This is a genomic window from Pseudomonas sp. NFACC45 (genome assembly GCF_900113505.1).
Taxonomy (GTDB): Bacteria; Pseudomonadota; Gammaproteobacteria; order Pseudomonadales; family Pseudomonadaceae; genus Aquipseudomonas; species Aquipseudomonas tehranensis.
This window is the reverse complement of sequence record NZ_FOPO01000001.1, coordinates 1-114,993: the sequence shown is the minus strand read 5'-3', so window position 1 is coordinate 114,993 and position 114,993 is coordinate 1. Positions and strand designations below refer to the sequence as shown.

99 protein-coding genes and 1 pseudogene are annotated in these 114,993 nt (G+C 61.6%); 36 read left to right on the top strand and 64 right to left on the bottom strand.

The genetic code is table 11. The features are described 5' to 3' along the window. Positions 1-231: 231 nt before the first annotated feature. Positions 232-864, bottom strand: coding sequence for a TetR family transcriptional regulator (locus tag BM132_RS00505; protein WP_092395810.1), 633 nt, complete (start codon positions 862-864; stop codon positions 232-234). Positions 865-1,020: 156 nt separating this feature from the next. After that, the gene (locus BM132_RS00500; RefSeq protein WP_092452300.1) at positions 1,021-1,530 is read right to left on the bottom strand and encodes a hypothetical protein; all 510 of its coding nucleotides are present in this window, start codon (positions 1,528-1,530) and stop codon (positions 1,021-1,023) included. Positions 1,531-1,917: 387 nt separating this feature from the next. Here BM132_RS00500 and BM132_RS00495 point away from each other — a divergent pair, with 387 nt between their 5' ends. Continuing rightward, positions 1,918-3,993 carry an AsmA family protein gene (locus BM132_RS00495; protein ID WP_092452296.1) on the top strand — a complete coding sequence of 692 codons (2,076 nt, stop codon included), beginning with the start codon at positions 1,918-1,920 and terminating at the stop codon, positions 3,991-3,993. A 19-nt stretch (positions 3,994-4,012) separates the two neighbouring features. On the opposite strand, the gene BM132_RS00490 is transcribed toward BM132_RS00495, so the two are convergent. Further along, positions 4,013-4,954 carry a LysR substrate-binding domain-containing protein gene (locus tag BM132_RS00490; protein WP_092452293.1) on the bottom strand — a complete coding sequence of 314 codons (942 nt, stop codon included), beginning with the start codon at positions 4,952-4,954 and terminating at the stop codon, positions 4,013-4,015. A 138-nt stretch (positions 4,955-5,092) separates the two neighbouring features. On the opposite strand from BM132_RS00490, the gene BM132_RS00485 reads away from it, so the two are divergent. The 5 genes from BM132_RS00485 (at position 5,093) to BM132_RS00470 (ending at position 8,355) form a co-directional block, all read left to right on the top strand. Continuing rightward, positions 5,093-5,731 carry an FMN-dependent NADH-azoreductase gene (locus tag BM132_RS00485; protein ID WP_092395818.1) on the top strand — a complete coding sequence of 213 codons (639 nt, stop codon included), beginning with the start codon at positions 5,093-5,095 and terminating at the stop codon, positions 5,729-5,731. A 69-nt stretch (positions 5,732-5,800) separates the two neighbouring features. Continuing rightward, positions 5,801-6,691, top strand: a complete 891-nt coding sequence (locus BM132_RS00480) for an esterase/lipase family protein (protein ID WP_092452290.1) — start codon at positions 5,801-5,803, stop codon at positions 6,689-6,691. A 9-nt stretch (positions 6,692-6,700) separates the two neighbouring features. Next, a complete protein-coding gene (locus tag BM132_RS28400; protein WP_177218124.1) occupies positions 6,701-6,844 on the top strand; it encodes a hypothetical protein in 144 nt (47 codons plus the stop codon). A gap of 63 nt (positions 6,845-6,907) precedes the next feature. After that, positions 6,908-7,189, top strand: coding sequence for a PsiF family protein (locus tag BM132_RS00475; protein WP_092452287.1), 282 nt, complete (start codon positions 6,908-6,910; stop codon positions 7,187-7,189). 152 nt (positions 7,190-7,341) lie between these two features. Continuing rightward, positions 7,342-8,355 (top strand): AI-2E family transporter, encoded by a 1,014-nt coding sequence (locus BM132_RS00470; RefSeq protein ID WP_092452284.1) that lies wholly within the window; start codon positions 7,342-7,344, stop codon positions 8,353-8,355. Between the two features lie 133 nt (positions 8,356-8,488). Here the strand turns inward: BM132_RS00470 and BM132_RS00465 are convergent, their stop codons facing one another. Beyond that, positions 8,489-9,763 carry an Hsp70 family protein gene (locus tag BM132_RS00465; RefSeq protein WP_092395826.1) on the bottom strand — a complete coding sequence of 425 codons (1,275 nt, stop codon included), beginning with the start codon at positions 9,761-9,763 and terminating at the stop codon, positions 8,489-8,491. 297 nt (positions 9,764-10,060) lie between these two features. Between BM132_RS00465 and BM132_RS00460 the strand changes: the two genes are divergently transcribed. Then, complete coding sequence (locus BM132_RS00460; RefSeq protein WP_092452281.1) at positions 10,061-10,999, top strand: DnaJ C-terminal domain-containing protein; 939 nt, start codon at positions 10,061-10,063, stop codon at positions 10,997-10,999. A gap of 151 nt (positions 11,000-11,150) precedes the next feature. After that, a complete protein-coding gene (locus BM132_RS00455) occupies positions 11,151-11,450 on the top strand; it encodes a chaperone modulator CbpM (RefSeq protein WP_092395830.1) in 300 nt (99 codons plus the stop codon). A gap of 189 nt (positions 11,451-11,639) precedes the next feature. Here BM132_RS00455 and ureC read toward each other — a convergent pair whose 3' ends face one another. The 25 genes from ureC to BM132_RS00330 all read right to left on the bottom strand — a co-directional run bounded on the left by ureC (position 11,640) and on the right by BM132_RS00330 (position 35,536). After that, positions 11,640-13,340, bottom strand: coding sequence for an urease subunit alpha (gene ureC / locus BM132_RS00450; RefSeq protein WP_092452277.1), 1,701 nt, complete (start codon positions 13,338-13,340; stop codon positions 11,640-11,642). A gap of 126 nt (positions 13,341-13,466) precedes the next feature. Beyond that, positions 13,467-13,775, bottom strand: a complete 309-nt coding sequence (locus BM132_RS00445; protein ID WP_046064368.1) for an urease subunit beta — start codon at positions 13,773-13,775, stop codon at positions 13,467-13,469. Next, a complete protein-coding gene (locus tag BM132_RS00440) occupies positions 13,772-14,305 on the bottom strand; it encodes a GNAT family N-acetyltransferase (RefSeq protein WP_092395836.1) in 534 nt (177 codons plus the stop codon). Before BM132_RS00440 ends, BM132_RS00445 begins: the two co-directional genes overlap by 4 nt. Positions 14,306-14,311: 6 nt before the next feature. Then, the gene (locus BM132_RS00435) at positions 14,312-14,845 is read right to left on the bottom strand and encodes a GNAT family N-acetyltransferase (protein ID WP_092452274.1); all 534 of its coding nucleotides are present in this window, start codon (positions 14,843-14,845) and stop codon (positions 14,312-14,314) included. A 9-nt stretch (positions 14,846-14,854) separates the two neighbouring features. Further along, positions 14,855-15,157: an urease subunit gamma gene (ureA, locus tag BM132_RS00430; protein WP_047227360.1), complete on the bottom strand. Its 303-nt coding sequence runs from the start codon at positions 15,155-15,157 to the stop codon at positions 14,855-14,857. Between the two features lie 150 nt (positions 15,158-15,307). Next, complete coding sequence (locus BM132_RS00425) at positions 15,308-16,159, bottom strand: urease accessory protein UreD (RefSeq protein ID WP_092452271.1); 852 nt, start codon at positions 16,157-16,159, stop codon at positions 15,308-15,310. A gap of 30 nt (positions 16,160-16,189) precedes the next feature. Beyond that, the gene (urtE, locus tag BM132_RS00420; protein WP_092452268.1) at positions 16,190-16,888 is read right to left on the bottom strand and encodes an urea ABC transporter ATP-binding subunit UrtE; all 699 of its coding nucleotides are present in this window, start codon (positions 16,886-16,888) and stop codon (positions 16,190-16,192) included. 166 nt (positions 16,889-17,054) lie between these two features. Beyond that, positions 17,055-17,927 (bottom strand): urea ABC transporter ATP-binding protein UrtD, encoded by an 873-nt coding sequence (gene urtD / locus BM132_RS00415; protein WP_092452265.1) that lies wholly within the window; start codon positions 17,925-17,927, stop codon positions 17,055-17,057. Continuing rightward, positions 17,924-19,003 carry an urea ABC transporter permease subunit UrtC gene (urtC, locus tag BM132_RS00410; protein ID WP_092452262.1) on the bottom strand — a complete coding sequence of 360 codons (1,080 nt, stop codon included), beginning with the start codon at positions 19,001-19,003 and terminating at the stop codon, positions 17,924-17,926. The genes urtD and urtC overlap by 4 nt, the downstream gene beginning before the upstream one ends. Then, positions 19,003-20,505 carry an urea ABC transporter permease subunit UrtB gene (urtB, locus tag BM132_RS00405; RefSeq protein ID WP_092452259.1) on the bottom strand — a complete coding sequence of 501 codons (1,503 nt, stop codon included), beginning with the start codon at positions 20,503-20,505 and terminating at the stop codon, positions 19,003-19,005. Before urtB ends, urtC begins: the two co-directional genes overlap by 1 nt. 162 nt (positions 20,506-20,667) lie before the next feature. Further along, a complete protein-coding gene (gene urtA, locus BM132_RS00400) occupies positions 20,668-21,933 on the bottom strand; it encodes an urea ABC transporter substrate-binding protein (RefSeq protein WP_092395850.1) in 1,266 nt (421 codons plus the stop codon). Between the two features lie 333 nt (positions 21,934-22,266). After that, complete coding sequence (locus BM132_RS00395) at positions 22,267-23,277, bottom strand: FecCD family ABC transporter permease (RefSeq protein WP_092452256.1); 1,011 nt, start codon at positions 23,275-23,277, stop codon at positions 22,267-22,269. Beyond that, on the bottom strand, positions 23,274-24,221 hold the full coding sequence (locus BM132_RS00390) for an ABC transporter substrate-binding protein (RefSeq protein ID WP_092452253.1): 948 nt from the start codon (positions 24,219-24,221) through the stop codon (positions 23,274-23,276). The genes BM132_RS00395 and BM132_RS00390 overlap by 4 nt, the downstream gene beginning before the upstream one ends. After that, a complete protein-coding gene (locus BM132_RS00385; RefSeq protein WP_092452251.1) occupies positions 24,218-25,006 on the bottom strand; it encodes an ABC transporter ATP-binding protein in 789 nt (262 codons plus the stop codon). The genes BM132_RS00390 and BM132_RS00385 overlap by 4 nt, the downstream gene beginning before the upstream one ends. Positions 25,007-25,204: 198 nt before the next feature. Further along, entirely contained in the window at positions 25,205-26,584 is a 1,380-nt protein-coding gene (locus BM132_RS00380; protein ID WP_092452248.1) for a PepSY-associated TM helix domain-containing protein, read from the bottom strand. A 127-nt stretch (positions 26,585-26,711) separates the two neighbouring features. After that, positions 26,712-28,838 carry a TonB-dependent copper receptor gene (locus BM132_RS00375; protein ID WP_092452245.1) on the bottom strand — a complete coding sequence of 709 codons (2,127 nt, stop codon included), beginning with the start codon at positions 28,836-28,838 and terminating at the stop codon, positions 26,712-26,714. Between the two features lie 84 nt (positions 28,839-28,922). Continuing rightward, complete coding sequence (locus tag BM132_RS00370; RefSeq protein ID WP_371264083.1) at positions 28,923-29,360, bottom strand: DUF2946 domain-containing protein; 438 nt, start codon at positions 29,358-29,360, stop codon at positions 28,923-28,925. 12 nt (positions 29,361-29,372) lie between these two features. Next, positions 29,373-29,852, bottom strand: coding sequence for a copper chaperone PCu(A)C (locus BM132_RS00365; protein WP_092452242.1), 480 nt, complete (start codon positions 29,850-29,852; stop codon positions 29,373-29,375). Between the two features lie 47 nt (positions 29,853-29,899). After that, a complete protein-coding gene (locus tag BM132_RS00360) occupies positions 29,900-30,304 on the bottom strand; it encodes a DUF2946 domain-containing protein (protein WP_092452239.1) in 405 nt (134 codons plus the stop codon). Positions 30,305-30,511: 207 nt separating this feature from the next. Continuing rightward, positions 30,512-30,802 carry an addiction module antidote protein gene (locus BM132_RS00355; protein WP_092452236.1) on the bottom strand — a complete coding sequence of 97 codons (291 nt, stop codon included), beginning with the start codon at positions 30,800-30,802 and terminating at the stop codon, positions 30,512-30,514. A 3-nt stretch (positions 30,803-30,805) separates the two neighbouring features. Beyond that, positions 30,806-31,108, bottom strand: a complete 303-nt coding sequence (locus BM132_RS00350) for a type II toxin-antitoxin system RelE/ParE family toxin (RefSeq protein ID WP_092452233.1) — start codon at positions 31,106-31,108, stop codon at positions 30,806-30,808. 191 nt (positions 31,109-31,299) lie between these two features. Next, a complete protein-coding gene (locus BM132_RS00345; RefSeq protein ID WP_092452230.1) occupies positions 31,300-32,028 on the bottom strand; it encodes a cobalt-precorrin-6A reductase in 729 nt (242 codons plus the stop codon). Continuing rightward, positions 32,025-33,122: a cobalt-precorrin-5B (C(1))-methyltransferase gene (locus tag BM132_RS00340; protein ID WP_092395870.1), complete on the bottom strand. Its 1,098-nt coding sequence runs from the start codon at positions 33,120-33,122 to the stop codon at positions 32,025-32,027. The genes BM132_RS00345 and BM132_RS00340 overlap by 4 nt, the downstream gene beginning before the upstream one ends. Further along, positions 33,115-34,326, bottom strand: a complete 1,212-nt coding sequence (gene cbiE / locus BM132_RS00335; RefSeq protein WP_092452227.1) for a precorrin-6y C5,15-methyltransferase (decarboxylating) subunit CbiE — start codon at positions 34,324-34,326, stop codon at positions 33,115-33,117. The genes BM132_RS00340 and cbiE overlap by 8 nt, the downstream gene beginning before the upstream one ends. Before the next feature lie 304 nt (positions 34,327-34,630). Beyond that, complete coding sequence (locus BM132_RS00330) at positions 34,631-35,536, bottom strand: zeta toxin family protein (RefSeq protein WP_092452224.1); 906 nt, start codon at positions 35,534-35,536, stop codon at positions 34,631-34,633. A gap of 405 nt (positions 35,537-35,941) precedes the next feature. Between BM132_RS00330 and cobG the strand changes: the two genes are divergently transcribed. The 5 genes from cobG (at position 35,942) to BM132_RS00305 (ending at position 47,671) form a co-directional block, all read left to right on the top strand. Further along, positions 35,942-37,261, top strand: coding sequence for a precorrin-3B synthase (gene cobG / locus BM132_RS00325; protein ID WP_256244063.1), 1,320 nt, complete (start codon positions 35,942-35,944; stop codon positions 37,259-37,261). Then, positions 37,254-37,880: a precorrin-8X methylmutase gene (locus BM132_RS00320; RefSeq protein WP_047227378.1), complete on the top strand. Its 627-nt coding sequence runs from the start codon at positions 37,254-37,256 to the stop codon at positions 37,878-37,880. Before cobG ends, BM132_RS00320 begins: the two co-directional genes overlap by 8 nt. Next, positions 37,877-38,611, top strand: a complete 735-nt coding sequence (locus tag BM132_RS00315) for a precorrin-2 C(20)-methyltransferase (RefSeq protein WP_092395878.1) — start codon at positions 37,877-37,879, stop codon at positions 38,609-38,611. The genes BM132_RS00320 and BM132_RS00315 overlap by 4 nt, the downstream gene beginning before the upstream one ends. Then, positions 38,611-40,302, top strand: a complete 1,692-nt coding sequence (gene cobJ, locus BM132_RS00310) for a precorrin-3B C(17)-methyltransferase (protein ID WP_092452219.1) — start codon at positions 38,611-38,613, stop codon at positions 40,300-40,302. The genes BM132_RS00315 and cobJ overlap by 1 nt, the downstream gene beginning before the upstream one ends. Before the next feature lie 298 nt (positions 40,303-40,600). Next, the gene (locus tag BM132_RS00305; protein WP_092452216.1) at positions 40,601-47,671 is read left to right on the top strand and encodes a TcdA/TcdB pore-forming domain-containing protein; all 7,071 of its coding nucleotides are present in this window, start codon (positions 40,601-40,603) and stop codon (positions 47,669-47,671) included. Positions 47,672-47,747: 76 nt separating this feature from the next. Here the strand turns inward: BM132_RS00305 and BM132_RS00300 are convergent, their stop codons facing one another. From BM132_RS00300 to prmA, 8 genes are all read right to left on the bottom strand, one after another. Then, complete coding sequence (locus BM132_RS00300) at positions 47,748-48,344, bottom strand: MarC family protein (protein WP_047227382.1); 597 nt, start codon at positions 48,342-48,344, stop codon at positions 47,748-47,750. Positions 48,345-48,406: 62 nt separating this feature from the next. Continuing rightward, positions 48,407-51,181 (bottom strand): hybrid sensor histidine kinase/response regulator, encoded by a 2,775-nt coding sequence (locus tag BM132_RS00295; protein ID WP_092452213.1) that lies wholly within the window; start codon positions 51,179-51,181, stop codon positions 48,407-48,409. Between the two features lie 99 nt (positions 51,182-51,280). After that, positions 51,281-52,576, bottom strand: coding sequence for a phosphoribosylamine--glycine ligase (gene purD, locus BM132_RS00290; protein WP_092452209.1), 1,296 nt, complete (start codon positions 52,574-52,576; stop codon positions 51,281-51,283). Positions 52,577-52,726: 150 nt separating this feature from the next. Next, on the bottom strand, positions 52,727-54,334 hold the full coding sequence (gene purH / locus BM132_RS00285; RefSeq protein WP_092452206.1) for a bifunctional phosphoribosylaminoimidazolecarboxamide formyltransferase/IMP cyclohydrolase: 1,608 nt from the start codon (positions 54,332-54,334) through the stop codon (positions 52,727-52,729). Positions 54,335-54,417: 83 nt separating this feature from the next. Further along, positions 54,418-54,738 carry a DNA-binding transcriptional regulator Fis gene (gene fis / locus BM132_RS00280; RefSeq protein ID WP_025211617.1) on the bottom strand — a complete coding sequence of 107 codons (321 nt, stop codon included), beginning with the start codon at positions 54,736-54,738 and terminating at the stop codon, positions 54,418-54,420. Next, positions 54,735-55,742, bottom strand: coding sequence for a tRNA dihydrouridine synthase DusB (gene dusB / locus BM132_RS00275; RefSeq protein WP_092395889.1), 1,008 nt, complete (start codon positions 55,740-55,742; stop codon positions 54,735-54,737). Before dusB ends, fis begins: the two co-directional genes overlap by 4 nt. A 185-nt stretch (positions 55,743-55,927) precedes the next feature. Next, positions 55,928-57,166 (bottom strand): DUF3426 domain-containing protein, encoded by a 1,239-nt coding sequence (locus BM132_RS00270; RefSeq protein WP_092452203.1) that lies wholly within the window; start codon positions 57,164-57,166, stop codon positions 55,928-55,930. A gap of 30 nt (positions 57,167-57,196) precedes the next feature. Then, positions 57,197-58,075 (bottom strand): 50S ribosomal protein L11 methyltransferase, encoded by an 879-nt coding sequence (gene prmA, locus BM132_RS00265; protein WP_092395893.1) that lies wholly within the window; start codon positions 58,073-58,075, stop codon positions 57,197-57,199. A gap of 190 nt (positions 58,076-58,265) precedes the next feature. On the opposite strand from prmA, the gene BM132_RS00260 reads away from it, so the two are divergent. Further along, complete coding sequence (locus BM132_RS00260) at positions 58,266-62,234, top strand: type III effector 1 (protein ID WP_092452200.1); 3,969 nt, start codon at positions 58,266-58,268, stop codon at positions 62,232-62,234. A gap of 82 nt (positions 62,235-62,316) precedes the next feature. Here BM132_RS00260 and accC read toward each other — a convergent pair whose 3' ends face one another. The 5 genes and pseudogenes from accC to BM132_RS00235 all read right to left on the bottom strand — a co-directional run bounded on the left by accC (position 62,317) and on the right by BM132_RS00235 (position 68,606). Further along, complete coding sequence (accC, locus tag BM132_RS00255) at positions 62,317-63,678, bottom strand: acetyl-CoA carboxylase biotin carboxylase subunit (protein WP_092452197.1); 1,362 nt, start codon at positions 63,676-63,678, stop codon at positions 62,317-62,319. Between the two features lie 17 nt (positions 63,679-63,695). Further along, on the bottom strand, positions 63,696-64,160 hold the full coding sequence (gene accB, locus BM132_RS00250; RefSeq protein ID WP_053118072.1) for an acetyl-CoA carboxylase biotin carboxyl carrier protein: 465 nt from the start codon (positions 64,158-64,160) through the stop codon (positions 63,696-63,698). Between the two features lie 48 nt (positions 64,161-64,208). Further along, positions 64,209-64,661: a type II 3-dehydroquinate dehydratase gene (aroQ, locus tag BM132_RS00245; RefSeq protein WP_018605716.1), complete on the bottom strand. Its 453-nt coding sequence runs from the start codon at positions 64,659-64,661 to the stop codon at positions 64,209-64,211. Positions 64,662-64,936: 275 nt separating this feature from the next. Next, positions 64,937-65,443, bottom strand: a pseudogene (locus BM132_RS28820) (methyl-accepting chemotaxis protein); the annotation flags it as partial. A 1,492-nt stretch (positions 65,444-66,935) separates the two neighbouring features. Further along, positions 66,936-68,606, bottom strand: coding sequence for a GGDEF domain-containing response regulator (locus BM132_RS00235; RefSeq protein WP_092452191.1), 1,671 nt, complete (start codon positions 68,604-68,606; stop codon positions 66,936-66,938). Between the two features lie 285 nt (positions 68,607-68,891). Between BM132_RS00235 and BM132_RS00230 the strand changes: the two genes are divergently transcribed. From BM132_RS00230 to BM132_RS00205, 6 genes are all read left to right on the top strand, one after another. Next, positions 68,892-69,959 (top strand): DUF2333 family protein, encoded by a 1,068-nt coding sequence (locus BM132_RS00230; protein ID WP_092452188.1) that lies wholly within the window; start codon positions 68,892-68,894, stop codon positions 69,957-69,959. A gap of 3 nt (positions 69,960-69,962) precedes the next feature. After that, positions 69,963-70,520 (top strand): NUDIX hydrolase, encoded by a 558-nt coding sequence (locus BM132_RS00225; protein ID WP_092452185.1) that lies wholly within the window; start codon positions 69,963-69,965, stop codon positions 70,518-70,520. A 171-nt stretch (positions 70,521-70,691) separates the two neighbouring features. Further along, a complete protein-coding gene (locus tag BM132_RS00220; protein WP_092395907.1) occupies positions 70,692-71,063 on the top strand; it encodes a translation initiation factor Sui1 in 372 nt (123 codons plus the stop codon). A 224-nt stretch (positions 71,064-71,287) separates the two neighbouring features. Further along, positions 71,288-73,201 carry an arginine decarboxylase gene (gene speA, locus BM132_RS00215; protein ID WP_047227397.1) on the top strand — a complete coding sequence of 638 codons (1,914 nt, stop codon included), beginning with the start codon at positions 71,288-71,290 and terminating at the stop codon, positions 73,199-73,201. 234 nt (positions 73,202-73,435) lie between these two features. Beyond that, a complete protein-coding gene (locus BM132_RS00210) occupies positions 73,436-74,752 on the top strand; it encodes a contractile injection system protein, VgrG/Pvc8 family (RefSeq protein ID WP_092452182.1) in 1,317 nt (438 codons plus the stop codon). Continuing rightward, the gene (locus BM132_RS00205) at positions 74,749-75,546 is read left to right on the top strand and encodes a DUF4123 domain-containing protein (protein ID WP_092452180.1); all 798 of its coding nucleotides are present in this window, start codon (positions 74,749-74,751) and stop codon (positions 75,544-75,546) included. Before BM132_RS00210 ends, BM132_RS00205 begins: the two co-directional genes overlap by 4 nt. A 5-nt stretch (positions 75,547-75,551) precedes the next feature. Here the strand turns inward: BM132_RS00205 and BM132_RS00200 are convergent, their stop codons facing one another. After that, the gene (locus BM132_RS00200) at positions 75,552-76,901 is read right to left on the bottom strand and encodes an MATE family efflux transporter (RefSeq protein WP_092452177.1); all 1,350 of its coding nucleotides are present in this window, start codon (positions 76,899-76,901) and stop codon (positions 75,552-75,554) included. A 180-nt stretch (positions 76,902-77,081) separates the two neighbouring features. Further along, positions 77,082-77,375: a hypothetical protein gene (locus BM132_RS00195; RefSeq protein ID WP_025211633.1), complete on the bottom strand. Its 294-nt coding sequence runs from the start codon at positions 77,373-77,375 to the stop codon at positions 77,082-77,084. A gap of 164 nt (positions 77,376-77,539) precedes the next feature. Between BM132_RS00195 and BM132_RS00190 the strand changes: the two genes are divergently transcribed. Genes BM132_RS00190 through BM132_RS00175 form a run of 4 tightly spaced genes read left to right on the top strand, consistent with a single transcriptional unit; the run spans position 77,540 to position 79,812 of the window. After that, positions 77,540-77,845 carry a MazG-like family protein gene (locus tag BM132_RS00190; RefSeq protein ID WP_092452174.1) on the top strand — a complete coding sequence of 102 codons (306 nt, stop codon included), beginning with the start codon at positions 77,540-77,542 and terminating at the stop codon, positions 77,843-77,845. Then, positions 77,842-78,591 carry a methyltransferase gene (locus BM132_RS00185; RefSeq protein WP_092452170.1) on the top strand — a complete coding sequence of 250 codons (750 nt, stop codon included), beginning with the start codon at positions 77,842-77,844 and terminating at the stop codon, positions 78,589-78,591. Before BM132_RS00190 ends, BM132_RS00185 begins: the two co-directional genes overlap by 4 nt. Positions 78,592-78,616: 25 nt before the next feature. After that, positions 78,617-79,234 carry a DUF4136 domain-containing protein gene (locus tag BM132_RS00180; RefSeq protein WP_092452168.1) on the top strand — a complete coding sequence of 206 codons (618 nt, stop codon included), beginning with the start codon at positions 78,617-78,619 and terminating at the stop codon, positions 79,232-79,234. Between the two features lie 20 nt (positions 79,235-79,254). Then, positions 79,255-79,812: a DUF4136 domain-containing protein gene (locus tag BM132_RS00175; protein ID WP_092395921.1), complete on the top strand. Its 558-nt coding sequence runs from the start codon at positions 79,255-79,257 to the stop codon at positions 79,810-79,812. A gap of 159 nt (positions 79,813-79,971) precedes the next feature. Here the strand turns inward: BM132_RS00175 and BM132_RS00170 are convergent, their stop codons facing one another. Both BM132_RS00170 and BM132_RS00165 read right to left on the bottom strand, forming a co-directional pair. After that, positions 79,972-80,826, bottom strand: coding sequence for a MaoC family dehydratase (locus BM132_RS00170; RefSeq protein ID WP_092452165.1), 855 nt, complete (start codon positions 80,824-80,826; stop codon positions 79,972-79,974). A gap of 2 nt (positions 80,827-80,828) precedes the next feature. Next, positions 80,829-82,181, bottom strand: coding sequence for a 3-oxoacyl-ACP reductase (locus BM132_RS00165; RefSeq protein WP_092452162.1), 1,353 nt, complete (start codon positions 82,179-82,181; stop codon positions 80,829-80,831). A 145-nt stretch (positions 82,182-82,326) separates the two neighbouring features. Between BM132_RS00165 and BM132_RS00160 the strand changes: the two genes are divergently transcribed. After that, the gene (locus BM132_RS00160; RefSeq protein WP_092452159.1) at positions 82,327-83,604 is read left to right on the top strand and encodes an acetyl-CoA C-acetyltransferase; all 1,278 of its coding nucleotides are present in this window, start codon (positions 82,327-82,329) and stop codon (positions 83,602-83,604) included. Here the strand turns inward: BM132_RS00160 and BM132_RS00155 are convergent. After that, positions 83,591-84,619, bottom strand: coding sequence for a bile acid:sodium symporter family protein (locus BM132_RS00155; RefSeq protein WP_092395929.1), 1,029 nt, complete (start codon positions 84,617-84,619; stop codon positions 83,591-83,593). The genes BM132_RS00160 and BM132_RS00155 overlap by 14 nt on opposite strands. 79 nt (positions 84,620-84,698) lie before the next feature. On the opposite strand from BM132_RS00155, the gene BM132_RS00150 reads away from it, so the two are divergent. Beyond that, the gene (locus tag BM132_RS00150; protein WP_092452156.1) at positions 84,699-85,490 is read left to right on the top strand and encodes an AraC family transcriptional regulator; all 792 of its coding nucleotides are present in this window, start codon (positions 84,699-84,701) and stop codon (positions 85,488-85,490) included. Between the two features lie 226 nt (positions 85,491-85,716). Further along, positions 85,717-86,610, top strand: a complete 894-nt coding sequence (locus BM132_RS00145) for a PA4780 family RIO1-like protein kinase (protein ID WP_047227411.1) — start codon at positions 85,717-85,719, stop codon at positions 86,608-86,610. Positions 86,611-86,944: 334 nt separating this feature from the next. Here BM132_RS00145 and cueR read toward each other — a convergent pair whose 3' ends face one another. The 3 genes from cueR to BM132_RS00125 all read right to left on the bottom strand — a co-directional run bounded on the left by cueR (position 86,945) and on the right by BM132_RS00125 (position 90,320). Further along, positions 86,945-87,358 carry a Cu(I)-responsive transcriptional regulator gene (gene cueR, locus BM132_RS00135; protein WP_092395935.1) on the bottom strand — a complete coding sequence of 138 codons (414 nt, stop codon included), beginning with the start codon at positions 87,356-87,358 and terminating at the stop codon, positions 86,945-86,947. Further along, positions 87,355-89,748 carry a heavy metal translocating P-type ATPase gene (locus BM132_RS00130; protein ID WP_092452150.1) on the bottom strand — a complete coding sequence of 798 codons (2,394 nt, stop codon included), beginning with the start codon at positions 89,746-89,748 and terminating at the stop codon, positions 87,355-87,357. The genes cueR and BM132_RS00130 overlap by 4 nt, the downstream gene beginning before the upstream one ends. A gap of 188 nt (positions 89,749-89,936) precedes the next feature. Further along, positions 89,937-90,320, bottom strand: coding sequence for a hypothetical protein (locus tag BM132_RS00125; protein WP_092395939.1), 384 nt, complete (start codon positions 90,318-90,320; stop codon positions 89,937-89,939). A 148-nt stretch (positions 90,321-90,468) separates the two neighbouring features. On the opposite strand from BM132_RS00125, the gene BM132_RS00120 reads away from it, so the two are divergent. After that, positions 90,469-90,666: a heavy-metal-associated domain-containing protein gene (locus BM132_RS00120; RefSeq protein ID WP_092395942.1), complete on the top strand. Its 198-nt coding sequence runs from the start codon at positions 90,469-90,471 to the stop codon at positions 90,664-90,666. Positions 90,667-90,761: 95 nt separating this feature from the next. Next, entirely contained in the window at positions 90,762-91,964 is a 1,203-nt protein-coding gene (locus tag BM132_RS00115) for a multidrug effflux MFS transporter (protein WP_092452147.1), read from the top strand. A 1-nt stretch (position 91,965) separates the two neighbouring features. Here BM132_RS00115 and BM132_RS28395 read toward each other — a convergent pair whose 3' ends face one another. Beyond that, positions 91,966-92,136, bottom strand: coding sequence for a hypothetical protein (locus BM132_RS28395; RefSeq protein ID WP_177218123.1), 171 nt, complete (start codon positions 92,134-92,136; stop codon positions 91,966-91,968). Between the two features lie 222 nt (positions 92,137-92,358). After that, entirely contained in the window at positions 92,359-93,372 is a 1,014-nt protein-coding gene (locus BM132_RS00110) for a zinc-binding alcohol dehydrogenase family protein (RefSeq protein ID WP_092395946.1), read from the bottom strand. A gap of 113 nt (positions 93,373-93,485) precedes the next feature. On the opposite strand from BM132_RS00110, the gene BM132_RS00105 reads away from it, so the two are divergent. The 3 genes from BM132_RS00105 (at position 93,486) to BM132_RS00095 (ending at position 96,822) form a co-directional block, all read left to right on the top strand. After that, entirely contained in the window at positions 93,486-94,415 is a 930-nt protein-coding gene (locus BM132_RS00105; RefSeq protein WP_092395948.1) for a LysR family transcriptional regulator, read from the top strand. 201 nt (positions 94,416-94,616) lie between these two features. Next, entirely contained in the window at positions 94,617-95,351 is a 735-nt protein-coding gene (locus BM132_RS00100; RefSeq protein WP_092452144.1) for an ArsR/SmtB family transcription factor, read from the top strand. Positions 95,352-95,439: 88 nt separating this feature from the next. Beyond that, a complete protein-coding gene (locus BM132_RS00095; RefSeq protein ID WP_092452142.1) occupies positions 95,440-96,822 on the top strand; it encodes an MFS transporter in 1,383 nt (460 codons plus the stop codon). 112 nt (positions 96,823-96,934) lie between these two features. Here the strand turns inward: BM132_RS00095 and BM132_RS00090 are convergent, their stop codons facing one another. The 3 genes from BM132_RS00090 to BM132_RS00075 form a co-directional block, all read right to left on the bottom strand. Next, a complete protein-coding gene (locus BM132_RS00090) occupies positions 96,935-97,888 on the bottom strand; it encodes an adenosine deaminase (protein WP_076386484.1) in 954 nt (317 codons plus the stop codon). 83 nt (positions 97,889-97,971) lie between these two features. Beyond that, positions 97,972-98,937 carry a 2-oxoglutarate and iron-dependent oxygenase domain-containing protein gene (locus BM132_RS00085; protein ID WP_092452139.1) on the bottom strand — a complete coding sequence of 322 codons (966 nt, stop codon included), beginning with the start codon at positions 98,935-98,937 and terminating at the stop codon, positions 97,972-97,974. A gap of 140 nt (positions 98,938-99,077) precedes the next feature. Then, positions 99,078-100,160 (bottom strand): BMP family ABC transporter substrate-binding protein, encoded by a 1,083-nt coding sequence (locus BM132_RS00075; protein WP_092395956.1) that lies wholly within the window; start codon positions 100,158-100,160, stop codon positions 99,078-99,080. 333 nt (positions 100,161-100,493) lie between these two features. Here BM132_RS00075 and BM132_RS00070 point away from each other — a divergent pair, with 333 nt between their 5' ends. After that, positions 100,494-101,585, top strand: a complete 1,092-nt coding sequence (locus BM132_RS00070; protein WP_092452136.1) for a calcium:cation antiporter — start codon at positions 100,494-100,496, stop codon at positions 101,583-101,585. 122 nt (positions 101,586-101,707) lie between these two features. On the opposite strand, the gene BM132_RS00065 is transcribed toward BM132_RS00070, so the two are convergent. From BM132_RS00065 to BM132_RS00055, 3 genes are all read right to left on the bottom strand, one after another. Further along, on the bottom strand, positions 101,708-103,066 hold the full coding sequence (locus BM132_RS00065) for an 8-oxoguanine deaminase (protein ID WP_092452133.1): 1,359 nt from the start codon (positions 103,064-103,066) through the stop codon (positions 101,708-101,710). Positions 103,067-103,315: 249 nt separating this feature from the next. Beyond that, a complete protein-coding gene (locus BM132_RS00060) occupies positions 103,316-104,002 on the bottom strand; it encodes an SDR family oxidoreductase (RefSeq protein ID WP_092395962.1) in 687 nt (228 codons plus the stop codon). Between the two features lie 25 nt (positions 104,003-104,027). Beyond that, positions 104,028-104,378 (bottom strand): MerR family transcriptional regulator, encoded by a 351-nt coding sequence (locus BM132_RS00055; protein ID WP_092395964.1) that lies wholly within the window; start codon positions 104,376-104,378, stop codon positions 104,028-104,030. 81 nt (positions 104,379-104,459) lie between these two features. Here BM132_RS00055 and BM132_RS00050 point away from each other — a divergent pair, with 81 nt between their 5' ends. Further along, complete coding sequence (locus BM132_RS00050) at positions 104,460-104,888, top strand: hypothetical protein (protein WP_092452130.1); 429 nt, start codon at positions 104,460-104,462, stop codon at positions 104,886-104,888. Positions 104,889-104,966: 78 nt separating this feature from the next. Here BM132_RS00050 and BM132_RS00045 read toward each other — a convergent pair whose 3' ends face one another. The 6 genes from BM132_RS00045 to BM132_RS00020 all read right to left on the bottom strand — a co-directional run bounded on the left by BM132_RS00045 (position 104,967) and on the right by BM132_RS00020 (position 111,376). Continuing rightward, entirely contained in the window at positions 104,967-105,893 is a 927-nt protein-coding gene (locus tag BM132_RS00045) for an ABC transporter permease (RefSeq protein ID WP_092395968.1), read from the bottom strand. Continuing rightward, positions 105,893-106,999 (bottom strand): ABC transporter permease, encoded by a 1,107-nt coding sequence (locus BM132_RS00040; protein ID WP_092452127.1) that lies wholly within the window; start codon positions 106,997-106,999, stop codon positions 105,893-105,895. The genes BM132_RS00045 and BM132_RS00040 overlap by 1 nt, the downstream gene beginning before the upstream one ends. Before the next feature lie 10 nt (positions 107,000-107,009). After that, the gene (locus tag BM132_RS00035) at positions 107,010-108,563 is read right to left on the bottom strand and encodes an ABC transporter ATP-binding protein (protein WP_092395972.1); all 1,554 of its coding nucleotides are present in this window, start codon (positions 108,561-108,563) and stop codon (positions 107,010-107,012) included. Positions 108,564-109,100: 537 nt separating this feature from the next. Beyond that, the gene (locus BM132_RS00030; protein ID WP_092452124.1) at positions 109,101-109,682 is read right to left on the bottom strand and encodes an IMPACT family protein; all 582 of its coding nucleotides are present in this window, start codon (positions 109,680-109,682) and stop codon (positions 109,101-109,103) included. Positions 109,683-109,689: 7 nt separating this feature from the next. Next, a complete protein-coding gene (locus tag BM132_RS00025) occupies positions 109,690-110,340 on the bottom strand; it encodes a TetR/AcrR family transcriptional regulator (RefSeq protein ID WP_092395974.1) in 651 nt (216 codons plus the stop codon). A gap of 115 nt (positions 110,341-110,455) precedes the next feature. Further along, the gene (locus BM132_RS00020; RefSeq protein ID WP_092395976.1) at positions 110,456-111,376 is read right to left on the bottom strand and encodes a LysR family transcriptional regulator; all 921 of its coding nucleotides are present in this window, start codon (positions 111,374-111,376) and stop codon (positions 110,456-110,458) included. 122 nt (positions 111,377-111,498) lie between these two features. Between BM132_RS00020 and BM132_RS00015 the strand changes: the two genes are divergently transcribed. Then, positions 111,499-112,848 carry an omega-aminotransferase AptA gene (locus tag BM132_RS00015; protein WP_092452121.1) on the top strand — a complete coding sequence of 450 codons (1,350 nt, stop codon included), beginning with the start codon at positions 111,499-111,501 and terminating at the stop codon, positions 112,846-112,848. Positions 112,849-112,920: 72 nt separating this feature from the next. Continuing rightward, positions 112,921-114,414: a CoA-acylating methylmalonate-semialdehyde dehydrogenase gene (locus BM132_RS00010; protein WP_092452118.1), complete on the top strand. Its 1,494-nt coding sequence runs from the start codon at positions 112,921-112,923 to the stop codon at positions 114,412-114,414. The last annotated feature ends 579 nt before the right edge of the window (positions 114,415-114,993 follow it).

Sequence of the window (114,993 nt, the reverse complement as noted above, 5' to 3'; positions counted from 1 at the left end):
GGGGCTTGCCAATCGAAGGGGATGTAGGAAATAGCTGGGATGGCGTTTCAGAATGGGGCGGATTGCGTGCCGTTATGGTGCGCTTTTCGATGTTGCGCACCATTTTGCAGCTTGCACGAAACACTGTGGGAGCGAGCCTGCTCGCGATATCAGTGCATCAGTAAAATCAACGCTGACTGACCCACCGCTATCGCGAGCAGGCTCGCTCCCACAAAGGAAACATCTCGGCGGCTACTCGGTACTGCCCAGCCCTTGCCAATGCTTGAGCCCGATGAAGATAAAGCGCAATTGCTGGGTGATCTTCACTTGCGGGGTGAGGTGCTCGGGCAAGGCTTCGGCGGGCGGGTCGATGATGTCCGGCAGGGTGGCGAACACGCTTTTGACGATCAGATCGGCCATTACACTCAAGGCAGGCAGGTCCAAGTGCTGCAATTTGGGCATCAGTGCCAGGTCGGCGGCCAAGTCCGAGCTGATGCCTTCACGCAGACAGGCGATGGCCTTGCGCACGGGCAGGGAGCCGCCGTACTGCTCACGGGCCAAAAACAGGAATTGCGAGCGGTTGGCTTGCACCACGTCGAGAAAAATACGCACCGAGGCATCAATGATGCCGCCCATGACGAATTCGTTGTGACGTACCAGCCGGATCGTTTCGCGGAAGGTCTGGCCGACTTCGCTGACCAGTGCCAGGCCCAGGTGGTCCATGTCGTCGAAATGCCGGTAGAACCCGGTGGGGACGATGCCGGCGGTCCTGGCGACTTCGCGCAGGCTCAGGCTGCCGAACCCTCGGCCGCACTCCATCAAATGACGGGCGGCATCCATCAAGGCATTTCGGGTCTGTTGTTTCTGTTCGGCGCGGGGCAGCATCGCAGGGCTGACTTCTGATTCACGGAAGCGACGCACTCTAGCAAATCGGCTTTGCCGACGTCGAACGGTAGAGGGGGATCAAGCGGGGAAACGAGGGTCTCGGAAAATCAAAAGCCCGATTGCAGGAATCGGGCTTTTTCGCAGGCCACCATGGGCTCAGCTCAATGCGCTGTTGCGTTCGTTCACGCGGTCACCACCGCCTTCGGCAACGGCTTCGCCTTGTGGAGTGCGCTCGTAACCGCCTTCAACCAGACCTTTTTCTTCAAGGCGACGACGGCCATTTTCAGCGACTTCCTGGCCTTGACGGGTGCGTTCGTAGCCACCTTCGGCGACTTCCTGGCCCTGACGGGTGCGTTCGTAGCCACCTTCGGCGACTTCCTGGCCCTGACGGGTGCGTTCGTAGCCACCTTCGGCAACTTCCTGACCCTGACGGGTGCGTTCGTAGCCACCTTCGGCAACTTCCTGACCCTGACGGGTACGTTCGTAGCCGCCTTCAGCCAGTTCCTGACCTTGACGGGTCTGGTCGTAACCATCTTCAGCAACGGTCTGGCTATAGACCGAACGGCTGTCCTTGACCTGTGGCGTGGCTTGTTCGGAGGCTGGCAGTGCGAAAGCGGTGGAAGCCAGCATTGAAAGGGTGAGGCTCATCAGCAATTGGCGTTTCATGATCAGTGCTCCTTGGGAGGGCGATAAAGTGGGTACGGAGCCAATGCTACTCTCGATAAGTCGATATAAAAGTTCATAAAGGCAATGGTAATAATCAACGGAATTGATTGTTCTGTGGAAAGGCTCTAGAACGGGCCTTTGCGCGGTGTGGTTTTGCACTGCAGTGGGTATTTTATACCCATTCATGCCACGCAAAAGTGCGGGGGCGGTAACAGGTAGTTGGCGGTTTGGTCAGGATTTTTTCAATTTTTTGTACCGCCCGTCGCCCAAAGTGTTAAACCAGTTGGCCGTATTGCCAGTCCTACTCTTCACAATGAGCCGATTACAGGTTCGTGCTTCCAAGGCGTCATTTGTCCGGACGCAGATTTGTCATCAGGAGCCTTGTGCATGACGCGCACCTCAAAAATCTTCGCCTGGACCCTCGCCAGCCTTGTTGTAGTGCTGGCCGTATTGGTGCTGGTCATCGCGTTCTTCGATTGGAACCGGATAAAACCGCCGCTCAACGCCAAGGTTTCCGAAGAGTTGCATCGCCCGTTCGCCATCAATGGCAACCTGGCGGTGGTTTGGCAACGTGAGCCGCAGGAGGGCGGCTGGCGGGCCTGGGTGCCGTGGCCTCATGTGGTGGCCGAAGACTTGAGCCTGGGCAACCCGGACTGGTCAAAAACCGCACAAATGGTCACGCTCAAGCGCGTCGAATTACGCATTTCGCCCCTGGCCTTGCTGGCCCGGCGAGTGGCAATCCCCCGCATCGACTTGACCGAGCCCGATGCCAACCTGCAACGCCTGGCTGATGGCCGTGCCAACTGGACGTTCGAGTTCGATCCGAAAGACCCGGATGCCGAGCCGTCTAGCTGGACCGTCGACATTGGCACCATCGGCTTTGACAAAGGCCATGTGACCCTTGATGACCAGACGCTGAAAACCCGCCTGGACCTGCTGATCGACCCGTTGGGCAACCCCATCCCGTTCAGCGATATCGTCGGTGACAGTGCTGCGAAAAAAGCCCGGGACGCGGGCGCGTCTCCCCAGGATTATGCGTTTGCCTTCAAGGTCAACGGCCAGTATCACGGACAGAGCCTCGCAGGCTCCGGCAAGGTCGGTGGTCTATTGGCCCTGCAGGATGCGTCGCAACCTTTTCCGTTGCAGGCCCAGGCGAAGATTGGCGATACCCGTGTCGAACTGGCCGGTACGCTGACTGACCCGATGAATCTGGGTGCGCTGGACCTGCGCTTGAAACTGGCCGGTAACAGCCTGGCCAATCTTTACCCGCTGACCGGCGTGACCCTGCCGGATTCGCCGCCCTATTCCACCGATGGCCGCCTGATCGCCAAGCTCCACGAATCGGGCGGGGCACTGTTTCGTTATGAGGCCTTCAACGGCAAGATTGGCGATAGCGATATCCACGGTGACCTGGCTTACGTGGCCAGTCAGCCGCGGCCCAAACTCAGTGGTGCGCTGGTGTCCAATCAGCTGTTGTTCAGCGACCTGGCGCCGCTGATCGGTGCTGACTCCAACGCGCAACAAAAGGCCCGCGGCGGGGCGAGCAAACAGCCGTCCGACAAAGTCCTGCCCGTGGAAGAGTTTCGTACTGAGCGCTGGGGCGTGATGGATGCCGACGTGGAGTTCACCGGCAAACGAATCGTCCACAGTGAGCAGTTACCGTTCACCGACCTGTACACGCACCTGGTGCTCAACGATGGCCAACTCAGCCTCGAGCCCCTGCGCTTCGGTGTGGCCGGTGGCCGGCTCGATGCGCAGATCCGCCTCAACGGTCGCACCCGGCCCCTTGAGGGAAAGGCCAGGCTGACGGCGCGGGGTTTCAAGCTCAAAGAGTTGTTCCCCGGTTTCGCGCCGATGAAAACCAGCTTCGGTGAACTGAACGGCGATGCCGATATCTCCGGCCGTGGCAATTCGGTGGCGGCGTTGCTGGGCAGCTCCAATGGCACGCTGAAAATGCTCATCAACGACGGTGCCATCAGTCGGGAGCTGATGGAATTGGCGGGGCTGAACGTCGGCAACTATGTGGTGGGAAAAATCTTTGGCGACGAGGAAGTGAAGATCAACTGCGCGGCGGCGGACTTCGATATCAAGACCGGCCTGGCGACCACTCGCCTGTTCGTGTTCGACACCGCGAACGCGATCATTTACGTCGATGGCACGGCGAACATGGCCAGCGAACAACTGGACCTGACCATTACGCCGGAGTCCAAGGGCTGGCGCTTGATTTCCCTGCGCTCGCCCTTGTACGTGCGTGGCACCTTCGCCAAGCCCGCGGCGGGCGTCAAGGCTGTGCCATTGATGCTGCGTGGTGCCGGCATGGTGGCGCTGGGCGTCATTGCCGCGCCGGCGGCCGGGTTGTTGGCCCTGGTTGCGCCCAGCGGTGGCGAGCCGAACCAGTGCGCGCCGTTGCTGGAACAGATGAAAGCCGGCAAGGCGCCAGCGACGGTCAAGCCCACCCGGTAGCCAGATTAGCCTGCTCGCGCTAAGTCTGGACGAGGCGATCCTCGAATAGTTTTACTGAATTTTTCAGTGCGTGACCGGACAACCGAGCCTCTTCTTCCAGCCACTGGAAGAATGCCCGTACCGGTGGATGGCGTTCACGGCCTGGAACACACAAGGCACTGTAGCCAGCGCCGTTGACCTGAATCTGCGGTCGATAAGCCACCAACAGGCCACTGGCGACGCTTTCGGAAGCGAGGATGTTGCTCGCCAGTACCAGTCCTTGCCCGGCTATCGCCGCTTGCAGGGCGTAATGCTCCTCGTCGTACTCGCGCATGCAAGGTTGCCGGGCCAGCCAGGTTTCGCCGGCCTGAGCGCACCAGGCTTCCCAGCCATGGGCATACAGTTTGGCGTTATGCCAGCGCACGCTGATCAGCGTGGGCGGCCTCTGCGCGGCCAGGGCCACTTGTTCCGGCGAGCCGTACACGCCGAAGTGTTCATCGAAAAGGCACAGGCCGTACAGGTTCGGATAGCTGTCCAGGCTGTAGCGCACCACCAGGTCGACGCTGGCGTCCTGATGCAGATCGACCACTTCGCAGTGGGTGTCCAGGCGCACGTTGATATTCGGATGACGCGCATAAAACCGGCCCAGGCGCGGCACCAGCCACAGGCTGGCAAACGCTGCGGTGGTGGAAAGGGTCAGGTGGGTATTGGTGCGTTGTGGGCGCAGGGTGTCGACGCTTTGCGCCACTTCCAGCAGGGCCCCGTGCAGGCTGTTGAACAAGCGTTGGCCGCCGTCGGTGAGCCGCACCTGGCGCGGCTGACGTTCGAACAGCTGCACACCCAGCCAAGTTTCCAAGGCGCGAATCTGATGGGAAACCGCCGTGGGTGTCACCGACAGCTCCGCCGCCGCAGCCTTGAAGCTGAGCAGCCGTGCGGCAGACTCAAAGGCGCGCAATGCGTTGAGGGGCAGCGTGGCAAACATCACAGATCTCCTGAATGACCATAGATGAAATTATCTCATCTAGCTTGATGAGCGCTCATTTGTCCGCCCGTAGCGTTGGACGTCAAGCTGGAAGCGAAAAGAATCGATTGATTCTAGTCGAAAACCCAGGAGATTCAGATGAGCAAAATTCTTGTCGTGCATGGCAGCCCTCGGGGCGAGCGCTCTCACTCCCGACGTCTGGCCGAAAGCTTTGTCTCGGCCTGGCAGGCGGTTCATCCGCATTCCCAGCCGACCCGTCGCGAAGTGGGGCGCACCGTGATTCCTCCGGTCAATGAAGCATTCATCGCGGCGGCGTTCTACCCCGAACCGCAAGCCCGCCCGTTGACCATGCAGGCGGACCTGGCACTCAGTGATGCATTGGTGACGGAGTTGCAGGCCCATGATCGGTTGGTCATCTCCGCGCCCATGCACAACTTCAGCGTGCCTAGCGGCGTGAAAGCCTGGATCGACCAGATCGTGCGGATCGGGCTGACGTTCAACCACAGCTTGGATAACGGCGTGTCGCAGTACGAACCGCTGGTACTGGGCAAGAAAGCGCTGATCGTGACCAGTCGTGGCGACTTCGGTTTCGGGCCCGGCGGTCAGCTTGAGGGAATGAATCACGCCGACACGCTGCTGCGTACCGTGCTGGGCTTTATCGGTATCACCGATGTGACGGTGGTTGCCGCCGAAGGCGAGGAGTCGGCTGAGCGCAGTTTCGCCCAGTCTTGCGCCGAGGCCGAGCAACGCTTGCTGGGGTTGGCGCAGACGTTCTGATGGCGCGGGTGTCATAGACGGGTCATCATCGATGCCGATGCTGACCACCTATTGATCAAGGATGTCGCCATGTCACAACAGTGCGCCACTCGTTACCCGCTGGTGCTGGTCCCCGGAATGCTCGGGTTCATTCGTCTGGTGCTGTATCCGTATTGGTACGGGATCGTCTCGGCGTTGCGCCGGGGTGGGGCAGTGGTGATTGCTGTGCAGGTGTCACCGCTGCACTCATCCGAGGTGCGCGGCGAGCAGTTGCTCGCGCGGATCGAGGAGATCCTGAAGCAAACCGGTGCGCAGAAGGTCAACCTGATCGGCCACAGCCAGGGCGCCCTCACGGCACGCTACGCGGCGGCCAAGCGCCCGGATCTGGTGGCATCGGTCACCTCGGTGGCCGGCACCAACCATGGTTCCGAGCTGGCTGATTACCTGCAGACCCACTACCCGGCTGACAGCGTCAAGGGGCGCTTGCTCAGTGCCTTGCTGCGGTTGATCGGCGCCCTGATGAGCCTGCTGGAAACCGGTTATCGCGGACCCAGGTTGCCGGTGGATATCCAGGCGTCCCACGGTTCTCTCACTACCGCGGGCGTGGCCCTGTTCAACCAGCACTTTCCCCAGGGCCTGCCAGAAACGTGGGGTGGGAGTGGACCCGAAGAGGTCAATGGTGTGCGTTATTACTCCTGGTCCGGGACCTTGCAACCAGGCAAGACCGACAAGGGACTTAACCTCTTGGACGGCACCAACCGTACCTGCCGGCTCTTCGCTCGCACCTTCGTGCGCGAGGCCGGGCAATGCGACGGCATGGTCGGGCGCTACAGCTCGCACCTGGGCACGGTGATCGGCGATGACTATCCGCTGGATCACTTCGACATCGTCAACCAGTCGCTGGGGCTGGTGGGCAAGGGCGCCGAGCCGGTTCGTTTGTTCGTCGAGCATGCGCAGCGATTGAAGGCGGCGGGGGTGTAGAGCGTCAGGATGACCGCGTTATCGTTCTTCGCGAGCAAGCCCGCTCCCACAGTTGATCGCATTCTTTTTGAAGAAACTCAGTCAACTGTGGGAGCGGGCTTGCTCGCGAAAGCGGTAGATCAGGCACAGAAAATCACGCAGATGAAGGTGTAACAGGCGTTGTCTACACTGCATTTCATCGCCGTACCCCTCGTGCGGCAGTCAGGAGAAAACATCATGAAGATGCTGCGTGTTCCTTTGTTGCTGCTCGGGTTGCTGCTGTCTTCCCAGGGCTTTGCCGCCACGGCCCAACAGAACAAGATGACCACCTGCAATGCCGACGCCAGCGCCAAGGCCCTCAAGGGTGACGAGCGCAAAGCCTTCATGAGCAACTGCCTCAAGGCCACCCCGGCGACGCCGCAGGAGCGTATGAAAACCTGTAACGCCGACGCCACCACTCAGACCCTGAAAGGCGATGCCCGCAAGGCATTCATGAGCGATTGCCTGAAGAAGAAATAAGGATTAAAAGATCGCAGCCTCGTTGCACTCGGCAGCTCCTACAGGGGGAACACGGTCTCTGTAGGAGCCGCCGGAGGCTGCGATCTTCTCGCTTCGCCAGCAGAACGCTGGCAGACTGCCGATCCTTTTACGCCGTTTTGTTCTGAGGCTGTATGCCAACGTTTTCTCAGCGTCATGTCTTGTTGGTGATCAGTTGGGTGATCATTTTTGGTGGGTTGTTGCTGGTGCTGCCACTGCGCCTGTTGCCGAGCCTTTTGGCCGGTTTACTGGTGTTCGAGCTGGTCAACATGCTCACCCCGCAACTGCAACGGCTGATCGAGGGCCGGCGGGCCCGATGGTTGGCGGTGGCGCTGCTGGGCACGCTGGTGGTCAGTGTGCTGACGCTGATTTTCGCCGGGGCCTTCAGTTTCCTGCTCCATGAGGCGGAAAACCCGGGGTCGTCCCTGGACATGTTCATGGCGGTGGTCGACCGCGCCCGGGGGCAGTTGCCGCCGTTCATCGACGCCTACCTGCCGGCCAGCGCGGCCGAGTTCCGGGTGGCCATTGGCGACTGGATGACCAAGCACCTGAGCGACTTGCAACTGGTGGGCAAGGATGCGGCCCACATGTTCGTGACGTTGTTGATCGGCATGGTCCTGGGGGCCATCGTCGCCCTGCAGCGCATCCCCGACCTGACCAAGCGCAAGCCCCTGGCTGCGGCGCTGTTCGACCGTCTGAGCCTGTTGGTCAAGGCGTTCCGCAACATTGTGTTCGCCCAGATCAAGATTTCCCTGCTCAACACCTTCTTCACCGGGATCTTCCTGGCGGTGGTGCTGCCGCTGTTCGGCATCCACCTGCCGCTGACCAAGACCCTGATCGTCATGACGTTCCTGTTGGGGCTGCTGCCGGTCATTGGCAACCTGATGTCCAACACCCTGATCACCATCGTCGCCTTGTCGCTGTCGATCTGGGTGGCAATGGCCGCGCTGGGCTACCTGATCGTGATCCACAAGCTCGAATACTTCCTCAATGCCCGCATCGTCGGTGGGCAGATCAGCGCCAAGTCCTGGGAATTGCTCCTGGCGATGCTGGTGTTCGAAGCTGCGTTCGGCCTGCCGGGCGTGGTGGCGGGGCCGATTTATTATGCTTACTTGAAGAGTGAGTTGAAGCAGGTGGGGATGGTTTGATCTGATCGGCGTCGCCTGTTCTGACGCCATCGCGAGCAGGCTCGCTCCCACATTTGAACCGCATTCCTTCTGACGGAATTCGGTCAACTGTGGGAGCGAGCCTGCTCGCGATAGACGCGCCGCAGAACTTGAATCAGACCTGAGTGCCGTAGCGCTTCATCGCCTCGATCGCCAATCCGCTGCCGATGCTGCCGAAGATGTTGCCTTCCACATGCCGGGCCAGGGGGAGCATGGCCGAGACGCTGTTGCGCAGCGCCGGGATGCCGCTGGAGCCGCCGGTAAAGAACACCGTGTCCACCTGATCGACGCGTACGTTGGCATCGCCCAGCAATTGCGTGACGCTGCCGCGCACCCGCTCCAGCAGGCCGTCGATGGCCGATTCAAACAACTCCCGGCTCAGGTCCACGCTCAGGCCCGCCTCGATCCGGTCCAGGGCCACATGGCGCTGGTCGGTGTGGGTCAGCTGGATCTTGGTTTCTTCCACTTCCATCGCCAGCCAGTGCCCGGCGCGCTGGTCGATCAGCTTGAACAACCGGTCGATGCCCCCGGTGTCTTCGATGTCGTAACGCATGCTGGCCAGGGCCAGGGTGGATTTTTGTGAGTACACGCCGTTGATGGTGTGCCAGGTTGCCAGGTTCATGTGGTGGCTGGTGGGCATGTAGGCGCCGCTTTTCATGCGGCTGCCGTAGCCGAACAGCGGCATCAGGCCGGCCAGCGAGAGCTGCTTGTCGAAATCGGTCCCCCCGATGTGCACGCCGCCGGTGGCGAGGATATCCGCGTGGCGGTTGTCGTGGGTGCGGCGTTCGGGCGACAGGCGCACCAGCGAGAAGTCCGACGTACCACCGCCGATGTCGACGATCAGCACCAGCTCCTCTTTCTCGATGGTCGATTCATAATCGAAGGCCGCCGCGATGGGCTCATACTGGAACGAGACTTCCTTGAAACCGATGGCGCGGGCCACGTCCACCAAGGTGTTTTCCGCTTCCTGATCGGCCATTTCATCGTCGTCGACGAAAAACACCGGGCGACCCAGTACCACTTCTTCGAATTCCCGACCGGCGGTGGCCTCGGCGCGCTTCTTCAACTGGCCGATGAACAGCCCCAGCAGGTCTTTGAAGGGCATGGCCGTGCCCAGCACGCTGGTGTCGTGCTTGATCAGCTTGGAGCCCAGCAGGCTCTTGAGCGAGCGCATCAGCCGACCTTCGTAGCCTTCCAGGTACTCGTGCAGGGCCAGGCGGCCATACACCGGGCGGCGTTCCTCGAGATTGAAAAAGACCACCGAGGGCAGGGTGATCTTGTCGTCCTCCAGCGCAATCAGCGTTTCCATGCCGGGGCGCAGCCAGCCGACAGTGGAGTTGGACGTGCCGAAGTCGATGCCGCAGGCACGGGCCGGAGATGCGTTTTTCATGTCTTTCGGGTTCCAGTTGAAAAAACGGCCGCGCAGTGTATGTCAGTGCGGCCCGGATTCGAAGGCCGGTTATCTGCTAATTCGCAATCACTGGCCTTGAAAGACGCTCTTATACCCCCAAACTTGCTGGCATGAGCCTGGTAGCCACAGGGCGGGTACAAGAACCGCCACCGGCTGCCGATAAACTTCTGAAGCGCCGCCCGGTCACAAACCTTGAGATCGGTCAAACCCCAGGACTTGTATCACGAGCATGCTGCGGGTGGCGGCGCGATATCGATAACGGATGGTGATCCTTCGATGGACTTCAAAGACTATTACAAGATTCTGGGTGTGGAGCCGACGGCCGATGACGCCACGATCAAGGCTGCTTATCGCAAACTGGCCCGCAAATATCACCCGGATGTGAGTAAGGAAAAGGATGCCGAGACCAAGTTCAAGGACGTCTCCGAAGCCTATGAAGCGCTGAAAAGCGCCGACAAACGCGCCGAGTACGATGACCTGCGTCGCTATGGCCAGCACGGCCAGCCGTTCCAGGGGCCGCCGGGCTGGCAGAGCCGTGGTGGGTTTGGCGGCCAGGACACAGGGGATTTCTCGGACTTCTTCAGTTCGATTTTCGGTAATCGCGGGCCGGGTTTCGGTGGCGGACAGTCAGGCCGCAGCACTGGTCGTCGAGGGCAAGACGTGGAAATGGAATTACCGATTTTCCTGGAAGAAACGCTGTCGAGCGAGTCGAAAAAAGTCAGCTTCCAGGTGCCGCAGTACAACGCCGCCGGCCAGCATGTGAGCAACACCAGCAAAAGCCTGAACGTGAAGATTCCGCTGGGGGTGACCGACGGCGAACGCATCCGCCTCAAGGGCCAGGGGGCGCCAGGTGTCGGCGGTGGTGCCAATGGTGATTTGTACCTGACCATTCGCTTCGCGCCGCACCCCAAGTTCGACGTCGAAGGCCAGGATCTGATCATCACCTTGCCCCTGGCACCGTGGGAATTGGCGCTGGGCACTGAAGTGGCGGTGCCGACCCTCACCGGCAAGATCAACCTCAAGGTTCCGGCCGGCAGCCAGAACGGCCAGCGCATGCGCGCCAAAGGCCACGGTTTGCGTAACAAAGCGGGCGAGCGCGGCTACCTGTTCGTGCAGCTCAAGGCGGTGATGCCCAAGAGCAGCGACGAGGCGGTCAAGGCGTTGTGGGCGGAGCTGGCGAAGAAGGCCGCGTTCGATCCGCGGGAGAATTTCTGACAGCGGCCGGTCCCTGTTGGTAGGAGCTGACGAGTGAAACGAGGCTGCGATCTTTTGATCTTCCGCTCTAGACTCAATGGGGAATGGAAAGATCGCAGCCTCGTTTCACTCGTCAGCTCCTACACAGTTAAAGCATTGGGAGAAGCAGACTATGAACAACCCGATCATTGAACTGAACCTGCTGGAATTCTGTGAGGCCGCTGCATTGGCGGACGTCCATGTGATTGAAATCGTCGAGCACGGCATTCTCGAACCCCATGGCGCAGCACCGGCAGATTGGCGTTTCACCGATTACGAACTGGTCCTGGCCCGCCGTGCGGCCAAGCTACGGCGCGAACTGGAGCTGGAATGGGAAGGCGTCGCCCTGGCACTGGACCTGCTGGAAGAAGTACAGCAACTGCGCAACGAAAACCGCATGCTCAAGCAGCGATTGGGGCGGTTGGTGGAGTAGTTTGCCAAGCCGATCCAAAGCCTGGGCCAGCTCCCTAGCCTGATTCATGTGCAAGATTTGTGGTGAGGGGATTTATCCCCGTTGGGCTGCGCAGCGGCCCATTTAGTAGCGGTTGCTGCGCAACCGAGCGGGGATAAATCCCCTCGCCACAAGGTTATGCTCCCATCCAATGATCAAGCCTGATTCACCTCAAAACAGAAAATACCGCTGCGCCATCGGCAGCACATCAGCCGGTTCACACCACAACAACACCCCATCGGCCTTGACCTGGTAGGTCTGCGGATCGACATCGATGCTCGGTAGGTAATCGTTGTGGATCAAGTCGGTTTTCTGCACCTCTCGGCAACCTTTGACCACGGCAATTCTCTTCTTTAATCCGAGCTGTTCGGGCAGCCCTGCCTCGGCGGCGGCCTGACTGATGAAGGTCAGGCTGGTGGCGTGACGCGAGCCGCCGTAGCTGGCGAACATCGGGCGGTAGTGCACCGGTTGCGGTGTCGGGATCGAGGCGTTGGCGTCGCCCATCAGGCTTGCCGCAATCGCCCCGCCCTTGAGGATCAGGGTCGGCTTGACGCCGAAAAATGCCGGGCGCCACAGCACCAGGTCAGCCCACTTGCCGACTTCGATGGAGCCCACTTCATGGCTGATGCCATGGGTAATCGCCGGGTTGATGGTGTACTTGGCGATGTAGCGCTTGATGCGGAAATTGTCGTTGCCTTCGCCGTCGCCAGGGAGCGCGCCGCGCTGCTTCTTCATCTTGTCGGCGGTCTGCCAGGTGCGCGTGATGACTTCGCCGACGCGGCCCATGGCCTGGCTGTCGGAACTGATCATCGAGAAGGCGCCGAGGTCGTGGAGGATGTCTTCGGCGGCGATGGTTTCACGACGGATACGGCTTTCAGCGAAGGCCACGTCTTCGGCGATGCTCGGGTCCAGGTGATGGCAGACCATCAGCATGTCCAGGTGTTCGTCGATGGTATTGCGGGTGAACGGTCGGGTCGGGTTGGTGGAACTGGGCAACACGTTGGGGAAACCGCAGGCCTTGATGATGTCCGGCGCATGCCCGCCACCGGCACCTTCGGTGTGATAGGTGTGGATGGTGCGGCCCTTGAACGCGGCCAGGGTGGTTTCCACGAAACCGGATTCGTTGAGGGTGTCGGTGTGGATCGCCACCTGCACGTCGTACGCGTCGGCCACGCTCAGGCAATTGTCGATGGCCGCCGGCGTGGTGCCCCAGTCTTCGTGCAGCTTCAGGCCTATGGCACCGGCTTTGACTTGCTCGATCAACGGCTCTGGCAGGCTGGCGTTGCCCTTGCCGGTGAAGCCGATGTTCATTGGGAACGCGTCGGCGGCCTGGAGCATGCGCGCCAGGTGCCACGGGCCGGAGGTGCAGGTGGTGGCATTGGTCCCGGTGGCTGGGCCCGTACCGCCGCCGATCATGGTGGTGACACCGCTCATCAAGGCTTCTTCGATCTGCTGCGGGCAGATGAAGTGAATGTGAGTATCGATACCTCCGGCCGTGAGGATCATGCCTTCGCCGGCGATCACTTCGGTGCTGGCGCCGATGGCGATGGTCACATCGGGCTGGATGTCCGGGTTACCGGCTTTGCCGATGGCCGCGATGCGCCCGTCCTTGAGACCGACATCGGCCTTGACGATGCCCCAGTGATCGATGATCAGCGCGTTGGTGATCAGCGTGTCGACGACCTCGGCGGCCAGCAGCTGGCTCTGGCCCATGCCGTCGCGAATCACCTTGCCGCCGCCGAATTTCACTTCTTCGCCGTAGGTGGTGAAGTCCTTTTCCACTTCGATCCACAGTTCGGTGTCGGCCAGACGGACCTTGTCGCCGACGGTGGGGCCGAACATGTCGGCATAGGCCTGGCGGGAGATTTTCATGTGTTCGCCTTGGGATTCAATTGGATGTTGGACCGCTCGCATTACTCGCTATCGCAGCCTTCGGCAGCTCCTACAGGCGTACGCACTCCCCTGTAGGAGCTGCCGAAGGCTGCGATCTTTTAATCTTTAATCCAGTTCGCCCATCACCCTCCCGGCAAACCCGAATACCCGCCGATGGCCGGCCAGGTCAACCAGCTCGACTTCCCGACTCTGACCCGGTTCGAAGCGTACGGCGGTGCCGGCCGGGATGTTCAGGCGCATGCCGCGGCTGGCGGCGCGGTCGAAGGTCAGGGCGTCGTTGGTTTCGAAGAAGTGATAGTGCGAGCCGACCTGGATCGGTCGGTCGCCGCTGTTGGCCACGTTCAGCGTGAGGGTGCGGCGGCCGACGTTGAGTTCGATGTCGCCGGGCTGGACCTGGTATTGGCCTGGAATCATTGCGGTTGCCCCAAAGTCTTGTAGTAAATGGCGGTCGGGGTGTAGGTCCCGTCCGGGCTCTGGCAGTAGTCGGGCAGTTCTCCGACGCGGGTGTAGCCCATGGCGCGATAGAATGCCTCGGCCTCGGAACCGGCCTGCGTGTCGAGGTACAACAGGCCGCGCTTGTGCTGGCGGGCGCCCAGTTCCAGGGCGCTCATCAATTGCTGGCCGAGGCCCCGACGGCGGGCCTCGCCGCGCACCAGCAGCTTTTGCACTTCGGCACGGTTGAGGCCGTTGGGTTTCTGGCACAGGGCAAGTTGGACGCTGGCCTGCACCTGTTCATCCTTGACCACCACCCACAGCAGCAAGTGGCCCTGGTTGAGACTGGCCTGGACCTCGTCGAAATAGGCGCGGGCCTGGACCGCGTCGAGGTCGGCCATGAAGCCTACGCTGGCGCCATAGCCCACGGCATCGAGCAGCAGATCGATCAGGCCCTGGCGATAGTGCGCAAAGCTTTCAGCGGGGACTCGACGCAACTGGGCGGGGTTCATCGGTTATCACTCCTTGTCGACGGCAGGCGGTAGCGCCCCTGGGTTGAGGATCAACTGCATGAAAGTCAAATCCAGCCAGCGGCCGAATTTGGTGCCCACCTGAGGCATCTGCCCGGTGGTGATGAAACCGGCCCGCTCATGCAGGCGAATCGAGGCCGCGTTGGCGCTTTCAATGGCCGCGACCATGACGTGTTTGCCGCATGCCCTGGCGCGCTCGATCAGGGCCGTCATCAACCGTGAGCCCAGGCCGTTGCCGCATTGGTCGTTACGTACGTACACCGAATGCTCCACGGTGTGCCGGAAACCGTCGAAGGGTCGCCAGTCGCCGAACGAGGCATAGCCGAGCACGTTATCTTCGTCATCGACCACCACCAACACCGGATAGCCTTGCGATTGTCGAGCGCTGAACCAGGCCTGGCGATTGCCCAGGTCCACGGTCTGTTCGTTCCAGATCGCCGTGGTGCGTAGCACCGCGTCGTTGTAGATGTCACGGATCGCGGGCAAGTCGGCGTGCCGGGCGTCACGAATGTCATAGGTCATGGCGCAACCTCACGCGATCGGCTGGTGGACGGTGACCAGTTTGGTGCCGTCGGGAAACGTCGCCTCGACCTGGATCTCCGGAATCATTTCCGGGATGCCCTCCATCACCTGTTCACGGGTCAGCAGCGTGGTGCCGTAATGCATCAGCTCGGCCACGGTCTGGCCGTCGCGGGCGCCTTCGAGCAGGGCGGCGGAGATATAGGCCATCGCCTCCGGGTAGTTGAGCTTCAAACCGCGAGCCAACCGCCGCTCGGCGACGAGACCGGCGGTGAAAATCAGCAGCTTGTCTTTTTCGCGTGGGGTCAGGTCCATGTGCAATCCATAAGGGCAGATAAATAATTCGGGCTAGACACCGTTCCCCTGTGGGAGCGAGCCTGCTCGCGATAGCGCTGGGTCAGTCAACATCTATATTGGTTGTTCGATTGCTATCGCGAGCAGGCTCGCTCCCACAGGAAAGCCAATTCAGGTGCTCCAGATTCTGGGTGGTACGGCCTCTCTTCCAAGCAATGCAAGCCTGAGCAAACGCCACAATTCAATCAACCACCCCCGCGCCAGCAGCGCCTCGCTCGCCAGGCACCGGGCCACGACCAGGCCGGGCAACTGGGTCAGATCACCGCGTACGTCATGGCCCAGGGATCGACACCGTTCCAGCAACTCGCTGTCAATCTCGCCAGTCACCAGCAGCGTGGCGAACACCGGATCGCCGCCCAGCCCAATGGGCGAGTCGAGCAATCCGTCACCGCCCACAATGCGCTGGCGTTCATGCCAGAGCAACTTCCCGTCGCGGCGAATGTCCAGTCGTGACTGGAAGTGCCCCAGGTCAAATCGTTCACCGCTGGCCGGTCGACCGAGGGCCACCATGTCCCAGTAGAACAGGCGCCCGTCACCCTGCAGGTCGATGCGGGTGCTGAGTTCGGCCTGGGCGGCGCTGAAGACGATGGTTTCCTGGGGCAGCCATTCCAGGGTCGCCCCCGCGGCCACGCTCAGGTTCAGTTGCTGATATGCCGGGCTGGCGGCGCGATACCATTTGGCCGCGCCGGGACTGGTCAACTGCACCCACGCAGCGGGGCCGACGTGGGCCGCGATGTCCAGCCGGTCACCGCCGGCAATGCCGCCGGGCGGGTGGACGATGATGTGCTGGCACACTTCGGGGCCTTCGGCGTACAGGTGTTTTTGCACCCGCAGCGGACCTTTGTGGCGGCGCTGCACCGGGCGCGTGCAGTCACCGAACCGGGCGTAACCCAGTTCCAGCTCGGCATGCCAGCTGGGGGTGAACAGGGCTGATGGGGCCAGTGAGGAGACAGGTAGGTTCATGATTTCTGATTATCGTTAGAGCGCTACAGACTAGATCGTAACCAGCCCGCGCACACCCTCAGCTTCCATATTTTCTCCGCGCCCCTGCTGCACGATCTCGCCCCGGGACATCACCAGGTATTGATCGGCCAGCTCGGCGGCGAAGTCGTAGAACTGCTCCACCAGCAAAATCGCCATGTCGCCCCGGGCCGCCAGTTTCTTGATGACCACGCCGATCTCCTTGATCACCGACGGTTGAATGCCTTCGGTGGGCTCGTCGAGAATCAGCAGGCGCGGACGGCTGGCCAGGGCCCGGCCAATGGCAAGTTGCTGTTGCTGGCCACCGGACAGGTCACCGCCACGGCGTTGTTTCATCTGCAGCAGCACCGGGAATAATTCGTAAATGAACGCCGGCACTTCCTTGGCCTCGGCAGCGGAAAAACGCGACAGGCCCATCAGCAGGTTCTCTTCCACCGTCAGCCGGCCGAAAATTTCCCGGCCCTGGGGCACGTAGGCAATACCGGCATGCACCCGTTGGTGCGGCTTGAAGGTGGTGATGGGCTTGCCTTCCCAATTCACTGCGCCTTCCTTGGCCGGCAACAGGCCCATCAGGCATTTGAGTAGGGTAGTCTTGCCCACGCCGTTGCGGCCCAGCAGGCACGTCACCTCGCCGACCTTCACGTCGAACGACAGGCCGCGCAGGATGTGGCTACCGCCGTAGTATTGGTGCAGCTTGTCGACTTGCAGCATGTCTTAAGTCCCTCTCAAGTCCCCTGTGGGCGCAATAGCTTTCTGTGGGAGCAAAGCTTGCTCGCGACAGCAGCACCTCGGTCCATCAGAAGGACCGCGTTATCGTTCATCGCGAGCAAGCTTTGCTCCCATGGGCCCGCTCCCACAGGGGGAATGTATTTGCAGGCTACCGACCGAGATACACCTCGATCACCCGCTCATTGTCCTGCACCTGCGCCAGCGACCCTTCGGCCAGCACGCTGCCCTGGTGCAACACCGTGACGTGGTCGGCAATCGCGCCGACGAAGCCCATGTCGTGCTCCACCACCATCAGCGAGTGCTTGCCTGCCAGGGATTTGAACAGCTCGGCGGTGAACTCGGTTTCGGCGTCGGTCATGCCCGCCACCGGTTCATCGAGTAGCAAGAGTTGTGGGTCCTGCACCAGCAACATGCCGATCTCCAGAAACTGTTTCTGCCCGTGGGACAGCAGGCCGGCGGCGCGATTGACCGAGGTGGTCAGGCGAATGGTCTCCAGCACTTCGCTGATGCGGTCATTCTGCTCGCCGGTCAGTTTCGCCCGCAGGCTGGCCCATACCGACTTGTCGGTTTTGAGCGCCAATTCGAGGTTCTCGAATACGCTCAGAGCTTCGAACACCGTGGGTTTCTGGAACTTGCGGCCGATGCCGGCCTGGGCGATCTGCACTTCGCTCATGCTCGTCAGGTCCAGGGTTTCACCGAACCAGGCCTTGCCATGGCTGGGCCGGGTCTTGCCGGTGATCACGTCCATCAGCGTGGTCTTGCCCGCGCCGTTGGGGCCGATGATGCAGCGCAGTTCACCGACGCCGATGTACAGGTTCAGAGCGTTCAGGGCCTTGAAGCCGTCGAAGCTGACGCTGATGTCTTCCAGGGTCAGGATGGTGCCGTGGCGGGTGTTCAGGCCAGTGCCTGCGGCGTGGCCGAGGCCGATGGCGTCGCGGCTGCTGCCTTGGTCCCGATTGGCATCGACAGGAGGGTCGAGGATGGGTTCGAGCATGAAATCGGCCGTCGGTGTGATTCTCATTGTTCGCCTCTCTTCTTCAGCAAGCCGATCACGCCTTTAGGCAGATACAGCGTCACGATGATGAACAGCGCGCCAAGGAAGAACAGCCAATACTCGGGAAACGCCACGGTGAACCAGCTCTTCATGCCGTTGACCACGCCGGCGCCCAGCAGCGGCCCGATCAGCGTGCCGCGTCCACCGAGGGCCACCCACACGGCGGCTTCGATGGAGTTGGTCGGCGACATCTCGCTGGGGTTGATGATGCCCACCTGCGGCACGTACAGCGCCCCAGCCAGGCCGCACAGCACTGCGCTCAACACCCAGACGAACAGCTTGAAGCCTCGGGGATCGTAGCCGCAGAACATCAGGCGGTTTTCCGCGTCGCGCAGGGCGGTCAGCACTCGGCCGAACTTGCTGCGGGCCAGGCGCCAGCCGATGAACAGGCTCGCCACCAGGAGCAGTACCGTGGCCAGGAACAGCACCGCCCGGGTGCCCGGTTCGGTGATGCCAAAGCCGAGGATCGAGCGGAAATTGGTGAAGCCATTGTTGCCGCCGAACCCGGTTTCATTGCGGAAAAACAGCAGCATCCCGGCAAACGTCAGGGCCTGGGTCATGATCGAGAAATACACGCCCTTGATCCGCGAGCGAAAGGCGAAGAAGCCGAACACCAGCGCCAGCAACCCTGGCGCCAGCACCACCAGACACATGGCCCAGAGGAAGCTGTCGGTGCCGCTCCAGTACCAGGGCAGTTCGGTCCACGACAAAAAGGTCATGAACGCCGGCAAGCCGTCACCGGCGGCCTGGCGCATCAGGTACATGCCCATGGCATAGCCGCCCAGCGCGAAGAACAGGCCATGGCCGAGGGACAACAGGCCGGCGTAACCCCAGACCAAGTCCAGCGCCAGGGCAACGATGGCGTAGCAGAGAATCTTGCCCACCAGGGTCAGGGTGTAAGCCGAAACGTGCAGCGGGTTATCCACCGCCAACAGCGACAGCAGCGGCAGGCTCAGCAGCACTGCCAGGATCAGCGCGCCGACGGCGAGGGTGACTTTGGGGCCGGCCTTTTGCGCGGCGGTGAGCATCAGGGGCTGGTTCATCAGTCGATTACCCGTCCTTTGAGCGCGAAGAGGCCTTGCGGACGCTTCTGGATGAACAGAATGATCAGCGCGAGGATCAGGATCTTGCCGAGCACGGCGCCGATCTGCGGTTCAAGAATCTTGTTGGCGATGCCCAGCCCGAACGCGGCGAACACACTGCCGGCCAACTGACCGACGCCACCTAGCACCACCACCAGGAACGAGTCGATGATGTAGCTCTGGCCCAGGTCCGGGCCGACGTTACCGATCTGGCTCAGGGCCACGCCGCCGAGCCCGGCGATGCCCGAGCCGAGGCCGAACGCGAGCATGTCCACGCGGCCGGTGGGCACGCCGCAGCAGGCGGCCATGTTGCGGTTCTGGGTCACGGCGCGCACGTTCAGGCCCAGGCGGGTCTTGTTCAGCAACAGCCAGGTCAGCGCCACCACGAACAGTGCGAAGGCGATGATTACGATGCGGTTGTAGGGCAGCACGAGATTCGGCAATACCTGGATGCCGCCGGACAGCCAGGCCGGGTTGGCGACTTCGACGTTCTGCGCGCCGAACATCAGGCGCACCAGTTGGATCAGCATCAGGCTGATGCCCCAGGTGGCGAGCAGGGTCTCCAGGGGGCGCCCATAAAGGTGCCGGATCACCGTGCGCTCCAGGGCCATGCCGATGGCGGCGGTGATGAAAAACGCCACCGGCAGTGCGATCAGGGGGTAGAACTCGATGGCGTTTGGAGCGAAGCGCTGGAACAGCATCTGCACCACGTACGTGGAGTAGGCGCCGAGCATCAGCATCTCACCGTGGGCCATGTTGATCACCCCCAGCAAGCCGAACGTGATCGCCAGCCCGAGAGCAGCCAGCAGCAGGATCGAGCCCAGGGACATGCCGCTGAAGGCCTGGCCCAGCAGTTCGCCGACCAACAGCTTGCGCTTGACCTGGCCGAGGCTGGTTTCGGCGGCGGTGCGCACCGTGGCGTCAGTTTCAACGCCGGGTTCGAGCAGGCCTTCGAGGCGGGTGCGGGCCAACGGATCGCCGGTTTCCCCCAGCAGCCGCACGGCAGCCAGACGAACCGACGGGTTGGGGTCCACCAGTTGCAGGTTCGCCAACGCCAGGCTCAGGGCGGCATGCACGTCTTCGTCCTGCTCGCCGGCCAACTGCCTGTCGAGAAATGCCAGTTGGGCCGGGCGGGCGCTTTTTTGCAGTTGCTGGGCGGCGCTCAAGCGCACGCTGGCGTCAGCGGCCAATAGTTGATGGCTGGCCAGGGCGGTTTCAATCAACCCTCGCAAGCGGTTGTTCAGACGCAGGGTCTTGGGCTGGCCATCGACGGTCAACTGGCCTTGTTGCAAGGCGTTGATCAGTTCGACACGCTCAGGTTCCGGTTGCGCGGCCCAGGTTTCCAGCAGCTTGGCTTGCTGGGGCGGCTTGGCGGCGACGAAATCTTCGGCATCACCGGCGTGGGCCTCCAGTGACAATAGCAGCACCAGGGCGAGGATGAGGCGATAAAGGGCGGTGGGCATATGCTTGGCCTTGCGCGAACTTCTTTCTATGTGGGAGCGAGCCTGCTCGCGATAGCGGAGAGTCAGTCACATCATTTCTAGCTGACCCACCGCTATCGCGAGCAGGCTCGCTCCCACAAGGTTGTGTATCGGTCCCGGGATCCAGAACCGACACCCATGGGCTCAGTTGCTCTTCACCGCATAGTCAGGCTTCTTGTCGTTGCCTTCGATGAACGGGCTCCACGGCTGGGCACGGATCGGGCCTTCGGTCTGCCAGACCACGTTGAACTGACCGTCGTCCTGGATCTCGCCGATCATCACCGGCTTGTGCAGGTGGTGGTTGGTCTTGTCCATGGTCAGGGTGTAGCCCGACGGTGCGTCGAACGTCTGGCCGGCCAGGGCTTCGCGGACTTTGTCGACGTCGGTGGACTTGGCTTTTTCAACCGCTTGGGCCCACATATGGATGCCGACGTAGGTGGCCTCCATCGGGTCGTTGGTCACGGCTTTATCGGCGCCTGGCAGATTCTTGGCTTTGGCGTAGGCCTTCCAGGAGTCGACGAATTTCTTGTTCGCCGGGTTATCCACGGACTCGAAGTAGTTCCACGCCGCCAGGTTGCCCACCAGCGGTTTGGTGTCGATACCGCGCAGTTCCTCTTCGCCCACCGAGAACGCCACCACCGGTACGTCGGTGGCTTTCAGGCCCTGGTTCGCCAGTTCTTTGTAGAACGGCACATTGGAGTCGCCGTTGACCGTGGAGATGACCGCGGTCTTGCCACCGGCCGAGAATTTTTTGATGTTGGCCACGATGGTCTGGTAGTCGCTGTGGCCGAACGGGGTGTAGACCTCTTCGATGTCCTTGTCTGCCACACCTTTGGAATGCAGGAACGAACGCAGGATCTTGTTGGTGGTGCGCGGGTAGACGTAGTCGGTGCCCAGCAGGAAGTAGCGCTTGGCACTGCCGCCTTCTTCGCTCATCAGGTATTCCACCGCCGGAATCGCCTGCTGGTTCGGCGCCGCGCCGGTGTAGAACACGTTCGGCGACATCTCTTCGCCTTCGTATTGCACCGGGTAGAACAGCAGGCCGTTGAGCTCTTCGAACACCGGCAACACGGATTTGCGCGACACCGATGTCCAGCAGCCGAACACCACCGCGACCTTGTCCTGGGTCAGCAACTGGCGGCCTTTTTCCGCGAACAGCGGCCAGTTCGATGCCGGGTCCACGACCACCGCTTCGAGCTGCTTGCCGTTGACCCCACCCTTGGCGTTGATCTCGTCGATGGTCATCAGCGCCATGTCCTTGAGGGACGTCTCGGAGATCGCCATGGTGCCGGACAATGAATGCAGGATGCCGACCTTGATGGTTTCGGCGGCCTGGACGGTCCAGGCCATGCCCATCGCGGCAATGCTTGCCGAGAGTGTAAAAGCCTTGATCAAGCTACGACGCTTCATTGTGCGATCTCCGTGCAATTATGAGTTTTTTTCGATGGCAGATGCGGACGCTGAAGGGGCTTTTGCAAGGGGTGTGCCCGGTTGGAGAAAGGCTTGGGAATGCGGGGTTGGGGCGGCGGAGTAAAAGTGCAGACGCACCATCAATGAACGCAGCAAGGGTGCTGGTGCGATCAGATGCGCCACATTGGGGCGAAGGGATTGCAGTCCCCCTGTGGGAGCGAGCCTGCTCGCGATGGCGGCATGTCAGTCACATCTCTACTGGCTGATCCACTGCCATCGCGAGCAGGCTCGCTCCCACAGGGTATTTTGTAGGTCAGGGACACGGGGAAGGGCTTAGCGACGGCGCATCAACCCGATGAAAAACAGGCCGCCAATGGCCGCCGTGGCGACGCCAATGGGCAAGTCTTCCGGGGCGATCAGGGTTCGGGCTGCCACATCCACCCACACCAGGAACAGGCTGCCCAGCAGCACGCAGGCCGGCAGCAGCCGACGGTGCTCGGCGCCCACCAGGCGCCTGGCGATGTGCGGCACCATCAGCCCGACAAAACCGATCGAGCCGCTGACGGACACCAGCACGCCGGTCATCAGCGAGGCGATCAGGAAAATCCACAACCTCACCTTCGCCGCGTTCAGGCCCAGGGTCACGGCGGTCTGTTCGCCCGCCATCAGTGCATTGAGCGGTCGAGCCATGCCCAGCAGCAATCCCAGCCCCAGCAACACACTGGCCGCCGGCACCGCCAGCAATTCCCAGCGCGCCAGGCCCAGGCCGCCGAGCATCCAGAACATCACTGCGGAACTGGCGCGATGGTCACCCAAAAACAGCAAGAGGTTGGCCGCCGCCATCATCACGAATGACACCGCCACGCCGCACAGCAACAAGCGATCACTTTCCAGACGGCCTTGGCGGCTGGCGATGGCCAGCACGAGCAGCATGCTCAACAACGCGCCGATAAATGCGGCCAGCGGCAGGGTCAGCAGGCCGATGATCTCACCGACATGCAGCACCACAATGACTGCACCCAGGGTCGCGCCGGACGTGACGCCCAGCAGGTGCGGGTCGGCCAGGGGGTTGCGCGTCACCGCTTGCAGGACCGCACCGATCAGCGCCAGCCCCGCGCCCACCAGGGCACCGAGCAGCAGGCGCGGTACGCGGATCAGCCAAACGATATGTTCCTGGCCGGGCGACCAGTACACGTCACCCACACCGAAAGCCTTGTTCAGCAGGATGTCCCAGACCACAGCCACCGGCACCCGCGCCGGACCGAACCCCAGGGACACCACGCACGACACCAGCATCAGTGCACCGAGGCACACCAGCAGCGCGCCATAGCGACGATTGCTCATGGGCGGTGAAAACCCTTTGCCAGGGTTTGCACCGCCAATACGTTATCGATGCCCGGCGTGGCCTGGACGTAGGGGATCACGATGAAGCGCCGGTGCTTGATCGCATCCACCGATTGCAGGGCCGGGTTGTTCAGCAAAAACTGCTGCTTCTGCTCGGCGCTGACTTCGCCGTAATCGACAATCACGATCACTTCGGGATTGCGCTCGACCACGTTCTCCCAGCTCACCCGGGTCCAACTGGTCTCAACGTCATCGAGAATGTTGCGTCCACCCGCGGCATCGATCAGTGCTTGAGGCATGCCGAGACGTCCGGAGGTCATGGCGCGGTCTTCGCCGCTGTCATACAGGAACACCCGGGGCTGGCCGGGCGGTAAATGCTCGCGCACTTCGGCCACTTGGGCCTGCATCGAGGCGATCAAGGCATTGGCGCGGTCCTGTACGTCGAAAATCTTCCCCAGGTTGCGCAGGTCGTTGTAGGTGTCTTCCAGGGTGGCCGGCGGGCGTTTCATCACGAACGCGCAGGATTCGGTCAGCTCGTACACGTTGATGCCCAGCGGTTGCAGGGTTTGCGGCGTCAAGTCGCCGCCCACCCGCATGCCGTAGTCCCAGCCGGCGAAGAAGAAGTCCACGTTGGCATTGAGCAGGGTTTCCACCGACGGGTATTTGGCGGCCAGCTCCGGCAGGCCATCAAGGATTTTTTCCATGTCGGGCGTCACTGACTTCCAGCCACTGATGCCGCTGTAGCCCACCATGCGCGGCTTGAGCCCGAGGGCGAGCATCATCTGGGTCATGTTGATGTCATGGCTGACGGCGTGTTTTGGCGCCTGGTTGAAGGTGACCTCGCGGTTGCAACTGTGGATCGTCAACGGGTAGCGGCTGGCCTCGGCCAAAGCATGTGCACTGCCGAGCAGCAGCGGCAGGAGCAGCAGGGAACGCAAGATCATGGTTGGGTTATCCAGGTGATTCGGGGGTGGGCGGCCAAGGGATGTTCGTCAATCAGCGCCTGCACGCCAAATACGTCGCGCAATAGCGTGACCGTCAGCACTTCCTTGGGCGTGCCGCTGGCGACGATGTGTCCGTGGTCGATGACGTAGAGCCGATCGCAGAACGCGGCGGCCAGGTTCAGGTCGTGGATGCTGGCGAGAGTGCCGATTCCCAGGCGTTTGATCAGTTGCAGTAGCTGGAGTTGATAACGCGGGTCGAGGTGATTGGTCGGCTCATCGAGGATCAGCAGCTGCGGCTGCTGCGCCAGGGCGCGGGCCAGGATCACCCGCTGCTTTTCCCCGCCCGAGAGTGTGGCGAAAGCATGATCGCCGAAGCCTTGTAATCCGACCGCTTCGAGGGCCTCGATGACCAGGCGGCGGTCTTCGTGACTGTCGCCATCGAACAGGCCTTTGTGCGGCGTGCGCCCCATCGCGACCACTTCCTGGACCGTCAGGCCGAAGGCGTCGGGAAACTCTTGCAACACCACAGCGATGCGTTGGGCGCACCAGCGCGAGGACTGTTTCCAAACGTTGTGATGGTCGAGTTTCACCTCGCCCGCCTCCGGCTGACTGAACCGATAGGCGCAGCGCAACAGACTGGTCTTGCCGCTGCCATTGGGCCCGATCAACCCGACAAACTCCCCGGCACCCACCTGCAACGTGGCGTCACGTAGCTGGAACTGGTGATGGCAGTGGCCATGGCCCAGGGGTGTCCAGGCGAGGTGGGAGAGGGTTAGTGCGGTCATGCAGCTACTCAAATGATTGGATCGAAACACAGTTCCCTTGTGGGAGCGAGCCTGCTCGCGATAGCGGTGGATCAGCCTGCAGAGAGGTGGCTGACAGACCGCAATCGCGAGCAGGCTCGCTCCCACAGGGAACTGCTACACCTTGGAAGCGGGCGCGATTGTAGAGGTTTCGCGCCGCCTGTCGTTAACGCGCTGTCTTCAGCTTGAAGATGAAAGCCCCTCAGGCTGGCGATTGAAACGGGTGACGAGCCGATCCAGCAACCACACCACCAGCAGCGAAGCCCCCACCAGCGGAAAAACCGCTGCCAGGGCCAGCATGATGAATACCCCGGTCTTCCAGGTCGGCAAGTCGTGACGCAGCGCGGGTACGCCGAACCTGCCCTGGGGCCGACGCTTCCACCAGATCACCACGCCGCTGACGGCGCTGAGCAGGATCATCAGGCAAATCAGCAGTACGATGATCTGGTTCAACGGGCCGAACATCTTGCCTTCGTGCAGCATCACCCCGGTTTCAGTGGCGCGGGCGACGATGCCGTAATGTTCCCAGCGCACATCCGCCAGGACCTTGCCGCTGTACTGGTCCACGTGCAGGGTCGCGTCGTTGCGCGGGTCATCGGCGAAGACCGCGATGGTGAATACGCCCGTGGCGGTGGTCGGCAGGGTGATGCTGTAGCCAGGTTCCACTTTGCGATCGGTGGCGATGTCCTGCACCGCTTGCAGGCTGACGGTCGGCGCGGCGGGGCCTTCATGGGCGCCACCGTGGGCCATGTGTTCGGCATGGTCGCCGGACATCGGCATCGGGGTATTTTCCACGGCCCAGGGTACGGTCTGGCGGTGCGCATTGTTGAGGCTGCCGGCCGCGACGTCGGACTTGGGCATGTCGTTCCAGATGGCGGCCGGGAAGCGGTTCCAGAGGTCTGCATATTGCTTGCCCCAGAAGCCGGTCCAGGTCATGCCGCTGAGCAGCATCACCAGCAGAAACGCCGCACCCCAGAAGCCGACGACCCCATGCAGGTCGCGCCAGAACACGCGACCGCGAGCGCTCCAGCGTGGCCACAACACCCCAGCCGACGACTGCCCGCGAGGCCACCACAGGTACAGGCCCGACACCACCAGGACCACGCCCCAGCCAGCGGCCATTTCCACCAGTCGGTCACCCACGGTGCCGATCATCAACTCACCGTGGATGGCCCGGGCGATGGCTTGCAGGTTGTCCTTGGCGTCCTGCTCACCGAGGACATCGCCATGGTACGGGTCGATGAACACGTTCAGTTCGCGGCCCTTGTCGATCACCACGAACTGCGCGCTGCGCTGGGCATTGATCGGCGGCAGGTACTGTTTGACCTGGCCTTCGGGGTAGGCGTGGCGGACCTGTTTGAGCAGGTCGTCCGCCGCCAGGGTGTGATGCCCGGCGGGTACGTTCAGCAGGCTGCCGTACATCAGAGGGTCGAGTTGCGGCTTGAACAGGTAAATGATACCGGTCAGGGCCAGCATCACCATGAATGGCGCCACGAACAGCCCGGCATAAAAATGCCAGCGCCAGGCCAGGTTGTAGAAGTTGGGTTTCGGTTGGCTCATTTTAGAAGCGCTCCGCAGGGCAAATGTGATCGTTATGTTTTTTGCGGTTGCTGCGCAACCGATCGCGGGCAAGCCTGGCTCCCACAGCCATGCAATCCTGTGGGAGCAAGGCTTGCCCGCGATGCTTTTAGAAACTCATATCCACCTTGGTCCAGAGCGTGCGCCCCGGTTCGTTGATGGCTTGCGGGTCACTCGCCGGGTAGCCGAACCCGGCGTTGCCGGCCAGGTTCAGGTGTTCGGCGTAGGCTTTGCCGAACAGGTTGTCGACGCCGCTGCTGACCTTCCAGTGCTTATTGATGCGGTAGGCGCCGTTGAGGGAGAACACCCCGAACCCGGAGCTCTTGCCATAATCCTTGCCCACCACGTTGCCCTTGTTCTCGTCGACACGGTTTTGCGCGGCCACCACGCGCCACAGGGCACCAGCGCTCCAGCGGTCTTCGCTGTAGGTCAGGCCCAGGCGGGCATCGAGCGGCGGCATCTGCGCCAGGGCGCTGCCATCACTGCTGTTTTTGCCCCAGGCGTAGGCCAGGGTGGCATCGGCTTTCCAGCGCTCGGTCAGTTTGTAGGCCGCGCCCAGCTCGCCGCCCATGATCCGTGCATCAATGTTTTCGGCCCGGGAGGTGGTGCCCATCATGCCGGGGGTGTAATCGAACAGGATGTAGTCGCGCACCTGCCCGACGTACCCCGATGCCCAGGCTTCGAGGGTGTCGGTCTTGTACTGCAGGCCGAAGTCGAGTTGGGTGGTTTTCTCCGGCTTGATCGAGTCGAAGGCGTTCACGGACCCGGCAGGGCCGGTTTTCGGTGAAAACAGCTCCCAGTAATCCGGGAAGCGTTGCGCGTGACCGACGCCTGCATACAGGGTGGTCGGGCTATCGGCCAGGTCATGCTCATAACGTACAAAGCCGCTGGGCAAGGTGTCGGCGCGGGTTTCGTCCGCTGTGGGATTGGGTTGTGCCGACATGCCGGAGCCGATGCTTTGCCGGTAATCCTTGGCCGAGGCGCGATCCAGACGGGCGCCGCTGACCAGCCTGTCGCGGTCGGCGGCGTACCAGGTCAACTCACCGAACACGCCGTAATTGTGAAAGTCGGCGTCCTTGGTGCGCGGCCGTTCCTTGTAGGTGTCGATGCCCATGCTGCTGCGTTGGCGATGCTCGTTGGTCTGGGCGTCCAGGCCGCTGATCAATTGCACATCGGCCCAGCGCCAGGTGGCCTTGATGCGTGCGCCGAGGGTGCGGCGGTCGACGTTGGACGCCATGGGGCCGGCCATCATCCCGGTGCCGGATGGCGTGCGCAGGGTGTAGTTGTCCATCACATGGTCGGCGTAGTTGTAGTAGACCTGCGCCTCGATGGTATCGAGCACATCGCCAATGTTCGATCGCTCGAAACGCAAGCCCAGGCTTTCACGCTTGAACTGCGAGCCATCCATGCCACGCCCGGCGTAGCGTGCTTCACCGTCGCCCTTGCCGGCGGTCAGTTCCAGCAGGGTATCGGCATCCGGCGTCCAGCCCAGCGCCACGTCGCCGTTCCACTTGTCATAGCGCGACGGCACCGTGTCATTGTTGCCGTCACGGTAATCGTCCGAATGAGCGGTGTTGCCGATCACTCGCACGTAACCCAACGGCCCACCGGCCGCCGCATCCACGACCTTGTCGAAGCGCCCGTTGGAACCGGCCAATACGCTGGCGTTAACCCGGGTGCCCAGTTCACCGAACTGCTCCGGCTCGCGCTCGAACAGGACGGTCCCGGCCGATGCGCCCGGGCCCCAGAGCACGGTTTGCGGGCCCTTGATCACGGTGAGTTTGTCGTAGGTTTCCGGCGAAATATAGGACGTCGGCGCATCCATCCGACCCGGGCAGGCGCCCAGCAGCATGCTGCCGTTGGTGAGGATGTTCAGCCGCGAGCCGAACATGCCCCGCAGTACCGGGTCGCCATTGGTGCCGCCGTTGCGCACCAGGGCGAAACCGGGAATGGTCTTCAGATAATCGCCGCCGTCGCTGGCCGGTACCGGTTGGCGCGGATCCTTGGGGTTGGTGACCACGGTCAGGGGCGAGTTGGGGGCGATGGCGGTAATGACCGTCGGGCTCAGCTCTTCGATCTTAGCTTCGTGGTGAGCATGCTCGTCGGCCAGCGCACAGGGCGCGAGTAGCAGTCCGCACAGTGCGGTGGCGGTGTAGCGAAAACGAACCCGTGGCTCGTTCGGGGGGCAGCGAACCTGGGCTGCGCCCAATGCGATGCCGGCAGAAAACCTGGACATGATGATTCCATCGAACAGACGTAAACGACACGGTCGGGCAACCTGGGGGCTGTCTTTGCGACCGAGTGAGATTAAGTGTCGGGTCTATGCGAGGAGGGGCGGTGCGCGGGTGCGGGCACCGGGGAAGAATGACGTCCGGGCATGGCCCAGGCGTGGCGAGGGGCTGGTGTAGGTGTGGGGTGGCGGTGTATCGAAGGCGGCGAAGCCATGCCCCCCCGTCAGCGCAGGGCAATTGAACAGCAGGCTGCAATAACCACACTTTTCCCACAGTACGTGATGCTCGCTCTGGGGCGGGCAATGTTCGGCTGTGGGTGCTTCATGCTCGGCGTGAACGCCCGCCGACATGTCCATTTCCATGGCCATGGTCATGGACGAAGACATGCGCTGATCCATCGGCATCGACTGAGAAATCAGTGGACCGATAAAGATCATCAGCATGGCGAACAGGCTGATCCAGCTGCCGCGTGTCAGGCTCATCAGCTGACGGCGGGGCATGACCGACCTGGCGCGGGGAGTTCGCATCGGCAGAAGTTATCAGTGGGCGTGCATTTGGGTTTTGCTGCTGTCGGGGGCTTTTTTCTGCACCGCGACATCGACCGTCACATCCCCGGCTTTTTCGAAATGCAGGGTCAGAGGGAAGCGTTTGCCGTCGCTGAGCAGGCTGCGATCTTCCAGCTCCAGCAGCATCACGTGATAGGCCATGGGTGCGAAGGTGACGCTCGCGCCAGGAGCAATCTCCACGGCAGCTACTTGTTGCATTTTCATCAGGTCGTCTTGCATCACGTGTTCGTGGAGCTCGGCTTTGCCGGCAATCGGCGTGTCGACACTGAGCAGTTTGTCGGCGGTTGTGCCCTTGTTGTGAATCACGAAGTACGCGGCCACGGTCGGCGCATTGGGCGGCAATTCCTGGGACCACGGATGGGCGATTTCAAGCTCGCCCGCTTTGTACTGGTGAGCTTGGGCGAAGCCTGCGGGAAGCAGCAGGGCGGCCAGCAGGATAAGTCTGTTCAGCATGGGTCATTCTCCGGAACGATTCAGGGCGCAGGGTCATGCGGGAAGAATCAGGCCAGAGGTGAGGCGCGGGGATTGAGGCTCGGCCATTGCTGGCGCGGTGTGGGGCTGTCGAGCAGTGGATGGGCAGGGCCGCGATGGGCCGGCTGAGCATCCAGATACAATTGCGGAGCGTGGGCGGCGAGCGCCACCAGGGGCGGCGACCCCGCACAGCACCAGCAATGCTGCATTGTCGAGTGATCGTCGTTCTGCGGCGTGCTCTGCTCGAACTTGCCCAGGGAAATCGCCACCAGCTTCGTGCCGCTGGAAGAGCAGAAACTGCCCCACAGCAATTGCTCGGCTGGCGACTGGGCCTGTGCCATCGCGCCACGGCTGCCGGAAAGCGGCATGGCAAGCATGTTGAACAGCACTGCAAAGCAGGCGATCCAGGCAAATGCAAGCCGTTGTCGGGACATGGGGCAATCCGCTCGGTTGGACGATCAGGTGGCGGTATTTAGCCTGATCGGGATTGATAAGTAAAAAGAGTGCGTGCGGTGTAGGGTCGCAGGGCTGGTATTAACAGTAGCAACAGATCATCAAGACCGTGCTGTCGTGGCAAGGGAGCAAGCTTCCTTACCACGTATGTTTGATCAATCGGTATACAGGAGGGGGCAGAACGTTTGTCAAATGGCCGTCGCATGTAATCTCAAGCCCAAAGCTCTCATGACTTTCATGATAGTTGTGAACTCTGGATTGCCCCCACTTCCCAGTGCTTTATAAAGACTCTCTCGCCCCAGGCCTGCATCACGGGCAATTTGCGTCATGCCTTTTGCCCTGGCGATATCGTTAAGAGCTGCTCGAACCAGTACGCCGTCACCCGCATCTTCTTCAAAACAGGCATCCAGATAAGCGGCCATTTCCTCAGGGGTCTTGAGGTAGGCGGCTGCATCGAAACGTGTGAATTCTTCGGTCATGATTCACTCCTTATTACCAATGGTTTGCGCCATTTGAATAGCGCGTGTGATATCCCGCTTCTGAGTCGATTTGTCACCTCCCACAAGCAGCAAATAAAACACCGAGCCTCGACGGGAGAAGTACACTCTGTAGCCCGGCCCCGAGTGAATTCGCATCTCATACACTGCGTTGCCCACCGGTTCGCAATCACCAAAATTTCCATACTCTGCAGATCGAAGCCTTGCAATGATGCGAGCTTTCCCAGAGATGTCCTTCAGTCCGCTAAGCCAGCTTGAAAATGCTCGGGAGTGTTCAAATTCGATCATTCGGATCGTATTCCTTGGGATACACATTGGCAAGCAGCACTTTCCTCCGGGTGAGACGAGGTCGTCGTGCTAATGACGGTCAGGTGCTACGGCGGGTAGTAGGGAACGGAACTATAGAATTGAGCGTCTTGGACGAAACAGCCGGCTCCGTCTTGAAAACTTGTCGGAAATGTCGCGCGGATGTGCTGAATTCAGAACCCGTCTGATACGAACAAGGCGTCCAGCACCTCATCCACCGTCCCAAACTCCCGATCCACCCCCGGCAACACCGGCCGCCGCAAAACCAGCACCGGCACCCCCCGCTCCCGCGCCACTTCCAGCTTCGGCTCGGTGGCCGTGCTGCCGCTGTTCTTGCTGACCAGCACATCGATCTGCCGTCGCTCGAACAGTTCGCGCTCAGCGTCAATATGAAACGGCCCACGGGCACCAATGACCGCACAGCGCTCATTACCGGGGTAAACATCCAGGGCGCGCAGGGTCCAGAATTGCTCGGGCGGGATTTCGTGCAGGTGTTGCAGCGGCTCGCGGCCCAGGGTGAAGAGGGGGCGGTGGAACGGTTGCAGGGCCTGGATCAGTTCGGCCCAGTCGGCCACTTCGCGCCAGTCATCCCCGACCTGGGGTTGCCATGCCGGACGGCGCAGGGCCCAGCAGAGGATGCCGCAAGCGCGGGCGGCGTGGGCGGCGTTGTGGCTGATTTGCGCGGCGTAGGGGTGAGTCGCATCCAGCAGCAGGTCGATGCCTTGCTCGCGAATGAATTGCGTCAGCCCTTCGGCGCCGCCGTAGCCGCCGACGCGCACCTGACAGGTCAGGTCGGTGGGAACGCGGCCGATACCCGCCAGGCTGTAGATGTGTGTTGGGCCCAGGGTGCGGGCGATGGCCAGGGCTTCGGTGACGCCGCCCAGCAGCAGGATGCGTTTCATTTGAGAGCTCCGGCGTGACCGACCACTGCACCCTGGCGGTCGATGGCGAAGACTTCGACCTGGACCTGAGCCGGTACGATGCTACGGGCGAAGGCCAGGGCGTGTGCGCAAACTGTGTCGCCGAGCGCGATGCCGACGGCGCTGGCCATCGCCAGGGCTTGCTGGCTGGTGTTGGCCTCGCGAATGCCTTGCTGCAAGGTTTCATCGGCGCCGATGGCCGCAGCCCATTCGGCCAATTGTGGCAGGTCGATGCTCGAGTGACGGCTGTGCAGGTCCATGTGGCCCGCAGCGAGTTTGCTGATCTTGCCAAAGCCACCGCAAAGGCTGAGCTTCTCCACGGGCACCTTTCGCACATGCTTGAGCACCGCGCCGACGAAATCGCCCATTTCGATCAGGGCGATTTCCGGCAGGTTGTAGACCCGGCGCATGGTGTCTTCGCTGGCGTTGCCGGTGCAGGCCGCGATGTGCAGGTAACCGTTGGTTTTTGCCACGTCGATGCCTTGGTGGATCGAGGCAATGTAGGCCGCGCAAGAGAACGGTCGGACGATGCCGCTGGTGCCTAGAATCGATAGCCCGCCGAGAATCCCTAGCCGTGGATTCATGGTCTTCAGCGCCAGCGCCTCGCCTCCCTCCACGTTGACTGTGACCTCGAAGCCGCCGGCATAACCGACTTCCTCGGCCAGCCGTCCCAAGTGGTCGCTGATCATTTTGCGCGGCACCGGGTTGATCGCCGGCTCACCGACGGCCAGCACCAGTCCCGGCCGTGTCACCGTGCCCACGCCGCGTCCGGCAACGAAACGAACGCCTGGCCCGTCCGTCAGCCGCACCTGGGAGAACAGCAACGCGCCGTGGGTCACATCCGGGTCATCGCCGGCATCCTTGATCGTCCCGGCTTCGGCGCCCTGCTCGGTCAGCCGGCAGAACTCCAGGCGCATCTGCACCTGCTTGCCTTTGGGCAGCACGATATCGACGGCATCGGCCTGGATGCCACAAAGCAGCAACCGCGCCGCCGCCAGACTGGTGGCGGTGGCGCAGCTTCCGGTGGTCAGGCCACTGCGCAGGGGCGCGGGTTGTTCGGCGGTTTCGTCACGCATCGAAAGGTTTCGTCAGGTCCAGCAAGGTGATCGGCAATGCCTGGCGCCAGGTGTCGAAATCGCCCAATGGCTGGGCCTGGGCAATGTGGATACGGGTCAGTTCGCCGCCATGCAGCTCGCGCCAGTTCATCAGCGTCATCTCGCTTTGCAGCGTCACCGCATTGGCCACCAGCCGTCCGCCAGGCTTGAGCTGGGCCCAGCAAGCGTCGAGCACGCCCTCGCGGGTTACGCCGCCGCCGATAAATACCGCGTCCGGCGGCTCCAGTCCTTCCAGAGCCTGCGGTGCCCGCCCGCGGATCAGTTGCAGGCCGGGCACGCCAAGGGCGTCGCGGTTACGTTCGATCAACCCTTGGCGGCCTTCGTCGGCCTCGATGGCCAGGGCTCGGCAACTGGGGTGGGCGCGCATCCATTCGATACCGATGGAGCCGCTGCCCGCCCCCACATCCCAGAGCAGTTCTCCGGGCATCGGGGCCAGGCGGGCGAGGGTAATGGCGCGCACGTCGCGTTTGGTTAGCTGGCCATCATGCTCAAACGCGGCGTCCGGCAAACCGGCCAAGCGCGACAGGCGCAACGCCGAGGGTTCGGCCCGGCATTCGACGGCGATCAGGTTCAGGTCCGCGACGCAGGGATCGGACCACTGTGCCGCACAGCTTTCGATCCGCCGTTCGGCCGTGCCGCCCAGGTGTTCGAGCACGGTCATGGGGCTGGGGCCGAAGCCGCGCTCGCGAAGCAGCGCCGCCACGGCAGCAGGACTGTGACGGTCGTTGCTCAGCAGCAACAGCCGGACGCCTGTGGATAAATGCGCGCTGAGTGCCGCCAGAGGTCGCGCCACCAGCGACAGGGTGACCACCTCCTGTAAGGGCCAACCCATGCGTGCCGCCGCCAGCGAACAGGACGAGGGTGCCGGGACGATCAGCATTTCATCGCCCCGCACCTGTTTAGCCAAGCTGGCGCCCACGCCATAGAACATCGGATCGCCGCTGGCCAGCACGCACACCGGTTCGCCGCGCCGCGCCAGCAGCGGTTCGAGGGAAAATGGACGGGGCCACAGCTCCCGTTCACCGCGGATGCACAGCGGCAACAGCGCCAGTTGGCGTTCGCTGCCCAGAATGCGCGACGCCCGCAGCAAAGCGTGGCGGGCCGTTCGGCCCAGGCCCTTGAAGCCGTCTTCACCGATGCCCACTACGGTCAGCCAGGGGGTCATCTCTGTTCCTCGAATGGATAGGGTTGATCGGCGGGCTTATTGCGCGCGCGAACCGGGCCGCCATCATACCGTGCGTCTTCGGTTATGGCGTGGGCCGTTGCGAGCCTGCCGGCGTGCGGCGCCGATTCAGACAGACCGCTATCGCGAGCAGGCTCGCTCCCACAGTTTTGACTGGGGGAGGCACTAGGTCTGTGTTTGCCACAGGTCCCGCAGAGTCTGTGGCCGTCACAAATCCCCTGTGGGAGCGAGCCTGCTCGCGATGCGCCTGCACATTCAACCCCACCTTCTCACGCAGGCAGCCGATTCATCGGTAGACGTATTTGAGGATATAGGCATACAGGTCGTTGTAGACCGACTCGGGTACGTGTTCAGCATGGGCCTGGGTCTTGAGCAGTGTCAGGTGGCACTCCTTCACCATTTCTTCGCGATCGCCAATGAGGTGGAGGCGGTTGTTGGTGATGATCTCGAAGGCATTTGCATAAACCACCTTCGGTCCCGCGATAAGCAAAGTCCCGTCCGGATCGAGGGTATAGGTGTTTTGAATGCGCAGGATCCGTTCCTTCAAGGGGCCGAACCCGCGCTCGTACAAGAATATCTGCGAGCCGCTGACTGCTTTGGCGGCCGTCTCGATAGCCAGCAGGGTCGGCTGGGCATTGCCCAGGCTGGCATTGAGCGCCGATAGCGTGACGAACCTTTCCAGCTCCTGTTTCTCCAGGCTTCTGAGGGCTCTTTTGATACTCGATAGATGAGTGAACTCTTTCTTGCAGGCGATGATGTGGGTTTCGAGCTGATAGCCCGCTGCCGTGGCCATCGGCGGGAAGGCCGCAAAATCGCTGCCGTCGAATGCGCATTCCATGATGATGTTGTATTTGTTCCTGAACGCCTCTGCGAAGATTTTCGAGCAAACCTCTCGAACAAAGTCCTCGGTATGCTCATAAGCATGCAGCACACCGCGTTGGATCATCTGGGCGTAGTGAGGGTGTTTTTCCCGGTATTCGGGCAAGTACAGGCGAACATAGTTGTCGTAGCGCCCGGAGGGCAGGAGGCTTTTTTCCAGCAGATAGGTTTTTCCCGATCCCTGCGATCCGGCGACGATCAGCATTTTGGGGGCGGACTCGGCCGTGATGCCATTGAACAGCGTGTCGGTGATTTCGGTGAACGCGGTCGTGACCTGTTCCGGGGTGTAGGCGTAGTTCGATGCGTGTGGCATATCCTGATGTCCCTATCAAAGATTCCCATGAAGTGAAGTGAGTGGTTGCCCTTTTCAATAAAGCGGGGTTTTGCGGCGTGTTCAAATGAGCGTGTGTTCCAAGATATGTATCTGTTTTTAAGGTAAAAATACCTACAGGGAAGGCGGCGGCAACTTACGTCAGCGTGCCCGGCACAGAACCCCATTGGCGGGCTTGTTCGCGAAGGCCTTGGCACATTCAACATCACCCTTTCAGGTGGACCGCTATCGCGAACAGGTTCGATCCCTCCGTTTTGTGGCCGTGATCGCCTCCCTGGCACAGCACGATGCCCGTAATCCGACCAGCAAGCTTTTCATGCCCCCCGGCAAAGCAGGCATAATGGCGGGCCTTCGCCGTTGCGGCGTGCCTTATCTACCGGTTTGCCCTTGAACGAACGTCCATCATCCAGCGTCATACGCCCCTCGGGTTGTCCGGGGTTGCTGCGTGTCGTCCAGGCGCTGGACGGTGGGATCTGCCGCATCAAGCTCGACGGTGGTTCCATTCAGGCCGATCAGGCCGACGCCGTGGCGTGGGCGGCCGAGCGGTTCGCCGGTGGCGTGATCGAGGCGACCAACCGCGCCAACCTGCAAATTCGCGGGGTGGGTCCCCGGCACGATGCGTTGGTCGAGCCCCTGCTGAACGCCGGACTGGGCCCCCGCAAACTGGCCGGCGATGACGTGCGCAACCTGATGCTCAGCCCCACGGCCGGGATCGACCGGCAGATGCTGCTCGATACCCGTCCGTTGGCCGCGCGGATTCTTTTCACCCTGCAAACCCATGAACGCTTCCATGAGCTGTCGGCCAAGTTCGCCGTGCAATTGGACGGCGGGGAAGGGGTGGCGATGCTTGAACATCACCATGACCTGTGGCTCTCGGCGCTGGTTCGCAACGGCGAGCCATGGCTGGCCTTCGGGCTGGCCGGCACCCCGCTGGATAAGCCGGACGGCGCTGTGCGCCTGGCCCAGGGACATGATTTGGTGGTGGCGGTGCTGGAGTTATTTCTCGACCTGGCCCGCTCCGACCAGACGCGCATGCGTCACTTGCTGGCCGAAATCCCGAGGGATGAGTGCCTCGTCCAGTTGGCCCGCCGCGTGGCGTTGCAGCCCTGTGCGGATTGGCGGCGGGACCAGTCCATCGACGGATTGCACATCGGCATCCATTCCCAGCACGACGACCGGGTCTACGTTGGCGCGGCGGCACCTTTGGGCCGGCTCGACGCCGTCATGCTGCGCGCAGCGGCGCAACTGGCGCGGGACAAGGGCGACGCCAGTTTGCGTTTCACCCCCTGGCAAAGCCTGTTGCTGCCCAACGTGCGCCGCGAGGAAGCGGACAATGTGCTGGCGCGGCTCGAAGGGTTGGGGTTGTTGTGTGCAGTCGATCAACCCTTGGCGCAACTCATCGCTTGCACCGGCTCCAGTGGCTGCGGCAAAGCCTTGGCCGACACCAAGGCCGATGCTCGTCAATTGGCCGAGCTGCTGCAACGTCAGGGCCGCGCCCTGAAGATCCATCTGTCGGGCTGTCCGCGTTCCTGCGCAGCGGCCCATGTCGCGCCCGCCACCTTGCTGGCGGTCGCCCCCGGTCGTTACGACCTGTATTTTCGCGATGCGACGCAGCCGGGTTTCGGCGCGTTGCAGGCGCACGATCTAACTATTGAAGCGCTCGGCCACTGGCTCGACGCTCGCCCCCGGAGCCCCCTTGATGCTTGATTACATCCGCGACGGTCAGGAGATCTATCGCAACTCCTTCGCGATCATTCGCGCCGAAGCCAACCTGGCGCGCATTCCGGCCGACCTGGAAAAACTCGCGGTGCGGGTGATTCACGCCTGCGGCATGGTCGAGGCTGTCGATGGCCTGCAGTTTTCCGAGGGCGCCGGCACGGCGGGACGCCAGGCGCTGGCCGCCGGTGCGCCGATCCTGTGCGATGCGCGGATGGTTTCCGAGGGCGTGACCCGGGCTCGCCTGCCCGCGAACAATCCGGTGATCTGTACCCTGCGCGACGAGAGCGTGCCGGCGTTGGCCCTTGAATTGGGCAATACCCGCTCGGCCGCCGCCCTGGAGCTTTGGCGTCCGCACCTGGAAGGCAGCGTCGTGGTGATCGGCAATGCGCCGACCGCCCTGTTCTACCTGTTGGAAATGCTCGATGCCGGCGCGCCGAAACCGGCGCTGATTCTCGGCTTTCCGGTAGGTTTCGTCGGTGCCGCTGAGTCCAAGGCGATGCTGGCGGCCAACAGCCGTGGCGTGCCGTTCGTGATCATGCAAGGCCGGCTCGGCGGCAGCGCCATGGCCGCCGCCGCCGTCAACGCCCTCGCTACGGAGATTGAATGATGCAGCAGCCTGGACGTCTGATTGGCCTCGGCGTTGGCCCCGGTGACCCGGAACTGATTACGGTCAAGGCCCTGCGCCTGCTGCGCGAATCGCCGGTGGTGGCGTACTTCGTCGCCAAGGGCAAGAAGGGCAACGCCTTCGGCATCATCGAGGCGCATCTGCAGGAGGCACAAACGTTGTTGCCACTGGTCTATCCGGTGACCACCGAAGCGTTGCCGGCACCGCTGTCCTATGAACAGGTCATCGCCGACTTCTACGACACCGCTGCCCAACAGTTGGCCGTGCATCTGGATGCCGGTCGCGACGTGGCGGTGATCTGCGAGGGCGATCCGTTCTTCTACGGCTCCTACATGTACTTGCACGATCGCCTGGCCGAGCGCTATGACGCCGAAGTGATTCCTGGCGTGTGCTCGATGCTCGGGGGCGCCTCGGTGCTGGGTGCGCCGCTGGTCTATCGCAACCAGAGCCTGTCGGTGCTCTCCGGCGTATTGCCCTTTGAGGAACTCAAGCGCCGCCTGGCCGATGCCGATGCGGCGGTCATCATGAAGCTGGGACGCAATTTCCCCAAGGTCCGTCAGGTACTCCAGGAACTGGGCCTGGACGGCCGAGCGTTGTATGTCGAGCGGGCAACCATGGCCAACCAGAAGATCGTGCCGCTGGATGAAGTCGAGCCCATGTCCTCGCCGTACTTCTCGCTGATCATCGTGCCGGGCGAACGGTGGCAAGGTTGATGACGTCCAAGGCGCCGGCCATCGTCATTCTCGGCCCCGGCAGCCTCGCAACGGCCCGGCGGATCCAGCAGCGCTACCCTGATGCCTTGATCCACGGCCTGGCCGGACGGGTTGAGGGTGCGGACAGCCAATACCACGAGTTCGGCGCGACGCTGCGCGAGCTCTACCAACAGGACAGGCCGATCATTGCCCTGTGCGCGGCCGGCATCGTTATCCGCACGCTGGCGCCGCTGCTGCTGGAAAAAGGCGTCGAACCGCCAGTGCTGGCAGTGGCCGAGGATGGCAGCGCCGTGGTGCCGCTGCTTGGCGGGTTGGGCGGGGTCAATGTCATGGCCCGTGAGATCGCGGCAGCGTTGCAAGTCGCTCCAGCAATCACCACCAGCGGCGAATTGCGTTTCGGCACCTGCCTGCTCAATCCGCCGAGCGGTTACCGTCTTGACGACCTGGAGCAGGGCAAACGCTTTGTGTCCGATCTGCTGGCCGGTGAGTCGGTGCGTATTGAGGGGGCTGCGCCATGGCTGGATCAGGCGCAACTGCCCCAGGATGAACAGGCGCGTCTGGCCATTCGTGTTGACTGTGCAGCGGCTGCGCCCGCACCGGATGAATTGCGGATTTATCCGCGCACTGTGGTGGTGGCGGTGCCCGCGGGTGCGCCGGTGTCCATTGACGAAGTTTTGCGTGAAGCCGGTCTGGCGGTGCAATCGCTGGCGTGTCTGTTGGCGGCGGACAGCGACATGGCGCGTCCGGATCTACAGGCAGCCGCATCGGCATTGAACGTGCCGCTACGGTTCGCAGGGGCCAGTGCTGACGTTGCCCAAGGGTTGAGCGATGCCCTTGAGCAACCGGCAGCGGTGCGCAGGGTGGGCGATTGTGCGATCGCCGTAGCCGAGCAGCCCCTCGACCCCCAACAGATCGGCCGTCCGCGCGGGCGTCTTGCCGTGATCGGCCTTGGCCCGGGCGCTGCCGATCTGATGGTGCCGGCCGTGCGCGCCGAACTCGACCGAGCCACCGATGTGCTTGGCTACGAAACCTACGTACGCATGGCCGGTCCCTTTCGGCCCGATCAGGTGCAGCACTGCACCGATAACCGCGAGGAAATGCAGCGTGCCCGACATGCCTTCGAGCTGGCGGCCCAGGGGCGCTCCGTGGTGGTGGTGTCGTCCGGCGATCCAGGCGTTTTCGCCATGGCCGCCGCGGTGCTCGAAGCGCTGCACGAATCGAAGGATGCCCACTGGCACAACGTCGACTTGCAAATTCTCCCTGGCGTCTCGGCCTCCCTGGCCACCGCCGCCCAGGCCGGTGCGCCGCTGGGTCATGATTTTTGCGTGATGTCGCTGTCGGACAATCTCAAGCCATGGTCGATCATCGAGAAACGCCTGGATCTGGCGGCTGAAGCAGACCTGGCCCTGGCGTTCTACAACCCGATCTCCCGTTCCCGACCGTGGCAGCTGGGGCGAGCGCTGGAGATCGTTGCGCAACATCGCACGCCGCACACGCCGGTGGTGTTGGGGCGTGACATCGGGCGTCCAGGTCAGACCCTGCGGGTCACGACTTTGGGGCAGTTGACCCCGGATCAGGTGGACATGCGCACCATGGTGCTGGTGGGGTCTTCCACCACTTGCGTGTTCCCTCGCGCTGAAGGTGGCGACTGGGTCTATACCCCGCGCTGGTATGGCAGCAAACCTCTTTGATTCGCCTCGGCAGCCCGTACGGGCTGCCATTATCCAGTGAGTTGCTTACTTACCGCTGGCTATAAAAATCGATGGAGAACCAAGTTGCCGTTAAACTTCTTGTTACAGGGAGTTTGTGTTTTTATTTGGAAATTTATTCAGTTTGAATGACGTCGGGTGATGCGTTAGTTTTGCGTCACCTTATCGGACGTGTTGCGTTCTTAATGTTAACTATCCAAGTGCCTGGAGGCACTTATGGACTGCTGTTGCCTGAAATCGGCTTCGGCATATTTATATGCAATAAATGGAATTATTGGTGATGAGTGAGAACGGAATAAGATCGGCGCAAGGTTACGTCGATTTCATGGGTTTGTTGAAACTGAAGGATCTTGAGCAAGCATTGATGCCGCATAAAGGCACTGATCAATACGAGGCGGTGCTGCGCTATTATTTTGGCTGTATCGCCTCGCTGGATTCGCCATCGATGTTGGAGCCGCTGGGGCTGCTCAAGCAGGCATTGAGGGCGTTTCTGGGCACTGGGCGTCAACGACGCACGGCGGAGCTGGAACCGTCCGGTGCAGCTGAGGCTGTGGACCTGGCGCACATCTACACGACCGTCGAAAGTTTTGAAACACGTCTGCACAACAGCGTCGAGCAGTTAAGGACAGTGGCGCTCGAAGTTCCTAAAAAGTTGCATTTCGTCTGGCTGGGAGGCGGCATTGGCGCGATTCAGCGCGACTACATCAATGTCTGGAAACAAGTGATGGCCGAGGAAGGCTATCAACTTGGTCTCTGGTATGACAGCGATGCGTTGTTGGCTTATGAAACCAATCGGATCATTGTCGAAGCCGCCAAGGCCGATGCCATGCTCCAGGGTGCAATGGATATTACCGATGCATTTGAATTGGGTGATCGCTACGAAGAGCGAGTGATTGTCCTGAAGCAGCAGATGTTCGCTCATATCAAGGAAGTGGTGGAAAACGGCGGTAGTGGCGATGACGCGAGGATCGATCTGCTGGTCCGAGCCTATGGCCAGGACAAGGCTCGGCTGACTGCCCTGAAGGCGGCCAACCTGCTCAGCCTTTCGGCCTTGGCCGAAGGGAGCCTGACATTGCGTGATCTTGCCCAGGGCGAGGCTCCCTTGCAGTTGCAAGATATCTACGAGCGGGAGATCAGCCTGCGTTGCAACCTGGCTTCAGGCTCCGATGTGGTACGCGTCGAAGCACTGTTCAACGAAGGCGGCCTCTACGCCGACGTCGATAACCTGCCGCCCTTGCTGGATAAACTGGGAGGCGTGGACATCCGCGAGTTCCAGACGGACGCACGCCTGGGCGTGCTGCAGCTGCTGCTCGATCGCAATCCTGAGTGGATGCCCGGTCGTCAGGCTTTGCGTGGTAAATACACGAACTATCAAGACCAGATCCCATTGGAAAGCCGTGAGGCGCTCGAGCGTTTCGCTGACAGCAAGCCTGAGCTCAAGCAGGTGTTTGGCATACCGGCAGAGCGTCTCGCCCGGCCGTATGAATTGCGCGCTGTCGCCGAGCAGCATTCGATGAGCAACGCGTTCCTGATGGCTCATCCAGGGGCCGCGATGCTCAAGACCGTCATCGATCGTTTCAGGCTCAACTATGAGATCGTCGATGCCACCGCGCGCTTGGCCGATGAGCAAAACGTTGCCCTCACCGACATCCACGCCATGGAAGATCTTGCTGCGCAAGCTGCGACAGCGGTGTTCGGCAACTTGCGTGAGCTGCCCCCGGAAGAGGAAATGGCGGTCTCTTTTCTGGCTCAGGCAGCCGCCACTTACTACAGCGACGGCATCCGCCCCCAGAGCGAAGTGACCATCTACCTGACCGGGCCTGGTGCCATGCGCGCCGCCATGCTGGATTATCAGCGGGCCAACTTCACGCCTCGAAGCGCTGAAAACTGGCGAACGGAGATCGCCATTCCCGCCATCGCGACGGTGAACCGAGCCACCGAGGAAGAACTGGATCATTCCTGGAAAGAGAACGAAAAAGACGGCGTGCAATGGCTCGGCAATGAGAAAAAAAGCTGGCAGCAGGGCCGCTTCCAGGCACGTTACGCCGGTGAGCTGGCGGAACTGCTCAAATACCGCACGCTTCAGTTCGATGAAGGCTGGCCGGTGTTGGAAGGGCGTCACGTGCTGTCCACCGACTTGCTGCAGCATTTGGCCGATCAGTTGGGTGAGCCTTTCATGGCGGTGATGGGGAGCAGCCACACCGGTGTGGTCGCCTTCGACCAGCCGATACCGCTGAGTTTCGACGCGCGCCAGGCGATCCGCGCCCAAAGTTCCAGTCTGCTGCCGCCTGCGTCGTTGGGCGATTCGCAGACGCAGCGGCTTTCTGTCGCTGAGCTGCTGGGCCAACTTGCCGATGGCCATCTCGACGTGGTGCAGTTGAGCCCTCTGCAACGTCTGCTGCTGGGGACTTTGATCGGCGCAAAGTCCCTGGATAATCGCAACTTCGATGCACTTCGCCCGCAATTGGACAACCTGGCCAACAACCTTGGCGAACGGGGGACCGTGGGCAGCTACGCCATGATCGAACAGGCGTTGTACCGACAGCACGCGCCGGCGTTCCTGGCCGGATTGGCCGACCCGGTCGAATATTCGCTCCTGCATGCGGACACCGCCCTGGGCCTGAAGAAAGACGCCTTGGAGCGGCCGCTGACGTTGCGCCAATGGGGCCGGCAAGTGGCTCGGATCCAGCGGTTGGCGCAGATTGAGTACCGTACCCGGGTCACCGAGTGTGTCGGTGTCGTGCTGGATGGTTTCGAGGCCGACGTGACCAAGCCTGTGCCGCAGGATCTGCTGCTTCAGGGCGAAGGAGACAGGGTGGGCGGACGTTGCTATCCATTGACCCTGGCCATGGCGGCTGCGTTGTCGGCGGGGAAGGCAGCGGTCAACACCCTGCGCGAGCGGTTCTACCTGGGGGCCATCGAGCCCGAGGCAAGCGATTGCGTGACCTTTTTGCAAGGGGTGGAAGCGTTGCGCGATGTGCAGACCGGCGACGTCGGCAGTGCGCTGGCGCGCTCGGACCTGAAACAGGTCGTGGAGATTCTGCAAGCCAGGACGACCACCAGCACGTTGATGCTCAGCTCCGACAACCACGCCATGCTGGTGGCAAGGACCGTCGAGGGCGAGCGCAGTACCTATCACTTCTACGATCCGAATTTCGGCGTATTCGAGTTCGAGCACGCCACGCGGTTCAGGCAGGCGCTGGAGCGCTTCTTCCTCGATCAGGGGATGGCCGGTTATTACGCGGCGTACGGCGAGGCGACGCATCCGACCTTCGATCTGCTTGAGCTGGACGGTGAGCGAGTAGCGGAAATCGAGCTGCCGGGTGCGATCAAGGTCTCGGATCTGCTGCAACCCGCAGCCTTGCCAGGACAGGCGCAACGTCCTGTGCGACAGCGGCTGGCCTCTGCCCGTGGGCAATCGCTGATGAGCAATTCCCGGCTTGGCAGTTGCCTGATGGCGCTCGATGGCCATTGGTGGGGGCAACAGATCGCGCACGTGACCACCGGCCTTCAGCAGCAGGATCAGTTGGCGCCGCGGTTTGTGCCGTTGTTCGAGACCCTGGAGATCACCCCGGACGGCTCGTACCGGGTGAGCCTGATCGATCCTGAAGATCCCGAGCACCTGGTGCGGGTAACCTCAGATGACCATCGACTCCTGCGTATCAAAAGCTACCTGTCGGAACGCTTCCTGGCCCTTGCCAACAAGCCCTCCGTGCCCAGCGATCCTGTCGAGGTGGGAAGTGTTCACACCCTGAATGCCGGCTTCGCCATCCAGGCGCTGATGATGGCGTTGACCGCGCATGAAGGGGCTGATCGGCCCCTGTCTCTGGCCGTGCGGCTGCACGCCTATGTCAATTACGCGCAATTGGTGCATGGCGTCGTGTCCGATGTGGCGGGGCTGGTCGGGCTGGTCCGACAGGCCCTGGCAGAAGAGAAACTCATCGCCCGCACCGTCGCTCCGGTGGTCAAGGCGGCCGTAGGGTCTGGCTTGAGCGAAGCGACCGGCGGCCTCCTGCAACTGGCGAATGTCGGGTTCGACATCTACCAATTGGTGACCGCGACCAACGAAGTCGCACGCGCCCAGTTCGGCACTCAATTGGCGTTCGACTCGGCCGGGCTGGTGTTGTCGGCCGGAGCGCTCGCAGCAGGCGCCACCACCGCCGGCGCTTTTCTTGGCGGGGCCGGGGTGATCCTGGGTGGGTTGGCGGTGGGGGTGGCGGCGCTGGCCCAAGGGTTTGCGACCATTGCCGAGCAAGCCAAACAGGTCGGGCTGTTCTTCGACGAGATGACTAAGGCGCATCTGCAGCCCTATCGGTTTGACGCGCATGGCAAGGCCTGGCTCCCGCACTCGTCATTGATTGTCCGGACACTGGACCTGGCTCGCGGCCAACTTCAGCTGGACAGTCCCAGGCTGTATCCGTTGCGGGATCATTTCGGCGTGCCGACGTTCGATCTCGACTATGACCGGTCGATCGATATTCGCCGCGAATTGCGCCTGCCCGGTCGGGTCATGTTCACCCCCCCCGCCGGCCAGGCCATCGTACTGCCCGGCACGCCGCAAGCCTGCTATCGCTATGAGTACAAGGCGCTGCCATTCGCCAGCTTGCGCCATGACGCCGGGTTCGACACCGCACGGCGCCTGGAGAAGAGAAAGGCCGATGGCGGGTGGCTGTTCCTGTTTTCGTTCTACTCGTTCCCCAGCGACTACATCCTGAATCGCCTGGTCCCGGACTACCGGCCAACGGTCATCGATGTGCTGCTCGACGACCACGAGCGTTCACTGGTGGTGCCTGCCGTTCCCACGGACTGGCAAGGGAAGATTGCCTATCAGATCCGCAGCGCCGGCAAACGCTGTGTGGTGACGCTCAATCCCGGTGTGAGCCTCACCCTGGAGTCGTTGAGCCTGCACGAGGCCAGTTGGGTGCTGGACGCTCCGTGGGCCACCGAAGGCGATATCCGGCTCGAGCGCAGCAGCAGGATGTTCGTGGGCGATATCCAGGTGAACTTTACGGGGCCCCGCCGCCACCAAATATTGCTGCGCCTCAGCGAGAACCAGGTATTCCAGGTCGAGATGACGGAGCTCAAGCTGAGCCTCATCGAGCAGGACGTGCCGCCAGGCATGGAACGGCAGACCTTGCAGACGCACCTCAAGGCCCTGGCCCGGGAGCACCGTCTGGTGATGCCCTACACGCCTGTCCACCACTACCTGGTTCCGTTCGAAAAGCCGGACGAGCCTCGTTACATCACCGCTTGGTATGACACCCGGGAAGATCGTTTCCTGTATATCCGCAACGACGTACCGGGTGCCGAAGACGCGATCCTGGGGACCGTGGCGGGCGGCTGCGCCTACTTTTTCGAACCAGAGAACGTGATTGTCTGGCAAGTCGATGCGGTCACCGGGCTGCTGAGCCACCGTTATTGGTTATGGCCGGCGAAAGGCAAGCAGACGACCATCAAAAGTATCGAGGCGGACCCTCAGGGAGTGGTGCATGTGGTGCAGGAAGTCACCCGCGAGGATCAGACCACCGAGGTGCTGGTCTATGTCATCCATGATGGGCAGTTGCTGCTGAGTTCTGTGACCCGGGATCTCGATCCGACGCTGGAGTCAGTCTTCAGCGCCAGCGAAACGCTGGCCGACTGGTCGCAGGTGTTGGGCGCGGGCTATCCCTTTACCCCGTACGTCGGTGATCGTACCTATGCCACCGTCAACTGGCAGCCGGCCCCCTTTGTTTCGGTCTGCTGGAAGATCGAGGAGACGTTGCGAGACATGGCCTGGATTCGCCGCAGCGACCAATTGATCATCCGTCCCTCGCCGAGACGCAATCATTACCGGGGATGGCCGGACTCGATCAAGAATCTCACCGATCTGACGCTGCTCACACCGGCGCAGGGGAGCAATGTGTTTGTCATCTACGACAAGACCAAGCAGGAGCTGTGCCGCAGGCAGCGCACCCTGGTGGAGGGAAAAGGGCAGTGGTCCAACCGGTGGCTACGCTCCGAGAAACTGGACAATATCATCGCCGTCGAGGACGGCTATCTGGCTCTGATGTCCGATGGCCTGTTCTACAACCTGACGGACCAGGGACGCCAGGAACTGGGCGGTGTGACTGAACATTGGTTCAAGGACCGCGTGCATTGGTGGTCGGAATTGGAACCGTTAGCCCGGCGCTATCCGGGCAAGCCTCTCGCTCTGATCGGCCTGGCCAACTTCACCGGGGACGCGAAGCTGGGGGCCTGGTACATCGACAACAGATTGCTGTTGATCGACCCGGGGCACGGCAAGGAAGTGCGCCTGCTGAGCGCAACGCCGGACGGCGAGGCGGCCTGGTTATTCAATGTTTCAAGTGGTGAAGTCTATCGTCAGGCGTTTATCGATCCGCAACGCCTGGAGCCGGCCTTTGGCGAAGGTTCCCAACTGTTGCAGGCTGACGCGCTGCCCGTCCCACAGCGCGTATGGGCGCCTTGGCAATTCGCCGAACTGACGGTCGAAGGGGCGGGTTTGCGCGGCGTGACATTCGAAGGCGTGGTGGTCTCGTTGCGAGACCCGGAGCCGGCGTTCATCACCGGTGTCACGCTTGAGTGGGTCATCGCTCAGGGTGGGCGTGAGCGTGAGGGGCTTAAGCGATTGCTGGAGTATCCCTTCCATGGCCCGCTGTTGTCGGTGGAGGATCCGGATAACCTGAAATGGTTCGTCACCCAGAGCAAACGCCTGATCCGGGTACCACGGGCCGCGGTTCCCGAGTCTTTCGAAGTGCTTGGGACGCAGAAACAAACCAATCTGCTGATTCATGAAGGTGACAATGGAAAACTGCTCACCTATCCGGACATAGGGCATGCGGGGCCCCTCAGTTATGTACAGCGCAATGGCGAAGTCATGGTCATGGAGGGACAGACGAAGATCGAGGACCTCCTGCCGCTGATGCCCGACGGTGTCACGACCCTGGTCCTGCGCATGGGGCAAGGTACGGAGAGTTATCGATTGTCGAAGGCGGCTTGGTTGAGGCTCGAATCGGTCATTGTCCATTGTCGGCATTCCCTGGACAACGCAGCAACAGAGCCGGGCAAGTTGATCTGGGAACTGGATGAGCCGGAAAAGTTGCTGCTCAGTCTTGTCGACGAACACTTGGTCATCATCGACCCGGACAGCGGGCACAGCGTGATATTTCGTGAGGCGTATGCCGCGGATATCGGCCTGCGGGGCGACGTCCTGCTCAGTTTCGAAAAACATCGGCGTTACGCTGTTTCGACGCTGATTCAGCGAATGGACGCTCGGCACAGTACCCAGGGCAGTGTAGCGCTGAAAGAGCTGCTGAGCGTCCCGGCTGTTGTGGAAAACAGCTTGGCGGATTAATGCAGGTTTAAATACCGATTTAAATCAGTCTATCGTTCGTGGGGCGATTCTCCGCACATTGAGGCTGCTGGTGTGGCTAGGGCACCAGATAGCCTCTGACCCCGGTAAAGATGATCTGCGCGGCCAGTGCGCAGACGAACAACCCCATCAGGCGACTGACGATCTGTAAGCCCTGGTCACCGAGAATCCGCTCGATGCGGCTGGACAGGTAAAGCACCACGCCAACGGTGAAACTGGCCAGGGCGATGCTGATGATGGCCATGAGTTTGTCGTCCCAGTGCGGCTGGCTCACGCCCATCACCAGCAAGGCGCCAATGGTGCCGGGGCCGACCGTCAACGGAATGGTCAGCGGGACGATGGTCACGTCCTGCTGAACATTATCTGTCTGTACGGCTGATTTGCCTTGAGCCATGCCCAGCGCCGAAATGAATAGCACGCTGCCGGCGCCGATGCGGAATGCATCCACGGTGATGCCGAACACGCTGAAAATCACCCGTCCGAACAAATACAGCAATACGCTGGACACCAGCGTCGCGATCGCGACTTTCCAGGCCAGGCGCCGTTGTTCCTTGCGCGAGTAGCCGCGAGTCAGGCCGATAAAACACGACAGCACGAAGAAGGGGCTGTAGAGCACCAGCATCTTCAGATAAACGCTGAACAACACATGAAGCATGGTCGAGGCTCAAGGCGGAGAAAGACGTCGGGAGTCTATCAGGCGTTTTGATGTCTGTCGGCTCAGGACGTCTGCGCGGTACGATTCTGCTGGTCGCGCTGGGCCACCCAGTGTTCGATCAGCTCGCGCAGTTGCGACAGTTCCACCGGTTTGGCCATATGGCCGTCCATCCCGGCCTGACGGGCGCGCTCCTTGTGCTCGGCCAGGATGTGCGCGGTGAGTGCGACCACGGGGGTGCGGGTTCGCTGGTTACCCATTTCCCAGGCGCGTAGCTGTTGCGTGGCGGAAAAGCCGTCGAGGATCGGCATTTCGCAGTCCATCAAGACCAGGTCGTAGCGCTGCTCCTTCATGGCCTTGAGGGCTTCCTCGCCGTTGCTGGCGGTGTCGGGTTGCAGGTTGAGCTTGCCAAGCATGCCACGGATGACCTTGGTGGAAATGCTGTTGTCTTCGGCCACCAGGATGCGGAAGTCGCTGGGTACTTTTACCGGAACGACAGGGCCTGTGCCCGTCGGTATGCTCGGTGCCTGGCCTTTGTTGCGCTGGTTGAGTTCGTCCGCCAGGGTGGTCTTGAGGGTATAGCCGGCCACCGGTTTGGCGAGGATGCGCTTGACCCCGCTGTTGCGTGCCACGACCTTGCTCGGCGCGTTGCTGATACCGGTGAGCATGATCAACAGGATGTCGTGATTCAGGCTCGGGTCTTCCTTGATCTTGGCCGCCAGTTGCATGCCGGTCATGCCGGGCATGTTCTGGTCCAGCAGCACCACGTCGAAGTAGTCCCGCAGGTGTGCCTTGGTGCGCAGCAGCGCCAGGGCTTCCTTGCCCGAGGGTACGGCGCTGACGTTCAGGCCCCAGGCGCTGCATTGCTGTACGAGCACTTTGCGGCAGGTGTCATTGTCGTCGACGATCAACACCCGCGCCCCTTGCAGCGGACCATCGAGGTCGGAGGTCGGATGTTCGAGGCGATCCGGGTCCAGGGGCAAGGTCAGCCACAAGGTACTGCCCTGGTTGCTGCCGCTTTTGATGCCGAACTCGCCGTGCATCAGCATGATCAATTGACGGGCGATGACCAGGCCCAGGTTGCCGCCCAGGCGGGTGGCCGAGAGGAAGTTCTTGCTGTGCAATTCGGCATGCATCAGCGTGTCGCGCTCTTCGGCGTCCATGGGCGTTCCGCTGTCCTGCACCGCGATGCGCAGGCGCGGCTGATTGCTGCGCTCGTCCAGCGCCACGACAATCAACACTTCGCCTTCGTCGGTTTTTTTCAGGGCGTTTTCCAGCAGGCTCAGCAGCGCCTGGCGCAACCGTGTCGGGTCACCGCTGATCACTCGCGGCACTTGGGGCTGGATAAAGCTGATCAATTCGACATTTTGCTGTTCGGCTTTGGCGCGGAAGATGCTCAGGCAGTCTTCGATCAGCGCGTTGAGGTCGAACTGCACGTCGTCCAGTTCGATCTGCCCGGACTCCAGCCGGGAAATGTCGAGGATCTCGTTGATCAGGGTCAGCAGTTCGTTGCCGGCGCTGTGGATCGTCTGCACGTAATCGCGCTGCTTGACCGACAGCGGTGTGCCCAGCAGCAGCTCGGTCATGCCCAGTACGCCGTTCATCGGCGTACGGATCTCGTGGCTGATCTTGGCCAGGAACTCGGCCTTGGCATTGATCTCGGCATTGCTTGCCGCCAGGTCGCGGCTGATGCTGAAACGGCTCTCGTTGATTGAGCGCTGGCGCTCGCCCAGGGCAACACTCATCAGCAGGCCGCTGACGCAGATGAACCCCAGCAGGGTGATGATCAGGCCCTGGGGAGCGACTTCCGTCAGCCCTTGCAGGGCTGGAAGGATGATCAGCGTGCCCAGGTTGAAAACCACCATGGCGGCGACAAACAGCCGTGCCGGGCGATAGCCCTTTTGCCAGTGCCAGGCGCTGACGAACAGCATGCTCAGGCCGGCCAGCGCAACCAGGGCATAGGTCATGATATTGAGTGGCAGTGTGTTCACGAACAACAGCAACAGGCTGCACAGCGTGATGAACACGATGTCTCCCAGCAGCAGCCGGTTCAACGGGTGCGGGCCCAGGGGCGCGAAGAAGCGGTAGGCGAACATCAGGCCGCAGGGCGCGGTCAGCAGCAGGGCCAGATAGGCCCCCGGCGTCTGAATGGCCGGCCAGTCGGGCAGCCAGGCGCCTGCCAGGTTCAACAGCAGCACCAGGCTGAGCATCAACAACCCTTCGCAGGCCGCCAGCCACAGGCAACTGCGTGAGCGGGTATAGGCGTAGCGGGTCAGGTTGTGCAGGATCAGCATCGCGATGCAGCCGAACAGCAACCCGTAGATCAGCGTCTGGTTCTGATTGGCCGCCGCCTGTATCGCCGGTTCCAGTGTGACATAGGGCCGCAGTTCGTGCCGGGACGCCAGGCGCAGGTAGACGTCCAGCTGTTTGTCGCTGCGCGGCAGGGCCAGCAGGTAATCGCTGCTGGGCAGGGGGTGTTCAATACGTGGCAGGGCATCGCCGCCGACCTGTTGGTCCACCAGGGTATCGCCGTCCAGCACATAGAGGTTCAGGCGAGACAGGTCGGGTGCAAAGATACGCAGTATTTGTTCATGTGGGTCGGGGGCCAGCCGGAAACGCAACCACAATGCCCCGCCCGGCTCGGCGGCCCTCAGGCGGTCCAGGTCGATGGGGCTGAATTGATTGGTGTAGCGGGCAGAACGGATGTCGCTCAGCTTCAGGTCGCCCTGTTCGTCGAGCAATACCGCCCAACCACTGCCTGGCGCGGCCTGAGCCGGGAGCGTGCAGAGCAGTGTCAGCAGGGTGACGGTTAAACCTATGGCAATCCTGAGCCAGCGCACGGCGAAATCCCTTCGTAGGTTGATGCCAGATTATAACTATGCGCGGCGCCGGAGCAGACAGGCAAGGGCCATGGGCGCTTGCCGGTCTGAATGGCCGGGTTATTCCAGATTTTCGCCACGCTCGCGGGCAATGGCGCGGTAGCCAATGTCCTTGCGGTAGAAACAGCCTTCCCAGTCGATCTCGGCGGCAAGCTTGTAGGCCTGCTGCTGAGCCGCGTCGACACTGGACCCCATGGCGGTGGCGCAAAGCACGCGACCGCCGGCGGTGACCACCTGGCCATCCTTCAGCGCGGTCCCCGCATGGAAAACCTTGCCTTCCAGCCCGGCTGCAGCCTCCAGGCCTTGTATCGCTTTACCTTTAGCGTAGTCGCCCGGGTAACCCCCGGCTGCCAGTACCACACCGACGCTTGGACGCGGATCCCACTGGGCTTCGACCTTGTCCAGTGCCTGGGCCAGGGCGGCTTCGACCAGCAGCACCAGGCTCGATTGCAGGCGCAGCATCACCGGCTGGGTCTCAGGATCGCCGAAACGGCAGTTGAATTCGATGACTTTTGGGTTACCAGCCTTGTCGATCATCAGGCCGGCATACAGGAAGCCGGTGTAGACGTTGCCTTCCTCGGCCATGCCGCGCACGGTCGGCCAGATGACCTGGTCCATGACCCGCTGATGGACCTGGGCGGTGACCACCGGGGCAGGGGAGTAAGCACCCATGCCGCCGGTGTTCGGGCCGCTGTCGCCATCGCCAACACGTTTGTGGTCCTGGCTGGTGGCCATTGGCAGGATGTTCTTGCCATCGACCATGACGATGAAGCTGGCTTCTTCGCCGTCGAGGAACTCTTCGATCACCACCCGGGAACCGGCGTCCCCGAAGGCATTGCCGGCCAGCATATCGCGCACGGCGTCTTCGGCTTCGGCCAGGGTCATGGCCACGATCACGCCTTTACCGGCGGCCAGACCGTCGGCCTTGATCACGATCGGTGCGCCTTTTTCGCGCAGGTAAGCCAGGGCCGGATCGATCTCGGTGAAGTTCTGGTAGTCGGCGGTCGGAATCTTGTGACGTGCCAGGAAATCCTTGGTGAACGCTTTCGAGCCTTCCAGCTGCGCGGCGCCGGACGTCGGGCCGAAGCAGTCCAGGCCACGGGAGCGGAACAGATCGACCACACCGGCGACCAGCGGCACTTCCGGGCCGACGATGGTCAACGAGACGTTCTTCTCGGCGAAGTCGGCCAGTTGTTCCAGGGCCAGCACGTCGATGGCGACGTTTTCGCATTTGGCTTCGATGGCGGTACCGGCATTGCCCGGTGCCACGAAAACCTTCTGCACACGCGGATCCTGAGCTACTTTCCAGGCCAGGGCGTGTTCACGGCCACCGCTGCCAATGATCAAAACATTCATTTCACAAACCTCGAAAACTGTGGGGGCGCTGCAATCCCCTGTAGGCGCTGACGAGTGAAACGAGGCTGCGATCTTTTGATCTGGCTGTGATGCGAAATCAAAGATCGCAGCCTCGTTTCACTCGTCAGCTCCTACAAGGGGAGCGGTGTATCAGTGACGGAAGTGGCGCATGCCGGTGAACACCATGGCGATGCCGGCTTCGTCGGCGGCGGCAATCACTTCATTGTCACGCATCGAACCACCCGGCTGGATCACCGCAGTGATGCCGACCTTGGCCGCGTTGTCGATGCCGTCGCGGAACGGGAAGAACGCATCGGAGGCCATGACCGCGCCCTGTACCTGCAAACCGGCGTGTTCAGCCTTGATCGCGGCGATGCGGGCCGAGTTCACGCGGCTCATCTGGCCGGCGCCGACGCCGATGGTCTGGCGGTTCTTGGCGTAGACAATGGCGTTGGACTTGACGTACTTGGCCACTTTCCAGGCGAAGATCAAATCGTTGATTTCCTGTTCGCTTGGGGCGCGCTGGGTCACCACTTTCAAATCTTCGCTGCCGATCATGCCGATGTCGCGACTTTGTACCAGCAGGCCGCCGTTGACACGCTTGTAGTCCCAGGCCGGCGCGCGGTCGGCCGACCATTGACCGCAGGCCAGCAGGCGCACGTTGGCCTTGGCGGCGACGATGGCACGGGCTTCTTCGCTGACCGAAGGGGCGATGATCACTTCGACGAACTGACGCTCGACGATGGCCTTGGCGGTTTCGGCGTCCAGTTCACGGTTGAAGGCGATGATGCCGCCGAATGCCGATTCGGTGTCGGTGGCGTAGGCCAGTTCGTAGGCCTGGCGGATGCCGCCCTCGGCGTCGGGGCTCACGGCCACGCCGCACGGGTTGGCATGCTTGACGATCACGCAGGCAGGCTTGACGAAGCTCTTGACGCATTCCAGCGCCGCATCGGTGTCGGCCACGTTGTTGAACGACAGTTCCTTGCCTTGCAGCTGGGTGGCGGTGGCGATACCGACTTCGGCAGGTTTGGCTTCCACATAGAACGCCGCGCTCTGATGCGGGTTCTCGCCGTAGCGCATTTCCTGGGCCTTGACGAACTGGGTGTTGAAGGTGCGTGGGAATTCGCTGCGGCCTTCGGTCGACAGGGTTTCAGCGGCCTGGTTCACGGTGCCCATGTAGTTGGCGATCATGCCGTCGTAGGCAGCGGTGTGTTCGAAGGCCTTGAGCATCAGGTCGAAACGCTGGGCGTAGGTCAGGCCACCGGCCTTGAGGTTTTCCAGCACGCTGGCGTAGTCACTGGCGTTGACCACGATGGCCACGTCTTTGTGGTTCTTGGCCGCCGAGCGGACCATGGTCGGGCCGCCGATGTCGATGTTTTCAATGGCGGTCGGCAGGTCGCAACCTGGCTTGTTGATGGTGGCTTCGAACGGGTAGAGGTTGACGGCCACCAGGTCGATCGGCTTGATGCCGTGCTCGTTCATGATGGTGTCGTCGATGCCGCGACGACCCAGGATCCCGCCGTGGATCTTCGGGTGCAGGGTCTTGACCCGACCGTCCATCATTTCCGCAAAACCGGTGTAGTCCGCGACTTCCACTGCGGCGACGCCGTTGTCTTGCAGCAGCTTGAAGGTCCCGCCGGTGGAGAGGATCTCGACGCCCAGCTGTTGCAGTTCGCGGGCGAATTCGAGGATCCCGGTCTTGTCGGAGACGCTGATCAAGGCGCGGCGGATCGGCAGGCGGGTGGTCTGGTCGGTCATTTCAATTTCCATCAAAAGCAAGGGAAGTCAGCAAAAAAGGCGACCGTTTTTTACGCGGGCGCCTTTCTGGTTTGATTGAATGCTTACAGCAGATCGTACTGCTTGAGTTTCTTGCGCAGGGTGCCGCGGTTCAGGCCCAGCAGCTCACTGGCCTTGGTCTGGTTGCCCTTGACGTAGTTCATCACGCTCTCGAGCAGAGGTGCCTCGACTTCCGAAAGCACCAGGTTGTACACATCCGTGACGGCAGCGCCCTCAAGGTGGGCGAAATAATTGTGCAGCGCCTTCTCGACACTCCCGCGAAGGGTCTGACCTTCTTCGCTGGGCGTATTGAGGTGCTGTTTCAAATTTACGTTGTCGCTCACGGGTGTTATTCCACTCACTAAAGTCTCGGTCATCATCGTCATGCGGCCACCCCTTCGTCCCCTGTCAGGCTCTTGTAACGCTCAGCGAAGAACGCCTGAACGTCGGCGCATTGTGCTTGCGTACCATCCAAACGATTGAAACGGGCGCGAAACTCCCTGGCGCCCGGCAGGGTTGCGAGATACCAGCCCACATGCTTGCGAGCGATGCGTACACCCATGACTTCTCCGTAGAAGGCATGCAGCGCGGCCAGATGCTCTAGCAGAATACGTTCCACCTCGGACAGTTGCGGCGCAGCGAGCTTTTCGCCGGTGCGCAGGAAGTGTTCGATTTCACGAAAAATCCATGGCCGCCCCTGGGCAGCCCGGCCGATCAACAACCCGTCGGCACCCGTCGCGTCCAGCACGTACCGGGCCTTTTCGGGCGAGTCGATATCGCCGTTGGCAAAGACCGGAATCGACACCGCCTGCTTGATCGCGGCGATGGTGTCGTACTCGGCCTCGCCGGTGTACAGGTCGGCACGGGTGCGGCCATGCACCGCCAGCGCCGTGATGCCTGCCTGTTCGGCGATCTTCGCCACCGTCAGGCCGTTCTTGTTCTCCCGGTCCCACCCGGTGCGGATCTTCAGGGTCACCGGCACATCGACTGCGGCGACGACCGCCTGCAGGATCTCGGTGACCAGCGCTTCATCCTTCAACAGTGCCGAGCCTGCAGCCTTATTGCAGACCTTCTTCGCCGGACAGCCCATGTTGATGTCGATGATCTGTGCGCCCAGCTCGACATTGGCCCGGGCCGCCTGCGCCAGCATCTGGGCATCGCCACCAGCGATCTGCACCGAGCGGGGCTCGGGATCGCCTTCGTGGATCATGCGCAGACGCGATTTGCGGGTGTTCCACAAACTCATGTCGCTGCTGACCATTTCCGAAACTACCAGCCCGGCGCCCAGTCGCTTGCACAGCTGACGAAAGGGCTGGTCGGTGACGCCCGCCATTGGGGCGAGAACCAGGCCGTTCTGTAATGTATATGGGCCGATGCGTACCGCCGACATAGGACTTCCCTGAAGTGGGGCCGGATCATGAGACTTCGAAAAAGGGTTGGCATGATACCCGCTCTCGATGACTGGATAAAGGTCGAATTGGATAAAATCTGAACAGCTATTTTGTTATCGCCAGCGGTTTGGTTCGGGTGCGCTGAGTCAGAAAGCTGCCGCCAATCGCCCGGCCCGGGTGTGCATCACTCTGGTGAATGAAAGCTCAGGCTGTAGTTCACCGCTTTCGGTCCCGGGTCCAGGATATCCAGGGCAATATGAATGGGCGTCTGCGGCGGCATTTCTCCCAGGCCTTCGACATCGCCGCCCAGATATTCACCGGGCTTGAAACGGCGACTGGCGATCAAATGCCCGTTGAGGTCGGCGAAACGCAGCTCCAGCAGCGGGAAAGGCTGGGAGAACGGCGCACGGTTGTAGATGATTGCGTCCACCACCAGGGCGCCGCTGAACTCCGGATGGCTGCGCACCACCAGGTTACTGCTTTTGATTTTGGCGATGTCGACCTTGGATGGCACGTCGCAGCCGATGGTCGGGCAAATCTGCAGGAACCACGGGCGATACTGATCCTGACGGGCCAGTTCTTCGAAGTGGTAGGCGATGTACTGGCCGGCCAGGGCCGCGGCGGCAAACAGTATCAACAGGCCCCATAGCAAGCGCCGGCCCCAGGGCGAGCGACGCTTGCGCCAGTCCAGTTGCAGCGGATCGTCATCCAGATCCTGAAGGGCCTCGGCGCGTATTCCGGGTTCATGGCGCTCGCGTGCCTTGCGCGTCGGCACCGCCTGCAGCGTTGCTTCGTCGTGATCGTCGTGATCATCGCTGGCAGACAAGCTCTCAAAGTGTTCGTGGGGCTCGTCGTCCGGCTCCAGGCGTAGCGGGGTGACCGGTTCGTCGTCCGGTTCCAGCGGTTCCAGCGCCAGGGACAAGGACGGTTCGGTGCGCGGAGGCCGGGCCGGTTCATGGGGCGCGAACGGTTCGACCGGGGTCTGGAGGGTCGTTTCGTCGCGCTCGCTGGCGGATTCGCTGTACAGGCTGTCGGACCAGGGCTCCTGGTCGTTCGAGAGCGGGTCGCGTTGCGCGCTCAGGTTGTCTTCACGACGTCGGCCGAAGGTATCCGGCGCACGCTTGTCACGCCGTTCCAGTCGAGCCAGTTCCTTGTCCAGATCATCGAGGTCCAGCTCGGCGGCGGTCCATTGCTTCTGGCTGATCGCACGGGGCGGGGATTCGGCAGCGGGCGTCTTGATTGGCGGTGCCAGGGGCGTGACGGTTTCCTTGGCAGCATGCTGTTCGAGCAATTGCCGTGCGGCATTGAACACTTGCAGGCACGAGCCACAGCGAACCACCCCGCGGGCCACGCTCAATTGAGTGTGGCTGACGCGAAAACTGGTGTGGCAATGCGGGCACTGGGTGACGAAGCTGTCAGTCATGCGGCAATCCGGTTGATACAGGCGCCCATTCTAGCGCCGACGACCGGTGATGCGCACCCAGCCATCGCGACTGGCGATGGGGTCCAGATCAAAGTCTGCGGCATAGGCCGCAGCGACTTCTTCACCCTGTTCGGCCAGGATGCCCGACAGCGCCAAGCGTCCGCCCGGCTTGACCAGGCTCGACAACTGCGGCGCCAGGGACACCAGCGGACCGGCCAGGATGTTGGCCACCAGTACGTCGGCCTGAACCTGTGGCAAGTCTTGCGGCAAGTACAGGGGGAACAGCTCTGGGGCAATGTTGTTGCGCCCGGCGTTGTCGCGGGAGGCTTCCAGGGCCTGGACGTCGATGTCGGTGCCGACCGCTTCCTTGGCGCCCAACAGCAGCGCGGCAATGGCCAGGATCCCCGAGCCGCAGCCGAAGTCGAGTACGTTGCAGTCTTTGAGGTCCTGGCCGTCGAGCCATTCCAGGCACAACGCGGTGGTCGGGTGCGTGCCAGTGCCGAACGCCAGCCCTGGGTCCAGCAGCAGGTTCACCGCATCCGGCTGCGGCGCGGCATGCCAGCTCGGCACGATCCACAGGCGCTGACCGAAGCGCATCGGCTGGAAGTTATCCATCCAACTGCGTTCCCAATCCTGGTCTTCGATCACTTCGCTGTGATGCTCGGGCAACGGGCTGCCGGTGAGCAGCTCCAGATGTGCCAGCACGCTGGTCGGCTCGGTGCCACCTTCGAAAAGGGCCAGCAGGTGAGTGTGGGACCACAACGGCGTGGTATTGAGTTCCGGCTCGAAGATCGGCTGGTCTTCGGCGTCCATGAAGGTTACCGATACGGCGCCGACTTCAAGAAACGCGTCTTCGTAGGTTTCGGCTTGTTCCGGGCTGATAGCCAGACGTACTTGCAGCCAAGGCATGGCGGGCACCTTTGGAAAAATCTACTGGGGGCAGCGCAGGGCTGCAAAGGCGCGCAGTGTACGCCAGGTCGCCGTCAAAGTGGATAAGCGAGTCTTGCGCCGCCCTGCTGGTGTTTCGAGATATATATGTATGACATGCGGGCGCTGGCGGGCGGATAAGGTGCGGGTCCACACAACAGGGAGGAATGTGATGGACAACACTGCCGAGCGGCAAGGCAACACGAGCGGCGCGGGGCCGGTATCTTCCCCGCAGGCGGAAACTGCACAAGTCATTCTGGAGAGGCTGGCTCGTTGGCAGGCTGCTATCGACCAGCGACTACACGCCCAGATGACCTTGCTGGAGGTGCTGGAAGAGTATGTGTTGGTCGAACTGCGCAACCACTATTACCACGGCAACATAGACCCGCATTTCATTGGCACCCTGCTCGACACGGTGCTGCAACGCATGATCGATCAGAAACCGCTGGTTAGCGATGAAGAACAGGAGGCGCCCTACCGCTGGCCGGACGGGGCTGACCTGGGTTTTCCGACTGAGCGCCAGGCGACTATTGTCCAGGCGGTGGAGGGGGGCGCCTCGGGTTTTATTCATCACTACAAGGACTATCTGCGACGCCATTGGCGAATGGCGGAGCGCGACGCCTCGCTTGAAGCGCTGCTCAAGCATAAGCTCGATGAGCACATGGCTGCAGTCGAGCTGCTTTTCCAGCCTGGTTCCTTGGAGGGCCTGGAGGTCGATGAGCTTAGAGCGAAAATCGAAGCGCTCCAGCACCGCTGGCGGCAGATGAGTCAATTGACCGCATTGGCGACGATGCAGGAGCGTCAAAGCCTTGAGGCCATCGCGCGTTTGCAATTGTCTGATTGGTTGCGAGGGCTAAGCGAAGCTGATCATAAAAAGCTGAGGGCTTTTCAGGACCAGACCTCCCAGGCCCAGGCACTGCTGGATGGACTGCTCGATGGCCTGGGTTCGCGGCAGGCTTTTGCCCGGCATCTGGTCAAGGATTATGTCAGGCGTGAGCGGGACATGGACGTCGAGCCGGACCGCATTCGAGTGCAACTGCAGTGGCGAAGTGTGATGGGGCAGCCGGTGCAGACCCGTAGCCTGAGCGAGTTGCTGGCGGCCGGCCCCATAAGGCCGGACACCGTGGCGGTGTTTCTGGTGGAAAACGGCGCCATGCTGCGTAACCAGCCGCTTTCGCCAGCATTCATTAGTCAATTGCTGGCGGATGTTGATGCCCCGGCCGGGTACTTGCAGGCACTGGTCGACCTGTATGGCCGAGGGGATCTGAAAGACGCCATGCTCGATTGGTTCTCGGCACGATTGCAGCAAAGTGCGTTCATAGCCCGCTGTGCGGGTCATTTGAAGGTGACCCACCATGAAGCTCTCAAGGCTCTGTGGGAGGGCGAAGCTTCGGAGCAGTCCGCCAGCGTTCTGCGGGTTAGCTGTCTGGTGCTTCCAAACACGTTGAAGTGTGCCGATTTGCTCTTGTTCTATCGCGAGGACCTGCAAGGCGACCTGCTGTTGTACGCCCCCGACAAACCGGATGGCCAGGAGTGGATCGAATTGCCCTCGCTTTGGGCCGTGAGCGTGGAGATAGGCGCCTGGACCCGCAACGAAGCCGGTCGCGAGTACCTGCTGCAGCGGATCTCTGCGGGAGATCGGGGCGTGGCCCGGGAATACTTTGCCCGTGTGGCAGACAAGCCGATGACATGGGATACAAGCCGGGATCCCAGAGGTGCGGTGGCTGGCTTCAAGGCTTGCCTTGAAGACATCGTTGCAATGGGCCTGAGCAACAACCTGGCACAGGTGGCATTGGACGAATCGCCTCGCTGGTACTCCGCCCTGCCGATAGAGGCGCGGCGAACCATCAGCAGCTTGAGCCAGGAACTTCTGGTCCATCAGCAGGTGTTCAATAAACAGCTGGAGGGCTACGAAGTCTTCGTGGATTTCGCCAAGCGTGTCGTCACGCAAGCGATTGCTCCTTACATGCGCAGCAAGGGCGTGCAGGCGCCGGTCGATCCCGAAACGGTGCTCATCGACTACAACCCAGGGTTGGCGGACGGCAAGACGAAGGTCGCCAGCCTGCTGGAGCTCGTTATCCATGGGTATGACGATAACTCGGGTATCGACAATCCCAGAAAAGGTGTGCGCTCCTCGGTGGGGCAGGACCTGGGGCAGGTCCGCAGTGCGGAGCTTGCGTCCTATATCCGGCGGGCATACGTGGGCGAGCAGTATGTACGGGAGGTCCGTGCCAGGTTCCTCGATGCCAGTGCCCCTGAATACACCGCACGGCGCAATGCCTACCGCAGCCTGTTGCTGACCCGGATGGACCGTGACCTGCGTGTCGCAACGGGCAAATCCCAGTTGAGCGCGAATGAGTTTTGGTGGCTTACCCGCCAAGTCACCCTACTGGGTGAGTCGGTGCCAGTGTCCGGTCCGGTGTATTCGGGGACCGTCGTGCAGCGCGAAGGGGTGATCAGGTTTTCCGTCGGCGGCCATATCGTGATGGGCGTCTACGTCTTCGCCTACTTCGATCCGAAGGGCGCCTATTGGCTGTACACGCCGGACGCTCCGGACGGTGTCACGTTTCGCCGATACCAGGACTTTTCCGGGGCGGTCGCCACGCGCCTGCATGACTATGTGCTGCAGCGGGTCGCGCTCGGCGCCCGCACGGCCGTCAGGCGTTCGTTGGCGGCGCTGGCGGCGACGAGCATTGGCGTCGACACATTGCGCGAGTTCAATCGAGTGAACGATATCCAGGCGGAGTTCGATGCCTACATCGAGCGCGCGCTCAGCGATGTGGAAGACGTCACCAAAAGTCGCGCCGAGGTGATCAGGCAGCAGATCATCAAGGGGCTGCTGTTTGCATCGGCTCCCGTGTGCCTGGTTTACCCGCCCTTCGCCTTACTGCTGGATGTCGCCTTTATTGCCGTCAGCGTCAAACAGGCCGCCGAGGCGCATGGGCAGGGCGATACGGATCGTGCGCTGGGCCACTGGCTGATGGCCTCCTGGGGCCTATTGTTCGCTGCCTTGGGGGGCGGGACCGTTGTTCCGCTACTGGGGCGGGCGGCCAGAAGCCTGAAGCTTGTCGTGAAGCCCATGTCACTGTCCGAGCAGCGCTTGGCAAGCATGGCGCCGCTGATTGCCAAAGAGCCCGGGCCGGTGATCCAGCCCATACGTTTCAAGCCGAAACAGGCGGTCGGCAAAGCGCCTGAGAATCTGGAGCTGGTAACCGGGGAGAGCATCTTCCAAGGCACCTATCGCAGCCCGCCCAGCGCATCGCAGCCACACACTACTCATTACATCCGCAGTAAAGGCAAGTACTACCAAGTGAAGGAAGACCCTTACTTCGGCGGTTTGTGCCTGGTGGATGCCAGTCGCCCCGGCGCCTTGTACAACCTGCCCATCCGCAGGGTGGGGAAGGGCAAGTGGGTACACAACGAGGTCGGGTTGAAAGGGGGCAATGATCAGATGCTTGTCCTGGGACGAGTGAACGATTTGCGGGAAGCGTTTCCCGGTCATGTCTTCCCGGATGTATCAAGGGGCGCGTTGCAGGGCGAGGCCGTGGTGGCAAGGTTCAGCGAGGCCGCGGCGGATAACTATCTGTTCTCCCTGAACGCGCAGACGTGCGTGATCGCGTCGTTGTATAACCCGACCACCAAGGCGGGGGCCGTTATCCATTTCGATCACAATATCCGCGCGCTGATCGAGCGCAGTCTGCGGGACGTGACGCGACGCCTGGGCGCAAACACAAAGGATATTCGTACGACCCTGGTGGGTGGCGACTGGCTGACGGGGGCTGACATTGGCGGACGGGTCAGGTCGGCGATGCGGCGCCAGGGGCTGCGACCCACCTGGGATCATTGGTCGTATTCGTCCTGCTTCGGCAATATCTATGGTGTTTCACTGGATCTGCGCAGTGGTGTCACGACGGTATTCAAGACATCGGCCAGTCAGGTCGAACGCTACTACATACCGGTGCTGGCGAGGGCGAAGAAGGGTTCTGATCCGGTGTCGGTGCGGGCTCGTGGATTCATGACGCGCGTGCGCAGCGAACCGCTGGTAGCCAATGCCAGTGGTGCCGTTCTCACCCCGCAGGGTCGGCCAGCGACTGCGGCACAGATCGAAGCCCACGCGTTCCTTACGGTGGCGCTGAGCTGATCCATTTGGCCGTTATCCTTAAAGAGCAGGCAAAAAAAGACCCCGGCCAATGGACCGGGGTCTTTTTACATCACTTGAAACATCAGTGCTGGTTGCCCAGCTTGTGTTCCAGGTAATGGATGTTGACGCCACCTTTGCAGAAGCCTTCGTCGCGGACCAGGTCGCGGTGCAGCGGGATGTTGGTTTTGATCCCGTCTACCACGATTTCGTCCAGCGCATTGCGCATGCGCGCCATGGCCTCGTCACGGGTTGCGCCGTAGGTGATCAGCTTGCCGATCAACGAGTCATAGTTCGGCGGAACCGCATAACCGCTGTACAGGTGCGAGTCGACGCGAACGCCATTGCCGCCCGGGGCATGGAAATGCTTGACCGTACCAGGGCTTGGCATGAAGGTTTTCGGGTCTTCGGCGTTGATCCGGCATTCCAGCGAGTGGCCGCGGATCACCACGTCATCCTGAGTGAACGACAGTTTGTTGCCGGCGGCGATGCTGAGCATCTCCTTGACGATGTCGATACCGGTGACCATTTCCGAAACCGGGTGCTCCACCTGAACACGGGTGTTCATTTCGATGAAGTAGAAACGACCGTTCTCGTAGAGGAACTCGAAGGTGCCGGCGCCGCGGTAGCCGATGTCGATACAGGCCTTGACGCAGCGTGCCAGGACTTCCTGGCGAGCCGTCTCGTCGATGCCCGGTGCTGGCGCCTCTTCGAGAACCTTCTGGTGACGACGTTGCAGCGAGCAGTCGCGGTCGCCCAGATGAATGGCCTGGCCCTGGCCGTCGGACAGCACCTGGACTTCGACGTGACGTGGGTTGGTCAGGAATTTTTCCAGGTAGACCATCGGGTTGCCGAATGCTGCACCTGCTTCGGAGCGGGTCAGTTTCGCCGAGGAAATCAGGTCTTCTTCCTTGTGTACCACGCGCATGCCGCGACCACCGCCGCCACCGGCGGCCTTGATGATCACCGGATAACCGACTTCACGACCAATGCGCAGAGCGGTTTCTTCGTCTTCAGGCAGCGGGCCGTCGGAACCCGGAACGGTAGGTACACCGGCGGCGATCATGGCGTGCTTGGCCGACACCTTGTCGCCCATCAGGCGGATGGTGTCGGCTTTCGGACCAATGAAGGCAAAACCGGAGTTTTCGACCTGTTCGGCGAAGTCGGCGTTTTCCGCCAGGAAACCGTAGCCAGGGTGAATGGCGGTGGCGCCGGTCACTTCAGCGGCGGCGATGATCGCCGGGATGTGCAGGTAAGAGTGCGCAGCCGACGCCGGACCAATGCAGACGGATTCGTCCGCCAGGCCCAGGTGCATCAGTTCCTTGTCGGCCTTGGAGTAAACGGCGACGGTCTTGATGCCCATCTCTTTGCAGGCACGCAGAATCCGCAGGGCAATTTCACCGCGGTTGGCGATCAGGACTTTTTCCAACTTCGCAGGTTTCAACATCGAAAGCTCTCCGCGGTTCAAACGATGGTGAACAGCGGTTGGTCGTACTCAACCGGCTGGCCGTCTTCAACGAGGATGGATTCGATCACACCGCTGGTTTCAGCTTCGATGTGGTTCATCATCTTCATGGCTTCGACGATGCACAGGGTGTCGCCTTTCTTCACGGTCTGGCCGACTTCAACGAAGGACGGCGAGGACGGGGAAGACTTGCGATAGAACGTGCCTACCATTGGCGAACGGGCAACGGTGCCGTTGAGCGTTGGCGCGGCAGGTGCTGCTGGAGCGGCGGCGGCAACTGGCGCTGCTGCCGGAGCAGGCGCGGCGGCTGGAGCCTGCATCGGTGCCGGCGCGTAGAACTGCTGGGCCGGGGTCTTGCTGTGACGGCTGATGCGTACGGACTCTTCGCCTTCCTTGATCTCGAGCTCGTCGATGCCGGACTCTTCCAGCAATTCGATCAGTTTCTTAACTTTACGGATATCCATGAATCATCAACTCCCAAGGGTCGGTCAGGGGCGCTTAACGCTTGTTGTTCAAGCTGTTGCCTGTTTTTCAAGCTGTTCCAGGGCGGCCTCCAGGGCCAGTCGGTAACCGCTGGCGCCAAGGCCGCAGATCACTCCCACCGCTACATCGGAGAAGTAGGAGTGATGGCGGAAAGGTTCGCGTTTGTGCACGTTGGACAAATGCACTTCGATGAATGGGATGCTCACTGCCAGCAGCGCGTCACGTAATGCGACACTTGTGTGCGTAAAAGCAGCGGGATTGATCAAAATGAAGTCCACGCCTTCGCCACGCGCGGCATGGATGCGGTCGATCAATTCATATTCGGCGTTGCTTTGCAGGTAGAGCAGATGATGGCCGGCATTGCGGGCCCGCTGTTCCAGGTCCTGGTTGATCTGGGCCAGGGTCACGGCCCCGTAGACGCCCGGTTCGCGGGTGCCCAGCAGGTTCAGGTTGGGTCCGTGCAGGACCAATAGGGTCGCCATCTGCTGTTCCTTGTTATCTGTGAGCAGGTGTCAGAACTCGGAGACTATGCCGCAAAGCCTTTATGACTGTCCAGTTCTCTGCAATAGCCAGCACGATGACCGATGTTTGCGCGAAATTTGTGACCATGCTCCTTGATCCGGTCACCGCACTTGAGGAGCCCGCGCTAAACCCTGTGGGAGCGGGCTTGCCCGCGAAGGCGGCGGTACATTCGACATTGATGCAAGCAGACCTACCGCTTTCGCGAGCAAGCCCGCTCCCACAGAGGGCTGGGGGTTTAAACCCGGAACGCCTGCACGGCGGTGTGCAACCGTCCCCCGAGCACCAGTAGATTGTCGCCCTGTTCCCGCCCTTGGCCGATGCGCAGCAGGTTGTCCCCGCCCAATTGGTGAATCCGCTCGCTATGGTCGCGGATTTCGCTGACGGCGCCGCTTTGTTGGGCGGTGACGTCGGCGATGCGCACTGCGGTTTCGGAAATGGTCTGGATGGCCCCGACGATTTTATCCAGTGCGCCGTCGGCCGCTTGTGCCTGGTTGGCGGTGGCTTCGGCGTGTTCGACCTGAGCGCGCATGCCGTCCACCGACTGGCGCGCGGCCAGTTGCAAGCGGGCGATCAGTGTCTGGATCTCGGCAGTGGCGCCTGCCGTGCGTTGGGCCAGGGAGCGGACTTCTTCTGCTACCACCGCGAAGCCCCGGCCCATTTCCCCGGCGCGAGCGGCTTCGATGGCGGCGTTGAGGGCCAGCAGGTTGGTTTGATCGGCAATCGAGCGAATCACCGTCAGCACGCCGCCGATGGTGGCCGATTCCTCGGCCAGTTGTTCGATCATTTGTGCGTTACCTTGCACCTCGCCCACCAGCGCATGCAGGCCGGTGAGGCTCAGGCCGATGACCTTCTGGCCCTGTTCCACGGCATGCCCTGCGCTGCGGCTGGCGTCGGCGGCCTGGCTGGCGTCACCCGCCACCTGCTGAATGGTCGCTTCCAGCTCGCTGAGGGAGTCACGGATCAGCGCCGTGTCACCGGCCTGGTGCTCGGCGCCGCTGTGCAGTTCGCCGCTCAGTTCAGCCAGTGCCCGGCTGCTGCCGGCGACCTGCTCGGCATTCAGGCGAATGGTGCCCACCAGGTCCACCAGATAAGCGCGCAGGCGATTAAGCGACGCTTCGATGTCTTTCAATTCACGGTTGCTGGCGCCCACATGGACGTCACGGCTGAAATCCCCTTCGGCCCAGGTCGACAGGGCCGGTGCCAGATGCGTCAAGGTTCGGGCCAGGCGCCGTTGCAAGGTGTCGATGAGCAGGGCGATCAGCAGGATCAGGCCGATCATCACACCCTGGATCAAACGGACTTCTCCCTGGATTTGCCCATGCTGGGCTCGTACCGCGGGCTCCATGGCATCGATCGCCTGATGCACATCGGCGATTTTCAAGTGCGTGGCGCTGCTCAGTTCGGTGCGTTTCTGGATCAGTTCGCGGGTGCGTCCCAGCTCTGCGGGGTAACGGCCGACCAGGCTGTTGAGTTCGCGTTTGAGGGCGATGCCGGCGTCCTCGGCGACGGTTTTCTCCTCGGTTTGCAAGCCCATCAGCGCAGCGAAATCATCGCCGCCGGATTCGTTGCTGGCTGTTACACCCAGCAATGGCAGGCTGTCGAGGTGTTCGGCCTGGGTACGGATGCTCTCCAGTTCCCGTTCGACATCGGCGGCCAATTCACTGCGTCCGCTGCTGACCAGCTTGTCCCGTGCCAGGGACAGCCGGCCCAGATGCTGGGATGCGGTGAGCAAGGGGGGCAAATAAGCCGGGGCGCCATTGGCGTACTGGGCGAGTTGGTCCAGGCTCGCGCTCAATTCCCGTTCGGCCTGTAATAGCAAAGCCTGCGGATCGCCGGCCAGTTTGCCGGCGGCCAACAACTCGGTCTTACTGAAGCCATCGAGGTTCGACAGGCTTGGACTCAGGGCTTGGGTCAGTTCGGGGGGAAATTGATCGAGCTCTTTTTCCAGGGTCTCAAGTGCCTGGGTGGCTGCGCTGAGGCGCAAGGCGTCGCCGCTGGCCAGATAATCCTCGATGTTGCGTGCAACCTCCCCCTGGAATTGTCGCGACAGGCCCAGGTAGCGCTCCATAAGCAGGTAGGGGCGCTCCAGAGCGATCTGCGACCACCATAGCGTGGCACCCAGGGCCAGGCACACGGCAACTAAAAGAAGGGTATTGAGATTGGTCAGCAGCTTCAGGCGCATCAAGGGTCTACCAAGGGCAGAATCGTAAGTGCTTGAAGTTATTGCGTTTGGGTTACAGGTTTATGACTGAATCGGTGGATTCCGATGAAAAGGTGGCACTTTGCTTTGATTGTCGTGCGCTTTGTACCCGATTGCGCCCTGCGTGCTTGGCGCGGTACAGCGCTTCGTCCGCCTGGCTGGCCATCATCAGGCTGTCGGACTCATCGCTCATCTGCACCACGCCGGCGCTGAAGGTGCACCACAGGTCCTGGGGTTGCGCCGGGTAGTGAATTTCGGCAAAACGCTGGCGGATTTCATCCAGTACCTTGTAGGCCGCATCGATATCCGTGTCTGGCATGACGATGGCGAATTCTTCACCGCCGTAGCGGCCGATGAAGTCGGTCTTGCGCAACCGCTGCTTGAGAAACAGCGCCAGGCTCTTGATCACCCGGTCGCCCATGGGGTGGCCGTGGCTGTCGTTGACCCGCTTGAAATGGTCGATGTCCAGCATGGCAAAGCTCAACGGCTTGCCCTCGCGGCGAGCGCGGAAGCAGCAGTCTTCGAGCAGTTGCAGGATGTGGGTGTGGTTGTAAAGACCGGTGAGGCTGTCGCGGACCATCCGCGCCTTGAGGTTCCGCGCCCGGGCCGCGCGGTTGCGCACGGTGGTGATCAGGTGCCGGGGTTTGATCGGTTTGGTCAGGAAGTCGTCGCCGCCTTCACTCATGGCGTCTAGCTGTTTGTCCAGGTCGTCTTCGGCGGACAGGTAAATGATCGGCACGCTGACATAGCGGTCATTGTGGCGGATCACCTTAGCCAGCTCCGTGCCGGTGCAGGCAGGCATGTACATGTCGAGGATGATCAGATCAGGCTGGAAATCCGCCAGCTCGGCCATGGCCTGGATCGGTTCGATCAGCGTGCGGGTGACGATACCGGCGCTGTTGAGCAGGCGCTCGGTGTGCAGGGCCTGGGCACGGGAGTCATCGATGATCAGCACTTTGTAGGGTTCATACTGGGCAACACAGGTCAGCACTTCGATCTTTTCCAGCAGGCTCGAGGCTTCCAGAGTGCCGGTGAGAAACTCCTGCCCGCCGGCGCGCACCGCCGCCAGGCGTGTCGGCGTGTCGGTTTCCAGCAGGCTGAAGAACAATAGCGGTAATGGCTGCTCCAGACCTTCCTGGGCTTCGGCGGCCAGTTTCAGGCCGATGCCGGGGCCGCTGAAGTCCACGTCCATGACTATCGCGGCCGGCAGGCGCTCGACCATCGAGGCCCGGAACGCCGCCACGCTGTCGAGCGCCTGGGCGCTCAGACCAAAGAACTCCAACTGCTTGGCCAGCCGCTCGGCGCGGTCATGGTCCTGGAGCATCACGTAGATGGGTTTGCGCAGTGGCGGCAGGAAGGTCTGTTCGAGCTGATCGCCATGGCGCAGGCCGGTGCGGGACAGGCGCTGCATCAGTCGATTGATTTCAGTGATCAGGTGGCTGCTCAGCCGTCCACGATTGGCTTCCACCGCTTGCAGCGATTGACTGATGCCCTGGGCAAGCTGGCAATGCTCCGGTTGCTCGAAGCGCTCGGCAAAGCGCAGCAGGCGCAGGTTGGCTTCGCTGAGCTCCGACAGGTCGACGCCTGACCATTCACTGCGTTGCAGGCGCTGCCAAATCTCCAGGATCTGGCGAGCCTGGTGAATTACCCGCTGGGCAAAGTGGTGCTTGAGGCGCTCACGGCTGGGGTCTTCTGGCTCGGTCATATCCTGACTACTAGTTAGGGTGCATGCTGAGATCGACTGGTGGCTCTATGCTAGCACCTCTTTTCATTGGCATGAGTGTCATACGTCAATATTCTGTCTTGAGAGGGTATTCAGTTTATGACCGGTCAGTCTCGTAGGCTGGTGGCAGCGCTTCCTTTATAGTTACCGTTCGATTGCCCTGTCGTGGTCGGCATGATTTGCGCCGCATTATCGCGTTTCAAATCAGGCACGATGGCGTAGGGTTGTGGTCGAACCGTGAACTCAAGTGATTGAAGGGACATCGCCATGCTGGACTGGAAAAACCGCGCGGGCAGCGCGCCTGAACGTGCCGCCGAGCCGAAATCGGCCACCCGCAGCTACCTGGGTGGGCTTTTTTTCAGCCGGGCGCTGGCCACGCTGGTCGGCCTGTACCTGCTGGTGACCATTGCCGTCGGCTGGTACTGGAGCCAGGAGCCCGACCTGTTTCCCGTGCAGCAAAACGCCCAGGCGGCCGCCGAGAAGAATGGCAGGCAAATGGTGCTCGGCTACACCACCGTCGAGACCCTCAAGACCGTGGCCGAGACTCTGTTGACCAAGCCAGGCGGCTATATTTCCAACGACCGTTTCCCGCCGGGCCTGTGGATGGACAACATGCCGAGCTGGGAGTATGGCGTGCTGGTGCAGGTTCGCGACCTGAGCCGCGCACTGCGCAAGGACTTCGCCCGATCCCAGTCCCAGTCCGCTGAGGACGCCGACCTGGCCAAGGCTGAACCGCGTTTCAACTTCGATAACCGCAGCTGGGTGCTGCCTTCCAGCGAGTCGGAATATCAGGAAGGTATCGCTCTGCTGAGCCGCTATCAGGCGCGCCTGTCTGACCCGAACCAGAAAAGCGCGCTGTTCTATGCTCGCGCCGATAACCTGAACAACTGGCTGGGCGATGTCGGCACTCGTTTGGGTTCGCTGTCCCAGCGCTTGTCGGCCAGCGTGGGCCGGGTCAAGCTCAACACCTCACTGAAAACCGAAGTCCCGGCGCCGGGCCAGGTACCGCAAGTGGACGAGGAGGTGGTCGAAACCCCGTGGATGCAGATCGACAACGTGTTCTACGAAGCTCGCGGCCAGGCCTGGGCGCTGTCGCATTTGCTGCGTGCCATCGAAGTGGATTTCGCCGATGTGCTGGCCAAGAAAAACGCCACGGTCAGCGTACGGCAGATCATTCGTGAACTCGAAGCCTCCCAGGAGCCGGTCTGGAGTCCGATGATCCTCAACGGTAGCGGCTTCGGTGTATTGGCGAACCACTCGCTGGTGATGGCCAACTACATTTCCCGCGCCAACGCGGCGGTGATCGACTTGCGGCAATTGCTGAACCAGGGCTGAGAGATGGAAGAAAGCCCGCGGGAGGTCGCTCATCGAGTGGCCTCGGATGCCGAGCTTATCGCTTGGGTCGATAAAGACGACAACCTGCTGGGCAGCCTGGTGCGTTCGGACCTGCGTGAGCGCGGTCTGATCGGGCGCGGCTCCTACATCATGCTGTTCAATTCGGCCGGTGAGTTGTGCGTTCATCGGCGGACCTTGAGCAAGGCGATCTATCCGGGCTTCTGGGACGTGGCGGCCGGCGGCATGGTGCAGGCCAACGAGACCTACGCCGAGTCGGCGGCTCGAGAGCTGGCGGAGGAGTTGGGCGTGAGCGGTGTCGAACTGACGGCCCATGACCATTTTTATTTCGAAGACAGCGGCAGTCGCCTGTGGTGCTCGGCGTTCTCGGCCGTGTGGGACGGGCCGCTGATCCTGCAACCTGAAGAAGTGCTCGAGGCGCGTTTCCTGCCGGTCAACCAGGTGCTCGATGAAATCCTGCACAAGCCTTACTGCCCGGACTCTCTGGCGGCACTTGAGCGCTATTTGCGAGCCCATGGCGAGGATGTCGCAAAGAAGCGCTAAATTGGCGCCGATTGGCCCTTAGCAAGTCGGCTTTTTGCCGTTACACTGCGCGACTTTTCAAGCTGAATCGCTGTCTGCGATCCAGTAGCGCTGCCCCTGCCTGAGTGGGGCTTCGCGGTCGGGGCACTTACTTTTGCCCGGCCAGTCTTTGTCCTCCCAAGAGGATTGCCGGTGGCCAAAAAAGCCGCATCCTTCGCCGCCTTGGGCGGCCTGGTATTTTCTACCGACGCCGGTCGTCATTGCCCTGATTGCCGCCAGCCGGTGGATGCCTGCATCTGCAAACAGAGCACCATTGCTGCCGGTGACGGTATCGCTCGCGTGCGCCGTGAAAGCAAAGGCCGTGGCGGCAAGACGGTGACCACGATCACTGGCGTGCCATTGGCCGAGGACGCGCTCAAGGAACTGGCCACTACGTTGAAGAAACGCTGTGGCACCGGTGGTGCTTTGAAAGACGGCATCATCGAGATCCAGGGCGATCACGTCGAGCTGCTGCTGGCGGAACTGACCAGACACGGCTTCAAGGCGAAAAAGTCCGGCGGCTAGCAGCCTCTGTGAAAACCACCCTCGGTTTGATTCGAACCCCTTCTACAAAGCACGGTTCGAAGTCGTCCCACATGGTTTTCACAGAGCCTGTTCTGAACGGGTTTCTAAACTCAGCGCTGGGAGCAGGGTCTACCTTGCTTACAGGCAAATCGTCATTTCCATTCTCTAGACTGCTCCAGCCTCCTACCGGATGGTGCATTTTGACTTCTTTATAGGGGACTTCGATGTCCGTACGACGCACACGCAAAGACGATGGCAGCCAATGGACAGTTGCGGACAGCCGCAGTGTTTACGGGATCCGCCATTGGGGGGCCGGGTATTTCGCGATCAATGACGCCGGTCGCGTCGAAGTCCGTCCGAACGGTCCAGGCAGTTCGCCCATCGACCTGTTCGAGCAAGTCGACCAGTTGCGCCAGAGCGGCTTGTCGCTGCCTTTGCTGGTGCGCTTCCCCGACATCCTGCAAGACCGCGTGCGCCAGCTCACCGGTGCGTTCGACAGCAACATCGCGCGCCTGGAATACCAGAGCCAGTACACCGCGCTCTATCCGATCAAGGTCAACCAGCAGGAAGCGGTGATCGAGAACATCATCGCCACCCAGAACGTTTCCATCGGTCTTGAGGCCGGCTCCAAGCCCGAGCTGCTGGCGGTGCTGGCCCTGGCGCCCAAGGGCGGGACTATCGTTTGCAACGGTTACAAGGACCGTGAATTCATTCGCCTGGCGCTGATGGGCCAGAAACTGGGCCATAACGTCTTCATCGTGATCGAGAAAGAATCCGAAGTCGGCCTGGTGATCGAAGAAGCCGCGTCGCTCAAGGTCAAGCCACAGGTCGGCCTGCGGGTGCGCCTATCGTCCCTGGCGTCGAGCAAGTGGGCCGATACCGGTGGCGAAAAGTCCAAGTTCGGCTTGTCTGCCGCGCAACTGCTGTCGGTGGTCGAGCGCTTCCGTGCCGCCGGGCTGGATCAGGGCATTCGCTTGCTGCACTTCCACATGGGTTCGCAGATCGCCAACCTGGCGGACTACCAGCATGGCTTCAAGGAAGCGATCCGCTACTACGGTGAGCTGCGCAACCTCGGCCTGCCGGTGGATCACATCGATGTGGGCGGTGGCCTGGGCGTGGACTACGACGGTACGCACTCGCGCAATGCCAGTTCGATCAACTACGACATGGACGATTACGCCGGTGTCGTGGTTGGCATGCTCAAGGAGTTCTGCGATGCCCAGAGCCTGCCGCATCCGCACATCTTCTCGGAAAGTGGTCGCTCCCTGACTGCCCACCACGCGATGCTGGTGGTGCAGGTGACCGACGTCGAGAAACACCACGACGACGTGCCGGTGATCGAAAACAAGGAAAGCCTGCCGGAGACCGTGCAATGGCTGGTTGACCTGCTGGGCCCGACCGATATCGAGATGGTCACCGAAACCTACTGGCGCGCCACCCACTACATGAGTGACGTGGCCGCCCAGTACGCCGACGGCAAGCTGACCCTGGCCGAAAAAGCCCTGGCCGAGCAGTGCTACTTCGCCGTGTGCCGTCGCCTGCATAACTCGTTGAAGGCCCGCCAGCGTTCCCATCGCCAAGTGCTGGATGAACTCAACGACAAGCTCGCCGACAAGTACATCTGCAACTTCTCGGTGTTCCAGAGCCTGCCGGACACCTGGGCCATCGGTCAGGTGCTGCCGATCCTGCCGCTGCATCGCCTCGATGAAGAACCGTTGCGCCGCGCCGTGCTGCAAGACCTGACCTGCGACTCCGACGGCAAGATCAAGCAGTACGTCGACGAGCAGAGCATCGAAACCAGCCTGCCGGTGCATTCCCTCAATCCGGGCGAAGATTACCTGTTGGGCATCTTCCTGGTGGGTGCCTACCAGGAAATCCTTGGCGACATGCACAACCTGTTCGGTGACACTGACTCGGTGAACATCTACCAGAATGCCGACGGCAGCGTGTACCACGCCGGTATCGAAACCCACGACACCATCGAAGACATGCTGCGCTACGTGCACTTGTCGCCGGAGGAGTTGATGACCCACTACCGCGACAAGTGCGCGAGCGCCCGTATCAGTGCCGCCGAGCGCACCCAGTTCCTGGATGCCCTGCGCCTGGGGCTGACGCGGTCGTCCTACCTGTCTTCCTGATGGGGGCCTGAACGCCCTCCGGGACTGTCAGAAAATACACCGTGTGCTGCGGGTTTTTTCGGATAGTCCCGGAGGGCGTTTTTATTTGTGCCGCTGTTATTTCCGCACACGGGTGCATTTAGCCGGTGGTGTCCTCATTTCGTGTAGTCCCTTTCCTAACTTGTATTTGGGCTCTCTACTCGGCCATGGCTCTCAGCGAGAATCCTCAGCCGCCCCTCCTGTAGAGAAACGCCGATGTCCGATCCAGCCAGCGAGCCGTCATTTCGTCTGGAGATAGCCGGTCTGCCCGAGTCCTTTGTTGTCGTGGCCTTCACGGGCAGCGAAGCCATCAGCGAACCCTTTGTCTTTGATGTGGAGCTGTTGATCGGCGATACGCCCCTGGACCTTGCCGGGTTGCTCTACCGCAGCGTCTGGTTGAGTTTCGGCGCTGGGGGGCGGGGCATCCATGGGCAGATTCACGAGCTTGTCCAGCATCGTCAGGGCGCTGGTTGCCGGGTACGCATCGGGCCGAAGCTGGCGTGCCTGGCGCAACGATTCAGCCAACGGGTGTTCAGTGCCCGTTCTGTGCCGCAAATCATCCGCCAGGTGCTCAAGGCCCACGGCATTGCCGGACGCCAGGTGTACCTGGCTTTGAGTGGTGATTATCCGCTGCGCGATTTCTGTACCCAGTATCGGGAGTCAGATCTGCAATTTCTCCAGCGTGTGTGCGCCGAGGTGGGCATTTACTTCCATTTCGAGCAGGCTCGGGATGGGCATTGCCTGGTTTTTGCTGACAGCACGGGCGATTCCCTACCCGATGGCGAGACGCTTTACAGGCGCGAGGGAACGGCTCCGGCGGTGCGCAACTGGCGTGTCCAAAGCGATGTTTCGGGGGAGCAGGTAGCGCTGGGCCGCAGCGATCTGTTGGGGCTGCATTGCGGCCGGACGCTGTCGCTGGCAGGGCATCCTGTCGAAGTCTGGAACCAGCTCTGGCTGTTGACGAAAGTCGAGCATCGCGCGCAGGCCGGCGTATATGGCAACCATTTTCGCGCCATTCCTGCGGGATGGCCGTTCGTGGCGACCGGGGTCGCGGCAAAACCTCGCATGCCGAGTCGGCAGCGCGGCTGGGTGGTCACGGTCGATGAGCCGCAGATGCAGGTGGCGGGGCGAGTGGCGGTGCAGTTCGACTGGGTCTATCAGGGGGAGGGCGCCAGTCCCAGTCATTGCTGGCTGCCGTTGGCCCCTGAGCTGGCCGCTTGGGGGCACGCCATTGGCAAGGGCACCGAGGTGCTGGTGAGTTTTATCGAGGGCGACCCGGATCGTCCATTGATCAGCGCATTGCTCGACGCGCCGGCATCTCGGGAAGAAGGGGATGAGTCGCTTCTGAGTGAAACCTCCCGACCAGTCCATGAGGCGTCTGGCATCGACCCGCTTCTGTTGGCGGCGATCCAGAGCGCCGAGCCGTTGGTGCTGTTGTGTCTGTTGCCCGGAGGCGGCAGCTTCAACCCCTGTAGCCAGCCGTTGTGTACCTGCCGCATGCTCACGCAGCTCGGCGCGGGCGCTGCTCCATGAGTGCTGCCGCCATGTCTGAATCAGCGCCGCAATGGCTGCTGCTCGACGTACCAGGTGCGCCGGGCGCCGCGCAGCGTTTGCAGGAGCAGTTCGCAGAGATCCGGCGCTTTGCCTTGTTCGAAGGCACCGAATTGCACGAGCTGAGGGAGCATGGTCCGTTGCTGGTGGATCTGCAGCAATCGCCGGCACTGGCCAGCCTGTGTCACCTGGATGCCGGCTCCTGGCCAGGGCTGTTGTTGGTCAGCCGAGCGTCAGATGCGCAATTACTGGCGCATCTGCGGCGCATGTTGACGGTGACGTTGGGCCTGCATCACAAGGCCTTGCTGAACTATTACAACCCGCACACGGCCAGCTATTTCTTCGACGGTTGCGATCCTCTGGAACTCAGTTGCTGGCTGGGGCCGATCAGCCTGGTGCGCTGGTTCGGCGGGACCTGGGGCGACAGGACCCTCGGCAGCCAGGGCTGGCAGCAACTCTCCAATCCGGGGCTGGCAGTACCGGCACTGGAAAACGAACACAGTCTCAGCCACTGGCAGCAGAGTCAGTTGCAGCGATGTCTGTTGGAACGCCACGTCTGGCAGTGGTCTTGCTCTACCGGGCGGGATTTCCGCCTGCTCTGGGACGACCTGCAGCAAGGGCTGACCCTGGGGTTTACCGAACGACCGGTACTCGACGACTGGTTATGGCTGCGCCTGCAATACCCCAATGCCCGACCCGTGCCGGGGCTCAAAGGCGGTTCGCAGCGCGAACGCCTGGATCACCTGCGGCGGCTGTGGCAGGACAATCAAGGTTGAAAAGGTTAATGGGCGCCTGCACCGAACCAGCTATCGCGCTGTTGCATGCGCCACGCGAAAGCACCCAGAGTCAGGCTGCGCAAGGCCATGAACAGCAGGAAAGTCATCCACAGCCCGTGGTTGCCGAGCGTTTGCAGTACCCAGGCAAACGGCAACACCAGCAACAGGGTCAACAGCATGCCGTTGCGCATTTCCCTGGCACGCGTGGCGCCGATGAACAGGCCATCGAGCAAATAACTCCAGACCGCAATCAACGGCAGCGCCGCCAGGTACGGCAGGTAGCGGTAAGCGGTGTCGCGCACGTCGGGGATATTGGTCTGCATATCGATGAACAAGTGGCCGGCGAGCAGAAACAGTAAGGCAAACCCCACGCTGGCAATCAATGACCATCCGCAGGCCACTACCAGAGAGCGGCGCAGGGCCAGGCGGTCGCGGGCGCCGATGGCGTGACCGCACAGCGCTTCGACGGCATGGGCCAGACCGTCCAGGGCGTGGGCTGTCAGCAGCAGACCATTGAGCAGCAGCGCGTTGGCTGCCACGGTCGCATCCCCCAGACGCGCGCCTTGCACCGTGATCAGGAAGAACACGGCTTGCAGCGCCAGGCTGCGAATGAAAATGTCCCGGTTCACCGCCAGCAACGGACGCCAGCTTTGCCACACCCCCAGGGCCGCCCAGGCGATCTGCCCCGGCCAGGCCCGCAGCGTGTTGCGCGCCAGGATCAGGCCGACCAGGGCGCCGGTCCACTCGGCAATCACCGACGCCCGGGCCGAACCGGTCACACCCCAGTCCAGGCCGATCACAAACCACAGGTTCAGGGCGATGTTCACCAGGTTGGTCACCAACAGAATCGCCAACGGCGCCCGGGCATTCTGAGCGCCGAGAAACCAGCCCACCAGCGCATAACTGGCCAGCGCCGCTGGCAAGCCAAACAGTCGGGTGTGGAAAAAATCCCGGGTCAACTGCTCAAGCTCGGCGGATGGCTGCATGAAATGCAACGCCACACCACTCAACGGCACGCCGACCACAGCCAGCACCAGCGCCAACCCTATCGCCAGCAGCAGACCTTGCAGCAGCACCTGGCGCAACGCCGCGCCATCACCACGCCCGGCGGCCTGGGCGGCGAACCCGGTGGAGCCCATGCGCAAGAAACCCATGGCCCAGGCCAGCACCGTATACAAGCTCGCCCCGACCGCCACCGCGCCTAACTGATGAGCATGGGGCAAGTGGCCGATGACGGTGCTGTCCACCAGCGCCACCAGCGGCACGGAAATGTTCGAGAGAATCATCGGCGCGGCCAGCGCCCATACCCGACGGTGGGTAAGGCGGTCGCGCCAGTCGGTGATCAGGTTGGACATGAGGGCTCCTTGACGGAGCGCGATTGTAGCGGGTTATCGCAGCATTCCCACGCAGAAAGGGGGGCACGCTTATCAGCAGAAAACCAGTGGATCGCTGAGTGCAATGCCATGATCATCCTGCTCCCTCGCCACAGAGTGCCGCGTCTGGCGCGGGCTCTATGATGGGGAGCGATCTTGGTGCTAGTGAATGATCCAGCTCAACAGCCACAACCCCAGCACCAACCAGATAATCCCCATGACGATCGACGCCCGCATAAAGGCGCGAATCGCCGAGTACAGCAGCATCAGCCCGAGGATCAGCGCAAGGATGCTGATGATCGAGGCGTCCATGCCCAGTGTGCGCGACAGTCCATCGACAAAGTTGCCGCCGGCATTGGCCAGGGTGTTGAACAGGCCGCTGAGCAGGTCGACGATAAACCGGATCACCGAACCGAGCGCCTGGCCGAGCCATTCGAAAAAGCTTTCTACCTGCATGTGTACGTCCTGATGAGAGAGATCGGAATCGAGCCTTGGGCTTCTGGTTGTAAGAGCGGCGCAAGGCCAAGATCGTTCGATTATGGGGCAAAACGCCGCTTCGTACCGAGACGCTTGCCTTCCCTCGTCATCCCCCCGAAGCTATGCGCATTCAGGAGACCCCGATGAACCTTGTTGAACTGACCGAACGCCTGCATGCCATTCGTGACCGTAACGATTGGCGGCAATTTCACAGCCCGAAAAACCTCGCCATGGCTGCCAGTGTGGAAATGGCCGAACTGGTGGAGATTTTCCAGTGGTTGAGCGAGGACCAGTCGCGCCAGTTGCCGGTGGACAAACTGGCCCACGCTGGGCAGGAAGTCGGTGACATCGTGTTGTACCTGTTGCTGCTGTGCAGCGAACTGGGGTTGGATATGGAGGCCGTGGTGCGCAGCAAACTGGCTGACAGCGAGCGGCGGTTCGGCCAATGAGCGACCGTCATTTCGATCAGCTCGCCACGCGTTTTGCCGAAAAAATCTACGGTGGGGCCAAAGGTGCGATCCGTCTGGCGGTGCTGCAGGCCGATCTGCTTGAAGCCTTGCCTGAGCGTCCGTTGCGTGTGTTGGACATCGGCGCTGGCCTGGGCCACATGTCGTTGTGGCTGGCCGAACGCGGCCATCAGGTGACCCTGGCCGAGCCAGCCGAGCCCATGCTCGAAGGTGCCCGTCAGCGGTTCGCCGATGCCGGTCAGAGCGCCACGTTCATCCAGGCGCCGTGGCAGGCGCTGCCCGACCAGCTCACTGAGCCTTACGACCTGGTGCTGTGCCACGCGGTGCTGGAATGGCTGGCCGAACCCCATGCGATCCTGCCGGTGCTGCATCAGCTCACGGCCCCGGGCGGCTGGTTGTCCCTGGCGTTCTACAACCGCGACGCGCTGGTTTATCGCAACCTGCTCAAGGGACATTTTCGCAAGTTGCGCAAAAATGACATGGCCGGTGAAAAACAGAGCCTGACCCCGCAACAACCCCTTGATCCGCGGGAACTGGCGGCGCAACTTGAAGGCTTGTGGCAGGTCGAAACTCAAAGTGGCGTGCGGGTTTTCCATGACTACATGCCGGTGGAGTTCCAGGGCCGCGTGGAGCTGGTGCAGTTGCTGGAGATGGAGCTGGCTCACCGCCGCCATCCGGCGTTTGCCGGGTTGGGGCGTTACCTGCACTGGGTCTGCCGTCCCCTCTGATCTGAAAGAGCAATCGGAGCGCGAAATGAAAGGTCGTTCAGGGTTGTTGGTGTTGTGCCTGGGACTGGCTGCCTGCCAGGGCAGCAACCCGTATGTCGCCACGTCTAACCCGCTGCCTCCGGCGCCGCCGCAGGCCGCCACGGTGTTTGACCGCAGCGCTTACCCCGCGCCACCCCGTGACTACGGACGCTATCGCAGTTGGGCCTGGCTCAACGGGCGACTGCCACCGGGCACCGCTTGGGCGGACTCGGCCCAGGTGGCTGAAGCGGTGAGCAACGCCCTGGATCAACGCGGCCTGCGTCCATTGCATGACAACCGCCCGGCCGACCTGTTCGTCAGTGCCGACCTGCGCCTGGAAACGCGCGTGCGTCAGGTTCGGGACGACTATGATTCCGGTTACTACGGCGGCTACAACCGTTATGACCGTTACGGCCCCGGCTATGGCATGTATCACTCGGTGCCGGTGGTGCGCACTTATCGGGAGCAGGTCGTGGTGGTACGAGTGGACCTGTTCGATGCCCGTGATGGTCAGCCGGTGTGGAGCGCCAGCGCCGAGACCAGCCAGCGCGGCAGTCAGAGCGCGCGCACCGATGCCATTCGCGAAGCGGTGGAAAAAGCCCTGTCGGCTTATCCTCCAAGTTGATTACGCAACGGAGAAAAACCATGTGTCGCCGTCTCGCTCTACTGGCTTTTACCCTGTTGCTCAGTGCCTGTGCGGGTAACCCGGTCAACCACGACTTTGACACCAGCCGGGATTTCTCGGCGTATCGCAGTTGGAGCTGGAAAGAGCCGGCGCTGCAATATCGCCCCGATGATCCGCGCATCAAGAGCGACCTGACCGAACAGCGGATCCGTCAGGCGGTTGCCGATCAGCTCGACCAGCGCGGTCTGCGCCCGGCCCAGGCGGGCGGGCGTGGGGATGTGATGGTCCAGGCTTACCTGATCGTCGAGGATCGCCAGCAACAGATCACGACCAACTACGGCGGAGGTTGGGGCAGCCCGTGGAATGGCTATTGGGGCGGGCCGATGTACAACGAAACCCGCAACGTCAGCTACAAGGTCGCCACGGTGCAGATCGATCTGCTCGATGGCAAGGACGGCAAGCTGGTGTGGCGGGGCAGTGATGAACGAATGCTCAGCAACTCGCCCAATCCTACGGATCGCAGCACCGCAGTGCGTGAGACGGTTGCGCGGATCCTGGCGAACTATCCGCCGCGGTAGGCGGATTCAGCATCGATGCAAGCTGACCCACCGCTATCGCGAGCAGGCTCGCTCCCACGGGGATTTGTGCCGCACGCAGAGCCCATGAACACCCGAGAACCAAGGTGGGAGCGAGCCTGCTCGCGATGGCGACATCACATTCAACAAAGATGCTGGTCCTCAGCCCGCCGGCCGCCAGCTCCCCACCATATGCTCCAGTTCCCCGGCTCCGATCAATCGCAAATCCCCGCTGGACCCCGCCGCACTCGCCAGCAGTGTCACTTCGCTGGGCAGGCGCACCGGTTTCTTGAAGGTGACATCAATCTCGACGTTGGCATCGGGCAAGTGTTCGTCCAGCGCCGCCAGGGTCCTGGCCTTGTTCCACAGGCCGTGGGCGATGGCGGTTGGGAAGCCGAACAGCCGGGCGCTGAGGCCGCTCAGGTGGATCGGGTTGTAATCACCGGACACCTTGGCGTATTGCCGGCCAATGTCAGCCGGCGCGGTCCAGTGCGCCACTTCAGTCAGTGCCTGGAACTCTTGCAGCGGCTCTTCCACCAACGCGCCGTCAAGCTGGACGCCCTTGCAGAGCATCTGGCTCTCGGCCTCCCACAACGGCCCCAATTGATCATCAATGCGAGTCACCAGGTCGAACACCGCGCCCTTGGGGTGAGCTTGCAGATTTTGCACGTTGACGCGGGTCTGTACTTGGCTGACCCCGCCCATGGGCCGCAGTACGCGGATGCGATTGCTCAAGTGGACCAGCCCCAGCAACGGGAACGGAAAGTCCCGGGCGGTGAGCAACTGCATCTGCAGGGCAAACGCCAGTACGTGGGGGTAGGTCGGCGGCAGCAGTCCGTTTTCGGCAAAACCGCAGACCTTGCGATAAGCCGCCAGGCGTTGCGGATCGACCTGTATCACTTGGCGCAATCCGTCCTGCGGCAAGGTTTTTCCAGTGACCTTGCGCCGTGTCGCGGCTTTCACGTACAGCTCGGACATACCGGGTGCGGCGTTTACTTCATGCCATTGGATCGTCATGGTCATGCTCCCAGAAGACTTTGCCCGCACACCCGCAGCGTCTGGCCGGTAACGGCGCCCGTACCCGGCTGGGCGAGCCAGGCCACGGCTTCGGCGACGTCCTGGGGCAGGCCGCCCTGGCCCAGGGAACTCATGCGCCGCCCCGCTTCGCGCAGGGCAAAAGGGATGTCGGCGGTCATGCGGGTTTCAATGAAACCCGGGGCCACGGCATTGATACTGATCCCCCGAGGTTGCAGGACCGGCGCCCAAGCCTGGGCCAGACCGATCAGCCCGGCCTTGCTCGCCGCGTAATTGGTCTGGCCGCGATTGCCGGCGATGCCGCTGATGGACGCCAGCAGAATCACTCGGCCATTGTCCCGCAGGGTGCCACTGTCGAGCAGGGCCTTGGTCAGCACCTGCGGCGCGTTGAGGTTGACCGCCAGCACCGCGTCCCAGAATTCCGGGGTCATGTTGGCGAGCGTCTTGTCCCGGGTGATGCCAGCGTTGTGCACCACGATGTCGACGCCGTCGGGCAACAGTTCAGTCAACTGTGTGGCGGCATCGTCAGCACAGATGTCCAGCGTCACGCTGCGCCCGCTAAGGCGCGCAGCCAGGGCTTCGAGATCGGCCTTGGCCTGCGGAACGTCCAGCAGGATCACGTCGGCGCCATCGCGGGACAGGGTTTCGGCAATGGAGGCGCCGATCCCGCGGGCCGCGCCGGTGACCAGAGCCTTGAGGCCTGTGAGCGGGCGGGTCCAATCCTGGACCTGAGTGTCGCAAGGGTTGAGACGAATGACCTGCCCGGAAACGTAGGCGCTCTTGGGCGACAGGAAAAACCGCAGCGCACCTTCCAGTTGGGTCTCGGCGCCGTCACCCACATACAGCAATTGCAGCGTCCCGCCATGACGCAACTCTTTGGCCAGGGAACGGCTGAAGCCCTCCAAGGCCCGCTGCGTGCTGGCAGCAAACGGATCGGCGAGACTCTCCGGGGCGCGGCCGAGGATGACGACATGGGCGTTGTGGTCGAGGTTCTTCAGCAGGGGTTGGAAAAACTCGCGCAGTTGCTTGAGCTGATCGGCTTGCGCCAGATGGCTGGCGTCGTACACCACCGCCTTGATTTTCGGACCGTGACCGGGGATCCATTCGGTGGCCAGTGTCGGTTCGCCCCCGTAGATGAAGATCGCGTCGGTCAGGCGCTTGGCAAATGCGCCGATCTGTTCGGTCAACGGTCCGCCGCCCAACAGCAACGCACCTTCGATCGGCCGCAGCCGCCCGGCCTGCCAGCGCTCCAGGCGGGCCGGCGATGGCAGGCCCAGCGCACCGACCAGACGCAGGCCCAGGGGCGAATTGGCGAAGTCGATATAACGGTCTGACATGGAACACACTCCGGCTGATGAGGTTCAAAGTGTGGACCATGATTGGCAATCAGTCGTTCGATCGGCCAGATAAAGCCTAAGCTTGTGCGGGAGCCGGGTTCCCGCAGGCCCATTGGCGCATCCGGACATACACAGGGAGTTCTTCATGACACAGCTACGCCGCGTCGCGATCATTGGTGGCAACCGCATCCCCTTCGCCCGCTCCAACGGGGCCTATGCCACCGCCAGCAACCAGGCGATGCTGACTGCCGCGCTCGAGGGGCTGATCGAGCGCTACAACCTGCATGGCCTGCACATCGGTGAGGTGGCCGCCGGTGCGGTGCTCAAGCTTTCCCGGGATCTGAACCTGACCCGCGAATGCGTACTCGGCTCGCGGCTGTCACCCACCACCCCGGCCTACGACCTGCAACAGGCTTGCGGCACGGGGTTGGAAACTGTGCTGTTGACGGCCAACAAGATTGCCCTCGGGCAGATCGACAGTGCCATTGCCGGCGGCGTAGACACCACCTCGGATGCGCCGATTGGCGTCAACGAAGGACTGCGCCGGATCCTGCTGCAAGCCAATCGCGCCAAAACCACCGCTGAGAAAATCAAGACCTTCCTGCAACTGCGTCCCCAGCACCTCGTTCCCGAACTGCCGCGCAATGGCGAGCCACGAACCGGCCTGTCCATGGGGCAGCACTGCGAACTGATGGCTCAGACCTGGCAGATTCCCAGGGAGCAGCAGGACCAACTGGCCCTGGAAAGTCATCAGAAAATGGCCGCGTCCTACGCCGAAGGCTGGCAGAACGACTTGATGACGCCCTTTCTCGGCCTGACACGGGACAACAACCTGCGCCCGGACCTGACCCTGGAAAAACTCACCGCCCTCAAGCCGGCCTTCGAAAAAAGCGCCAAGGGCACGATGACGGCGGGCAATTCCACGCCATTGACCGATGGTGCCTCACTGGTGTTGTTGGGCAGCGAAGCGTGGGCCAAGTCCCGGGGGCTGCCGATCCTGGCATATGTGCGCGACGGCGAAACGGCAGCGGTGGATTTCGTCAACGGAGCAGAAGGGTTGCTGATGGCGCCGGTCTACGCCGTGCCTCGGTTACTGGCGCGCAACGGCCTGACGTTGCAGGACTTTGACTACTACGAGATCCACGAAGCATTTGCCGCCCAGGTGTTATGCACGCTCAAAGCCTGGGAAGACCCGGATTATTGCAAGACGCGCCTGGGCCTCGACGCTCCGTTGGGCAGCATAGACCGCAGTCGGCTGAACGTGAAGGGCAGCTCCCTGGCCGCCGGGCACCCATTTGCCGCCACGGGTGGACGAATCGTCGCCAACCTCGCCAAGTTGCTGGACGTGGCGGGGCGGGGCCGCGGTCTGATTTCCATCTGCGCGGCCGGTGGCCAGGGTGTAACGGCAATCATCGAGCGTTGAGGGTCGCCTCGCGTTGTTGATGGATCAGTTCCCGCTGGCGGTTGGCGTAACGTTCGGCCAGGATCGAACAGACGATCAGTTGCAACGGGTGATAAATCATGATCGGCAACAGGATCAGCCCCAGGCCGGGGTTGTTGCCGAAAATCAATGCGGCCATCGGCACCCCGGCCGCCAGGGATTTCTTGCTGGCGCAGAACACCGCAGCAATCTCATCGGCGTTGCTGAACCGCAGGGCCCGGGCGGTGCGGGTGGTCATCCACAAAATGATTGCCAGCAACACGGCACTGCCAAGCAATGCACTGAGCAGTACAGCGTTGCCTTGTTGTTGCCAGATCCCGGACACCATCGAATTGCAGAACGCCGCGTAGACCAGCAGCAGGATCACCAGTTTGTCGATGATGCTGGTGTAGCGTTTGTACCGTGCGAAAAAACCGCCCAGCCAGCGCCGCAGTAACTGTCCGAGCACCAGCGGCAGTAGCAACATCAGGCAAAGGTCGAGCAAAGTCGCACCCAGGTCGATGCCCCCGGCGCCGCTGCCGACCACGAAACTGACCAGCAGTGGCGTCAGGAAAATACCCAGCACGCTGGACAGGCTCGCGTTGAGAATCGCCGCCGGTACGTTGCCGCCGGCGCTGCCGGTCAGGGCCACCGAGGACGAAATGGTCGAAGGCAGGACACACAGGTAAAAGAACCCCAGCATCAGCAGTGACGGTACATGGCGGCCCAGAAGCAAATCACTGACCAGCCAGATCAGGGGAAACACGCCGAAGGTAAAAACCTGCACCATCAAGTGCAGCCGGATGTTTTTCAGACCGTGGCGGATCTGCTCGCCGGACAGGTTTATCCCGTGCAGGAAGAACACGACAAAGATGCCGATATTGACCACCCACTCGGCATGCATGGCGCCACCCGTGGCGCCAAAGCTGGGAAACAGATACGCCAGCAACGTGGCAAGCAGCATGCCGCACAGGAACCAGTCGGTTACCAGGCGTTTGAGGTGTCTGAAAATGTGCATACGGCACCGCAAGTTGTAAGAAAGGTCGACTTAGCCTAACGTCGGCACTTGCAGCCGTCTTGCGACATAAGGCCAATCCATGCCGACTAACGGACACCAACAACTCGAAAGACGCATTCCCGACCTGACGGAATTGCCCAGGCCGCTTTATGCCCGTGTCGAAAGCTTGAGCGCCGGTTCGTGGACCCAGGCCCATCGTCATGATTGGGTGCAGTTTTCCTACGCCATCAGTGGCGTGCTGGGTGTGCACACCGCTGAAGGCAGTTTTTTCGCCCCGCCACAATGGGCCATCTGGATTCCTGCCGACCTGGAGCATCATGTGGTGACCTCCACCCGGGCGGAAATGCGCAGCCTTTATGTCCATCGCGACGCCTGCCCGTGGGCCGATGAGCGCTGCCGGGTGCTGGAGGTCACGCCGCTGGCTCGGGAGCTGATCAAGGCTTTTTGTCAGCTGCCGGCCGATTACGCCCAGGGCGATACCCAGCAAGCGCGACTGGTGCAAGTGTTGCTGGACCAGTTGGCAACGCTGCCGGAGGTGGGTTTTTCCCTGCCGCTGCCCCGCCATGTGCGTCTGCTGGCGTTGTGCAATGAATTGATCGAACAGCCCGACCAGAACGTGACTTTGCAAGTGTGGGCCGAGCGCCTGGGCACCTCGGAAAAAACCCTGATGCGTCTGTTCCAGCGCGAAACCGGCCTGAGCTTTCGCGCCTGGCGCCAGCGCACTCGGTTGTTGTCGTCCCTGGGGGCGTTGGAAAAAGGCGATAGCGTGACCGGCGCGGCGTTGTCCTGTGGCTACGATTCCACGTCCGCTTTCATAGTGGCGTTCAAGGGGATGTTTGGATTGACCCCGGGGGAGTTGTTTAAACATTGAATCAGGTGCACTGGGCGTGGCTGTCAGCTCTTGTCGCAAATGCCTTTGCATTCAATTGCCAACGCTATGCGCTGTCTCGGCTATGATTCGGCTCGGTCGATTTAATCCGGCACATTGTGTGCATCGAAGGGTTCATAAGTCGGCAACCCCTCCCCGTGGAGGGAGGATTGCCGTATAACGACTGTCATTCGCGTGTTCGGTAATAAAGGACCCACAATAAAAGCTGATGAAGACTCCAAAACGCATTGAACCCCTGATCGAGGACGGTCTGGTCGACGAGGTGCTGCGCCCACTCATGAGTGGTAAAGAAGCAGCTGTTTATGTGGTGCGCTGCGGCAACGAGCTACGTTGCGCCAAAGTCTACAAGGAGGCGAACAAGCGAAGTTTTCGTCAGGCGGCCGAATACCAGGAAGGCCGCAAGGTGCGTAACAGCCGCCAGGCCCGTGCCATGGCCAAGGGCTCCAAGTTCGGGCGCAAGGAAACCGAAGACGCCTGGCAGAATGCCGAAGTGGCGGCGCTGTTCCGGTTGGCCGGCGCGGGCGTGCGAGTGCCCAAGCCGTACGACTTCCTCGAAGGTGTGCTGCTGATGGAGCTGGTGGCCGACGAGTACGGCGATGCGGCACCGCGTCTGAACGATGTGGTACTGGAGCCGGATCAGGCCCGTGAGTATCACGCGTTCCTGATCTCCCAGATCGTGTTGATGCTGTGTACCGGTCTGGTGCACGGTGACCTGTCGGAGTTCAACGTGCTGCTGACGCCGACGGGCCCGGTGATCATCGATCTGCCGCAGGCGGTGGACGCCGCTGGCAACAATCACGCCTTCAGCATGCTGGAGCGGGATGTGGGCAACATGGCGTCCTACTTCGGCCGGTTTGCCCCGGAGCTCAAGCGCACCCGGTACGCCAAGGAAATGTGGGCGTTGTATGAAGCCGGCACCTTGCACCCGGCCAGCGTGCTGACCGGCGAGTTCGACGAGCCGGAAGAGCTGGCGGATGTCGGCGGGATCATGCGTGAAATCGAGGCTGCCCGCCTGGACGAGGAACGCCGCCAGGCTGTCCGCGCCGCTGACGACGCTCCCCCCGGCAAAACCGAAGAACCGCCTCCGCCCTGGATGCAGTGACCGCTTGACCAGAAACCCGGCCCAGGCCGGGTTTTTTGTGGCTGCCCAAAAAATCCCACACTGTTTTTGTGAGGCCTCAAAATCTGCGCCCGCCACCAACTCCCTGTGGGAGCGAGCCTGCTCGCGAAAGCGGTGGGTCAGCTTGCATGGATGTTGGATGTGCAGACGTCATCGCGAGCAGGCTCGCTCCCACATTGGTTCTCGGGTGTGCATGGATCCTGCGTCTACCACCAACTCCCTGTGGGAGCGGGCTTGCTCGCGAAAGCGGTGGGTCAGCTTGCATGGGTGTTGGATGTGCCGCCGTCATCGCGAGCAGGCTCGCTCTCACCTTCGCTCAAGCATGCACTGCCTTCTCGCAACACCCCGACGCCAGTTCCTTGAGAATCGGGCAGTCAGGGCGATGGTCGCCGTGGCAGTGTTCCACCAGGTCCTGGAGGGTGTCGCGCAGTTCGGCCAGTTCGCGGATTTTCTGGTTCAGTTCGTCGATGTGTTGCCGGGCCAGGGCCTTGACGTCGGCGCTGGCTCGTTGGCGGTCCTGCCAGAGGGTCAGCAATTTGCCGACCTCCTCCAATGAAAACCCAAGGTCCCGGGAGCGCTTGATAAAGGCCAGGGTGTGCAGGTCATCGGCGCCGTAGATCCGGTAACCGCTGTCGGTGCGATGAGCCGCCTTGAGCAGGCCAATGGATTCGTAGTACCGGATCATCTTCGCACTCAGGCCGCTCTGGCGGGCGGCTTGGCCGATGTTCATGGCTTGTCCTCCAGGTGTTTGGGTGTCCAGAGTTTCAACAGTAACGCATTGCTCACTACGCTGACGCTCGACAACGCCATGGCCGCGCCGGCCAGCACCGGGTTGAGGAAGCCGAACGCCGCCAGGGGAATACCGATCAAGTTGTAGACGAATGCCCAGAACAGGTTCTGACGGATCTTGGCGTAGGTCTTGCGGCTGATGTCCAGCGCCGCCGGCACCAGCCGAGGATCGCCGCGCATGAGGGTAATACCGGCGGCGTGCATCGCCACATCGGTGCCGCCACCCATGGCAATGCCAATGTCCGCAGCAGCGAGGGCCGGGGCGTCGTTGATGCCGTCGCCTACCATGGCCACCACCGAATTTTTCTTCAACTGCTGGACGATGGCGGACTTGTCGGCCGGCAGTACTTCGGCATGAACATTGGTGATGCCCAATGCCTCGGCCACTACCCGGGCACTGCCGCGATTGTCGCCGGTCAGCAGATGGCTGCCGATGTGGCGTTCATTCAGGGCTTGTACCGCCGCCAGTGCGCCGGACTTGAGTGTATCCCCGAAGGCGAACAGGCCCAGCACCCGTGGCGTTGCGTTTTGTTCGATCAGCCAGGAGAGGGTTCGGCCCTCGGTCTCCCAGGCCTGGGCCGACTCGCTCAGCGAACCGGGGGCCAGGCCCAGTTCGTCCAGCAAACGTCGGTTACCGAGGGCCAGGCGCTGCCCGTCCAGGCTGCCGGCAATACCGCGTCCGGTCAGCGACTGGCTGTCGTTGATGTCCGGGACCTTCAGGCCGCGCTCCGCACACGCATCCAGCACCGCCTTGGCGAGGGGGTGTTCGCTGCCGCGTTGCAGTGCGCCGGCCATTTGCAGCAGCCTGTCTTCGTCACCGTCCAGGGCGCTCAAATGGGCGATGCGCGGTGTGCCGGAAGTCAAGGTGCCGGTCTTGTCGAACACCACGGTGTCGACGTCATGGGCGCGCTCCAGGGCCTCGGCATCCTTGATCAGGATTCCGTGGCGGGCGGCGACACCGGTGCCGGCCATGATTGCCGTGGGTGTCGCCAGTCCGAGGGCGCACGGGCAGGCGATCACCAGTACGGCAACGGCGTTGATCAGCGCCGTTTCCAGTGGTGCGCCGTACAACCACCAGCCGATCAACGTCGCCAAGGCCAATACCAGCACGACCGGCACGAAGACCTGGCTGACTTTATCCACCAGTTTTTGAATGGGGGCCTTGGCCGCCTGGGCGTCCTCCACCAGGCGGATGATGCGCGCCAGGACGGTTTCCGCGCCCAGGGCCAGGGTGCGCACCAGCAGGCGACCTTCGCCGTTGATGGCACCCCCCGTCACCTTGTCGCCGGGCTGTTTAGGCACCGGCAGGCTTTCGCCACTGATCAAGGCCTCGTCGGCGTGACTCTGACCTTCCAGCACTTCACCGTCCACCGGGAAGCGCTCGCCGGGCTTGACCAGCACTTGATCATTCAAGCGCAGGGCGCTGATGGCGACGTCCCGCTCCTGACCATCAATGACCAGAATCGCCCGCTCCGGCCGCAAGGCTTCGAGGGCACGGATGGCACTGGCTGTCTGGCGCTTGGCGCGGCTTTCCAGGTATTTGCCCAGCAACACCAGAGCAATCACTACGGCCGAGGCTTCGAAGTACAGGTGCGGCATGCTGCCGGGGCGGGCGATGGCCCATTCATAAATGCTCAAGCCATAACCCGCGCTGGTGCCCAGGGCCACCAGCAGATCCATATTCCCGGCCCCGGCACGCACGGCCTTGTAGGCCGCGATATAGAACCGCGCCCCGAAAATGAACTGCACCGGCGTCGCCAAAGCGAATTGAACCCAGGCCGGCAACATCCAATGCACGCCGAACGGTTGCAAAAGCATTGGCAGCACTAACGGTACGGACAGCAAAATCGCCAGCACCAGGGCCATGCGCTCGCGATTCAGGTGATTGCTTTGTGCGTCATGGGGTTGCTCGGCCTGCCAGACGCTGGCGTCATAACCGGCGCCCTTGACCGCATCGATCAGGGTTTGCGGATCGACCCGGCCGAGCAAGTCGAGGTGGGCGCGTTCGGTGGCGAGGTTGACGCTGACACGGTTCACTCCGGCGACTTTGCTCAGGGCGCGCTCGACCCGGCCGACGCATGAGGCACAGGTCATTCCCTCGATGGACAGTTCCAGCGTCTGCACCGGGACGCTGTAGCCGGCCTGTTCGACGGCCTGCATCAAGGCGGGCAGGCTGCCCTCGGGCGCCTGGATCCGCGCCTGTTCGGTCGCCAGGTTCACGCTGACGGCGCTGGCCCCTGTGACGTTGCTCAAGGCGCGCTCGACCCGCCCGGCGCAGCTGGCACAGGTCATCCCGGCAATCGGCAGATCGAAAAGGGTGGATTCAGGCATCGGAAAGGCTCCCTGTAGTGAATGACTACAGGATCAACCTTGCCACGCCGGGAAGGTCAAGCGCTAATCCAAAAGCTTGTACACACACCTTGTGGGAGCGGGCTTGCTCGCGAATGCGGTGTGTCAGTTAACCCTTGAATCGACTGACACACCGCATTCGCGAGCAAGCCCGCTTTTTATCTAAGGGGTCAGTAACCCAGCTCAGCCGGCTTGAGATACATCCCTTCCTGGGTCATGGCAATGCGGAACTTCAGTATGTCGCCCGCCTTGAGCGTGACATCCTGCGACCCCGGCGCGAGCATGCCTGGGCTACAGCCCTGCGTCTGGCCCGGCAGCAGTTTCAAGCGCAAGGAGAATTTTCCGGGTGGCAGGTTGAAGGAGGTGCTCTGTTCCTGGAACAAACGCCCCGAGAGCTGATCGCCGATATAGATGCCGATTTCGCAGGAAGTCGGCACTTCCAGGCGCTCGCGGGAAATGATCAGCACGCCGTAGTCTTCACCGACGGCCGACGCCTGAGGGCTCACCGCTGACAAACCGAGCATGCAAAACAGGCTGAACGCTGACCAGCGCATGGCTGAACCTCCGGTGTGAAATCCTTGATGTGTGCAGCTTGGCCGAGCTTGACGCCGATTGCCAGCCCGGCAGTTTTCGTCAGAACTTGACCTTTCCATGATGGCAAGCTTGAAACTGCCGGCAACCTCAATCCCAAGGAGTTATCTCATGCAAACATTCAATGTTCAGGGAATGTCCTGCGGTCACTGCGTCAAGGCGATCACCCAGGCTGTGCAGGCCAAGGACCCGGCGGCGGATGTACAGATCGATCTGAGCGCCAGGACTGTTCAGGTCCAGAGTTCTTTGTCGGTCGATGCCGTGGTCCAAGCCATTAAAGAGGAGGGATACGAGGCCCGTCTCGCCTGAGATATTTAATAGTTAGCGACCTATCGGAATGTTCAAGAGCGCCCGGCAGGGCTAGACTGTCGGGCTGCTGACTGACGCCTGAACCTGGACGCCTGATGAACTTCCGTACCATTTTGATTCTTGGCGCCTTGAGCGCATTCGGTCCCTTGGCGATCGATTTCTATCTGCCGGCTTTCCCGGCCATGGCGACTGCCTTCGGCACCGACGAAAATCACATCCAACTGACCCTGGCGGCTTATTTCCTCGGATTGTCCATCGGGCAACTGGCCTATGGGCCGGTGGCGGATCGCTTCGGACGGCGGGTTCCGTTGCTGACGGGTGTCGGTCTGTTCACCCTTGCATCTCTGGCCTGTGCCTACGCGCCGAGTCTGGAATGGCTGATCGGTGCCCGTTTCGTCCAGGCCCTGGGCGGATGCGCCGGCATGGTGATTTCCCGGGCGGTGGTCAGCGACAAATGCGACGCGGTGGGCTCGGCCAAGGTGTTCTCCCAACTGATGCTGGTGATGGGGCTGGCGCCAATCCTCGCGCCGATGCTTGGCGGGCTGTTGGTGAACCTGCATGGCTGGCAATCGATCTTCATCGCTTTGACGGTGTTCAGCGCACTGGCGGCGACGGCCGTGGCAGTGTGGCTGCCGGAAAGTCTGCCGGCCCATGTGCCGCGTCAACCATTGTCTGGGGCGTTGCGCCAATATGGTCGACTGTTGAGCGACTCGGTCTTCCTGGGTCACGCCTTGACGGGAGGCATCGCTATCGCCGGAATGTTTGCCTACATTGCCGGTTCGCCTTTCGTCTTCATCAAGCTCTACGGGGTACCGGCCGAACACTTCGGCTGGTTGTTCGGGACCAACGCGGCGGGTTTTATCCTGGTAGCGCAGGTCAACGCCCGATTGTTGTCCAAGCGAGGGCCGGCATTCCTGCTGTCGCGCGCGGTGTGGGTCTATCTCGCCGCCGGGTTGTGTTTGTTGGCGGTCAGTTCCTTGCACACTGAGCGGTTGTGGCCGTTATTGATTCCGCTGTTCATCTGCATCGCCAGCCTGGGTTGCATCCTGCCCAATGCCTCGGCTTGCGCCATGAGTGGGCAGGGTGCTCGTGCCGGTAGCGCCTCGGCGATGCTGGGATGCCTGCAGTTTTCCGTGGCTGCCGGTGCCGCCGCATTGGTGGCGGCGCTGCACGATGGCACCGCCGTGCCGATGGCGATGGTCATCAGCCTTTGCGGGTTATTGGTGGTGGGTGCAGCGATGCTGACCCGCCGCCTGCAACAGGCCCGGACACTGGCACAGGCCAGTGGCCAGGACTGATTCAGCCGGCCGCTCGCTGCTCCTGTTCGGGGTAGCGGTGAGGTGCGTGAATACGCGCTTGCAGGGTGGTGGCGAAAGCCTGGGCCTCGGCCTCGGTGCGGAAGGTCACAACGTGTTGGTCAAGGCGCACTTGCCACTGGGATTTTGCCACTTCTTTTATCAGGATCTTCATTGCTGACCTCCTCACGTAAAAGATTGCGCTGCAAAGGCCTCGAGTGTAGACCTGAATGCGATCGCAATTGTGACAACGGTCAATTCTCAGACTGACGGTGCAGGTTTTTTTTGTGGGAGCAAAGCTTGCTCGCGATACGCGACGACTTGGCCTGACGGGGAGCCGCGCTACCTTCATCGCGAGCAAGCTTTGCCTCCACAAAAACCGCCCCCTTATCGGTGGTTAGAAACCTTCAAGCACAATCTTGCCTTTGGCTTTTCCGCTTTCCAGCAGGGCATGGGCCCGGCGCAGGTTCTCGGCGTTGATGGTGCCAAAGTGCTCGCCCACGGTGGTCTGCAACGTGCCAGCGTCGATTAGCGCGGCGACTCGGTTGAGCAGGTTATGCTGTTCAATCATGTCCGCCGTTTCGAACAGCGAGCGGGTGTACATGAACTCCCAATGCAACGACAGGCTCTTGCGCTTGAGCTTGGTCACATCCAGCACCTTGGGATCATCGATCAGCGCCAGTTTGCCCTGGGGCGCCAGAGCCTCCACCAATTGATCCAGATGCAGGTCGGTGTGGGTCAGGCTGGCGACATGGGTCACCTGAGGCTGGCCTGCCTGCTTTAATGCATCGCTCAGCGGATGGCTGTGGTCAACGACCAGATCGGCACCCAGGCCTCTTACCCAGTCCTGTGTCTGCGGCCGGGAAGCGCTGCCGATCACTTTCAGTGCGGTGAGCTGGCTGGCCAGTTGCGTCAGTATCGAACCGACACCTCCCGCAGCGCCGACGATCAACAGGCTTTGGCCCTGATCGTCCTGGCCTTCCTGGATTTGCAGGCGCTCGAACAGCAACTCCCACGCGGTAATGGCCGTCAGCGGCAGGGCTGCGGCTTCGGCGAAACCGAGCGTCTTGGGCATCTGGCCGACGATACGTTCATCCACCACATGCAATTCGCTGTTGCCGCCGGCTCGGGCAATGGAGCCGGCGTAGAACACTTTGTCGCCCGCCTTGAACAGCGTGACTTCATTGCCCACCGCCTTGACCACGCCGGCCACGTCCCAACCCAGCACTTTGGCTGCGCCGTCTTCAGGCTGGACGTTCTGGCGAATTTTCGTGTCGACCGGGTTGACCGAAATGGCTTTGACTTCCACCAACAAGTCCCGAGGGCCGGCGGTGGGTTCCGGCAGTTCAATGTCTTGCAGCGATTGCGGGTCGGTGATCGGTAACGAATGGTAGTAGGCGATGGCTTTCATAGGGCGGCTCCTTGAAGTGAGTTCGATGAAGCCAATGGTTAGCTATTTATCACCGAGATAAAACCGGCTAAAAGAACAGGCTCTTTCAATGTTTTTTTGATAATGAGGCCGTCATGCTTCGATTCGACGACTTGCAGTTGTTCGTCCGGGCCGCAGACCTGGGCAGCCTTTCTGCCGCCGCCAGGGTCATGGACCTGTCGGCGGCGGTGGCCAGCGCCGCATTGAAGCGCATAGAACAACACCTGGGCGCCCGGCTGTTGGCGCGTTCTACCCGCAGTTTGCGCCTGACGGCCGAGGGTGAAGGCTTCCTTGAGTATGCCCGCGCGGCGCTGAGCAGCCTCGACGAAGGACGCAGGTTATTGACCAGTGGCCAGGATCAGGTCAGCGGGGTGTTGCAGTTGTCCGCCCCCTCGGACTTGGGACGCAACTTGCTGCTGCCCTGGCTGGACGCGTTCCAGGAGGAGCATCCGGGGCTGACCGTGCGACTGCTGCTGGGTGATCGCATCGCTGATCTGTTCAAGCAGCCGGTGGACGTCGCGTTGCGTTATGGCGAGCCGGAAGATTCGAGCCTGGTAGCCCTGCCGATCGCACCGGATAACCGCCGGGTGCTGTGTGCATCGCCCGCTTACCTGGCTCGGCATGGCGAACCTGTTCAGTTGGAGCAACTGGCCCAGCACAATTGCCTGTTGTACATGCTCGGCACGCGGGTTCATGACCGTTGGCGTTTTCATGACGGCAAGCGGGAAATGAGCCTGACTGTCAGCGGTGACCGCTTCAGCGACGATGCCGATGTGGTGCGTCGCTGGGCGGTGGCAGGCGCGGGGATCGCTTACAAGTCCTGGCTGGACGTTTCAACCGATGTGTTGGCCGGACGTTTGAAAATCCTTCTGCCGCATCTGCAATGCGAGCGCGCGCCGCTCAATCTGCTGTGTGCTCACCGAGCGCAACTGAGCAAACCCATCAACCTGCTGCGGGAAATGCTCAAGCTGCGTTGTGGCCGGTTGACGGCACAATTTGCCCTCTCGACGGGGGACGACCATTAGTCGCATGTAAATAGAGAATTTTCCCTCACGAACAATCGCCTCCAAAGGTTTCCGGAGGACAGGAAACCTCGATCCGCACGCTTATACTAGCGGCCGCCTGAAGCGGCGCGCGATTTGCGGCGGTCGAGCCGCTTTGGGCGGCCCCATTGCCGGTCACTAGCGCCAGAGCAGTAGACGAATGATTCAACAGGGAGTGAATACATGGAACATGCACCTTGCATCAGCCAGATCGCCACGCTGCTGGCCGACCCAAAACGCAGCGCAATGATGTGGGCCTTGATGGACGGCACGGCGCGGCAGGCTGAAGAGCTGGCGTTGCTGGCCGGGCTGTCGCCCTCTTCGGCCAGCGCCCATCTGGGCCGTCTGTCCGCCGGTGGCCTGTTGAAAGTCGAAGCCCGTGGCCGCAAACGGTTTTTCCGCCTGGCGGCACCCGAGATCGGTGCTGCCGTCGAAGCGCTGGCCAGCGCGACCCTGGCCAGTACGCCGCGGCAGCTTCCGGAAGTCTTCAAGCGCGGGGTCTTGCCGGGCAAGGCCCCGTCGGCTCCCGCTTCGTTGATGCGGGCCAGGCTTTGCGAGGACCATCTGGGCGGCACCCTGGCGGCAGACCTGTATCAGCGCTTGCTGGATGCCGGATGGATCGAGCAGGGCGACCAGCGGGTGATCGTGACTCACAAAGGTGCCAATGAGCTGGCCGGGCACGGCCTGTTCATCCAGGCGCTGGCCCACCGCAACGCCCGCACCGCTTGTGCCTGCCCGGACTGGAGCGAGCGACGTCCGCACCTGGGGGGCGCCTTGGGGGCGGCATTGCTGCAACTGTTCATGCAGTCCGGTTGGCTGAGCTTGCCCAACGACTCCAGGGCCTTGCAGGTAACGGTGCTTGGTCAGCAGGAAATCCATCGGTTCGCCACGCAGGACACTGTGGAAATGGCGTTCTAGGGCTGCCGACAGGTCGTATTCAGCAATAGCCTCCAGCAAGGTTCGCGCACACTCGAACCTGGGATTTTTTTGGATTGGGGGAAACAGCATGGATACTCACGGCTACAGCGCGGCGGAACGTCTGGAGCGCCTGCCCATCAGCGGCTACCACCGAATTATTTTCATCATTATTGCCTTGGCGTTTTTCTTCGACTCCATGGACCTGGCCATGATGACGTTCCTGCTGGGCTCGATCAAAGCCGAGTTTGGCTTAAGCACCGCCCAGGCAGGTTTGCTCGCCAGCTCCAGTTTCTTTGGCATGGTACTGGGAGCATCGCTGTCGGGCATGCTGGCCGATCGGTTCGGGCGCAAGCCGGTGTTCCAGTGGAGCATCGTGTTGTGGGGCGTCGCCAGTTATTTGTGCTCGACCGCCCAGAGCGTCGATTCACTGATGCTGTTCCGCATCCTGCTGGGTATCGGCATGGGCATGGAGTTTCCGATCGCTCAGTCGATGCTCTCGGAGCTGATCCCGGCCACACGCCGAGGCCGTTATATCGCGTTGATGGACGGCTTCTGGCCGTTGGGTTTCGTGGCGGCGGGCGTGCTGTCGTATTTTCTATTGCCGGTGATCGGCTGGCGCGACATCTTCCTGGTGTTGGCGGTGCCGGCGGTGTTTGTCCTGGTTATTCGCTTCTTCATTCCCGAGTCGCCGCGCTGGCTGGAACAGGCCGGCCGGGGGGACGAGGCGGATGACGTGCTCAGGCGAATCGAAGACAAGGTCCGAGCCTCGTTGGGGCGAGGAGAACTGCCTGAGCCGATTCGTCTGCCGAGGGGCGAGAGCACGCCGGGCAATTTCTTTTCGGCCCTGGCGCAGATCTGGTCACCGCTGTATCGCCAGCGCACGATGATGATCTGGAGTGTCTGGTTCTTCGCCTTGCTCGGTTTTTATGGCCTGACGTCCTGGCTCAGTGCGTTGTTGCAGCAGTCGGGGTTCGCGGTGACCCAGTCGGTGTACTACACCGTGCTGATTTCCTTGGGCGGGATTCCCGGTTTCCTCATGGCGGCGTGGCTGGTGGAGCGCTGGGGACGTAAACCGGTGTGCGTGGTCACGTTGCTGGGTGGTGGGGTGATGGCGTTTCTTTATGGTCAGAGCGCGGTGTTTGGCGGCAACGTGGGCCTACTGATCGGCACCGGGCTTCTGATGCAGTTTTTCCTGTTCGGTATGTGGGCGGTGCTCTACACCTACACGCCGGAGCTGTACCCCACCTCGGCCCGGGCCACGGGCTCGGGTTTTGCCTCGGCTGTCGGCCGCATTGGTTCGCTGCTCGGGCCCCTGGTCACCGGGTTGGTGTTTCCCATTACCGGACAGGGCGGTGTGTTCGCCCTGGGCGCACTGTGCTTCGCCGTGGCGGCGGGGGTGGTCTGGGTGTTTGGCGTGGAGACGCGGGGCAAGACGTTGGAGGAGCTGAGCGAGGGTACGGTGGCCGGTTAACCCCCCCCATGTGGGAGCGAGCCTGCTCGCGATAGCGGTAAGTCAGCCGACATCGATGTTGAATGTCATGCCGCGATCGCGAGCAGGCTCGCTCCCACAAGGGGCATCAGTCTTAGGGTTTTACCAGCCGCGCATCCAGGCTGTTCTGCGCCAGGCGCGTGGCCTGGTCCTGGGTCATCCCCAGGTGGGTGTGCAGCGCGTGGAAGTTTTCGGTGACGTAGCCGCCGAAGTACGCCGGGTCATCGGAGTTGACCGTCACCTTCACACCGCGCTCGAGCATGTCGAGGATGTTGTGTTGCGACATGTCGTCGAACACGCACAGCTTGGTGTTGGACAACGGGCAGACCGTCAGCGGGATCTGTTCGTCGATGATCCGTTGCATCAGTCGTTCATCTTCAATGGCCCGCACGCCGTGATCGATGCGCTGGATCTTCAACAGGTCCAGGGCTTGCCAGATGTACTCGGGCGGGCCTTCTTCACCGGCGTGGGCAACGGTCAGGAAGCCCTCGTTGCGCGCACGGTCGAATACCCGCTGGAACTTGCTCGGCGGATGGCCCATTTCCGAACTGTCCAGGCCCACGGCCACGAACGCATCGCGGAACGGCAGCGCCTGGTCGAGGGTTTTCTCGGCCTGTTCTTCGCTCAGGTGACGCAGGAAACTCAGGATCAGGCCGCTGGTGATGCCCAGTTGCTGTTCACCGTCCTTGAGGGCCGCGGCGATGCCATTGAGCACCACTTCGAACGGGACGCCACGGTCGGTGTGGGTTTGCGGGTCGAAGAACGGTTCGGTGTGAATCACGTTCTGTGCCTTGCAGCGCAACAGGTAGGCCCAGGTCAGGTCGTAGAAATCCTGGGAGGTGCGCAACACGTCGGCACCCTGGTAATACAGGTCGAGGAATTCCTGCAGATTGTTGAAGGCATAGGCCTTGCGCAGGGTGTCCACGTCGCTCCACGGCAAGGCAATCTTGTTGCGTTCGGCCAGGGCGAACAGCAGCTCGGGCTCCAGCGAGCCTTCCAGATGCAGGTGCAGTTCAGCCTTGGGCAAGGCGTTCAGCCAGTCGTACATGTTCTTTTCTCATCAGCGAATCGATGGCAGGCATTCTACAGGGGCTGGCCGCAATGTCTGGTAAAACCTGACCGGCTGATCCACTACACCGCCTGTTGTTCCCGCCGGTAAGCATAGGTGTCAGCGAAGCGTGACAGCAGGAATTCGGCGCAGGTGGTGGTCGGGTACTTCGGTGGGTGGCCCTCATCCTGACAACCGGGCAGGCATTGGATCAGCGTGTCGGGGTGCGGCTCGGCAAAGAACGGCATCGAATAGCGGTCTACCCCCAGCGGGCTGATCACCCGATGGGGGGTGGACAGGTAACGGTCGTTGCTCCAGCGCGCCATCATGTCGCCGAGGTTGACCACGAACGTCCCGTCGATGGGCGGCGCGTCGATCCATTGGCCATTGACGTTGCGCACTTGCAGGCCACCGGCGGCGTCCTGGTAGAGCAGGGTGATGCAGCCGTAATCGGTATGGGCACCGGCACCTTGCTGCTCGGCAGAGCTGGCGGTGTGACGCGGCGGATAGTGAATCAGGCGCAGCACGCTCACAGGCTCGGTGAAGCGCGTGTCGAAGAAATCCCGCTCGATGCCCAGAGCCAGGGTCATGGCGCGCAGCAGGGTTTGGGCAAGGGCCTGCATGTCGCGGTAATGCTGCTCCATCAGGGGTTCCCAGCCCGCGAGGTCCGGGTGTCGGTTAGGTCCCCGCAGAGGCTTATGCGCCAGCACGTCGGGATGATCGGCCGGCAAGTGCAGGCCCATGTCGAAGGTTTCTTTCAGGTCGCTGGGTTTGGCCGGGTCCAGTTGTTCGGTGGCGACGGCGCCGTAGCCGCGATGATGGCGGGTCTGGGTGATGTCGATCTTGAGTTTTTCTGCTACCGGCAGCCTGAAGAAGCGTTGGGCATGGTCCAGGACTTCGGTAATGCGCGCCGGGCTGATGGGGTGACCCTTGATGTAGAAAAAGCCCCACTGGCGGCAGGCCTGGTCGATCTGGTTGGCGACCGATTGCCAGGCGCTGGGGGCATCGCCGTAGAGCGGGCTGATGTCGATGATGGGAAGGCTGTTCATGCGGCTTTCCTGATTGTGTGGGGGCCGATGTGGGAGCGAGCCTGCTCGCGATAGCGATTTGTCTGTCGACATCAACGTTGAATGTCAGTCCGCTATCGCGAGCAGGCTCGCTCCCACAGGGTTTTGTGTTGACTCGTCAGTTATTTGGGAATCTCAGCCTTCATGCCTTCGACGTAATAATTCATCGACGCCAGTTCCGCATTGGTAGCGCTCACGCCCGCCGGGATTTTCTCGACGCCGGCCTGGTCCTTGATCGGCCCGGTGAACGGATGGAAAGCACCGCTCTCGATGTCGGCGATGATCTGCTCGGCTTCGCTTTTGACCGCCGCTGGCACCAGGTCGCTGATCGGCAGCTTTACCGTGCCTTCCTTCAGGCCGCCCCAGTAGTCCTGGGATTTCCAGCTATGGTCGAGCACGCTTTGGGTTGCCTGGATGTAGTGCGGGCCCCAGTCGTTGACAATCGAGGTCAGCACCGCCTTGGGACCGAAGTGGGCCATGTCCGAAGCGTAGCCGACGGCGTAGACGCCGCGCCGCTCGGCGGCCTGGATCGGCGCCGGGCTGTCGGTGTGCTGGAACACCACGTCCACGCCCTGATCGATCAAGGCGTTGGCGGCATCGGCTTCCTTGCCCGGATCGAACCAGGAGTTGACCCACACCACTTTGATTTCGGTGCCGGGGTTGTACTTGTTCAGGGCCAGTTGGATAGCGTTGATATCGCGGATCACTTCTGGAATCGGGAAGGAGGCGACGTAGCCGATTTTTTTGCTTTTGGTCATCTTGGCCGCGATGAAGCCGCCGACGTAGCGACCCTCATAGGTGCGTGCCAGATAAGTGCCCAGGTTCTTGTCCTGCTTGTAGCCGGTGGCGTGTTCGAAGGTCACCTTGGGGAATTGCTTGGCGACCTTCAATGTTGGGTTCATGTAGCCGAAGGACGTGGTGAAGATCAGGTCGTATTTGTCCTTGGCCATGTTGCGGATCACCCGCTCGGCGTCGGCGCCTTCGGGCACGTTTTCCACGTAGTTGGTGGTGATTCGGTCGCCGAGTTTCGCCACCAGTTCCTTGCGTCCCTGTTCATGCTGGTAGGTCCAGCCGTGGTCACCGATGGGGCCGATATAGACGAAACCGACCTTCAGCGGGTCGGCGGCGCTGGCATTCAGGCCGGCGCTCAGACCGACAGTTGCAGCGACGGCGCAAAGCAACATCTTCAAGGGACGCTTGTGCATGAACTCGAACTCCATTTTGTTGTGAGGTTGGCTGAACAGCGCTAATGCAAAATGCTGACCAACAAGACAACAAATATTCGACAGCTTGATGCAGCCGTCGCGGGCAAGCCTTGCTCCCACAAGCGCAAGGCCAAACCATGTTGCATCAGGCTTGCTCTAACAATTGCGCTGCAATACCCGTGGGAGCAAGGCTTGCCCGCGATGAGGCCCCTGAGAACAATAAAGGTGCACCGGTTTCTCACTCGCCACCCCCTGGTGCACCACACCGAACGAAACGTTCGCGTCCCCCCATAGTCAGTAGCTCAAGACCCTGCCCACGTTGATAGGCCCGCGATGCTGACTCTGATCAAGCAAGAAAAACTGTTGCTGCTGGCCTTGCTCGCCGCCTGTGTCGCCTACCCGCTGGAACACTGGCTGTTGGGCAGCGGGCAGGTCGTGGCGTTGCTCGGCGGGTTGGTGCTGATCGGCTTTATCGTCGTGGCGTCCATGCGTGTGGCCCATCACGCCGAGCTGTTGGCAGAGAAGGTCGGCGATCCCTACGGCACGATGATCCTGACGCTGTCGGCGGTGCTGGTAGAAGTGGTGATCCTGGCGATCATGATGAGCAACGAAGCCTCGCCGACGCTGGTGCGCGACACCATTTATTCAGCGGTGATGCTCGACATCAATGGCATTCTTGGCCTTGCCGCGCTGATGGGTGGAATCAAGCATGGCGAGCAGGCTTACAACGATGATTCGGCGCGCACCTACAGCGTGATGATTCTCACCGCCATGGGCGTGTCGATGGTGGTGCCGGAGTTCATTCCCCAGGAGAGCTGGAAGCTCTATTCGGCATTCACCATCGGCGCGATGATCGTGCTGTACACCCTGTTCCTGCGCATGCAGGTAGGGCCGCACAGTTACTTTTTCAGCTACAGCTACCCGGAAAAACGCCGCCGCAAAGAGCCGGTGGAAAACCAGCCGAAACCCATCAGCCTGACGTTCTCCATCGCGGCGCTGGTGTTTGGCGTCGTGGTGATCGGAGCGTTGGCCGAAGTCATGTCCAAAGCCATCGACCTGGGGCTGGAAGGTTCCGGGGCGCCGCCGGTGGTGACGGCGATTCTGGTGGCCGCCATTTCCGCGGCACCGGAAATCCTTACCGCCTTGCGTGCGGCGCTGGCAAACCGCATGCAGTCGGTGGTGAATATCGCCTTGGGGGCTTCGCTGTCCACCGTGATCCTCACGGTGCCGGTGATGGAAGCGATGGCGCTCTACACCGGCCAGCCGTTCCAGATGGCAATGACCCCGGTGCAGACGGTGATGATCTTCATCACCTTGATCGTCTGCGCCATCAACCTCAACGATGGGGAAACCAATGCCATTGAAGGCATGACCCATTTTGTGTTGTTCGCGACGTTCATCATGCTGTCGTTGCTCGGACTTTAAGCCCAACACAGTGCCAATTGTGGGAGCGAGCCTGCTCGCGATAGCGGTCTATCCATCAACATCAATGCTGGATATGAAGCCGTCATCGCGAGCAGGCTCGCTCCCACATTGGTTTGGGTGGATCAGGCGCCGGCGATCAACTCCCGCGCTGCCTGGCTGTGATCAGCAATCAACCCCTTCAGGTCCAACCCCTCGATCTGCCCGTCGGTGACCCGCCACTGCCCTGCGACCATCACCCGGTCCGCCCGGTCCGCGCCGCACAGCAGCAGGGCCGAGACCGGATCGTGACTGCCGGAGAAGCGCAGTTCGTCGAGCTTGAACAACGCCAGGTCAGCCTGCTTGCCCACCGCCAGCTCACCGATATCGCTGCGCCCCAGCAGTTGTGCCGAGCCGCGCGTCGCCCAGCCCAACACGCGTTGCGGGGTGATCGCCTGCGCGCCATAACGCAGGCGCTGGATGTACAACGCCTGGCGGGTTTCCAGGATCATGTTCGACGCATCGTTGGACGCCGAGCCGTCCACACCCAGGCCCAGCGGTGCGCCGGCGGCGGTGAGTTCCAGGGTCGGGCAGATGCCCGAGGCCAGGCGCATGTTGGAGCTCGGGCAATGGCATATGCCGGTGCCGGCGGCGCCGAGACGGGTGATTTCCTCAGGATTGAAATGAATGCCGTGGGCCAGCCAGGTGCGCGGGCCGAGCCAGCCGACGCTGTCCAGGTAGTCCACGGTGCGCAGGCCGAAGCGTTGCAGGCAGAAGTCCTCTTCGTCGAGGGTTTCGGCCAGGTGAGTGTGCAGGCGTACGTCGAGTTTCTCCGCCAGCTCGGCGCTGGCGCGCATGATTTCAGGCGTGACCGAAAACGGTGAACAAGGCGCCAGGGCAATCTGGATTTGCGCACCGTCGCCGCGCTCATGGTATTGGCTGATCAACCGTTGGCTGTCCTCGAGGATCACTTGACCTTGCTGCACAGTCTGTTGCGGCGGCAAGCCTCCGTCGGCCTCGCCCAGGCTCATGGAGCCGCGGGTCAGCATCGCGCGCAGGCCCAGCTCACGGACACTTTGCACCTGCACATCGATGGCATTTTCCAGGCCCTCGGGAAACAGATAGTGGTGATCGGCCGCAGTGGTGCAGCCTGAAAGCAACAATTCGGCCAGCGCCACTTTGCTCGCCAGGGCGAGCTTTTCCGGCGTCAACCGCGCCCATACCGGGTAGAGGGTTTTCAGCCACGGGAACAGGGGCTGGTTCACCACCGGCGCCCAGGCGCGAGTCAGGGTCTGGTAGAAATGATGATGGGTGTTGATCAGCCCCGGCAGGATCACATGTTCGCCTGCGTCGAAGACCGTGTCACAGGGCTGGGTGGGTTGTTGGCCGGCGCTCAGCAATTCGACGATCACGCCGTTTTGCAGGACAAGACCGCCACGGGCATCGAGGTTGTTGGCCGTGAAGATGGCGAGGGGATTTTTTAACCAGGTACGGGTCGCAGGCATGGTAGCCGGCTCCTCTGAAAGTGGGTTCAGGTTAGCCAGCTCAGTGATGCCCTGTCTGCTGATCCAGGGTCGCCCGTTGGGTAGGGCGAGGTGCTGAGTTTACTCAGGTTGCCTGGCACATTTCCAGAGTTCGCTGAGGCTCAAATGTGGGAGCGAGCCTGCTCGCGATAGCGGTGTGTCAGTCGACATCATGGTGAATGTTAGACCGCAATCGCGAGCAGGCTCGCTCCCATAGGGGGAAGGCTTGGGTTACCAGGGAATCGTCTCGCCCTTGTAGTTGACGAAATGATGCCCACCCTTGCCGGCAAAGGCATTGACCTGATCAATCAGGCCTCGGGTGCTGGTCTGGACATCAATGTCCGCCCCTTCGCCACCCATGTCCGTCTTCACCCAGCCCGGGTGCAGCGACAGAACCGTCAATGTCTGCTCGCCCAGTTGGCTGACGAAGCTGTTGGTCATGGAGTTGAGCGCCGCCTTGCTGGCCTTGTACAGCGCCAGTTCCGGCGCGTCGGGCATGGTCACGCTGCCCAGCACCGAGCTCATGAACGCCAGCACGCCGCTGCCGTCGCGGATCTGGCCGACGAAGCGCTGGGCCAGGTTGATCGGCGCCACGGCATTGGTGAAGAACAACTGGCCGACTTCCGCCAGCGTCGCGCCGCCCGGGCTCTGGTTGTCCGGGCCTTTGACACCGGCATTGACGAACAACAGGTCGAAGGTTTCGCCCTTGAGCTGCTGGCTCAGGGCGATGACGGCTTGCTGGTCGTCCATGTCGAGCTTTTCGATCCGCACCGGCCCAAGCGCCTTCAACGCCTCGGCGTTCTGCGGGTTGCGCACGGTGGCGGTCACGCTCCAGCCATCGCTCAGCAGCGTCTTCACCAGACCGAGGCCCAGGCCCCGGGAAGCGCCAATGATCAATGCGTTTTTTGCCGAATTCATGAGGAGCATCCTTGATGAAAAAAGGTCACGGATTTAATGGACAACGTTGCCCGAGCCGTTGTTTCAGCTCATGACGCAACGCGTCGAGTTCGGTCATGCGGGTTTCGATCAGGTTCAGTTTGTCTTGCAGCAATTGCGTCACGGCGCGGTCCGGGTCCGGTGTGTGCCACAGGGCGGCGACGCTGTTACCGATCTCGCCGAGGGTAAAACCCAGGCGCTGGGCGGTCTTGATATAGAGCACCAGTTGCACCATGTCGGCGGGGTAGTGGCGATAGCCATTGGCGCTGCGCTGCGCCGCGATCAGGCCACGCTGCTCGTAGAAGCGCAGCGTGTCACGACTGACGGCACAGGCTTGGGCGAGTTCACCGATGCGCATGGTGGGTCTCCGGAGGGCTTGACCTTGGAGCATACCCCAGGCTTTAGCCTCTTTGCTTCCCAATTATCTGGAGCAAGGTGTATGTGGACTTTGATGCAATATCGCCGGGTGGTGCGCGGCAGCGCCTGGTACGACCTTATCGTGTCGGCCGTGTTGGCCACGCCGTGGAGCTTTGCGGCGTTGCATGGTGTGTTGATGAGTATGACTCAGCTATTTGACCTGCCTGGAGAACTGCCGCCGTTTGCGCCGGCGCATGTGCTGATGGCAAATCTGCTGGGCTCGATTGTTTGCGTGTGGTCGGTGCTGCGGATTCGGGATCCGCAGCCGCTGTATGGGCGTTATGACGCGGCGGGGCGGTTTTTGTTTGCGGCCTGGATGCTGTATGCATTGCTTCATGGGGCCAATGCGGTGTTGTGGGTTTTCCTATTTTTCGAGTTGGCGTGGGGCTTGGTACAGGTGTTGCCGGTTCGGGCCTCATCGCGAGCAGGCTCGCTCCCACAAGGGGTCTGAGTCGAACCTGAGCTCAGGTTTCACCCGATCACAAATGTGGGAGCGAGCCTGCTCGCGATAGGCGTGCCGCGGTGTCTCTCAATGCCCCGCCTGCCAAGGCTGCCCCAGCGACACCGGCGCATACAACCGCGTGCGTACGGCATCCCGGGACAGCAACACCAGCACCACGATGGTCGCGGCATACGGCAGCATCGCCAGCAAGCTCGATGGAATCGCCAGCCCCAAGCCCTGGGCCACCAGATGCAGGATGCTGGCGAGGCCGAACAGGTAGGCGCCCAGCAGCAGGCGCCACACTCGCCAACTGGCAAATACCACCAGCGCCAGGGCGATCCAGCCGCGCCCGGCGCTCATGTTTTCGGCCCACATCGGCGTGTAGGCTAGCGACAGATAGGCACCCGCCAGCCCGGCCATGGCGCCGCCGAACAGCACCGCCAGGGTCCGCACCCGCAACACCGGCAGGCCCATGGCACTGGCGGCATCGGGATTTTCCCCCACCGCCTGGATGATCAGCCCGACGCGACTTTTCACAATCACCCAGGCCACCAGGGCGAACAGTGCAAAAGACAGGTACACCAGCAGATCCTGGGCAAACAGCATCCGCCCGATCAACGGGATGTCACTCAAGTAGGGAATCGCCAGCGGCTCGAACCCCGCCAGCGGCTTGCCGACCCAGGCCGCCCCGACAAAACTCGACAGCCCCACGCCGAAAATCGTCAACGCCAATCCGGTGGCCACCTGATTGGCGTTGAACACCAGCGCTACCAACGCGAACAGCGCCGACAACAGCATCCCGGCGGCCATCGCCAGCAGCACGCCAAGCCACAGGTTGCCGCTGTTGAACGCGACGATAAAACCGATCACCGCGCCGAACAGCATCATGCCTTCCTGGCCCAGGTTCAAAACACCACTTTTCTCGCAGATCAGCTCACCCAGGGCCACCAGCAGCAACGGTGTGCCGCAACGGATCATGGCGTAGAAAATATTGCTCAACAGGTCGATATCCATCACAGCGCTCCTGCCTGTATGGCGGTGGTCCGGGTGCGCCGGGCCCAGCGCAGGTTAAGGCGCGGCCGATACAGGATCAGTACGTCGCAGGCCAACAGGAAAAACAGCATCATGCCCTGGAACAGTTGGGTGATCGCCTGGGGAAGGTTCAGCGACATCTGCGCGCTTTCGCCGCCGATGTACAACAGGGCCATCAACAGGCTGGCGAACAGAATGCCGATGGGATTCAGACGCCCCAGGAACGCCACGGTAATCGCCGCATAGCCGTAGCCCGGCGACACCTGCGGCACCAGTTGGCCGATTGGCCCGGTCACTTCGCAGACACCGGCGAGCCCGGCCAGTGCGCCGCTGATCAACAGCGCCAGCCACACCAGCGGCTTTTGGCGAAAACCGGCGAAACCGGCGGCCCTAGCGTCCAGGCCCAACACTTTGATCTGAAACCCGACAAAACTTTTCTGCAGCAACACCCAGACCGCCACCAGTGCCAGCAGGGCGAAATACAACCCGGCATGAAGCCGCCCGTCTTCCACCAGCAATGGCAGGCGACTGGCATCGCCGAACATCGCCGACTCCGGAAAGTTGAACCCGGCCGGGTCTTTCAGCGGCCCGTGCACGCAGAACAGCAGCAGGTTAAGCGCGATGTAATTGAGCATGATGCTGGTGAGGATTTCATTGGCATTGAAGCGCGTGCGTAGCCACGCCGTGAGCCCGGCCCAGGCGGCACCGGCGAGGGTGCCGGTCAGCAGAATCAGCACCACTGCCCAACGGCTTTGCATGTCGATGATGTTCACCGCGACAGCGCTGCCGGCCAGGGCGCCCAATAACAATTGTCCCTCGGCGCCAATGTTCCAGATTCGTGCCTGGTAGGCCACCGCCAGGCCGAGGGCACAGAGCAGGATCGGCAAGGCTTTGACCAGCCATTCGGACACGCCGTATAGATCGCTGATCGGTGCGATCAACAAGGTGTACAAGGTTTGCAACGGATCATGCCCCAGGACGGCGAACAGCAGCGAGCCACAGCCCAGGGTCAATACGGCGGCCAGCAGCGGCGAGCACCAGAGCATCAGGCGCGATTGTTGGCCGCGGGGTTCAAGAGACAGCAGCATAAAAACTCCGTTAGACCGTCGCAGGATCAGGGGATGGAGGGGCGTCGAACTGGCCGGCCATCCAGCCGCCGACGTCGCTTAGCCGGGTTTGGACAGTGGGCCTCAAGGCGGACAAGCGCCCGCCACACAAAGCGCCGAGGCGGTCGCTGATCTGGAACAGTTCGTCGAGGTCTTCGGAGATCACCAGGATGGCAGCACCCGCATCGCGCAAGGCAATCAGTGCCCTGTGGATGGTCGCCGCCGCGCCGACGTCTACGCCCCAGGTCGGATGCGCCGCCACCAGCAGCCTGGGCTGTTGAAGGATTTCCCGCCCGAGGATGAATTTTTGCAGGTTGCCCCCTGAGAGGCTGCGCGCCGGGGTTCTGGTGTCGGGCGTCTTCACCCCAAAACGACGGATAATCTCCTCGGCCAGGTGCTCGACCTTGCGCCGTTGAATCAGGCCGCAACTGATCAGTCCTTGTTGGAAGGCGCTGAGCAGGGTGTTATCCGCCAGGCTCAATTGCGGCACGGCGCCATGGCCCAGGCGTTCGGCTGGAACAAATGCCAACCCGAGGCGGCGTCGGGCATCGGGACGCAGATGTGCCACAGGTTGCCCGTCGAACCGGATCGTCTCGCCTTTGTGGCGGGGCAGTTGCGTTTCACCGCTGAGTAATGCCAACCACTCGTCCTGTCCATTACCTGCCACTCCGGCGATACCGACGATTTCGCCGCTGCGTACCTCAAGGTCTATATCCCGCAATGAGCAGCCGAACGGGTCCGGGTTTGGCCATGACAGTTTGTGGATCTCAAGGAACGCTTTGTCTGCGCTGACCTTGGGATAGTCCGCGATCAGTCCGGCCGCCTCGCCGACCATCAACTGCGCCAATTCGCGGTCCGAGCACTGCGCTGGTGTGCAATGCCCTGACACCCGTCCGCCGCGCAGCACTGTCGCGCTGTGGCACAACGCGCGGACCTCGCCCAACTTGTGGCTGATGAACAAAATGCTGCAGCCCTCGCTCGCCAGGCGCCGCAGGGTCACGAACAGTTCGTCGGCTTCCTGGGGCGTCAGCACCGAGGTGGGTTCATCGAGAATCAGCAGACGGATGTCCTGCATCAAGCAGCGAATGATCTCCACCCGTTGGCGCTCGCCAATCGACAGGCTGTGGACCAGCCGCTGCGGCTCCAGGGCCATGCCGTAGCGTCGGGAAACTTCGCGGATTCGCGGTTCCAGTTGCGCCGGTGTGCCGGCTGCCGCGCCCATGGCCAGGGCGATGTTCTGCGCCACGGTAAGGGTTTCAAACAGCGAGAAATGCTGGAACACCATACCGATGCCCAGGCTGCGGGCCTGGGCCGGGTTGCGCAGGTCGACCCGTTGGCCTTGCCAGATCACCTCGCCCGAATCGGCTTGGGTAACGCCGTAGATAATCTTCATCAGGGTGCTTTTGCCAGCGCCGTTTTCGCCGAGCAGCGCGTGGATCTCGCCGGGTTGGATACTCAGGTCGATGGCGTCATTGGCCAGGCAACCAGGGTAGCGTTTGCTGATCTTGCGCAATTGCAGGCGCGGGATGGAATCGGGGTCGGACATGACAGGCTCGGGTCGGGGGACATGAATGCCTGTGGATAAAGCAATTTCCTGGCCAGTAGGTCAGGAAATGTCAGCGAGCCGCCGGTTTTGGCTGTTGGCTTGGCGTGCACGCCGGGACTTGCGTTGTCGATAGGCACCGCAATGGGGCGAGCGGGGTGAACCGGGGGTTGTTTGTGCCCCGAAACGGGTGGTTAAAAAATGACCAGGCGGCTGCGAGCCATGCTTTTCATGGGGCAGCGTCAGCCATGAACGGGTTATCCACAGGATGTTCCACAGTTATTGTGCGCAAGCCTGAGGGTCAGGCATAACCAGCGCCTGGCTTTCTTCTAAAGGTGATAAAACGCCGCAAGCATTTGTTTTTCTGACGAATTCGTACCAAAAGCAGTGCTTTGATCAAAAAACGAACAGCGGTCGCAAAGCCGCATGACAGAAGGGTTACAGCGGGATGTGCTCAGGTTATCCACAGTCGGGTGCACAGTGGATGTGGGCAAGTCGGACGAGGGGTGTTGCCCCGAAAAGTCGCAGTACCCTTCGCGCTCACCGGGCCAGCAGAATCCGTCCACGGCTCAGGTCGGCCAATTGCTTCTGCAATGTTTCGATCTGTGCTTCACCCACGGCCACCTGCAAGTCCACGCCATTGGCTGTAAAGCTTTCTGTGTTCACCAGCCCGCCGCACTCGGCGACCCGCAGTTTCACCAAGGCCAGCTCCGCGAAACCGCAGGTGCAGCGCAGTGCCACGCGGCTGATCAATTCAACTTTCTCGGCGTTATGCAGGCATTTGTTCGCGCCCCCGCCATAGGCCCGGGCCAATCCTCCGGTACCCAACTGAATTCCGCCGTACCAACGGATCACCAGCACCACGACCTGATCGCAAGCCTGGGCTTCGATGGCCGCCAGGATCGGCCGCCCGGCGGTGCCACCCGGTTCGCCGTCGTCGTTGCTGCGGTATTGGTCGCCGAGTTTCCAGGCCCAGCAGTTGTGTGTGGCGTTCAGATCGCTGTGCTGTTCTATGAAGGCCACGGCGTCGGCGGGGCTGGTGATAGGGGCGGCAAGGGTGATGAAGCGGCTTTTGCGAATCTCTTCGCGGTATTCACAAAAGCCGGTGAGGGTAAAAGGCATGAGGATCTTAAAAGGTTGGTTTCAGGCCGCAGCCCTTGAGAATGATGCGGATCAGGTTGTCACCGGCATCGATCATGTCCTGCTTGGTCAACTTGCTACGACCGGTCACGCGGCAGATCTGGGTGGCGAAGTCGGCGTAATGCTGAGTACTTCCCCACAACAGAAAGATCAGGTGCACGGGGTCGATCGGGTCCATCTTGCCGGCATCGATCCAGGCTTGGAACACCGCCGCGCGGCCGTTGAACCAGGTGCGATAATCCTGGTTGAAATATTCAGTCAGGCATTCACCGCCGCTGATCACTTCCATGGCGAAAAGCCGGGATGCTTGCGGGTGGCGGCGGGAAAACTCCATTTTGGCGCGGATGTAGCGGGTCAGGGCTTCGCCCGGATCATCCTCTGCGGTGAGGGTATTAAAGGTGCTGTCCCACAACTCGATGATGTTGCTCAGCACCGCCACGTACAACCCAAGCTTGTTGGTGAAGTAATAATGCAGGTTCGCCTTGGGCAGCCCGGCCTTCAAGGCAATGGCATTCATGCTGGTGCCTTTGAACCCGTGGCGGGCGAATTCATCTTCGGCGGCCTTGAGGATGGTCTCTTCGTTTTTTTGACGAATGCGGCTGGTGGGCTTGCCACCGTGGGCAGGGACTTCGAAGGTCATGGGCGGTTCCGGGCTGGGTCTGTGGGGCAAGCAAATGCGTTGATAGCGCACCGGCAGCGATCCGACAAGTGCCTCTGCTATATAAAGCCTGACTAAACACCTGTGGGAGCGGGCGTTAGCGAGTTGCCGCCAGGCTCTGGAGAAAACTCTCCAGCACCAGATGAGGTCGACGCCCCTTGCGCGTGACAGACGCCAGGCTCAAATCATAGAAACGGGCCGTGGGCTTGAGGGCGCGCAACCGTCCCTGCTGGACCCACAGGTTGGCGTAATGATCCGGCAGGTAACCGATGTAGCGCCCGGTAAGAATCAGGAACGCCATGCCTTCGCGATCCGATGCACTGGCAGTGCAATTGAGTGCCTGGTAGTGGGCCTGGATCTCGGCGGGCAAGCGGAAAGTCGGTGCGATGGCATCCTGGCTGTTGAGGCGAGCGTCGTCCAGTTGTTGGTCATCCACATAAAACAACGGATGCCCGACCGCGCAATACAACAGCGAGCGTTCGCTGTAGAGCGGTTGATACTCCAGCCCGGAAAGAGCGCTGGCCTGGGGCACCACTCCGACATGCAATCGACCGTCGAGTACGCCTTGTTCGACCTCGTTGGGGGCGATCATGCGAATCTGTATCTGCACATCAGGTCCGCGTTCCTTCAATTGGGCCAGGGCATGGGTGATGCGCATATGGGGCAGGGTGACGAGATTGTCGGTCAGACCGATGATCAACTCACCGCGCAGGTGCTGATGCAGGCCGTTGACTTCGGTGCGAAAACTTTCCAGCGCACTTAACAGTTGCAATGCCGACTGATACACCTCGCGGCCTTCCTCCGTCAGGGAAAAGCCCGCCCGCCCGCGCTGACACAGCCGTAGGCCAAGGCGCTGTTCAAGGTCGCTCATCTGTTGGCTGATGGCGGAGCGGCCGATTCCAAGCACCGTCTCCGCTGCGGAGAATCCACCGCACTCCACCACGCTGCGAAAAATGCGCAACAGACGAATATCAAAGTCGCTGACCTGGGCCAGCGGATCGGGACGACGCGCGCTCATAGTTTAGTGATCCGCTGACTGAAGGTTAGAAAAGTTGGATTTCATCGACTTTATCGCCGTGGCAAGTTAGCTGCAAGAACGCCTTTCGATCCTTGTCGCTTCTCTCCTGCGAGGTTTTGTCGATGAACATGCCCGAACATGCTGCCGGTTCCCTGGCCAGCCAGCTCAAGCTTGATGCCCACTGGATGCCTTACACCGCCAACCGCAACTTCCAGCGCGATCCGCGTCTGATCGTCGCCGCCGAAGGCAGTTGGCTGGTGGATGACAAAGGGCGCAAGGTGTACGACTCGCTATCGGGCCTGTGGACGTGCGGCGCCGGGCATACCCGCAAGGAAATCCAGGAAGCGGTCGCCAAGCAGTTGGGCACGCTCGACTACTCGCCAGGCTTCCAGTACGGCCATCCGCTGTCGTTTCAGTTGGCGGAAAAAATCACCAGCCTGACACCGGGCAACCTCAACCATGTGTTCTTCACCGACTCCGGCTCCGAGTGCGCCGATACCGCGGTGAAGATGGTCCGCGCCTACTGGCGTCTCAAGGGCCAGGCGACCAAGACCAAGATGATCGGCCGTGCGCGTGGTTACCACGGCGTGAACATCGCCGGCACCAGCCTTGGCGGCGTCAGCGGTAACCGCAAGTTGTTCGGCCAGGCGATGATGGACGTCGATCACTTGCCCCACACTTTGCTGGCGAGCAATGCCTATTCCCGTGGCATGCCGAAAGAGGGTGGTATCGCCTTGGCCGATGAGCTGTTGAAGCTGATCGAGCTGCACGATGCCTCCAATATCGCCGCGGTGTTCGTCGAACCAATGGCCGGTTCCGCTGGCGTGCTGGTGCCGCCGGAGGGTTATCTCAAGCGCCTGCGGGAAATCTGCGACCAGCACAGCATTCTGTTGGTGTTCGACGAGGTCATCACTGGGTTCGGCCGCACCGGTTCGATGTTCGGTGCCGATAGTTTCGGCGTGACCCCGGATCTCATGTGCATTGCCAAACAGGTCACCAATGGCGCGATCCCCATGGGCGCGGTGATCGCCAGCTCCGAGATCTACCAGACGTTCATGAACCAGCCGACGCCGGAGTACGCCGTGGAATTTCCCCATGGCTACACCTATTCGGCGCACCCGGTGGCGTGTGCAGCGGGCCTGGCGGCGCTGGATCTGCTGCAAAAGGAAAACCTGGTGCAGAGCGTCGCCGAGGTGGCTCCGCATTTCGAGAATGCCTTGCATGGCCTGAAGGGCGCGAAGAACATCATCGACATCCGCAACTATGGCCTGGCCGGGGCAATCCAGATTGCCCCCCGCGATGGCGACGCGATCGTACGTCCGTTCGAGGCCGGCATGGCGTTGTGGAAAAAGGGGTTCTACGTGCGTTTCGGCGGAGACACCCTGCAATTCGGGCCAACGTTCAACAGCAAGCCACAGGATCTGGATCGCTTGTTCGATGCGGTCGGTGAAGTGCTGAACAAACTCGACTGACGCGTCCTTCTATACAGCTTTCAATACGGGCGTCCGGCAGCGGGTGCCTGTGGATAACATTCTGGAGTCCCCATGAGCCTCATTGCGCATTTGATCAATGGCGAACTGTTGAGCGACAGCGCTCGTACCGCCGACGTGTACAACCCCTCGACCGGCCAGGCGATTCATAAGGTGCCACTGGCTGATCGTGCGACGATCCAGCAGGCTATCGACGCCGCCAAGGCGGCTTTCCCTGCCTGGCGCAACACACCGGCGGCCAAGCGAGCGCAGGTCATGTTCCGGTTCAAGCAGTTGTTGGAGCAGAACGAGTCGCGCATCGCCCAGTTGATCAGCGAAGAGCACGGCAAGACGCTGGAAGACGCGGCTGGAGAGCTTAAGCGCGGCATCGAGAACGTCGAATTCGCCTGTGCGGCACCGGAGATTCTGAAGGGCGAATACAGCCGTAATGTAGGACCGAACATCGACGCGTGGTCAGACTTCCAGCCCTTGGGCGTGGTGGCGGGCATCACGCCATTCAACTTCCCGGCGATGGTGCCGCTGTGGATGTACCCGCTGGCGATCGTTTGTGGCAACTGCTTCATCCTCAAGCCGTCCGAGCGTGACCCGAGTTCGACGTTGCTGATCGCCCAATTGCTTCTGGAAGCCGGGTTGCCCAAAGGCGTGTTGAGCGTGGTGCATGGCGACAAAGCCGCAGTGGATGCGCTGATCGAAGCGCCGGAGGTGAAGGCGCTGAGTTTTGTCGGCTCCACGCCGATTGCCGAATACATCTATGCCGAAGGTACTCGGCGCGGAAAACGCGTCCAGGCACTGGGTGGTGCTAAGAACCACGCGGTATTGATGCCGGATGCAGATCTGGATAACGCCGTCAGTGCGTTGATGGGGGCGGCCTACGGTTCGTGTGGCGAACGCTGCATGGCGATCTCGGTGGCGGTGTGTGTCGGCGATCAGGTGGCGGATGCGCTGGTGGCCAAGCTGGTGCCGCAGATCCAGTCGCTGAAAATCGGCGCGGGTACGTCGTGCGGACTGGACATGGGGCCATTGGTAACCGGTCAGCATCGCGACAAGGTCAGCGGCTATATAGAAGATGGCGTATCGGCGGGTGCGTCGCTGATTGTCGATGGTCGCGGTTTGAGCGTGGCCGGGCATGAGGAGGGTTTCTTCCTGGGCGGCTGCCTGTTTGATCGCGTGACGCCTGAGATGCGCATCTATAAAGAAGAGATTTTCGGGCCGGTGCTGTGCATCGTCCGGGTCAACAGCCTGGAAGAAGCAATGCAACTGATCAACGATCACGAGTATGGCAACGGCACATGCATCTTTACCCGTGATGGTGAGGCGGCGCGGTTGTTCTGCGATGAAATCGAAGTCGGCATGGTAGGTGTCAACGTACCGTTGCCGGTGCCCGTGGCCTATCACAGCTTCGGTGGGTGGAAGCGTTCGCTGTTCGGCGACCTGCATGCCTACGGCCCGGACGGGGTACGTTTCTATACTCGTCGCAAGGCCATTACTCAGCGCTGGCCGCAGCGTGCCAGCCACGAGGCGTCACAGTTCGCCTTCCCGAGCTTGTAAGCAATAGATGAAGAGGCCGGTGTCTTTGGACGCCGGCCGCTGTGTTTGTGGGGGCTTTTGACTGTTGTGACAGAAATATGAAAATAGGTGTTGACGGCAAATCCTAGACGTCTATAATTCGCCCCACTTCCGGCGCAGTCGAAACGGAAAACTCCTTGAGTTTCAATGAGTTGAGTAGGTTTCGAGGGTGTAGGGCTTCAGGTCATCGAAGCTTGGGGAGCAGTTGGTGGGGCGGTTTTCCTGGCTCCGTTAACGATTCGATCTTCTCGATCGAAAGCGGTCAAAAAGAGGTGTTGACAGCAGCGAGTAACGCTGTAGAATTCGCCTCCCGCTAACGAGAGATCGGAAGCGCAAGTGGTTGAAGTTGTTGATGTTTTGGAAAGCAAAACTTTGAAAACTTCTTAAAATAACCGCTTGACAGATACACCGGGCGCTGTAGAATGCGCGCCTCGGTTGAGACGAAAGGCTCAACCCACCGCTCTTTAACAACTGAATCAAGCAATTCGTGTGGGTGCTTGTGGAGTCAGACTGCTAGTCAACAGATTATCAGCATCACAAGTTACTCCGCGAGAAATCAAA

Coding starts and splice junctions, on each gene's coding strand:
- BM132_RS00505 (WP_092395810.1), bottom strand. CDS start 864: ATGCTGCCCCGCGCCGAACAGAAACAACAGACCCGAAATGCCTTGATG.
- BM132_RS00500 (WP_092452300.1), bottom strand. CDS start 1,530: ATGAAACGCCAATTGCTGATGAGCCTCACCCTTTCAATGCTGGCTTCC.
- BM132_RS00495 (WP_092452296.1), top strand. CDS start 1,918: ATGACGCGCACCTCAAAAATCTTCGCCTGGACCCTCGCCAGCCTTGTT.
- BM132_RS00490 (WP_092452293.1), bottom strand. CDS start 4,954: ATGTTTGCCACGCTGCCCCTCAACGCATTGCGCGCCTTTGAGTCTGCC.
- BM132_RS00485 (WP_092395818.1), top strand. CDS start 5,093: ATGAGCAAAATTCTTGTCGTGCATGGCAGCCCTCGGGGCGAGCGCTCT.
- BM132_RS00480 (WP_092452290.1), top strand. CDS start 5,801: ATGTCACAACAGTGCGCCACTCGTTACCCGCTGGTGCTGGTCCCCGGA.
- BM132_RS28400 (WP_177218124.1), top strand. CDS start 6,701: ATGACCGCGTTATCGTTCTTCGCGAGCAAGCCCGCTCCCACAGTTGAT.
- BM132_RS00475 (WP_092452287.1), top strand. CDS start 6,908: ATGAAGATGCTGCGTGTTCCTTTGTTGCTGCTCGGGTTGCTGCTGTCT.
- BM132_RS00470 (WP_092452284.1), top strand. CDS start 7,342: ATGCCAACGTTTTCTCAGCGTCATGTCTTGTTGGTGATCAGTTGGGTG.
- BM132_RS00465 (WP_092395826.1), bottom strand. CDS start 9,763: ATGAAAAACGCATCTCCGGCCCGTGCCTGCGGCATCGACTTCGGCACG.
- BM132_RS00460 (WP_092452281.1), top strand. CDS start 10,061: ATGGACTTCAAAGACTATTACAAGATTCTGGGTGTGGAGCCGACGGCC.
- BM132_RS00455 (WP_092395830.1), top strand. CDS start 11,151: ATGAACAACCCGATCATTGAACTGAACCTGCTGGAATTCTGTGAGGCC.
- ureC (WP_092452277.1), bottom strand. CDS start 13,340: ATGAAAATCTCCCGCCAGGCCTATGCCGACATGTTCGGCCCCACCGTC.
- BM132_RS00445 (WP_046064368.1), bottom strand. CDS start 13,775: ATGATTCCAGGCCAATACCAGGTCCAGCCCGGCGACATCGAACTCAAC.
- BM132_RS00440 (WP_092395836.1), bottom strand. CDS start 14,305: ATGAACCCCGCCCAGTTGCGTCGAGTCCCCGCTGAAAGCTTTGCGCAC.
- BM132_RS00435 (WP_092452274.1), bottom strand. CDS start 14,845: ATGACCTATGACATTCGTGACGCCCGGCACGCCGACTTGCCCGCGATC.
- ureA (WP_047227360.1), bottom strand. CDS start 15,157: ATGGACCTGACCCCACGCGAAAAAGACAAGCTGCTGATTTTCACCGCC.
- BM132_RS00425 (WP_092452271.1), bottom strand. CDS start 16,159: ATGAACCTACCTGTCTCCTCACTGGCCCCATCAGCCCTGTTCACCCCC.
- urtE (WP_092452268.1), bottom strand. CDS start 16,888: ATGCTGCAAGTCGACAAGCTGCACCAATACTACGGCGGTAGCCACATC.
- urtD (WP_092452265.1), bottom strand. CDS start 17,927: ATGAGAATCACACCGACGGCCGATTTCATGCTCGAACCCATCCTCGAC.
- urtC (WP_092452262.1), bottom strand. CDS start 19,003: ATGAACCAGCCCCTGATGCTCACCGCCGCGCAAAAGGCCGGCCCCAAA.
- urtB (WP_092452259.1), bottom strand. CDS start 20,505: ATGCCCACCGCCCTTTATCGCCTCATCCTCGCCCTGGTGCTGCTATTG.
- urtA (WP_092395850.1), bottom strand. CDS start 21,933: ATGAAGCGTCGTAGCTTGATCAAGGCTTTTACACTCTCGGCAAGCATT.
- BM132_RS00395 (WP_092452256.1), bottom strand. CDS start 23,277: ATGAGCAATCGTCGCTATGGCGCGCTGCTGGTGTGCCTCGGTGCACTG.
- BM132_RS00390 (WP_092452253.1), bottom strand. CDS start 24,221: ATGATCTTGCGTTCCCTGCTGCTCCTGCCGCTGCTGCTCGGCAGTGCA.
- BM132_RS00385 (WP_092452251.1), bottom strand. CDS start 25,006: ATGACCGCACTAACCCTCTCCCACCTCGCCTGGACACCCCTGGGCCAT.
- BM132_RS00380 (WP_092452248.1), bottom strand. CDS start 26,584: ATGAGCCAACCGAAACCCAACTTCTACAACCTGGCCTGGCGCTGGCAT.
- BM132_RS00375 (WP_092452245.1), bottom strand. CDS start 28,838: ATGTCCAGGTTTTCTGCCGGCATCGCATTGGGCGCAGCCCAGGTTCGC.
- BM132_RS00370 (WP_371264083.1), bottom strand. CDS start 29,360: ATGCGAACTCCCCGCGCCAGGTCGGTCATGCCCCGCCGTCAGCTGATG.
- BM132_RS00365 (WP_092452242.1), bottom strand. CDS start 29,852: ATGCTGAACAGACTTATCCTGCTGGCCGCCCTGCTGCTTCCCGCAGGC.
- BM132_RS00360 (WP_092452239.1), bottom strand. CDS start 30,304: ATGTCCCGACAACGGCTTGCATTTGCCTGGATCGCCTGCTTTGCAGTG.
- BM132_RS00355 (WP_092452236.1), bottom strand. CDS start 30,802: ATGACCGAAGAATTCACACGTTTCGATGCAGCCGCCTACCTCAAGACC.
- BM132_RS00350 (WP_092452233.1), bottom strand. CDS start 31,108: ATGATCGAATTTGAACACTCCCGAGCATTTTCAAGCTGGCTTAGCGGA.
- BM132_RS00345 (WP_092452230.1), bottom strand. CDS start 32,028: ATGAAACGCATCCTGCTGCTGGGCGGCGTCACCGAAGCCCTGGCCATC.
- BM132_RS00340 (WP_092395870.1), bottom strand. CDS start 33,122: ATGCGTGACGAAACCGCCGAACAACCCGCGCCCCTGCGCAGTGGCCTG.
- cbiE (WP_092452227.1), bottom strand. CDS start 34,326: ATGACCCCCTGGCTGACCGTAGTGGGCATCGGTGAAGACGGCTTCAAG.
- BM132_RS00330 (WP_092452224.1), bottom strand. CDS start 35,536: ATGCCACACGCATCGAACTACGCCTACACCCCGGAACAGGTCACGACC.
- BM132_RS00320 (WP_047227378.1), top strand. CDS start 37,254: ATGCTTGATTACATCCGCGACGGTCAGGAGATCTATCGCAACTCCTTC.
- BM132_RS00315 (WP_092395878.1), top strand. CDS start 37,877: ATGATGCAGCAGCCTGGACGTCTGATTGGCCTCGGCGTTGGCCCCGGT.
- cobJ (WP_092452219.1), top strand. CDS start 38,611: ATGACGTCCAAGGCGCCGGCCATCGTCATTCTCGGCCCCGGCAGCCTC.
- BM132_RS00305 (WP_092452216.1), top strand. CDS start 40,601: ATGAGTGAGAACGGAATAAGATCGGCGCAAGGTTACGTCGATTTCATG.
- BM132_RS00300 (WP_047227382.1), bottom strand. CDS start 48,344: ATGCTTCATGTGTTGTTCAGCGTTTATCTGAAGATGCTGGTGCTCTAC.
- purD (WP_092452209.1), bottom strand. CDS start 52,576: ATGAATGTTTTGATCATTGGCAGCGGTGGCCGTGAACACGCCCTGGCC.
- purH (WP_092452206.1), bottom strand. CDS start 54,334: ATGACCGACCAGACCACCCGCCTGCCGATCCGCCGCGCCTTGATCAGC.
- fis (WP_025211617.1), bottom strand. CDS start 54,738: ATGACGATGATGACCGAGACTTTAGTGAGTGGAATAACACCCGTGAGC.
- dusB (WP_092395889.1), bottom strand. CDS start 55,742: ATGTCGGCGGTACGCATCGGCCCATATACATTACAGAACGGCCTGGTT.
- BM132_RS00270 (WP_092452203.1), bottom strand. CDS start 57,166: ATGACTGACAGCTTCGTCACCCAGTGCCCGCATTGCCACACCAGTTTT.
- prmA (WP_092395893.1), bottom strand. CDS start 58,075: ATGCCTTGGCTGCAAGTACGTCTGGCTATCAGCCCGGAACAAGCCGAA.
- BM132_RS00260 (WP_092452200.1), top strand. CDS start 58,266: ATGGACAACACTGCCGAGCGGCAAGGCAACACGAGCGGCGCGGGGCCG.
- accC (WP_092452197.1), bottom strand. CDS start 63,678: ATGTTGAAACCTGCGAAGTTGGAAAAAGTCCTGATCGCCAACCGCGGT.
- accB (WP_053118072.1), bottom strand. CDS start 64,160: ATGGATATCCGTAAAGTTAAGAAACTGATCGAATTGCTGGAAGAGTCC.
- aroQ (WP_018605716.1), bottom strand. CDS start 64,661: ATGGCGACCCTATTGGTCCTGCACGGACCCAACCTGAACCTGCTGGGC.
- BM132_RS00235 (WP_092452191.1), bottom strand. CDS start 68,606: ATGACCGAGCCAGAAGACCCCAGCCGTGAGCGCCTCAAGCACCACTTT.
- BM132_RS00230 (WP_092452188.1), top strand. CDS start 68,892: ATGCTGGACTGGAAAAACCGCGCGGGCAGCGCGCCTGAACGTGCCGCC.
- BM132_RS00225 (WP_092452185.1), top strand. CDS start 69,963: ATGGAAGAAAGCCCGCGGGAGGTCGCTCATCGAGTGGCCTCGGATGCC.
- speA (WP_047227397.1), top strand. CDS start 71,288: ATGTCCGTACGACGCACACGCAAAGACGATGGCAGCCAATGGACAGTT.
- BM132_RS00210 (WP_092452182.1), top strand. CDS start 73,436: ATGTCCGATCCAGCCAGCGAGCCGTCATTTCGTCTGGAGATAGCCGGT.
- BM132_RS00205 (WP_092452180.1), top strand. CDS start 74,749: ATGAGTGCTGCCGCCATGTCTGAATCAGCGCCGCAATGGCTGCTGCTC.
- BM132_RS00200 (WP_092452177.1), bottom strand. CDS start 76,901: ATGTCCAACCTGATCACCGACTGGCGCGACCGCCTTACCCACCGTCGG.
- BM132_RS00195 (WP_025211633.1), bottom strand. CDS start 77,375: ATGCAGGTAGAAAGCTTTTTCGAATGGCTCGGCCAGGCGCTCGGTTCG.
- BM132_RS00190 (WP_092452174.1), top strand. CDS start 77,540: ATGAACCTTGTTGAACTGACCGAACGCCTGCATGCCATTCGTGACCGT.
- BM132_RS00185 (WP_092452170.1), top strand. CDS start 77,842: ATGAGCGACCGTCATTTCGATCAGCTCGCCACGCGTTTTGCCGAAAAA.
- BM132_RS00180 (WP_092452168.1), top strand. CDS start 78,617: ATGAAAGGTCGTTCAGGGTTGTTGGTGTTGTGCCTGGGACTGGCTGCC.
- BM132_RS00175 (WP_092395921.1), top strand. CDS start 79,255: ATGTGTCGCCGTCTCGCTCTACTGGCTTTTACCCTGTTGCTCAGTGCC.
- BM132_RS00170 (WP_092452165.1), bottom strand. CDS start 80,826: ATGACGATCCAATGGCATGAAGTAAACGCCGCACCCGGTATGTCCGAG.
- BM132_RS00165 (WP_092452162.1), bottom strand. CDS start 82,181: ATGTCAGACCGTTATATCGACTTCGCCAATTCGCCCCTGGGCCTGCGT.
- BM132_RS00160 (WP_092452159.1), top strand. CDS start 82,327: ATGACACAGCTACGCCGCGTCGCGATCATTGGTGGCAACCGCATCCCC.
- BM132_RS00155 (WP_092395929.1), bottom strand. CDS start 84,619: ATGCACATTTTCAGACACCTCAAACGCCTGGTAACCGACTGGTTCCTG.
- BM132_RS00150 (WP_092452156.1), top strand. CDS start 84,699: ATGCCGACTAACGGACACCAACAACTCGAAAGACGCATTCCCGACCTG.
- BM132_RS00145 (WP_047227411.1), top strand. CDS start 85,717: ATGAAGACTCCAAAACGCATTGAACCCCTGATCGAGGACGGTCTGGTC.
- cueR (WP_092395935.1), bottom strand. CDS start 87,358: ATGAACATCGGCCAAGCCGCCCGCCAGAGCGGCCTGAGTGCGAAGATG.
- BM132_RS00130 (WP_092452150.1), bottom strand. CDS start 89,748: ATGCCTGAATCCACCCTTTTCGATCTGCCGATTGCCGGGATGACCTGT.
- BM132_RS00125 (WP_092395939.1), bottom strand. CDS start 90,320: ATGCGCTGGTCAGCGTTCAGCCTGTTTTGCATGCTCGGTTTGTCAGCG.
- BM132_RS00120 (WP_092395942.1), top strand. CDS start 90,469: ATGCAAACATTCAATGTTCAGGGAATGTCCTGCGGTCACTGCGTCAAG.
- BM132_RS00115 (WP_092452147.1), top strand. CDS start 90,762: ATGAACTTCCGTACCATTTTGATTCTTGGCGCCTTGAGCGCATTCGGT.
- BM132_RS28395 (WP_177218123.1), bottom strand. CDS start 92,136: ATGAAGATCCTGATAAAAGAAGTGGCAAAATCCCAGTGGCAAGTGCGC.
- BM132_RS00110 (WP_092395946.1), bottom strand. CDS start 93,372: ATGAAAGCCATCGCCTACTACCATTCGTTACCGATCACCGACCCGCAA.
- BM132_RS00105 (WP_092395948.1), top strand. CDS start 93,486: ATGCTTCGATTCGACGACTTGCAGTTGTTCGTCCGGGCCGCAGACCTG.
- BM132_RS00100 (WP_092452144.1), top strand. CDS start 94,617: ATGGAACATGCACCTTGCATCAGCCAGATCGCCACGCTGCTGGCCGAC.
- BM132_RS00095 (WP_092452142.1), top strand. CDS start 95,440: ATGGATACTCACGGCTACAGCGCGGCGGAACGTCTGGAGCGCCTGCCC.
- BM132_RS00090 (WP_076386484.1), bottom strand. CDS start 97,888: ATGTACGACTGGCTGAACGCCTTGCCCAAGGCTGAACTGCACCTGCAT.
- BM132_RS00085 (WP_092452139.1), bottom strand. CDS start 98,937: ATGAACAGCCTTCCCATCATCGACATCAGCCCGCTCTACGGCGATGCC.
- BM132_RS00075 (WP_092395956.1), bottom strand. CDS start 100,160: ATGCACAAGCGTCCCTTGAAGATGTTGCTTTGCGCCGTCGCTGCAACT.
- BM132_RS00070 (WP_092452136.1), top strand. CDS start 100,494: ATGCTGACTCTGATCAAGCAAGAAAAACTGTTGCTGCTGGCCTTGCTC.
- BM132_RS00065 (WP_092452133.1), bottom strand. CDS start 103,066: ATGCCTGCGACCCGTACCTGGTTAAAAAATCCCCTCGCCATCTTCACG.
- BM132_RS00060 (WP_092395962.1), bottom strand. CDS start 104,002: ATGAATTCGGCAAAAAACGCATTGATCATTGGCGCTTCCCGGGGCCTG.
- BM132_RS00055 (WP_092395964.1), bottom strand. CDS start 104,378: ATGCGCATCGGTGAACTCGCCCAAGCCTGTGCCGTCAGTCGTGACACG.
- BM132_RS00050 (WP_092452130.1), top strand. CDS start 104,460: ATGTGGACTTTGATGCAATATCGCCGGGTGGTGCGCGGCAGCGCCTGG.
- BM132_RS00045 (WP_092395968.1), bottom strand. CDS start 105,893: ATGGATATCGACCTGTTGAGCAATATTTTCTACGCCATGATCCGTTGC.
- BM132_RS00040 (WP_092452127.1), bottom strand. CDS start 106,999: ATGCTGCTGTCTCTTGAACCCCGCGGCCAACAATCGCGCCTGATGCTC.
- BM132_RS00035 (WP_092395972.1), bottom strand. CDS start 108,563: ATGTCCGACCCCGATTCCATCCCGCGCCTGCAATTGCGCAAGATCAGC.
- BM132_RS00030 (WP_092452124.1), bottom strand. CDS start 109,682: ATGCCTTTTACCCTCACCGGCTTTTGTGAATACCGCGAAGAGATTCGC.
- BM132_RS00025 (WP_092395974.1), bottom strand. CDS start 110,340: ATGACCTTCGAAGTCCCTGCCCACGGTGGCAAGCCCACCAGCCGCATT.
- BM132_RS00020 (WP_092395976.1), bottom strand. CDS start 111,376: ATGAGCGCGCGTCGTCCCGATCCGCTGGCCCAGGTCAGCGACTTTGAT.
- BM132_RS00015 (WP_092452121.1), top strand. CDS start 111,499: ATGAACATGCCCGAACATGCTGCCGGTTCCCTGGCCAGCCAGCTCAAG.
- BM132_RS00010 (WP_092452118.1), top strand. CDS start 112,921: ATGAGCCTCATTGCGCATTTGATCAATGGCGAACTGTTGAGCGACAGC.